This is a genomic window from Arthrobacter sp. Cza30 (assembly GCF_059090765.1).
Genome location: NZ_JBNHGA010000007.1, coordinates 112,002 through 227,104, shown reverse-complemented (window position 1 = coordinate 227,104; position 115,103 = coordinate 112,002). Strand labels below are relative to the sequence as shown.

Sequence of the window (115,103 nt, the reverse complement as noted above, 5' to 3'; positions counted from 1 at the left end):
ATGGAAAGCGGCCGGGTGGTGCGGACCAAGGCGGATCTGGTCCGCCGGCTTCGCAACGAGCCCTACAACACCGGCGGCTACATTTCGGACTCCGACGAACGCACCATCGAAGTGCATATGGCCAACCTCCGCCGCAAGCTCGGGGATGACACCAAGTCCCCGCGCTGGATCAAGACAGTGCGCGGGGTGGGCTACAGCCTGGCACCTAAGCGGTGACGCCGCCCGGGCGTGCATTTCCCGCCTGACGGGCGCGCTACTGCAGATGCAGGCTGCGCAGCTGTGACGTCGTCGTCATCCCGCAGGCGCGCAGCTCGTCCAAGAGAGTTGCCGCGGCGTCAAAGAGCCGGCCGTTGACCAGGCCTTCGAGATGTTCTGCCATCTGGCCAAGCCGGCCGGCCCCCACCATGCTGCTGGAAATCTTCAAACTGAGGATTGCGTCCATGGCGTCTTCTGCGTCCCGGGCGAGAATGGCGCTCGAGACCCTTCCAAAGCGGTGTTCCCACAGCCCCACAAAATTGCCAATGAAACGGCGGCGCATGCTGCCGTCGTGGTCGTCGAGGTCAGTTGCCAGTTTGTCCAGCACTGCTGGTGAGACCAGGGGAATCTCCGGCGAAATGGCCGTCACGAGAACGCCTGGGGACCGGATGCGGAGGACTGCCCGGAAAAGAGCATCGGGCGGCGCCCCTTTCAAACTTGTTGCGACTTCAAACTACTTACATCGTAAGCGACTGCCCGAGCCCGCCGAGGCGTGCAGGCGCAACCTTGGGTAACTCTTGAGCACCAATCTCGATTGACGGGTGCTCCGGCCGGGCGGACCGACAGGCGGCGTCCGCGGCGCCGCCGGTATCGGGCAGAGCCTCGGGCGTGGACCAGGCAGGCTTCTTAGGCCAAAGCTGAGCAAATTTTCAGCGGAAGCCTCCGCGGCCTTAAGCGACATCGGTCACAGTGTTGTCTGTGGTTTCAGACCCCGTGCCCGGGGGCCGGAGGCACAGGCTCCATTAGTCCACCATCCGGTGGGAACAGCCCCAGTACCCTGCCCTTGTCCGTCCGGAGGGAGTGCTCCGGACCCGAGGGTGGTGCTGGGGCTGTTCCTGTTCCTGTGCTAGCCGCCCAGGCCCGCCCGCCGAAGTGCCTCGGCCATTGCCGTGTCGGCGGAGCCGCCCGGGCCCGGAGTGCGGCCGTCGCGGCGCCCAGGCTTGGCACCGCGGGGGCCGGGCTGTGCCCCGCCCTTTCCGCTGCGGGTTTCGCTCGTGCGGCCCTGGCGGCCGGACCCGGGCTCGCGCCGCTCGCCGGCGGGAGCCTCGTCGTCGAGCCGCAGCGTCAGGGAGATGCGCTTGCGCTCCGGATCGGCTTCGAGCACCTTGACCTTCACGACCTGGCCGGACTTGACCACGTCATGCGGATTTGAGACGAACTTGTTCGACATGGCGGAGATATGGACGAGCCCGTCCTGATGGACGCCGACGTCGACGAAGGCTCCGAACGCAGCGACGTTGGTGACGGTCCCTTCCAACACCATGCCCGGCATCAGGTCGGAAATCTTCTCCACGCCCTCGGTGAAGGAGGCGGTGGTGAAGCTCGGGCGCGGGTCGCGGCCCGGCTTCTCCAGCTCGGTGATGATGTCCACCACCGTCGGCAGGCCGAAGTGCTCGTCGACGAACTGCTGCGGGTCCAGAACCGCCAGGGACTGGGCGCCCCGTCCCGCCGCCGTCGCGGTTGTGCCGGCGGCGGCAAGGATCTTCCGGGCCACGCCGTACGCCTCCGGGTGCACGCTGGAGGCATCGAGCGGCTCGGCGCCACCGGTGATGCGAAGGAATCCGGCGCACTGTTCGAACGCCTTCCCGCCCAGCCTCGGAACCTTCTTCAGCTCGGAGCGCTTGGCGAAGGGGCCGTTGGCATTGCGGTAGGCCACGATGTTCTCGCTCAGCTGCGTACCGAGGCCGGCCACGCGGGAGAGGAGCGACGGGGAGGCGGTGTTCAGGTCCACCCCGACCGCGTTGACGCAGTCTTCGACCACCGCGTCCAGGGACCGCTCCAGCTTGCTGGCCGTGACGTCGTGCTGGTATTGCCCCACGCCGATGGACTTCGGGTCGATCTTGACCAGCTCCGCCAGCGGGTCCTGCAGCCGGCGGGCAATCGAGACCGCGCCGCGCAGCGAGACATCCAGTTCGGGCAGTTCTGCCGAGGCCAACGCCGAGGCCGAGTAGACCGACGCACCTGCCTCCGAAACCACCAGCTTCTGCAGCTTGCGGGTGGGCTCCATCAGTTTGATCAGCTCAGTGGCCAGCTTGTCGGTTTCCCGCGAGGCGGTCCCGTTGCCGATGGCTACGAGTTCGACGGCGTGCTGATCCGCGAGCCTGGCCAGCGTGGCGAGCGAGTCGTCCCATTTCCTGGCCGGGGCATGCGGATAAATGGTATCGGTGGCCACCACCTTGCCGGTTCCGTCGACGACCGCGACCTTCACGCCCGTGCGCAGCCCCGGGTCCAGCCCCAACGTGGCGCGGTTGCCCGCCGGTGCGGCCAGCAGCACGTCCCGCAGATTGGCGGCGAAGACCCGTACGGCCTCGTCTTCGGCTGCCGTGAAGAGCCGGACGCGGAGGTCGATGGCCAGCTTGACCAGGATCCGCCGCCAGCCCAGCTGCGCCGTCTGCAACAGCCAGCGGTCGGCCGGCCGCCCGCGGTCAGCCACGCCCATCCGTGATGCCACGGCGTTCTCAAACCGGCCGCGCGCCTCGGCGAAGTCCTCCGGGTGGGCCGGATTGCCTTCGCTGATGTCAAGGTTCAGCACGCCCTCCTTCTCGCCCCGCAGCAGTGCCAGCACCCGGTGCGACGGCAGGCCGGCAGGGTCTTGGGCGAAGTCGAAGTAGTCGGCGAACTTCTGGCCGGTTTCCGCCTGGCCCTCGCGGACCTCGGCCCGCACCAGGCCCTGCTGCCACAGCCGTTCGCGCAGCTCGGAGACCAGGTCGGCGTCCTGGCTGACCCGCTCCACCAGGATCGCCCGGGCGCCGGCCAGGGCATCGGCCGGCTCGTTGATGGAGTGCGCGGCATTGAGGAACTCTTGCGCTGTCGCCAGCGGGTCCCGGGACGGGTCGGCCAGGAGGCCATCGGCGAGCGGCTCCAGGCCTGCTTCGCGGGCGATCTGCGCCTTTGTCCGCCGCTTGGACTTGTAGGGAAGGTAGATGTCCTCCAGCCGCGCCTTCGTCTCGGCTCCGTTGACTGCCGCTTCCAGCTCGGCGGTCAGCTTGCCCTGCGCGGCGATGGCTTCCAGCACGGCACGACGGCGGTCTTCCAGTTCCCGCAGGTAGCGCAGCCGCTCCTCGAGATCACGCAGTTGCGCGTCATCAAGCGTCCCGGTGGCCTCTTTACGGTACCGGGCGATGAACGGGACGGTGGCGCCGCCGTCGAGCATTTCCACCGCGGACTTGACCTGCCAGGCCTGGACGCCGAGCTCCCGGGCGAGCTGGGCATGGATGCGGGCATTGAGTGCGGCCGGGTCGAGAGGCGGCAGGGTTTCTACGGAGGCGGAGGGGGCAGGCGCGGATGATTCGGTCACCGATCCATTGTGCCGTATTCGAGGCGTGGCCTAGGTGCCGGGATAGTAGAAAGCGTAGTCATCATAGGGGTCGCGCCAGCTGGACTCGTCGCGGTGGATGCGCCGGACCTCGCTGCCGGGAACCCAAGCGGTACGGGCGGAGCCGTGCTCATCCATCCACTTCACCTGCACGCTGGCCCGGTCCCAGGAGATGGCCTTCGCATCGAACGTCTTCCCCTCATGGCTCACGCGGACATACGGTTCGCGGCAGTAGGGCTCACGAGTTGCCCCGGAATGGCGGTCTTCGGCGCGGGGGCCGGGTTCGCCGCGATCCCGCGCGTACCTGCGGGCGGTCATGACGTCTACTTTGTTCATGCGGAAAGCTTGCCATCCGGCCCGGACGGTACGGGCGGCAAGGGTCTCGAACCGGGGGCGTCGGCGGCTTCAGTAGCCGTAGCCGCCCGTTTCCTTGGCATTTTCGGCCGCGGCTTCCCCCTGCACATCCTTGGAATCGGGGCCGGACGTTTCCATCGGTTCCTCGGATTCCGTGCTGTTTTCGTTGCTCTGCCCGGGATCGGCGGGAGCTGCCGCTTCCTCTTCCCCGGAGTCGGAATATTCGTTGCCGCTGCTCATCATGGATACCTCCCGCTAGGGGCGGCGGACCCGGTTTGGCGCAGTCCGCACTGTGCCCGATGCCAATCAGAGTAGGCTGATGCTCAGTATGCTGTCTATGGCGGGGTCGAAGCCCGGATGGCTTGCCGGCCGGGCGGACAGAGATGCTGGAAGCGGCGCCGGAAGCGGTGCGGCACCACGGGGGAGGAGTCGGCGAGCATGCCGGATCTTGGCACGGCGGCCGGTCGCGGCCTGGCCTTAGTCTTCTCGGCGCTCAAGCGGCTGCGGCCCGTCCGGCCCATCCATCCGATCGGCCTCCACCTTGAAGGGCGGCTGGAGAGAACGGGAAACTCCTTTTCCAGCGGCATACCGTGGCTGGACGCAGCGGGCAACAACGACGTCGAGGCGCGGCTGTCACGGTCAGCGGGCCTGCCGTCGCGGCTGCCCGACATCATCGGGCTCGCGCTGCGCGTCACCGCGGAGGGTGGGCAGGCCGACATCCTGCTGGCTTCCAGCGGCACCTCCCGGGCCGGCAGGTACCTTCTCCAGCCTCGACGGGACGTTCGTGCGGCGGCGCTCACCACGGTGATGCCCTACCGAGGGTCGCACGGCCCGGTCCAGCTTGCCGCCCGCACGCTCCGGCCGAACGTGCGGCTGCCGGCGGAACCGGCGGGATTCCGGCGGGCGCTGGGCAGCGAAGACTGGACGCTCGCGCTGTTCCACGCCCAGCCGTGGGGCCCGTGGCGCCGGTTTGGTACCCTCACGCTGCGGCTTGCACAGGGCGGAGGAGACGCGGCCCTGCGTTTCGATCCGATCCTGCACCGGCTTCCGGACGGGGCAACCTACCGGTGGATCGAGAAGCTCCGCGCGCCGTCCTACGCGGTGTCACGCCGGGCGCGCCCGCGGGGGTAGGGGTGAACCGCCCTTGCCATCAGGCGGAACCTCAAACGCCCGGCACGTCCGCAATCCAGCTCCTCACCATCCGCGCAGCCGCTTCTCCGGCCTCCGCGGGCCACCAGTGGCCTGCATCCACTTCGACGATCCTCAGCCGCGGCACCCAATCCTCCAGCCCCTCCACCAGATGGGGCGAGAGGAACGGATCCCGCCGCGGGACTATCACCTGCACGGGAATCCGGCAGCGGGCCGACAGGGTCAGGGGCCGGAACCAGTTTGCTCGGTACAGGGCGAGGCCGCGGGCGCCGTTATCGCCGATCCTGCGGCCGGAGAAGCGCTCGTACGGACGGGTCAGGAGCGTCCGCCAGGCAAGTTCCGGCAGTACCGGCAGCTGGAACCCGGCGACGTACAGGCTGCGCAGGGCCTGTCCCGCCGCCTGGGGCCAGAGCGCGGGCCGGCGCAGCCTGCGACCGAACCAGCGGTAAAAATGGCCCAGGTCCGGTCCCGAAATGCTCGTGAAGCTGAGAATCCGGCCCTCGGCACGAGCATCCTGGGCCGCCGCCCAGCCTTGGATCGATCCCCAGTCGTGTCCCACGAGGTGCACGCCCCCTGCCGCGGAGGAATCGATCACCGCAAAAAGATCGTCCACCAAAACGGGCAGGCGGTAGGCGCCGCGATGGGCGACGGTGGTTCGGGACGCCCCGGCATTGCGGGTGTCATAGGAGATGACGTGGCTATCGGCGCTCAGGGCGGTGGCGACGCAGTCGAAGACCGAGTGGTCATCCGGGTAGCCGTGGATCAGCAGGACGGCCGGCGTCCCCGGCCCATGGGGCGGGCCGTAGGTATAAACGGCGAGGGTCGCATCGGGGCGCGCCAGCATCCCGCGCCGTTCATCGGCCTCCATCGGGCCCTCCCTCGCAGCGCCTGCCGTTCCGGTCCGCTGCCAGCCTACGGCGGCATCCCGACCGCGGCGAGCCCGGTGGTCGACACCGGGAACGGCGGGCTCAGGGGCGGTCGACGCATAACACAGCTGTCCACATATTGAAACAATTGTCCGGATCGCGGACGCATCTGACTAGAATTCATAAGTTATTCATTCGAGCGAAAGCCGACACTTCAATGTCCAAACCAGCATCAGTTACCGCGGGGGCGCCTGCCGCGCCGGTGAACTCCCGCGGCCGCGTCATCGTTGCCAGCCTCGTTGGCACATCCATCGAGTTCTACGACTTCTACGTCTACGCCACGGCCGCCGTGCTTGTCTTCCCGGCGTTGTTCTTCCCGAATGCCAGCGGAGCCGTCGCTCTGCTGAGTTCGTTCGCGGTATTCGGCGTGGCTTTCATCGCCCGTCCGTTGGGGTCCATTATTTTCGGGCACTTCGGCGATAAGTTCGGCCGCAAGGGGACGCTGGTGGCCTCCCTGCTCACCATGGGCATCGCCACCTTCCTGATCGGCTGCCTGCCCACCGCCCAAGTGGACGGCTGGTCCTTCTGGGCGCCCGCACTGCTGGTGGTCATGCGCTTCGCCCAGGGCCTGGCCCTGGGTGGCGAATGGAGCGGCGCCGCCCTCCTGGCTACCGAGAATGCGCCGGCGAACAAGCGGGCCATCTACGGCACCTTCCCGCAGTTGGGTGCCCCGATCGGCTTCATCATCGCCAACTCGCTGTTCCTGGTGCTGAGCATCAACCTTGCCAACGAAGAGTTCATGGCCTGGGGCTGGCGCATTCCGTTCCTGGCCAGCGCCGTGATGGTGATCATCGGCCTGTGGGTGCGCCTGAAGCTGGTGGAAACCCCCGCCTTCCAGAAGGTCGTGGACAAGGGCGAGGTAACCAAGCTGCCGCTGGGCCGGGTCTTCAAGACCAGCTGGCGCCAGCTGATCCTGGGTACGTTCATCATGCTGGCGACCTATGTGCTGTTTTACCTGATGACCACCTTCACGCTTTCCTACGGCACGGCGGCAACCAACGCCGAGGACGCCGCCGCCGCGGCCGAGGCCGCCGGAAAGCCGTTCGATCCGGACACCTTTGCCGCCGGGCTGGGCTACGCCCGCAACGACTTCCTGTTGATGCTGATCATCGGCGTGGTGTTCTTCGGCATCTTCACCCTGGTGTCTGGCCCCCTGGCAGAGAAGTACGGCCGCAAGAAGACGCTGATCAGCGTATCCCTGGGCATCATGGCATTCGGCTTCCTCTGGGTGCCGCTCTTCAACGGCGGCTTCGCCGGCACCATGGCGCACCTGATCATCGGTTTCACGCTGATGGGCCTGACCTTCGGGCCAATGGGCGCAATCCTGCCCGAACTGTTCCCGACCAACGTGCGCTACACCGGCTCGGCCGTGGCGTACAACTTCTCCTCGATCCTGGGCGCTTCGGTGGCTCCGTTCATCGCCGTCGCGCTGTGGCAGGCCGCCGGGGGCAGCACGGTCCTGGTGGGCCTCTACCTCAGTGGCGCCGCCGTCCTGACGCTGGTCGCCCTGCTGCTGACCAAGGAAACCAAGGACATGGACTACGAGAACCAGTCGAGCTGACCTTCCAGCCGGACGATCAAAAAGACCCGCGGCCACGGCCGCGGGTCTTTTTTAGTGCCTGGTCGCAGGTGCGCCGCCGCGTTGCAGGGCAAGCAAAAGGCCGCAGGGCAAGGAAAAGGCCGCAGGGCAAGGAAAAAACCCCAGGGCAAGCAAAAGGCCCGCCCTCCCCGGAGGGACGGCGGGCCAGATGCCACTAAAAGGAGCAGTTTAATCGGCCAAGATTAAGCGGTTGTGCTCCTCCTCTTCGTGATGAAGCCCCAGATCACCAGCACAATCAGGGCGCCAATGATGGCCCAGATCCACGATTCGAGGCTGAAGAATTCGTTCATATCGGCGCCCATTACAGCACCGCCGATCCATCCGCCCAGGAGGGCACCGATGACACCGAGGACGAGCGTGGCAATCCAGCCACCGCCCTGCCGTCCGGGAAGGATCAGCTTGGCAATGGCGCCTGCAATAAGTCCGAGTAAGAGGAATGCTAGGAAGTTCATGAGGTGCATCTCCTTTGTTAGGTGCTACGTCAATTCTCCCGGTCAGGCCGGGTTCTGCTCCTTGGTAGGCATCACGCTACCGCATGGACAGCGTGCTTAGTAAGTTCCCGCGCCCACTTGGTACCTAAAACGTGACATGACTACAAGCAGTGATACAGTCCGGCCTGGAAATGTGTGGCTTAATCCGCGATGGTGGCCAGCACGGCACCGGCTGACACGGTATCCCCGGGCTTGGCGGCCAGCCCCAAAATGGTTCCGGACTTGTGCGCGGTGAGCGGCTGCTCCATCTTCATCGCCTCCAGTACGACGACGAGATCGCCTTCCGCAACCGTGTCACCTTCGGCGACGGCGACCTTCACGATGGTCCCCTGCATCGGGGAGGCCAGCCCGTCGCCACCGGTCGCGGCACCGGCTGCGGAGCCGGAACGGCCCCGTCCGGCGCGCTTGGGCTTGCCGTTGGACTTGGCGGGCGTGCCGGTACCGCCGCCCAGGCCCGCCGGGAGCACGACCTCCAGCCGCTTGCCCCCGACCTCGACGGTGACCCGCTGGCGTTCGCCGTCGTCGTCGGATCCCGCCGCCGGGACGGACTGGAACGCCGGGATGTCGTTGACGAACTCGGTTTCGATCCAGCGGGTATGGATGCTGAAAGGCCCTTCCACGGGGGCGAAGGCCGGGTCGGCCACCACGGCGCGGTGGAACGGCAGCACGGTGGGCATGCCGCCGATTTCCATCTCGTCCAGCGCGCGGCGGGCGCGCTCCAAAGCCTGGGCACGCGTGCTGCCGGTGACGATCAGCTTGGCCAACATGGAGTCGAAGTTGCCGCCGATGACTTCGCCGGCTTCGATGCCCGAATCCACGCGGACACCGGGACCGGTGGGCAGGCGCAGGCTCTCCACGGTCCCGGGCGCCGGCATGAAGTTGCGGCCGGCGTCCTCGCCGTTGATGCGGAACTCGAACGAGTGCCCGCGCACGTCGGGGTCGTCATAGCCGAGCTCTTCGCCGCGGGCAAGGCGGAACTGTTCGCGGACCAGGTCAATGCCGGTGACTTCCTCGGACACGGGATGCTCCACCTGCAGGCGGGTGTTGACCTCGAGGAAGGAAATGGTGCCGTCCTGGCCGACGAGGAACTCGCAGGTCCCGGCGCCCTGGTAGTTGGCTTCGCGCATGATCGCCTTGGACGCCGTGTACAGGCGCTCGTTCTGCTCGGGGGACAGGAACGGGGCCGGAGCCTCCTCCACGAGTTTCTGGTTGCGGCGCTGCAGCGAACAATCGCGGGTCGAAATGACCACCACGTTGCCGTGCGCGTCGGCCAGGCACTGGGTTTCCACGTGCCGCGGGGAGTCCAGGAAACGCTCCACGAAGCACTCGCCCCGCCCGAACGCCGCCGTGGCCTCGCGCACCGCCGACTCATAGGACTCGGCGATGGCCTCGCGGTCACGGACCACCTTGATGCCGCGGCCGCCGCCGCCGTAGGCCGCCTTAATGGCCAGCGGCAGGCCGTACGCGTCGGCGAAGTCCAGGACTTCCTGCACGCTGCCCACCGGGTCGGGCGTGCCGGGCACCAAGGGGGCGCCGACCCGTTCGGCGATGTGCCGGGCCTGGACCTTGTCGCCCAGTTGGGAAATGGCGTCGGAGGAGGGGCCGATCCAGGTCAGCCCTGCGTCGACGACCCGTTGCGCGAACTCTGCGTTCTCGGACAGGAAACCGTAGCCGGGGTGGACGGCGTCGGCACCGGCGGCCTCGGCCACCTGCAGGAGCTTGTCCATCATCAGGTACGACTCGGCGGCGGTGCTCCCGCCGAGTGCATAGGCTTCGTCCGCCAGACGGACGTGCAGGGCATCCCGGTCCGGGTCGGCGTAGACGGCGACCGAGGCGATGCCTTCGTCCCGTGCGGCGCGGACTATGCGAACGGCAATTTCACCACGGTTGGCGATCAGTACCTTGGTGATGCGCTGGGTCATTCAAAGCTCCTTCTATCCTTGAGGAGCCTAGCCTGCTTTTGCGGGATTCGCTCATGAACCATGCCGTTTCTGCGTGTGAGAGGGCGGTTCTTTGTAGGGGTCCTACAAAGCGTCCCGCGCTCAGCTCCAGAGGTCGGTGATCTGAACGCCGGCGCTGGACAGCAGCCGGCGCAGGGTGGAGACCGAGAGGCCGACGACGGCGTGGGGGTCCCCGTCCACCCGCTCGATGAAGGCGCCGCCCAGCGAGTCGATGGTGAACGAACCGGCGACGTGCAGCGGTTCGCCGCTGGCCACGTAGGCGTCGATTTCGGTGTCGGTGAGCTGGGCGAAATGCACCGCGGCGGAGGCGACCGCCCCTAGGGTGGCGCCCGATCCGGCGCCGGGGCTTTCCTGTCCGCCGGCCTCGAAGGCGGTGGGTCGGCAGTCCACCAGCCAATGGCCGGTGTGCAGCACGCCGTGCCGCCCGCTCATCCGGTGCAGGCGTTCACGGGCGACATCCGGCTCATGCGGCTTGCCGTACGGCGCGCCGTCGAGTTCGAACACGGAGTCGCAGCCAAGCACCAAGGCGCCTTCGGCCGCGGGGAGCGCCGCAACGGCCTCGGCCTTGGCCCGCGCCAACAACAGCGCGGTGTCGTGCGGGTCGGTGACGCCGTAGCCCGCGGTGACCGCGTCCTCGTCGACATCCGAGACCAGGACCTCGTGCGCGATGCCGGCTTCGCTCAGGAGCTTGGTGCGGGCGGGGGAGGCTGAGGCGAGTATCAGGCGAAGATCGGTCATCCGATCAAGCTTATCCGGCGCCGTAAAGCGAACCCTGCTTAGGGTGTTTCCGCGCCGTGACCTGAGCGTAAAGAAGTGCCGCGGTTGCCCCGTGAACCGGTTGCCTGACCGTACGATTTCGGCGGGAGCTTCTCCCGCCGGAGAGTACGCCTCATGCGGGCCGAAGCGACCCGGCACAGATGAGGGCCGGTGCACCGTTGGGGGATGCATCGGCCCTCCTGTTTGTCCGCGCCTTGTCCGAGGCCCGGCCGGAACCGGCCCGGATCAGCCGGCGGCGGCCACCGGGTCCTCGCCCAGCAGCGCGCGCCGCAGGGTGTCCAGCCCGACCGAGCCGATATTCAGCGTCTGGCTGTGGAAGGCCTTGATGTCGAACGCGTCGCCCTCGCGCAGGCGTCGCTCGTCGCGGATTTCCTCCCAGAGCTTCTGGCCCAGCTTGTAGGCCGGCGCCTGTCCCGGCCAGCCCAGGTAGCGGGCAAATTCGAAGTCCAGCTGGCCCTTGCTGATCGCGATGTTCCGGCGCAGGAACTCGTAGCCCTTCTCCGGTGTCCAGGTACCCGAGCCCCAGCGCTCCGGAATCTCCAACTCCAGGTGCACGCCGATGTCGAACACCACCCGGGCGGCCCGCATGCGCTGGGCATCGAGCATGCCCATCCGGTCGCCCGGATCGGCCAGGTAGCCCAAATCATCCATCAGGCGTTCGGCATACAGCGCCCAGCCTTCGCCGTGGCCGGAAACCCAGCAGATGTTCCGCCGCCAGTTGTTCAGCAGCTCGCGCCGGTAGGTGGCCGTCGCGATCTGGAGGTGGTGGCCCGGAACGCCCTCGTGGTAGACCGTGGTGGTTTCCTTCCACGTGGTGAAGCTGTCTTCGCCTTCGGGCACCGACCACCACATGCGGCCCGGCCGCGCGAAGTCGTCGCTGGGGCCGGTGTAGTAGATGCCTCCCTCATGCGTCGGGGCGATCATGCACTCCAGCCGGCGCATCGGCTCGTAGATCTCGAAGTGGCCGGCGAGCTCCTCCACGGCCTTGTCCGAGAGGCGCTGCATCCACGCCTGCAGCTCGTCGGTGCCGTGCAGCTGCCGCTGGGGATCCGCATCCAGCAGCGCCATCGCTTCTTCGATGCTTGCCCCTGGCCGGATCTGCTCCGCCACGGCCTCCTGCTCCGCGATGATGCGGTCAAGTTCCGCCACGCCCCAGGCATAGGTGGCTTCCAGATCCACCGCAGAGCCCAGGAAACGACGCGACATCAGGGCATAGCGTTCGCGCCCGACGGCGTCCTTCTCCGGTGCCGCCGGGAGCAGCTCGGCCTCGAGGAACGAGGCCAGCCGGCCGTAGGCGGTCGCTGCGGCGCCGGCGGCTTCGGCCAGCCGGTCGCGCAGGTCCTGGGACAGCTCGCCGTCTTCCAAGGCAGCCTGCCCGGCCAGCGTGCGGAAGAAGCCGTCCTCGGCCGCGTACGCACGGGTCTGCTCGATCACGATCCGCACCTGCCGCTTGGCGGCGACGAGCCCGCGGTCCTTGGCCTCGCGCAGCGACGTCACGTAGCCGGCAATCGCATCCGGAACGTGCGCCATGCGGCCGGCGATGTTGTTCCAGTCCTCGACGGTGTTGGTGGGCATCAGGTCGAAGATGGCGCGGATGTCCTGCGCCGGCGAGGCGATGTTGTTCAGGTCTGCCAGGTCCCAGCCGGTCTCGTGGATTTCGAGTTCAAGGCCCAGCCGCTCGTGCATCGCGTCGAGGGTGACGCGGTCCACGTCGTCGGTCGGTTCCAGGTCCTCCAGCCGCCGGAGTGCCTCCCGGGTGGCCTCGGCGAAGGCCTCGGCGCCGGCAGGGGAGTAGTCCGGGTACTCGGTTTCATGTCCGGGGATGCCCAGGGAGGTTGCCAGCGAAGGATCCAACTCCAGCAGCGCCGCCGTGTAGGCGTCTGCGACGGCATCGATGGCGGACGGGATGCGCCAGGTTTCCGGGCTCTTGGTCAGTTCAGATGTCTGCTCAGTCACAGGGAGAGCCTACCGGCAACCCGCAGACCCGGCCACGCGAGCGCGCCTGCCCGCCGTCCAACACCGGGCGGACGGCCCTGCGGCAATCGTCACGGAATCGTAGCGTGCCGCCTCTGGCCTTCGGTCCTGCCGCCCCATAGGTTGGGGGGTCAACAACGGTGAGGAGGGCAAGGTGCGCAAGAGGACGACGGCGGCGCTGGCGGCGCTGGGGGTGGCGCCCGCCATGATGCTCGGCGGTTGCGCGGCACCTCCGGAACTGCTGGCCGCGGACGGAGTGGCCCGGGCGGACGTGGCGGCGGGGGAGTATCCGGCCGAGGTCGAAGCGCTGCGGCGTTCGGCCTACAAGCTGGGGGCAGCCATGCTCGCGGCGGCGCCGGAGAAGAACCAGGTCACCAGTCCGGTGAGCCTGCTCTATGCCGTCGCCATGCTCCGCGCGGGCGCCGGCAGCACGACGGCCCGCGAGATGGATGCCGTGGTGGGGCTGCCGGACGCGGATCTCGAAGCCGCCATGAACGGGCTGTTGGCGGAGTGGGAAGGTTTCGACGGCGATCCCGGCACGGTCGACGAGGAGCAGCCGCCGGCCCGGCCGCTGCTGCACCTGGCCAACGGCGTCTTCGTGGACGAAGGGACGCCCACCGGCGAGGACTACCTGCACACCCTGGCCAGGCATTACGGCTCCGGCGTCTACCCGGTGGACTATTCCGATCCCGCGACCAAACAGGCCATGGATGCCTGGGTGGACCACCACACCGGCGGCCGCATCACCGAGGCACCCGGCACCTTCGACCCGGGGAACACGCTGACCCTGCTCAACGCCGTCTATTTCGCGGCTGCCTGGGAACAACCGTTCGACCCCTCGGCAACGGAGGGCGGCGCTTTCACCACGGCTTCCGGCGAGTCGGTCGAGGTACCCATGATGGGCAATCTGGTGCAGGCGGCATACGGGCGCGGGAACGGCTGGCAGGGCCTCGACCTGCCGTACAACGACGGATTCGTGATGCGCCTCGTCCTGCCCGACGACGGCGCCCCGCTCATGGACGAGGCGGGCCTAGGGGAGGTGGCGGCGGCCATGGACGGTGCCGACGACGCCACGGTCCTGCTCGAGCTGCCAACGTGGAACCACACCCACCACCAGGATCTGCTGCCCATCCTGCGTGGACTCGGACTCGCCGAGACCTTCGGCCCGGATCCCGATTTGGAGGCCATCCAGCCGGACGCCTCCGTGACCGGCGCAGCCCAACAAGCCAACATCGCCGTCGGGGAAAAGGGGACGGTCGCAGCTGCCGTGACGGAGCTCGACGTGATGGCCGGTTCGCTGCCGCCGCTGCCCGACGTCGAACTCTCGTTCGACCGGCCGTTCCTGTACCAGATCATCCACCTGCCGACGGGACTGCCGCTGTTCCTCGGCACGGTCCTGGATCCGCGCTGACGGCGCGCCCGCCCGGGGGACCGGCTACCGGAAGGTGTGCCGCCACGCGCCGGGGCCGCGCGAGACGAACGGCCGCAGCAGCGGCCGCCGGTTTCGCCGGGGCCTGCTCTGCGGGGAGCCGGACACACCAGAAGACTGCAGGGCGGCGACGACGGCGGTCAGGGCGGCGAGTTCCTCGGCACTCGGATTGCCCTTCGCCACGGTCAGCAGCGGATGCGGCCGCACGGCGGCATCGCCGTGCGGCACCGCGGGCGTGCCAGAAGACTGTGCTGTGTTCATGTCTGACCAACGGCTCATAGCGGAATGTTCCCGTGTTTCTTGTGCGGCATGGTCGCCCGCTTGTCGCGCAGCGCGCGCAGGCCGCGCACCACTTGGAGGCGGGTGTCGGACGGTGCGATCACGGCGTCGAGATAACCGAGTTCGGCAGCCTGGTACGGGTTGAGCAGCTCTTCCTCGTACTGGGAAATGATCTCCTGCCGGCGGGCCTCGACGTCGCCGCCTTCGGCGGCCACGGCCGCCAGGTCGCGGCGGTAGAGGATGTTGACCGCGCCCTGGGCGCCCATCACGCCGATCTGGGCGGTGGGCCAGGCCAGGTTCAGGTCTGCACCGAGTTTCTTGGAGCCCATGACGATGTAGGCACCCCCATAGGCCTTGCGGGTGATGACCGTAAGCTTCGGCACGGTGGCCTCGGCGTAGGCATAGAGCAGCTTGGCGCCGCGGCGGATGATGCCGTTGAACTCCTGGTCCTTGCCCGGCAGGAAGCCGGGCACGTCTACCAGCGTGAGGATGGGGATGTTGAACGCGTCGCAGTGACGGACAAAGCGGGCGGCCTTTTCAGAGGCGTTGATGTCCAGCGTGCCGGCGAACTGCATGGGCTGGTTGGCGACGACGCCGACGGTGTGGCCCTCAACGCGGCCGTAGCCGATGATCACGTTCGGCGCATACAGCGACTGCATTTCCAGGAAGTTGCCGTCGTCGACGACGTGCTCGATGACGGTCCGCATGTCGTACGGCTGGTTGGCCGAATCCGGAATCAGTTCGTCCAGGGTCAGGTCGTCGGCGGTGATGTCGAGTTCCTCGTCGAAGTCCAGCGGCGGAGCCTCGGCCAGGTTATTGGAGGGAAGGAACTCGAGCAGCTCGCGGACGAATTCGACAGCGTCCGCTTCATCGGCGGCCAGGTACGTGGCGGTGCCCGTCGTGGCGTTGTGCTGGCGCGCGCCGCCCAGCGTCTCCATGTCCACTTCTTCGCCGGTGACCGTCTTGATGACGTCCGGTCCGGTGATGAACATGTGGCTGGTCTTGTCGACCATCACCACGAAGTCCGTCAGCGCGGGGGAGTAGGCGGCCCCGCCGGCGCACGGGCCCATGATCAGCGAGATCTGCGGCACCACGCCGGAGGCGGCAACGTTGTTGCGGAAGATGTCAGCGAACATCGCCAGCGACGCCACGCCCTCCTGGATGCGGGCGCCGCCGCCGTCGTTAATGCCGATGACGGGGCATCCGTTGCGCAGGGCGAATTCCTGCACTTTCACGATCTTCTCGCCGTTGACCTGGGAGAGCGAGCCGCCGTAGACGGAGAAGTCCTGGCTGTACAGCGCCACCAGCCGCCCATCGACGGTGCCGTAACCGGAGACGACGCCGTCGCCGAGCGGCTTCTTTTTCTCCATGCCGAAGGCGGTCGACCGGTGCGTGGCAAAGGCATCGAACTCGACGAAGGATCCTTCGTCCACCAGCATTTCGATCCGTTCCCGCGCGGTGTTCTTGCCGCGGGCATGCTGCTTCTCGATCGCCTCGGCACCGGAGGGCTGCAGGGACTGCGCCTGGCGGCGGCGGAAGTCCGCAATCTTGCCTGCAGTGGTCTGCAGATCAAGGTCTTGATCGAGGCTCATGAATTCTCCGGATTCTGCCGAGGGTGTCGGATGCCGGCGCTCTGCAGGCTGCTTAAGTAGGTTTCGCACAAAACAGCAGGGCACAGGCGCGCCGCTGAACCAAGTCTAGTGAGCATCGGCGCCACGCCTGCTGTAGGAACCCTACAATTTCGCCGCAAGTGCTTTTGCCCGGGGAACCCCGCGGATCGCGGCCTGCCGGCAGCCCCGGGGCCGCCGGCGGTCAGTAGGATGGGACACATGAGCCAGAGTTTTTCCGACGTTGACCGACCGGCCCTGGACTTCGACGGCCTCAGCGACGCTCTCTGCGCACCCCTGGGCCCGTACCGGAGGCTCGAACTGGTGGAATCCACCGGGTCCACCAACAGCGACCTGGCGGCCAAGGCGGTCGCGGACAAGGTGGGTTGGTCGGATCTGAGCGTCCTCGCCGCCGAGGTGCAGACCGCAGGCCGCGGCCGACTGGACCGGCAATGGAGCGCCCCGGCCCGCTCGTCGGTGATCGTGAGCATCCTGCTGCGCCCCTTCAATCACGCCGGCCGGCCCGTGCCGACCCAAAGCTACGCCTGGTTCTCACTGCTGGCGGCCGCCTCGCTGGCGGAGGCGCTCGGCGAGTACGCGCAGCTCAAAGCCGAGGTCAAATGGCCCAACGACGTCCTGGTCTCCGGCCGCAAGATCGCCGGCATCCTGGCCCAAATCGTGACCTACCCCGACGGCTCGCCCCCCGCAGTCGTCCTCGGCACCGGCCTCAACGTGACCCTCTCCAGGGATGAGCTGCCCGTTCCCACCGCCACCAGCGTCGCGCTGGAGAAGGGCCGGACGACCGACCGGAACATCCTGCTGATGTCCTATCTGCGGGTCTTCTCACAGCGCTACCGGCAGTTCTGCGATGTCAGCGGCGACCCGGCGGCCGAATGGGACGACGGTTCCAGCCTGATCGGCCGGATGCGCGACGTCATGGTCACCCTGGGGCAGCAGGTGCGTGCCGAGCTTCCGGACGGGAAACACATCATCGGCGAGGCCTTCGGCCTGGACGCTTACGGCGCCGTGAAAATCCGCGACGCGGAAGGCACGGAGCACGTCGTGACGGCCGGCGATGTGGTGCACCTCCGGCCGCACGAAGGTCCCTGAGTTGCGCCGGACGCCCTGCCGGACCCGGGAGCCGCGTTGCGGCTGAAACTGGATCCGGGGGAGCGCGTGATCGTGGCGACCCGGCCGCAGGCACGGAAGCTTTCCTGGCCGGTGGCGGCGGCGCTGCTGGTGCTGGGGGCCGGCTCCTACCTGCTGGGCAACCTGAGCCGTCCCGGCCCGCCCGACTGGGTGGTCGAGTCGCGCCCTTTGCTGCTCGCCGGACTGGCCGTGACGGTGGCGGCGCTGCTGTCGCGACTGTTCCTCTTGCCGCTGCTGCGCTGGATGAGTACGCGGTATGTGCTGACCAGCCGGCGGCTCATCATCCGCCAGGGCGTCGGGCGGCGGCACGAACGGCAGCTGCTGCTGGTGGCCATCGCCGAAGTCCGCAGCGAGCAGTCCATCATCCAGCGCACCCTGCGCAGCGGCAATCTCACGGTCGACCTGGGGCACGGACGGACCAGCACGCTGGTTGACGTACCGGAGGTGCACCGGTTCAGATCGTTGGTGGTGGAGGCCATTGAGGAGCTGCCACGCACCGCCATGTTTGATGGTGTAGACATGGAAACGGAAACAGAGTGGAACAGCTGGGACAGCTGACAGGGAGGAAAGCACAGGATGGACATCAGCAGCGGGCAGGATGAACCGCGCCGGCCACCGGTTCCGCGTGATCCCGAGCTGCCCCAGCTGCTGCGCCGCGAAGTGCCGCCGCCGCCCGCGGACGAACCGGACGAAGGGCTGGAGGAAACCCGCCCGGAGGACCCGGAACCTGTGTTGGATCCCGAACCGGCACCGGATGGGCATCACGCCCCCGGCGGCCACCCGGCGGGGGAGCCCGGGCCGGCACCGGACGGGCATCAGGCCCCCGGCGGCCACCCGGCGGGAGAACCCGAGCCGCTGACCTTGTCCATGCCCCGGGTGCCGCTGCCCACCCCCGCGCCGGTCGCCGAGTCCAACGGAAAGGTGGACCGGCAGGCGATCAAGGATCTCGAGATCCGGCTGCTGGGTTCCGAACGGACCATGAAGCGCCGTGAAGTGGCTGCCGGTGCAGGAGTGTCGCTGCTGTCGGCCCGTAAAATCTGGCGTGCCCTGGGGTTCGCCAACCTCGGGGACGAGGACCTCGCCTTCACTCAGGCCGACCTGGAGGCCTTGACCACCATCATCGACCTGGTCCGCGAGGAGCGGCTGACCGAAGAAGCGGCCATCTCGATCACCCGGTCGGTCGGCCAGATGACGGACCGCATGGTGGTCTGGCAGGTGGAGGCGCTGGTGGAGGAGATGGTGCACCAGCGGGGGCTCACTGATGCCCAGGCCCGCCAGCGGCTGGTCCATGAGCTGCCGAACCTGATCGATTCCCTGGAAAAGCTGTTGCTCTACTCCTACCGGCGACAGCTCAACGCCGGGGTTGCCCGCCTGACCGTGCGGGCCGAGGCCTCCCTCGGTGCCGGCGCCGGGGCAGGTGGCGACGCCGATTCGCTGCCCCTGCTGCGGGCGGTGGGTTTCGCGGACCTGGTGTCCTACACGAGCCTGTCCCGCCAGATGAACGAGAAGACCCTCGCCCAGCTGGTCCAGCGCTTCGAAAACCGCTGTGCCGAGATCATCTCCGTGGGCGGCGGGCGCTTGGTGAAGACGATCGGCGACGAAGTCCTCTACATCGCGCCCTCCCCGCAGGCCGGGGCCGAGATTTCGCTGGCGCTGGCGAAGGCCATCGGCGACGACGACCTGCTGCCGTCGGCGCGGGTGGCCATGGTGTGGGGCAGGGTCCTTTCCCGGCTCGGCGACATCTACGGCCCCACCGTGAATCTCGCTGCCCGTTTGACCACGCTCGCGGAGCCCGGCACCGTCCTGGTCGATGCGTCCACCGCGTCCACGCTCGCCGGGGATGAGAGATTCGTGTTGATCCCGCAGAAGGTACGCACCGTGCGTGGGTTCGGCGAGGTCAACCCGGTCACCGTTGCCCACGGCACCGGCCAGGGGCTGGTCGTCGACTAGGTCCGGGCTCGCCGGACGGTACCGCACCGGGACCGTCGGCGCCCGGGTAGGGCGCCGCCGTCGTCGTTCCCGGGCGTATGGCCGGCAGGGGAGTCCTCCCCATGCCCCCGGGTTTACGCCCGGTGGTTATACGTGCAATAGTCGGTAAGGGCCCTTGGCGCACCAAGGGCCGTCTTTGGGTGCCTTATCGGCGTGTCCTTCCGGAATTCCCCGGGGCGCCGACGGGGAATCGGCGCGGGATCACAAAGGAATCAGGGCATTGCGGGGAAGAATGTTCGGGCGGACGCGGCGGCGCAAGGCGCTCGCATCGACGACTACTTTCTCTGTGGCGACGGCGCTGGTGGTCGGCGGGGCCATCTACTACCAGGGGTTCCCCACCGCCGACGTGGATTTGAACGACGGCGGGGTGTGGGTCACCAACAACAGCCAGGGGATGGTTGGCCACCTCAACTACCAGTCCCAGGTGCTCGATGGCGGCTTCCGGGCCAACAGCGACGGCTTCGACGTCCTGCAGAACGCCGGCACGGTGTTCATGGAGAACCAGGACCAGTCGATGCTCAGCCCGGTGGACGTGGCGCAGATGGAGCGCGGCTCCGAACAGCAGTTGCCCGGCACCGCCGACGTGGCGTTCGGCAACACCCTGCTCTCCATCACCGACACGGCAAAGGGCCAAGTCTGGATCAGCCCGGCCGACGAGTTGGGGTCGTTCAATGAGGAAACGGCCGAGCCGCTGCTTACCGATGCCAAGGGCAGCGTGGCCACGGTCTCGAGGCAGGACACCATCTTCGTGGCCGATCCGGCTGCCGGCGAGGTAGCCCGCTTCGAAGTCAACGACGAGGGCGTGCCCGAACGCACCGGCGGGCACCGGGTGGAATCGCTGGCCACCGCCGGGGATCTGCAGATAGCCGCCGTGGGGGAAGAAGCGGTGGTCTTCGACACCGAGTCGGGCCTGCTGGTCCTCCCCGGCGGCCGCGAGGTCACCGTGCCGGACGCCCGCGGCGGCGCGCTGCAGCTCAGCGGAGACGAGAGCCCGTTCGTGGCGGTCGCGACCGAATCGGCCCTGATCAAGCAGCCGCTGAACGGATCCGACGCAGACATCGTGCCGCTGGAAGGCACCGGCACACCGGCCGCACCGGTCCAGCTCGCCGGGTGCCTGCACGCGGCCTGGGCCGGCGTCAACCACTACCTGCGGGACTGCAGCGACGACGCCGATGATCTCGCGCAGCCGATCCTGGGCATCGGTGCGAACGCGTCGCTGGTCTTCCGGGTGAACCGGGACATCGTGGTCCTCAACGATGTGAATGCCGGCAACGTCTGGCTGGTGCTCGAAAACATGCAGCTGGTGGACAACTGGAGCGACCTGATCCCGCCGGAGCAGGAGAACGAAGAGGACGAAGAGGACTCGGCGGACGAGAACCCGGTCAACACGCTGCCCGACCGCACCGAGGAAAACCAGCCGCCGGTCGCCCAGGACGACACCTTCGGCGTGCGTGCCGGCCGCACCACCACGCTGACCATCCTGGACAACGACTCCGATCCCGACGGAGATGTGCTCACCGCCCGCGTGATCGGCGACGGCCCGGTCATCGGCGAGGTGCAGGGCATCTACGACAGCACCGGACTGCAGATCGTGGTCAACGGGGACGCAGCACCCGGCCGGCACACCTTCAATTACGAGGTGGACGACGGCCGGGGCGGCACGGACACGGCGCGGGTAGCCATTGACGTGCGTGCCGAGGGCAGCAACCTGCCGCCGGAAGCGAAGCGGAAGACCACGATCCTGGTGGAACAGGGCCGCGAGATCAGCCAGAACATCCTCAGTGACTGGATCGACCCGGACGGGGACGACTTGTTCCTGGTCGACGCCGAGAACACCGCCGACGGCGACCTGGTGCGGACCCGGCCCGACGGGCTGCTGACCTTCCAGGACGTCGGGAAGACGTTCGGCAAGAAGGACGTCACGGTGCGGGTGTCCGATGGTTCCGAAACCACCGAGGACGTGGTGGTGTTCGACGTCCGCCCGCCCGGCGCGCTGCCGCCCTTGGCCAACGCCGACCATTTTTCCGCGACCGTGGGCCAGGAAATCCAGATCGCGCCGCTGAAAAACGACCAGGACCCGAACGGCGGGGAACTGCGGCTGGCCAAGACCGGTTCCGCGGCGAACACCTCGATCGTGCCCGACTACGACGCCGGCACGGTCAAGTTCACGGCCGACGCCGCCGGCGCCCACTACTTCACCTACCTGGTCACCAATGGGCCCTCCAGCACCACCGGCCTGATCCGCATCGATGCCACCGAGGACGACGGCGGCGGCGCGCCCGTGGCCGTCCGCGACGTTGCGCTGCTGCCGGAGAAGGGGCAGGTGCTGGTGGATGTGCTGGCCAATGACACCGACCCCGCCGGCGGGGTCCTGGTCGTTACCTCGGTGGACGCGGACGGTGCGCCCGTCACCGTCGAGGTGCTGGACCACAACATCCTGCGCCTCTCCGACGTGAAGGGGCTGCACCAGCAGACCACCATCCGCTACACCGTGTCGAACGGCTTCGCCTCGGCCACGGGCGAGGTCAGCGTGATCTCCGTGGCCGGCCAGGACAAGCTGCTGCCGCCGCAGGCCGAGGCCGATACGGCCACCGTGCGGGCCGGCGACGTCGTGACCGTGGAGGTGCTGGCGAACGACACCGATCCGAACGGCGACACGCTGGAGCTGGTGGACGAGCTCGCCGAGACGCCGGACCCTGCCGACGGCCGCATCTTCACGGCCGAGAACACCGTGCGCTTCATCGCCGGGCAGCAGGCGAAAACGGTCTACGCGGTCTACGAGGTGACCGACCCCTCGGGACAGAGGGATTCCGCCCAGCTGAGGATCAACATCCTCCCGCGCGACGACGAGTCCAACTCCCAGCCCGCCCCCAAGAACCAGGAGGCCCGAGCCATCGCGGGGTCCACGGTGCGGATCCCCATCCCGCTGAACGGCATCGATCCCGACGGCGACTCGGTATACCTGACGGGCATCGGCAAGGCACCCAAACAGGGCGCGGCCGTCGCCGGGCCCAACTACATCGACTACACGGCATCGGCGCAGGGCGCGGGAACCGACACCTTCACCTACCAGGTCAAGGACCGGCTGGGCGCCGTCAATACCGCCACGGTCCTGGTGGGCATTGCCCCCGCGCCGGAGGGCAACCAGAACCCGGTGGCGCTCGACGACGGGATCGAGATCCGGCCGGGCCGGACGGTGGCGGTCGACGTGCTCAAGAACGACTCGGATCCGGACGGCGACCCGCTCCGGCTGGTCCCCGACAAGATCGTCGGCACGCCCGAGTCTATTGCGGCCAAGGCCGAAGACGGCCGCGTCTATGTGACAACTCCGGCCGAAGAGGGCACGGTCAACGCCCGGTATACCGTGGGCGACGGCCGCGGCGGCTCCGCCGTCGGCACCGTGACGGTCCAGGTGAGCGGGGACGCCCCGCTGCAGGCGCCGCTGGCCCGCGATGACCGGGTGGAATCGGCCGACATCAAGGGGCGCACCGCCGTCGACGTGCCGGTGCTGGAGAACGACGAGGACCCGGACGGCGTGGCCAAGGAGCTGGACGTCCTGGTCGATGGCGACTACCCGACCGCCCGAGCGGTCGCCGACGGCCAGGTCAACGTGGAGCTGACCGACGCGGTCCAGCTGATTCCCTACACCGTCCGGGACGTGGACGGGCTGCAGGCCACCGCGGTCATCTGGGTGCCGCCGCTGGGCGAGCAGTATCCGGTGCTGCGCGACAATGCCCCGCTGGACGTGACGGCCGGCGAGGAACTGCAGTTGGACCTGACGGAACTGGTGGAAGTCCGGCCCGGCCGCACCCCGCGGATCACGGTGGCCGAAAACATCCGCGCGATCGGCACCAGCGACAACCAATGGATGGCCGACGCGAGCACGCTGAGCTACAAGGCGGACCTCGACTACGCCGGCCGCGGCTCCATCACGTTCGAGGTGACCGACGGATCGGGCCCCGACGACCCCGAGGGGCTCAAGTCCACGCTCACCATCATGACCGAGGTGATCCCGGCCGCCGACCGGAACTTCCCGCCCGAACTGACCACCGGAACGCTCGACGTGGCCAAGGGCGAAGACGCCGTCAGCTACGACCTGCGCCCGCTGGCCACCGACCCGAACCCGGAGGATCTGGAGAAGCTGCAGTTCGCCGTCGAAGGCGGGACGCCGGAAGGATTCGACGTCAGCCTTGAGGGCAGCGTGCTGCGCGTGGCGGCCGATGCCGCGCTCCAGACCGGCGCGACCGGCGTGGTGAACTTCTCCGTCACCGACGGACGCTCCGATAAGGTGACCAGCCGGGTGAGTGTGCGGGCGACCGCCTCCACCCGCCCGCTGCCGGTCGCCAACGACGACGAGGTGCCGGACGCCGTGCAGGGCGAAGCGCTGTCGGTGGACGTGCTCGCCAACGACGTGAACCCGTTCCCGGAAACCCCGCTGACGATCGTCAGCGCCGTGGCCGGCAACGGGGGCACCGCGGAGATCGACGGCGAGCGGATCATCGTGACGCCCGGCGCAGACTTCTCCGGCACCATGACCGTCGAATACACGGTGGAGGACAAGACCCGCGAGGGGAGCCGGCAGGCAACGGCGAACGTCTCGCTCGTCGTCAAGGGCCGGCCGGAGACGCCCGGCACGCCGCTGGTTGACTCGGTCCGCAACCAGACCGTGGTGCTGTCCTGGACGGCGCCCGGCGACAACGGCGCGCCGATCACCGGGTACACGGTGAACGCGGTCGGCGGTGGCTTCAGCCAGCAGTGCGCGACCACCACCTGCACCCTGACCGGTCTGCAGAACGACGTCGAATACACCTTCACCGTGACGGCGGAGAACAGCGTGGGCACGTCCGACCCGTCCGCGGAGTCGGCGGTGGCGCGGCCGGATGTGCGGCCGGCGACCCCAGCCGCTCCGCAGCTGAAGTTCGGCGACAAGTCACTGGACGTGAGCTGGACCGCCCCGGCCAACGAAGGCTCCGCCATCGAGAGCTACACCCTGGAGATTTCGCCGGCGCCGCCGAGCGGCCAGTTGCAGAAGAACGGCCTGACCGGCACCAGCTACAGGTGGGAGGGGCTGGAGAACGGCCAGGCCTACGAGGTCCGGGTGCAGGCGCACAACCGCGCCCCGGAACCGAGCGACTTCAGCGCCTACTCCGCCGCGGAGGTGCCGGCCGGTCCGCCCGCTGCTCCCACCGCTCCTGCCACCGAACGGGTGAAGTCCGTGGGCGACCAGAGCCAGCTGAAGGTGAGCTGGGCCGCGCCGGCCAACAACGGCGGCGAGATTCTCGACTACACCGTGCGCGAATACCAGGGCGGAGGGCTGACCCGGACCTTCCCGGCGGTGAGCGCGACGTCGCAGACGGTGACGGCTCCGAACTCGGAGACCGCCTACACCTACACCGTCACGGCCCGGAACAAGGCCGGGTCGGGCGAGGCCAGCCCGCAGTCCAACGAGCGGCGGGCGGTCGGCGCACCCGCTGCCCCGACCGGCGCCTCGCTGAGCGAAGCGGAGACCGGCGGCGCCGGACGCGCAGTGACGGTGTCCTTCAACGAACTGACCGCCGCGCAGCGCAACGGCGCCCAGTCCGGCGAAGTCAGCTACCGCGCAACCTTCAGCGACGGCCGGACCATGGCCATCACGAACGGCCAGAAGGTGGGAGGCTTCACCAACGGCACGGCCGTCAACGTGCGCATCACCTCCGTGGCCAACAGCGACGGCGCGAGCTACTCGAGCGCGCCGAGCGCCGCATCCGCGGACGTGACTCCGTACGGAGCTCCCGGGAAGCCTAGTGTCTCCGGACAGGACGGCGCCAGGGAACAGCAGTCCGTGACGTTCAATTGGAGCGCACCGGCAGCGAACAGCCACGACGTGGCCCAAATTCGGATCCGGATCGACGGGGGCGCCTGGCGGAACGTGGCCAACTCCGGCAGCGAGACGGTCAACACCCGCGCGTACAACAAGCGCGTGACGTTCGAAGCGCAGTCGATCAATTCCCGCGGCACGGCCGGCGCGATAGCGTCCGCTTCGGCGAGCTCCGGCGACGCCCCGCCGCCGCCGCCTCCGCCGAAGACGCAGTGGACGGTGACCGTTGGCGGCGGCAATACGGATCTCGATGACGGACACCGGACCTGTATGGAAAATGCCGACGGCAGCAGCGACAACTTCAACAACGGGTCTTGCGCCGGCAACCACTGGGCCATTTGGGGCAGTGACATCGTTGTCCAGTGCTACGTGCAGTGGAACAGCGGAAAGTGGTACAAACAGGTCGGCGGCGGCCAACCGCAGAACCACAACATGGTCGTCAAGGGCCTGCACATTCGTGAGGCGGGGACCAACGGGCACCTTGCCAGCTCGGCCCCGGCGGGGATGGGTAGATGTTAGGTCGCCAGCCTGAGGGGCGGCTGGCCCCACGACCGCACGCTCCGTAAGCAACTAGAAGTTTTGACACCGAAGCAACACGAAGAGAGACCGGGAACAGCATGACGATGACTTCCGAGCAGGCCGAGTGGTTCGCCGAGACGTTCGGGAAGCTGGCCGCCAATGTTGGCCAAGCCGTGCTTGGCAAAAACCAGGTGGTGCGGTTGGTGCTCACCGCGATGCTGGCCGAGGGCCACGTGCTGCTGGAGGACGCCCCGGGGACCGGCAAGACGATGTTGGCCCGGTCGCTGGCCGCCACCGTGCAGGGCTCGAACTCGCGCATCCAGTTCACCCCGGACCTGCTGCCCTCGGACGTCACCGGCATCACGATCTACGACCAGAAGACGCAGAAGTTCGAGTTCCACAAGGGCCCGATCTTCGCCACCGTGGTGCTGGCAGACGAGATCAACCGTGCCTCGCCGAAGACGCAGTCGGCGCTGCTGGAAGTCATGGAAGAAGGCCGGGTGACGGTCGACGGGGTGACCTATGACGCCGGGCGCCCCTTTATGGTGATCGCCACGCAGAACCCGATCGAGCAGGCCGGCACGTACCGCCTCCCCGAAGCCCAGCTGGACCGCTTCCTGATCAAGACGTCGATCGGCTACCCGGACCGCGCGTCCACGGTGGAACTGCTGGCCGGAGCCGGCACCCGCGACCGGTCGGCGGCCCTGACGCCGATCATCACCCCGCAGGCCGTGCGGGACATGGCGGATCTCGGGGCCACCACCCACGTGGACCTGTCGGTACTGGAATACGTCTCCGCCCTGTGCGAGGAAACCCGCAACGCGGCCGAGTCGCGCCTCGGCGTGAGCGTCCGCGGCGCCTTGGCCATGGTCCGGGCGGCCAAGGTCTGGGCCGCCTCCCAGGGCCGGAACTTCGTGCTGCCGGACGACATCAAGGAACTGGCTCCCGTGGTCTGGAACCACCGGTTCGTGATGGACCCCGAGGCGGAGTTTGCCGGCGCCACCCCGGAGGCCGTGATGTCGCGCGTGCTGGCCGACGTGCCGGCGCCCCAGCAGCGGGTGACGGTCTAGGGCCGTGCCGACGGAAGATTTCCGGCCGGAAGCGGCGGCATGACCGAGACGACGACGAAGCGGGCCACCGAGCAGACGAAGCGGTTCGGCGGCCTCGGCGAAACCGTCCGACGGGTGGCTCCGGACCAAGGCAGCAAGCTGTATCCGGCCTCGCTGGCCGCCCGGGCCGGTTCGCTGGCAGGGCAGTACGTGCGGCCGGGCTGGCAGCGGGTCCGGGGCGCCGCGGAGCGCTACCTGCGGCCCGTGCTGGAAACGGTGAGTCCGTTGGGCTGGGTGGTGGCCGGCGGCACGGTCCTGTTGTTGGTGCCCGGGATGGCCTTCGGCTGGCAGGAAGCCAAGATCGCGGCACTGACGGGACTGTTCCTGCTGTTGCTGGCGATAGGTTTTGTGTTGGGCCGTTCCTCGTATGGCGTGGAACTGGACCTGGCGCGCACCCGGGTCGCGGTCGGCGACCAGGCCGTGGGGAGCATAGCGGTGACGAACACCGCGGACAAACCCCTGCTGCCGGCCGCGCTGGAGCTACCGGTCGGAGCGGCCACCGCCGTGTTCCAGCTGCCGCGCATGAAGGCCGGCCAAGTGCACGAGGACCTGTTCACCATCCCGACGCAGCGCCGCTCCGTCATCGTGGTGGGCCCGGTCCGTTCGGTGCGCCAGGATCCGCTGGGCCTGCTCCGCCGCCAGATGATGTGGACGGAACCGACCGACCTGTTCGTCCATCCGCGCACCACGGCGCTGGGCAGCTCGGCCGCCGGCTTCATCCGCGACCTCGAGGGCCTGCCCACCAAGGAACTGGCCAGCGCCGACGTCTCCTTCCACGCGCTGCGCGATTACGTCCCCGGCGACGACCGCCGCTACATCCACTGGAAAACCACCGCGCGCACCAACACGCTGATGGTGCGCCAGTTCGAGGAAACCCGGCGCGCGCATCTCGCTGTCGCGGTCTCCACGAACACCGAGGAGTACGGCTCGGAGGAGGACTTCGAACTGGCGGTCTCCGTCGGCGCCTCGATCGGGCTGCAGGCCATCCGCGAGGAGCGCAACCTGAGCGTCCTGACCCAGCGAGGCCCGCTGCGCAGCGAAACCGGCCGCATCCTGCTGGATGAAATGACCCGGATCGAGGGCAAACCGCAGCGCTCCACCGCCGTGGAACTGGCCCGCAGTACCGCCGACGCGGTTCCGAATGCGTCCGTCATGTTCCTAATCGTCGGTGATCACGTGTCCGCCACGCAGCTGCGCCAGGCATCGTCGGCCGTGCCGGCCGGCATCCGTGCGTTCGCCATCCGCTGCGGCGGCGGCCTCCACGTCGCCCGGGCGACCATCGGCGACCTGTCCGTGCTGTCCCTGTCCAGCCTGGACGACCTGGCCCTCGTGTTGCGGAAGGCCGCCGCATGAGCGGCAACGCCAACGCTCCGATTCCGGAGCAGCAGCCCGGCCGGGTGCGCCGCCGTGCCGCCGCAGCCAAGCACGACGCCGGCCCTGCCGCCCCGCGGAAGCGGCGCCTGCCGGCCGGCGGCGGACTGTCGAACCGGCTGCCGCGGCCCGCGGGACAGGTGGCCATCGACGCGGCTGTCCTGGTGGTGCTGCTGGGACTGGGGCTGGCCGGATTCCATCATGTTTTCGGCGGGAACGGCCGCTACCTGACCGCAGGTTTCGGCGGCATCGCCGTCGGCCTCCTGCTCTCGCTGGTCGGCGCCCGTTACCGGCTGGGCCTGTTGTCCACGGCCACCGCGGGACTCGCAGCCTACCTGCTGCTCGGCAGCACCTTCGCCGCGCCCGGCGAAGCCATCGGCGGCGTCCTGCCGTCGCTGGACTCGCTGCGGACCGTGCTGACCGGCTTCGTTTTCGCGTGGAAGGACATCCTCACCGTCGCCCCGCCGGTCGGGATCTCGGGCGGGATGCTGGTGGTGCCGTTCCTGGGCGCCCTGGCCGCCGCCCTGCTGGCCGGCACGTTGGCGTGGCGCCTCCGCGGGCCGTACTGGCCGTTGCTGCCGGTACTCGGGTTCTTCCTGCTGGGCATCGCGTTCGGCACCGATGTCCCGGTGCTGCCGGTGCTGCGGGGCGTCCTGCTGGTCGCCGTGGCCGCAGCCTGGCTGGCGTGGCACCGCCACCTGGCCCGGGGGGATGCTTCTGCCGGTGTGGCCAGCGCGACGCCGGCCGATCCCGCCGCACACCGGGCAGGGCTGCGACGACGGCTCGGCCTGGGCGCGGGAATGCTGGCGTCGGCGGTGGCGCTCACGGCGCTGGCCGGCCCGGCACTCACGGTGCGGGGCGATCGCGAGGTGCTGCGCGACGTCGTCGTTCCCCCGGTCAATCTCTACGACTATCCGAGCCCGCTGATGGATTTCCGGAGCTACGTGAAGGACCGGGCCGAGGAGACGCTCTTCACCGTCGCGGGGCTGCCCGAGGGCCAGCGGGTGCGGTTGGCGGCGCTGGATACCTTCGACGGCACGGTCTACAACGTCAACCCCGAAAGCGGGGGCAATTTCAAACCCGTCGGCGACGCCGGTTCGCTCGGCCCGGCGTCCGGCGGCACCGCGCGGCTCGACATCCGGATCGGTGACTACAGCGGCGTCTGGCTTCCCGCCGGCGGGCACATCGACGGGATGGCGTTCGAGGGGGAGCGGGCGACCGAGCTGGGCGGCTCGCTGTTCTACAACGACGACTCCAAGACGGCGCTGACCACCCGGTACCTGCTGGCCGGAGACAGCTACTCGGTGGAGACCACGTTCCCCGGCCGGCTGGAGGACGCCCAGCTGGCACAGTATGACTTCGCCTCCGTCCGGCTGCCGAAACCGGCCAGGGTGCCGGACATCGTCGCGGCCAAGGCGAACGAATTTGTCGGCGAAGCGACGGTGCCGATCGAACAGGTGCGCCAACTGGAACGGAACCTGCACGAGAACGGCTTCTTCAGCAACGGCAAGGAAGACGAAGCCCGCAGCCTCTCCGGCCACCATGCGGGGCGGATGATCCAGTTGCTGGATGCCGACCAGATGATCGGCGACGACGAGCAGTACGCCGTGGCCATGGCGTTGATGGCCCGGCACCTGGGCATCCCGGCCCGGGTGGTGATGGGCTTCTACCCGGATCCGAAGGAAGGCCGGACCGCCGGGGAAGCAGTGCAGATCAAGGGCGAAGACGTGCACGCCTGGGTGGAGGTGGCGTTTGAACATGCCGGCTGGGTCGCCTTCGATCCGACGCCGGACGAGGACAACGAGCCGACGCCGCCGCAGCAGGAGCCGAAGTCCACGCCCAAGCCGCAGGTCCTGCAGCCGCCTCCTCCGCCGCAGGAACCGGCCGAGCTGCCGCCGGACACCGCCCCGGAGCCGCAGGACGCCGAGCAGCAGGAAAAGTCGTTCTGGGAAGTGTGGGGCTGGCTCTTCGCGGCCGTGGGCCTGGCCGCCCTCCCGCTGGCGGTGTTGCTGCTGCCGCTGTTGCTGATCGCCTGGCTGAAGCTGCGCCGGCGCAAGCGGCGGGCCAGCGAAGGCCTGCCGAGCCAACGCGTGGGCGGCGGCTGGCGCGAGGTGATGTCCCTGGCCACCGATATGGGAGCGAGCGCCCCCGCCAACGCCACCCGCCGCGAGCATGCGGCCGCGCTGGCAGGGCAGTTCCCGGCCACCGCGGACGGCACCACCCTGCTGGCACACCGGGCCGACGCTGCGATCTTCGGGGCAGCAGAACCGACGGAGGTGCAGGTGCAGCAGTACTGGGACCAGGTGGACGACTCGCTGGCGAAGATGAAGGACTCGCTGGGTTTCTGGCAGCGGCAGCGGGCAAAGTACACGCCGCGCTCGCTGGTTGCCGACGCCAAGAGGCGGCTGGCGCGGCGGCGGACAACGGCCGCCACTAGAATCCGTACAGTAGACTCACAGGCCGGACGGCCGGAACAGGGCGGGAGCAGCACGTGGCAGCAAGACTGAATCTGGTCAGCGCCCCGGTCGGCAAACGGCTGGGGGCGTGGCTGATCGACAAGATTCCGCCGGCCGTGCTGATGCTGGCGGCCTATGCTGCGAGCGTGCCGGCGGTGATGGAGGCCGCGGCCTCGGGCAGCGCCTCCGCTGCCGCGGAGTCGTTGGGCGGCCTGTTCCTGTGGGTCGGGCTGGCGACCGTGCTGTCGCTGGCCTACACCATCTGGCTCTGGGGCTGGGAAGCGACCGCCGGCAAGACTCCCGGCAACGTGCTGCTGGGCCTGCGGACGGCCAACGAGGACGGCCACGCGGCCGGCTGGGGAGCCATCTTCCTGCGCGGACTGATCATCGCCGTCGGCGGACTGGTGTTGGCGGTGGGCGCGGTCGTGGTGGTGGTCTCCAACGTCTGGGACCGCAACCACAAGCGGCAGGGCTGGCACGACAAGGTGGCCAAGACACTGGTGCTCGACGTGGCCCAGGGCCGCGATCCGCTGACCACCGGCGGCCTCTACGGGCCGGCGGCCTTCGCCCCGGAGGGCACGGACGCCCACACCGGCTTTACCGGCGCGGCGCCGGAAGGACAAGACCAGCGCCGGCCCGCCGCTGAGCGGGCCTTGCAGCCCTCCGGCGTCATTTCCGCGATCCCGGGATTCGGTCCCGCCACGGAAGCACCGGCGCCCAAGCTGCCGGCGGCCCGTCCCGGCTCCGACGTGGCCCCTGCGCCGAACCCTGCGCCGGCGGCCGACCGCCCGGGCACCCCGGAGGCACCGCCGTCGTCCGCCCCGGCCCCGGCACCGATAGCCGCGGACCCCAGTCCGGACCGCCACCCGGACGAAGAATTCGCGGCGACCCGGGTCCGCACGGTGGCCCCGCCGGCGGGCCCCCTCACCATTACCTTCGACGACGGGCGCGATGTGGTACTTGAAACGACGGCCTTGATCGGGCGCAACCCGGCCGCAGGCGCCGGCGAGGTCATTGACCAACTGATCGATCTCGCGGACATGGGACGTTCCGTCTCCAAGACCCATCTGCTGCTGCGGGTCGACGGCGGCACCGTCTGGGTGACGGACCGCAACTCCACCAACGGGACCGCGGTGACCGGCGGCGACGGCATCCGCCGTCAGCTGGCCCCCGGGGATCCCGTGGCGGCGCAACCCGGCGCGACCGTCGAGTTCGGCGACCGCAGCTTCATCATCGGACGGGCATGAGTACGGCGTCGGGAGCGGAACCCATCCGGCTCACCGTCGGTGCCGGGTCCGACCGCGGGTTGCGGCGGCAGCTGAACGAGGACGCGTATCTGGCCGACGGGACGCTGTTCGCGGTCGCCGACGGCATGGGCGGACACGAGGCGGGCGAAGTGGCCAGCCGCATTTGCGTGGAGACGATGCGCGACTACGTGGCCAGCCACGAACTCGGCGCGCACGAGCTGGAACAGTTGATCGGCCGGGCGGACGCGCGGATCAGGGTGGCAGCTGCATCGCGGGCGGGCACCACGGTCTCCGGGGCCGCGCTGGTCTCCGAACGCGGCGTGCCGTATTGGCTCGTGTTCAACGTCGGCGATTCCCGCACCTACCGGCTCAGCCACGGCAAACTCGTCCAGATCAGCGTCGACCACTCCGAAGTGCAGGAACTGCTCGAGGCAGGACAAATCACCGCCCAGGAAGCCCTGGTGCACCCCCGCCGGCACGTCATTACCCGGGCGCTGGGCACCGGCGAAGACAACCAGCCGGATTTTTGGATGGTGCCCGTGGAACCGGGTGACCGGATCATGATCTGCTCCGACGGGCTGACCTCGGAGGTCAGCGACGACCACATCTACGCCATCCTCACCTCCGTGTCCGGTCCCCAGGACGCAGTCGATGCGCTGATCCAGGCCGCGCTGCGCTCCGGCGGGCGCGACAACATCACCGTGGTCGTCGTTGATGCCGCCGGTCCCGCAGGCGACGCCGAGGACGCCTCGACCGCCCCGCGGCAGGAGGATACGACGACGCTGCCCCGGCTGGATGCTCCGGAACAGGCAGCCGCCGAGGAAGACGCCTGATGGAGGGCATGACGTACAGCCCCGGGCTTTGGCTGGGGCTGGTCAGCGGCGGAACGGCGGTGCTCCTCGAGCCCGGCGCTCCCGAGGACCTGGTGCAGGAGTTGTGGCAGGCGCTGGAGTCCGGCGCCACGCTGGAAACGTTGCTCGGAACCGTGGTCTCCGGGTACGGCGCCAACCTGTCGGCCATGCCGCAGTTCGGCATCGTCTCCTGCTCCGGCGGCATTCACGCGGTGCTCCGCGGCGACGTGGTGGTATCCGCGGACCCGGACGGGCAGGAACTGAGCGGACGCGGTGTCTCCAGCTGGACCGAGGGACGGCTGCCGGCCGGCAGCGTGGCCATTGCGGCCGGGCCTAGCGACTCCCACGCCGAAAGCCGGCCGGGACCGTGGCTGCCGCTGCGCGCCGGCGCAGTCCAGCTGGGTGCCCTGCGCATGGGCCCGGCACTTGCCGCCGGACGGGAGCCACGACCGGAGGGCGCAGCGGCTCCGGCCGGGACGGACAGGACAGCCGTCGTTTCTGCACCTGCCCCCGCCCCGGTTCCGGCCGTTAAACCCGCCCCGGTTCCGGCCGCGCAGCCCGAACCGGCAGGACCGGTGTCCGCCGGCGCAGGGTGGGCCGAGAGCCTGGACATGACCAGCCTCTACCTGCCGGACGATGAGTCCGACGGCGCCGCTGCCGCCGACGAAGGGGCGCCGTCAGACGAACCGGTGCCCGCAGCCGCAGGGGCCGCCGGCGACCAAGCGGGACCGGAGCCGGCGACGGCAGACGATGACCTGGACCAGACGGTTGTCCACGCCGTCGCGCAGCGTGCCAATCTGCAACCGCCGCCGCCCCCTGCCGGCGCCGGCGATGCCCCGGCCGGTGCCGGCGCCGCACCACGCCCCGCGGCGGCTGGCCCGACCGGGCGGCCCTGCCAGCCGCTGGACCTGATCGATGCCGTTCCCTGGCTGACGCCCTCTGCGTCCGTCCGCGCCGCTTCCGCGGCATCGGCCGCGAGAGCGGCGGGGGATTCGGAGCCGGCCGCGGCTGCCAACCGCGGCCCTGCCGCCACGGACCCACCGGCCGGATTCGACGGCGGCGACCACAGCGGCGGAGACCGCGACGGCTTCGACCCTGACGGCGGCGACCACGACGGGCAGACGCTGATGCGCAGCGACCTGCCCGAGGTTCCGGCCGCACCCGCACCCGAGGCGGCGCCGTCGCCAGCGCCGAGCACCGCCCCCATGGTGCTGGCCCGGATGTGCGGACTCGGCCACGCCAATCCGCCGACCAGTTCGGCGTGTTCCGGGTGCGGCGGGCCGTTGGACGGCGAGGCCCGGGAGGTGCAGCGGCCGGCGCTGGGGCACCTGCGGTTGTCCACCGGCGAAGTGGTGGAACTGGACAGGCCCGTGATCGTCGGACGGCAGCCTTCCGCGAACCGGGTCCAGGGCAGGGTGATGCCGCGGCTGGTGCCGGTGCACAGCGCCAGCGGGGACATTTCGCGCTCGCACGTGGAAGTCCGGCTGGAAGGGTGGCACGTCATCCTTGCCGACCTGAACTCCACCAACGGGACCCTGCTCCTGCGCGGCCAGCAGGCGCCCCGGCGGCTGGGCCACGGCGAGGCGGTCATGCTGCTGGACGGCGACATCGCGGACCTGGGCGACGGCATCTCCCTGCGCTTTGAGGACCTGCCGTGAGCGTGAAGCGCCCGCCCGCACCGCCGCCCGCCATCGACGGGTACCGCTACGTCAGGCTGCTCGGCTCCGGCGGTTTCTCCGATGTCTATCTCTACGAACAGGATCGGCCCAGGCGCCGGGTTGCGGTCAAGGTACTGCTGTCCGGGCATAAGACCGAGGACGCCCGCCGCCGCTTCGAATCCGAAGCGAACCTCATGGCGCAGCTGTCCACGCATCCGTTCATCGTCACGATCTACGAGGCCAATCTCACCGCCGACGGGCATTCCTACCTGGCGATGGAGTACTGTTCGCGTCCCAGCTTGGACGTCCGGTACCGCAACGGCCCGCTGGGGGTCGACGAAGTGCTGGCCCTCGGAATCCAGGTGGCCTCGGCCGTGGAAACCGCGCACCGGGCCGGTATCGCGCACCGCGACATCAAACCCGCCAACATCCTGGTCACCGATTACAACCGTCCGGCCCTGACCGACTTCGGCATTTCCTCGAGCACCGACGGCGGAGAAGGCGACACCGGCATGTCCATACCGTGGTCGCCGCCGGAAGCCTTCCGGGGCGATGCCGGCAACGGCACCCGCAGCGACATCTGGTCCCTGGGCGCCACGATCTATACGCTGCTGGCCGGCCGGTCCCCGTTCATCCAGCCCGGCGGAAACAACTCCCAGCGGGACCTGATGGACCGCATTGCCCATGCGCCGCTGCCGCCGCTGCGCCGTGCCGACGTGCCCGCATCACTGCAACTGGCCCTGGCGACGGCGATGGCCAAATCGCCGGGGTCGCGGTTCACTTCCGCCTATGCCTTCGCACTGTCCCTGCAGCGGGTGCAGGCGGAATTGAACCTCTCGGTGACGCCGTTCGAGGTGCTGGAGGAAGCGCGGCCGGCTGAAGCGGACGGCGGCGACGACGGCGAGGCGACGCGCGTCCGGGGGATTGTCTCCATCGACCCGGCCGCCGGCACGGTACCGACGGCGCCCGGTTTCGCCTTTCCCGAACGCACCGGGCGGCTGCCCGGGGACCCGCCGCCGGCAGCAGGCAGCGCTCCCGGGCCGTGGCTGCCCGGCGGCGCCGAGGGGCGGCCCCCGGGGCCGGACCCGGACGGCTCCACCGTGCTGCGGGACTCCGAACGGGATGCAGCGGCGGAACCGGACGGCGCTGCGCGGCGCCGCCCCTGGGCCTGGGTGGCGGGGGCTGTCGCGGCGGCGGCCGTGCTCGCCGGCGCCGCCGCCGTGCTCAACCGGCCCCCCTCCGAGGCTGCGGTGGCCGAGGCCCCCGTCAGCCGGCCGCCGGCGAATGCCCTGGAGGGCCTGTCCGGCAACGTGGTGCCGCCCGAGGACCTGGCCGGCCGGGTCCAGGGCGGCGAGGCGGTCTTCAGCTGGACCAATCCGGACCCGCGGGACGGCGACCTGTTCATCTGGACGCCCGTTACCGCGCTGAACCGGGGCGAGCCCGAGCGCACCGGCGAACCCGAGGCGACCGTGCCGCTGGCGCAGAACGACCGCACCTGCATCGAAGTGGTGGTGGTGCGGGCCAATGGCCGGGCCTCGGATCCGGTCCGCGGTTGCGCGGATCAGTAGCTGCCAGGACTGCGTGGCTTTTGCGGGTAGGTTTGGAACGATGAATCACGCGCTGACCCTGGTCGGCGCAGACAAGGGGGCTAGCGGTGGCGGATGTGAGCATTGAGTTCTGCGGCGAATGGTACGAAGCCACGAACGACGACGTGTTCACCATTGGGCGCGAAGGGGACCTGGAGATCGACGACAACCCCTACCTGCACCGCAAGTTCCTGCAGATCGCCCACTATGACGGCATCTGGTGGCTGGCCAACGTGGGTTCCCTCATCTCCGCGACCATCGCCGATTCCACCGGGGGCATGCAGGCGTGGCTGGCGCCGGGAGCGCGGATCCCGATGGTCTTCAGCCAGACGAACATCGTTTTCACGGCCGGCCCCACAACCTATGAGCTGTCGGTCCATGTGAAGACGCCGTCGTTCCGCCAGGAACACCGGGACACGGACGCGGTGGGCGAGACCACCATCGGCCCGGTGGTGTTCACCGCCTCGCAGAAGGCCCTGATCCTGGCCCTGGCCGAGCCGATGCTCAAGCGGGACGGGACGGGGCTCAGCTCGATTCCGTCGTCCTCGCAGGCGGCGGCCAGGCTGGGCTGGCCCCTGACCAAGTTCAACCGCAAGCTGGACAATGTCTGCGACAAACTGGACCGGGTGGGCGTCGCCGGGCTGCGCGGCGGCAGCGGAAAGCTTGCCACCAACCGGCGCGCGCGGCTGGTCGAACACGCCGTCACCTCCCACCTGGTCACCGCGGCCGACCTGCCGCTGCTCGACGAACGGCCGGACGCCGAAGACTGAGCGGCCGCCGGTCCGTCGGGGGGCACGCGGGCTCCGCCGTCGTCGCCTGAACCGCCCTTCTCGGGCAAGATAGTCAGGTGAGCACAGTCGAAACACCTGCCAGCGGCATTCCCAGCGACGAGATCCGGGAAGAATACGAGCAGCTGACCGAGGACGTCCGCAAGTACCGTTACGCGTACTACAACGAGGACGCCCCGCTGGTCTCCGACGCCGAATTCGACGGGCTGTACCGGCGGCTGGAAGAGATCGAGGCGCTGCACCCGGAGTTGGTGGCCAACGACTCGCCCACGCAGGAAGTCGGCGGCGAGGTTTCGGCCGCGTTCGCCCCGGTGGAACACCTGCAGCGGATGTACTCGCTGGAGGACGTCTTTTCACTGGACGAGCTGAAGGCCTGGGTGGACCGCGCCACGGCGTCGGTGGCCAACCTGGGCAACGGCAGGAAACTGCGCTGGCTCAGTGAAGTGAAGATCGACGGCCTGGCCGTCAACCTGCTCTACCGCAACGGTGAACTCATCCGCGCCGCAACCCGCGGGGACGGCACGACCGGCGAGGACATCACCCACAACGCCCTGACCATCGCGGACATCCCGCGCCGGCTCTCCGGCAGCAACATCCCGGTCGAGGTGGAGATCCGCGGCGAAATCTTCATTCCCACCAAGGACTTCCTGGCCCTTAACGAGCGGATGGTGGAGGCCGGCAAGGCGCCGTTCGCGAACCCGCGGAACTCGGCGGCCGGCTCGCTGCGGCAGAAGGACCCGAAGGTGACGGCCGAGCGGCCGCTGCATATGTTCGTCCATGGGATCGGAGCCCGCGAAGGGCTCGACGCCGAGAGCCAATCGGAGACCTACGCCCTGCTGCAGGAATGGGGGCTGCCCACCAGCCCCTACTTCAAGGTGGTGAACAGCTACGAAGAGGTCCTGGAGTTCATCGAGCACTACGGCGAGCACCGCCACGACCTGCTGCACGAAATCGACGGCATCGTGGTCAAGGTGGACGACTTCGGCCTGCAGCGCGCGCTGGGCCACACGTCGCGGGTGCCGCGCTGGTCCGTGGCCTATAAGTATCCGCCGGAAGAGGTCCACACCAAGCTCCTGGACATCCGGGTGAACGTGGGCCGCACCGGCCGGGTGACGCCGTACGGGGTGATGGAACCGGTGAAGGTGGCCGGTTCCACGGTGGAAATGGCCACGCTGCACAACCAGGACGTGGTCAAGGCCAAGGGCGTGAAGATCGGCGACATCGTGGTGCTGCGCAAGGCCGGCGACGTCATCCCGGAGATCGTGGGCCCCGTGCTGGCGCTGCGGGAGACGCAGGATCCGCCGGTGCGCGAGTTCGTGATGCCCACCGACTGCCCCTCGTGCGGCACCCCGCTGGCCCCCGGCAAGGAGGGCGACGTCGACCTGCGCTGCCCGAATGCCAAGTCCTGCCCGGCGCAGCTGACCGAGCGGGTGGCCCATTTGGCCGGCCGCGGCGCCTTCGACATCGAAGCGCTGGGCTACGAGGCGGCGTTCGCGCTGACCCGGCCGGCCGAACCCGAACAGCCTCCGCTCACCAACGAGGCCGGGATTTTCAGCCTCAGGCCCGAGGACCTGTCCGACGTGCGGATCCGGCGCGAGAAGAAGGCCAAGGGGGTGCCCACCGGCGAGACCGAGCTGGTGCCCTACTTCTACACCAAGGGCACCGCCAAGAAGCCTTCGGTTCCCACTGCCAACACCAGGAAGCTCTTCGAGGAGTTGGAGAAGGCCAAGACCCAGCCGCTCTGGCGCGTCCTGGTGGCTTTGTCCATCCGGCACGTGGGTCCCACCGCGTCCCGCGCCCTGGCCACGGCCTTCGGGTCGATGGACGCCATCCGGGCCGCCAGCGAGGACCAGCTGGCGCACGTCGACGGCGTCGGTCCCACCATCGCGGCGGCGCTGAAGGAGTGGTTCGCCGAGGACTGGCATGCCGGGATTGTCGATGCCTGGGCGGCCGCCGGCGTGCGGATGGCCGACGAGGTGGACGAGAGCATGCCCCGCACGCTGGAGGGGCTGACCGTGGTGGTGACGGGTACGCTGCCGAACTTCAGCCGTGACGAGGCCAAGGAAGCGATCATTATCCGCGGCGGCAAGGCCTCGGGCTCCGTCTCGAAGAACACCAGCTATGTGGTGGCCGGCGAGAACGCGGGGACCAAGCTGGACAAGGCCGAGTCCCTGGGCCTGACCGTGCTGGACGAGGACGGTTTCCGCCGGCTGCTGGAAACCGGCACGGCATGACGGGGGAGCGGCCAGGGCCCGGCGCCAGCTGGCAGCAGCTGCTCTCCGCCCTGGCCAGCCAGCGCCTGCGCGGGCTCTATGCCGCCCTGGTGCTGGGCCAACAGCCGGAGATGACCGCCAAGGAACGGCAGAAGCTGGTTGCCTCCGGCCTGGTGACGGACGACGGCGGTGCCCTCGCCGTCGAGCCGGGCGTCTTCAAGGCCGCGCTGGCCGCGGCACGGGAACCCGGGCCGGCCGGGCCGGAAAGATTCCTCACCGGCGGGCTGGTGGTGCTGCCGTCCCGCGCCTCGGACCGGCTGGAACTGCTGGGCTACATCCGCGACCGCGTCATCGCCGGAGGTGAGGTCATGACCGAGAAGGACCTGAACGCCCGGTTGGCCGCGTTCACCTCCGATGTGCCGATGCTCCGCCGCGCCCTGGTCGATGACGGCTTCCTGGACCGCGAGCCGGACGGCAGCGACTACCGGGTCGGCCACCGCCGCACCAACAGCCCCGGGCAGCAGTAGCAGCGGACGTGTGCGCCGCAGGCAGCGGCAGCCACTTCGGGGCAGCGCGCGGACATCCGGGCGGCCTCGTGAAACTATCGTGACTGGCATCACTCGCCATGGGACGATGGATGTGCGAGGTGAGCCATGAACGAATTCTTTGCTGATGGTTTCCCCTGGTGGTTCATCTGGGTCGGTTTCGCCGTGGTCTCCGGTATGGGACAGCGTGCCAAGCGCACCCGGCGCGGCCAGGGCTGGAACCGCGGGGGCCGGCGCCACGAAAGCGCACGCTCGGAGGCTGCCCGGCGCGAGGCCGACCGGCTGCGTGCCGCCGCCGCTGCCGAACAGCAGCGGCTCCGCGACACCGCGGCGGTGATGGCCGACCATGATGCGGTCAACGCGCGCTGGCTGGACTACGAGCTGGACGTGGCCAAGCTGATCGATTTTCCCATGATGTCCGATGTCCGCGAGCCGCTCACGGTGGCGTTCCTGCGCGCCAAACGGACCGCGGACGGGCTGCGGCCGGTCACCGCTGCGGAAGTTGCCACCGACGAGCGGCTGCGCGAATACCGCGAGGCCGTGCGGGCCTACGAGGTCGCCTTCGACATTGCCGAACGCGAGGCCCGCCGCATTCAGGACCAGCACTTCAGCGGCCCCGAACGGCTGCGGCTGAACACCGCGCGCCGGCTGCTGACCATCGCGGTGGATAGGGCGGCAACGCCCGCCGAGCGGCAGCTGGCCTACGCGCGCGCCCGCAAGGAGCTCGACGGCCTGTTGGCGCTGCCGGCCGAGGCGGTCGCCGCCCTGCAGCGGCGGGTCAATCCGGAATTGCTCCCGCCCGTGCCCCGTTCGGCGGCCGGGCCGCCGGCGGGACGGCAGGCCGGCGGCCCGGCCTGAACCGTATTGGCGCGCACCGCCCGTGGTGCGGGAAACTGGTCAGGCAAGCCCCGACGTCGTACTTTCACTACCCGCAAGGACACCGCCCAAGCACATGCAGATCACCATCCGCCCTGCCACCGCTACCGATTTCGACGACGTGGAGCGCCTGACGCGCGAGGCGTACCTGGCCGCGGGACACTTCCCGGCAGCCGACCACCCGTATCTGATGCACGTTTCCGACGTGGCGCACCGGGCCCGGCATGCCGAGATCTGGGTGGCCGAGCGGGGCGGCAAGGTGGCCGGGGCGGTCACACTGGCCCAGGCCGGTGGGGAGTATGCTGACATCGCCCGGGAGGGCGAACTGGAGTTCCGGATGCTGGCCGTGGATCCGGGGCTGCAGCGCTCGGGCGTCGGCCGGGCCCTCGTGGACGCCATCGTGGAGTACGCGCGCACGCTGCAGGGCATCAACGCCGTGAGCCTGACCACCGGCAGCGACTGGACCGCGGCGCACCGGTTGTATGAATCGCTGGGATTCGACCGGGTGCCGGAGCGCGACTGGCCGGTACCGGGGACCGACATCCGGCTGCTGGTCTTCGTCAAACGCCTCTAGCAGCCGCAGGGACGGACGCTGCAGGCAGCGCATGCTCAGGGTTTGCTGAGGGTAAACGAATCGGTGAAGTTGGCGCCGCCGGCTCCCACAAACGTGGCCTTCAGGGAGTCCTCGGTCACCTCAATCTCCACGAACCCGTGCGTGGGCTCGACGTTTGCGCCGGAGTAGGCGGCGAAGTAGGGCGCCTCGGCGTCGGAGCCGTTGATGTCGCGCAGCGGTTGCCCGCCGGTGCCGACCGTCGCGAAGACCGTGCCGGCACCGGACTCGAAGTCCGCGTCGGTGTCGGAGATGCAGGCATCATTGCTTTGCGCGGGCAGCAGCGACGGGCAGTCCGGGCCCAGGGCGAGTTGGTGTGTCCGCTGGTAGAGGTGTTCGTGGCCGTGCAGCACCAGGTCCACGTTTTTGTCCAGCAGCAGATCGGTCACGGCGGGGCCGGGATCGCAGTCGTAGCGGCCCGCCGAGTGGCAGGGCTTGTGGGAGCCAACCACCACCCACGGAATGTCCGCCGTGCGGGCCGAGTCTATGGCAGCGGCCGTCCACCGGTAAGGCCCGGTGCCGGGAACGTAGTCCCATCGGCCGGATTCGGGAAACTCCAGGCCGGGCGAAATCAGTATCAGCCGCAGCAGCGGATCCCGCTGCGGGATGTCCACGAACCATTGGCGCCCGTAGGTGCCTTGGACACCGGGTAGGCGGGGAGGAAGGCAGCGGGCGAATTCATCGATCGAACCGTTCCGGCCATCGCTTTCGTGGTTTCCGGCTATCAACTGCAGGGGGATGTCCCGCCCCAGGTGGTCGGTGACGAAACGGCACCACCCCGATTCCGTGCCGGGAAGCCCGTAGGACAGGTCGCCGAGCGCCAAGCCGAACCGGGGACCGCTTCCCGCCATCGCTTCCAGCACCTGTGCGGCACCTTGGTCGAAGCCGAAGTCTCCGGCCGCCGCGAATTTCACGCTTGCCGCGGAGTTGCCGCCTGCCCGGGGCGCGGGGGCCGCCGTGCCGCCCGGGTCCGAGGCAGGCGGCGACAGTGCCGGCGGGGAGGCCGGCGGGGCGACCGGCGGGCTGGAGGAGGTCATGGGAGCCGTCGGGCCCGCCGAGGCGTGCGGCGCCGGGGCCGGGGAGCCTTGCCCCGCGCTGCTGCAGCACGGCAGCAGCAGCGCGGTCAGGGCTATGGCAGCCAGCCGGGCCGGACGCATGGGGGCCTCCTCGCCGCGAAGGACTCCGGCAGCCCGCCGGGAGTCCGACGGCCCGGCCAGGCGTTCGCGGATGCCACATTCTAGGTGCCCGGCGTAAGGCGGTCAAACTGCTTCGCAATTTCCTTGTCGCCCGCTGGCCGTTTGTGCCACACTGAGGACAGCATCTTGAGTGATCCGTTGGGGAACACGCCAGGCGGCCAACGCCTCGATGGGGGACCGGAGCTACGCCGGGACAGGCCGAGCTCCTACCGTGCGGACCGGGTGTTCGCGCAAGCATCATGGGTGAGCGGGGACGGGTAGTGACCCGAAACGCTCTGCGCCGTTGGGGGCGTATTTATGTCTGGCTTGTTGGTTCGCTGGGCCCTTAAATTTCGGTTGCTGGTTTTGGCTGCCGCGGCGGGCATTCTCGGGTTGGGACTGGTGACCCTGCCGTCGATGCCGGTGGACAACCTCCCCGAATTCGCCCCGCCCCATGTGGAAATCCAGACCGAGGCGCTGGGCCTGTCCGCCGTAGAAGTCGAACAGCTGATCACGTCTCCGATGGAGGCGGACCTGCTCAACGGCGTGGCGTGGCTGGACGAGATCCGTTCGGTCTCGGTCCCGGGCCTGTCCTCCATCGAGATGATCTTCGAACCCGGCACCGATATCCTGCGGGCCAGGCAGCTGGTGGCGGAGCGGTTGACGCAGGCCTTCGCGCTGCCGAACGTCTCCACGGCCCCGGTGCTGATGCAGCCGCTGTCGTCGAACAGCCGGGTCATGATGGTCCAGCTGAGTTCGGCGGAGCAGTCGGTCATCGACATGTCGGTGCTGGCCCGCTGGAACATCAAGCCCGTGCTGATGGGCGTCCCCGGGGTAGCCAACGTGTCCATCTGGGGCCAGCGTGAACAACAGCTGCAGGTCCATGTGGACCCGGAGCGCCTCCGCGCGCAGGACGTGACGCTGAACCAAGTGATCGAGACCACGGGAAACGCGGTCTGGGTCTCCCCGCTGAGCTTCCTGGAAGCCTCGACCCCGGGCACCGGCGGATTCCTGGAGTCGGCGAACCAACGGATTGGCATCCAGCACGTGCTGCCGATCCAGAATGCCGAGGACCTGGGCAAGGTGAGCGTCGAGGGGACCGGCGACAAACCGCTCCAGCTCTCCGATGTGGCAGACCTGAGGGAGGATCACCAGCCGCTGATCGGTGACGCGGTCACCGGAGACGCCCCGGGACTCATCCTGGTCGTCGAGAAATTTCCGGACGCAGACGTCGTCGACGTCACCAGACACCTCGAGGAGGCTCTGGACGAGCTTCGTCCCGGGTTGCCTGGCATCGAGGTGGATTCCACGATCTTCCGCCCCGCAAGCTATTTGGAGTCGGCGGCGAACCAGTTGGGGCTTGCGCTGCTCATCGGCCTGCTCGTGGTGACCATCGGCATCGGCCTTGCCTTCCGGTCCTGGCGGTACGCCCTCATCGGGCTTACGGCCATCGTCCTGTCGGCCGTGGCTGCGGCGCTCATACTGCAGTGGCAGGGAGCCGTCCTGAACACCATGGCGTTCGCCGGCATCGTGCTGGCGCTGGTCGTCGGCGTGGGCGACGTCATCGCCGACCTGCACAGCGTCCGGCACAAGGACGCCGGCGTGCCCGCGCGCACCCTTGCGCCGGGCGCGGCACCGCACACGGCCCAGGAAGCGGCGGCAGACACCCCGCCCGGCTACCGCGGGATGCCGCACCCGGCGGAGGCAACGGCGGCCGACGGCGGGGAAAGCCTGCTGACCCGGGCCCTGCGGCGGTCGAGAATGCCCATGATCTTCGCGGCCCTGGCGACCTTGCTCGCGCTGGCCCCTGCCTTGTTTGTCCGGGGGGTCGACGGCGCGTTGCTGAGGCCACTCATCCTGTCCTACCTGCTGGCCGTCGCGGTGGGGTTCCTCGTGGCCCACACGGTCACGCCCGCACTGGCCAGCATTCTGGTGCCCGCCCGGGAGAAGACGCGGCCGGTTCCCGCCGCCGCGCAGAAGGTCCGGCGCAGGCTCGACCACCTGCTCGCCTCCGCCGCCGAGGGACGGCGCTGGCTGGCAGCCGGCGTCGTCGCCGTCCTCGGGATTGCCGCCCTGGCTGCGATCCCGCTCATCGCTGCCGGCAACCCCATGGTGGCTTCCGTGCCGGACCGCACCCTGCTGATTCGGTGGGACGCCGCTCCCGGCACCGCCAATACCGAGATGAACCGTATTACGGCGAGGGCCAGCGACGAACTCAGGACGCTCGACGGCGTCGCGGCCGTCGGCGGCCATGTCGGGAGGGCCATCACGTCGGATACCGAGGCGAACGTCAGTTCCAGCGAGATCTGGGTGACCCTCGAGGACGGCGCGAGCTTCGACCGGGTCAAAGCGGACGTACAGGGAATCGTCGACGGCTATCCCGGGCTGGCGAACCGCGTGCTGACCTATCCGGAAGGCCAGGTCGACCGGGTGCGGCAGGCCAACGAGCAGGGCTTCCAGGTACGCGTCTACGGAATAGAGCTGCCCATCCTGCGGGAGAAGGCCGAGGAACTCCGACAGGTCATGGCCGGCATCGACGGTGTGGCCAACCCGCGGCTCGACATTGCGGTGGAGCAGCCGATCGCGGAGATCGAGGTCAACCTGGACGCGGCCGAACGGGTGGGCATCAAACCCGGTGACGTGCACCGCGCCGCCGCTGCCATCCTGCAGGGAATCGAGGTCGGGTTCATCTTCGAGCAGCAGAAGGTTTTCCAGGTGATCGTCAAGGGCGACGAAGCGACCCGCGGCAGCCTCACCAGCGTCCGCGAGCTGTCCATCGATACTCCCGATGGCGGCAGCGTGCAGCTCGGCGACGTAGCCGACGTGCGCATCAGCCCGAACCAGACGGTCATTCATCACGACGACACCTCGCGACGCATCGACGTGCTCGCCGATATTGAGGGGCGGAGCCTGGGCGACGTCCAGTCGGACATCCGCGCAGCGATAGCCGAGATGGAATTCCCGGTCGAATACCACGCGGAAATCCCGCCGCAGTACGAAGAACAGCAGGTTTCAGCCCGGGTGATTTGGTGGCTCGCGGCCGCTGCTGCCGTCGGCATCCTGATCCTGCTGCAAACCGTGCTCGGCAGCTGGCGGCTCGCCGGACTGGTTCTGCTGGCGCTGCCGGTCGCGCTTTCCGGCGGGGTTCTCGCGACCCTGCTCACCGGCGGCGATGGCTCGCTATACGCGCTGATGGGGCTCGCGGCCGTGCTCGGCTTTGCCGTCCGGGAAGCGTTGCAGCTGGTGGGGCATTTCCAGACCCTGCAGAGCGGCGACCCGTCTCGTCGTCCGGTCGAACTGATGCGCCAGGCCGTCGGCGACCGGTTGCTGCCGATGCTGCTGGCCGCCGGGATCGCTGCCCTGGCCCTGGTGCCCTTGGTCGCCCTGGGCGGAACCGTCGGAGCCGTCACCCTCCTGCCCCTGGCAGTGGTGCTCTGGGGCGGCCTTGTCACCACCGCACTGCTGGTGCTGTGGGTCCTGCCGGTTTTGGTCCTCGCCCTCGGCTCTTCCGGCCGCCCCGACTGGTCGAACTCCCTGGTCAATATGCACGAATCTGTACTGCAACGGAGGCAGGAAATGTCATGACTGGCCAACGTCATGGACACCACGGCGCGCTGGCCGCAGCACTGGCCGCGGCAGCCATTGTGTTGTCCGGCTGCGCGGCAGCCAGCCCGGAGATGGAACCCCAAGGCATCGAGGCCGCCGTCAAGGAGGCGATTCCCGGCTCCGAGCTGAACCGGCTCACCCTCACCGAGCAAGCGGTGGAACGGCTCGACCTGACCACCGAACCGGTGGCCGCCGGGACCGGGAGCGACTTGGAAATCCCCTACAGCGCGCTGATTTACGATCCCGCGGGGGAGACCTGGGTTTACACCAACCCCGAACCCCTGGTCTTCGTCCGGGCGCCCGTCGAGGTGGACCGGATCGAGGGCGAGGTCGTGCACCTGACCGACGGCCCGGAGCCCGGCACCGACATAGTCACCCTCGGTGCTGCCGAACTCTTCGGCGCCGAGTTCGATACGGCCCACTGACATGCGCCGGATCGTCGCCTTCAGCCTCAAATTCCGGTCTGTGGTGGTGGCCATCGCCGTCGGAATCATGCTGTTCGGCGGCGTCAGCCTGAGTACCGCCTCGGTGGATGTCTTCCCCGAGTTCGCGCCGCCGAAAGTCGAAATCCAGACCATCTGCATCGGCCTGACCGCCTCCGAGGTGGAAGAGCTTGTCACCGTCCCGCTGGAAGAGGCGCTGAACGGCGTCGAGGGCCTGGACGACCTGCGCTCGAAATCCGTCTCCCAGCTGTCCTCCATCGTGCTGATCTTCGAACCGGACACGGACCTGTTGACCGCCCGGCAGTTGGTATCGGAGCGGATCGCCAACACCACTCCGACCCTGCCCACCTGGGCATCGCCGCCGGTCATGCTGCAACCGTTGTCGTCGACCAGCCGCGTCATGAAGATCGGTTTGACCTCGGACGAGCGCTCGCTGATCGAGATGTCGATGATCAGCTACTGGAAGATCCGCGCCCACCTGCTCCGCGTGCCCGGCGTCGCGAACGTGGCCATCTGGGGCGAGCGCCTGCAAATGCTGCAGGTGCAGGCCGAACCCGAGAAAATGCGGGCCGAGGGGGTGTCGCTGAACCAGGTGATGACGGTCACCGCCGACGCGTTGGACGCGGGGCTGCTCCAGTATTCCCCCGGCGCGGTGATCGGCACCGGCGGCTACATCGGCACGCCCAACCAGCGGCTCGGGATCCAACACGTGCTGCCCATTACGACGCCGGAAGCCCTGGCCCAGGTGACCATTGACGAGCGCGACGGCGATCCGCTGCGCCTCGGCGATGTGGCCCGCGTGGTGGAGGACCACCAGCCGCTCATCGGGGACGCCGTGATCAACCAGGGCGACGGGCTCATGCTCATCGTGGAGAAACTGCCCTGGGGCAACACGCTGGAGGTCACCCAAGGGGTGGAGGCGGCGCTGAAGACGATGGAGCCGGGCCTGAGCGGCATCGAGATCGATACGGAAATCTTCCGGCCCGCCAGCTTCATCGAAGAATCGCTGGACAACCTGACGGTGGCGCTGCTGCTCGGAACCGTGCTGGTGATGATGGTCCTCGGTGCCTTCCTGTTCCAGTGGCGCACCGCGCTGATCAGCATCGTCGCGATTCCGCTCTCGCTCGTGACCGCCGCCCTGGTGCTCTACCTCAGCGGCAGTTCGGTCAACACGATGGTCCTGGCGGGGCTGGTCATCGCCGTGGGCGTGGTGGTCGACGATGCCATCATCGACATCGAGAACATCATCCGGCGGCTGCGGCAGCACCGCGCCGAAGGCGGCAGCAGGTCGACCATGCGGGTGGTGCTGGACGCTTCCCTCGAGGTCCGCGGGCCGATCGTCTATGCCACGTTGATCATCATCGTGGCGGCCATCCCCATCTTCTTCCTCGAAGGGCTCACCGGTGCGTTCTTCCGGCCGCTGGCCATCTCCTACACGCTGGCCGTGCTCGCCTCGATGCTGGTCGCCCTGACGGTCACCCCGGCGCTGGCCTTGATCCTGATGCGCAACGTGCCGTTGGAGTCGCGCGAGCCTCCGCTGGTACGGGTCCTCAAACGCGGCTACCACGCCATCCTCAAGCGCTTCGTCCGGCGCCCGCGTCCGAGCTACGTGGTCGTCGGAGCCATCGCGGCGGCCGGGGCGGTGATGGCGCCATTCCTCGGGCAGTCGCTGCTGCCCGACTTCAAAGAGCGGGACTTCCTGATGCACTGGGTCACGCAGCCCGGCACCTCGGTGGAGGAGGAGTACCGCATCAGCCAGCGCGCCTGCGCCGAGCTGCTGGAAATTGAGGGCGTGCGCAACTGCGGCGCCCACATCGGACAGGCGTTTGCAGCCGACGAGGTGGTCGGGGTCAACTTCGGCGAGAACTGGATCAGCGTCGATCCGGCGGTGGACTACGACAAGACCCTGGCCGCGGTCCAGGAGGTCGTGGAGGGCTATCCCGGCATCCACCGCGACGTGCAGACCTATCTGAAGGAACGGATCCGCGAGGTGCTGACCGGTTCGAGCAACGCGGTGGTGGTGCGGCTCTACGGCGATGACCTGGACATGCTGCGGGAGAAAGCCGAGGAAATCAACGAGATATTTCTGGCCACCGACGGCGCGATCGACGAGCACGTGTCGTTGCAGGTGGACGTGCCGCAACTCGAAGTGACCGTCAACCTGGAGACGGCGCAGCGCTACGGGCTGAAACCCGGCGACGTCCGGCGCGCCGCGGCAACGATGGTGGCGGGAGAAGAAGTGGGCGACGTCTACCGGGGCGGGAAAGCCTACGACGTGCAGGTCTGGAGCCCGCAGGAAATCCGTTCCGACGTGACCAGCATCAGAAACCTGCCCATCGACACACCGAGCGGCGACAGCATCAGGTTGGCGGATGTCGCCGACGTCAGCCTGCGGCCCACGCCGAACGTCATCGAACGTGACGACAACTCCCGGCGCATCGACATTGAGGCCAACGTCGAAGACGGGGCGCTGGCCTCGGTGGTTGCGGCGATGGAGGCCGGGCTGGCCGAGATCGAACTGCCGCCCGGATTCCATGCCGAAATCCTCGGAGAGTACGAAGAACGGCAGGAAGCCACCCAGCTGCTGATGACCCTCGCGGTCGCGGCGCTCGCCGTCATCTATCTGCTGCTGCAGGTGTCCTTCGGCAGCTGGCGCCTGGCAACGTTGATCATGCTGACCCTGCCGATCGCGCTGGTGGGCGGCGTGTTCGCGGCCTTCCTGGGCGGCGGGGTGCTCTCCCTCGGGTCCATCGTCGGCTTCCTGACCGTGATGGGCATAGCCGCGCGCAACAGCATCCTGCTGGTCAACCACTGCCAGCACCTGGAGAAGTTCGAAGGGGAAACCTTCGGCCCGGCGCTGGTGCTGCGCGGCGCGGGCGAACGGCTCTCGCCGATTTTGATGACCACCCTCGCCACCGGCTTGGCGCTTGTGCCCCTGGTGGTGATGGGCAGCATTCCCGGCCACGAGATCGAGCATCCGATGGCGCTGGTTATCCTCGGCGGGCTGGTCACCTCCACGCTGCTGAATCTCTTTGTGGTCCCCTCGCTGTACCTGCGGTTCGCCAAACCGAAGGCCGGACACCGGGAAGCCGAGGCTGTCGCCGTGGGATAGTCCCTCGGCATTCCCTGGCGAATCCCGACCCTCCTGCGCCGGTAGACTGAAAAGGAAAAGCATTCCACCCGCGTAGGAGACTCATGTCTGAGATCAATCGTGCGGCGGTGGCGCATTTGGCGCGGCTGGCCCACATTGAGATGACCGCCGAAGAACTGGACAAGATGGCCGGCGAACTCGACGTCATTGTCGATTCAATCAAGTCCGTCCAGGAAGTTGCCAGCCCCGACGTTCCGGCGACCTCGCACCCCATCCCGCTGAACAACGTGTTCCGCGAGGACGTGGTGGGGGAGACGCTGAGCCAGGAACTTGCCCTGGCGAACGCACCGGACCAGGCCGACGGCCGGTTCAAAGTTCCGGCGATCCTGGACGAGGAGTAAGGCGCAGCCATGAGCGAACTGATTACCAACAGCGCGGCCAAACTGGCCGACATGCTGACCGCTTCGGAGGTGTCCTCGGTGGAGGTCACCCAGGCGCACCTGGACCGCATCGCCGAGGTCGACGGCGACATCAACGCGTTCCTGCACGTGAACACCGACGAGGCGCTCGCGGTGGCGGCGGACGTGGACAAAGCCCGCGCCGCCGGCGAAGAGCTGCATGCCCTGGCGGGCGTCCCAATAGCGATCAAGGACCTGATCGTCACCGTGGGCCAGCCCACCACCGCCGGCTCGAAGATCCTCGAGGGCTGGATGAGCCCGTACGACGCCACCGTGGTCAAGAAGATCCGGGCGGCGCGCATGCCGATGCTGGGCAAGACCAACCTGGACGAATTCGCCATGGGTTCCTCCAGCGAGCACTCCGCGTACGGCCCCACCCGCAACCCGTGGGACCTGGACCGGATCCCCGGCGGCTCCGGCGGCGGCTCTGCCGCTGCCGTATCGGCTTTCGAGGCACCGCTGGCGCTGGGCACCGACACCGGCGGGTCTATCCGGCAGCCGGCCGCGGTGACCGGTTCGGTGGGCGTCAAGCCGACCTATGGCGGAGTTTCCCGCTATGGCGCGATCGCGATGGCGTCATCGCTGGACCAGATCGGACCGGTAACGCGCACGGTCCTGGACGCCGCCCTGCTGCATGAGGTCATCGGCGGACACGACCCGGCCGACTCCACCTCGCTCACCGACCCGGTGGGTGCGCTGGTCGAGGCCGCCCGGAACGGCGACGTGCGGGGCATGCGCATCGGCGTGATCAAGGAACTGCAGGGCGAAGGCTATGCCGCCGGCGTCCAGGCCCGCTTCGACGAGGCCCTGGAACTGCTGCGCGGGGCCGGCGCCGAGGTGGTGGAAGTCTCCTGCCCGAACTTCAAGTACGCGCTGGGCGCCTACTACCTGATCATGCCCTCCGAGGTCTCCTCCAACCTGGCCAAGTTCGACGGCGTCCGCTACGGGCATCGCGTGCTGCCGGCCGAGGGCCCGATGACGATTGAGCGCGTGATGGGTGCGACGCGTGCCGCCGGCTTTGGCGACGAGGTCAAGCGCCGCATCATCCTGGGCACCTACGCCCTGTCCGCAGGCTACTACGACGCCTACTACGGTTCGGCGCAGAAGGTCCGCACGCTGGTTCAGCGCGACTTTGACGCGGCGTTCGAAACGGTCGACGTGCTGGTCTCTCCCACCGCGCCGACGGCCGCGTTCAAGCTGGGCGAGAAGCTGGACGATCCGATGGCGATGTACCTGAACGACGTGGCCACCATTCCGGCGAACCTCGCCGGGGTGCCTGGCATATCCGTGCCGGGCGGCCTGGCCGACGGACTGCCGGTGGGCATCCAGTTCCTGGCCCCCGCCCGCGAAGATGCCCGGCTTTACCGCGCCGGCGCCGGTCTTGAAAACCTGCTGGAAGCCCAGTGGGGCGGCCCCCTGCTGGCCCAGGCTCCTGTCCTCGGAGGTATGAAGTAAATGGCTGCAACACAAGAGCTGGTCTCCTTCGAAGAGGCGATGGCGAAGTACGACCCGGTCCTCGGTTTTGAGGTCCACGTTGAGCTGAACACGAAGACCAAGATGTTTTCCGCCGCTCCGAACGCGTTCGGTGATGTGCCGAATACGAACGTGTCTCCGGTGGACCTGGGCCTGCCCGGCGTCCTGCCGGTGGTGAACAAGGCGGCGGTGGAGTACTCGATCCTGATTGGGCTCGCGCTCAACTGCAAGATCGCCGAGTCCTGCTTCTTCGCCCGGAAGAATTACTTCTACCCGGACACCCCGAAGAATTTCCAGACCTCCCAGTACGAAGACCCGATCTGCTACGACGGCTACCTGGACATCGAACTGGAAGACGGCGAAGTGTTCCGGGTGGAGATCGAACGCGCGCACATGGAGGAGGACGCGGGCAAGCTCACCCACATGGGCGGCGCCACCGGCCGGATCCAGGGCGCCGAGTACTCGCTGGTGGACTACAACCGCGCGGGCGTTCCGCTCGTGGAGATCGTCACCAAGCCGATCGTCGGAGCCGGCTCCCGCGCTCCGGAACTGGCCCGCGCCTACGTGGCGGCCGTCCGCGAGATCGTCAAGAACCTGGGCGTCTCCGACGCAAAGATGGAACGCGGCAACGTCCGCTGCGACGCGAACGTGTCTTTGATGCCCAAGGGCGCGGAGCAGTTCGGCACCCGCTCCGAGACCAAGAACGTGAACTCGCTGCGTGCGGTCGAACGTGCCGTCCGCTTCGAGATCCAGCGCCACGCGGCGGTCCTGGACGCCGGCCAGAAAGTGGTCCAGGAGACCCGCCACTGGCACGAGGACACCCGCTCCACGACCGCGGGCCGGCCCAAGTCCGACGCCGATGACTACCGCTACTTCCCGGAACCGGACCTGGTCCCCGTGGTCACCACCGAAGAGTGGATCGAAGAACTGCGTTCCCGGCTGCCCGAACCGCCGGCCGAACGGCACAAGCGGCTGAAGGCCGAATGGGGCTACTCCGACGCCGAATTCCGCGACGTGGTCAACGCCGGCGTGATGGAGTCGATCGAGGAAACCATTGCCGCCGGAGCCTCCGCCGCCGTGGCCCGCAAGTGGTGGATGGGCGAAATTTCCCGCCGCGCCAAGGAAGCCGAACTCGAACCTTCGGAACTGGGCGTGAGCCCGCTGACCGTGGTCGAGTTGGACCGCCTGGTGCAGGCCGGCAAGATCAACGACAAGCTGGCCCGCCAGGTGCTCGACGGCGTGCTCGCCGGGGAGGGCACGCCCGAGGAGGTCGTGGAGAAGCGCGGCCTGGCCGTGGTGTCGGACGATTCTGCCCTGCTGGAAGCCATCGATGCAGCGCTGGCGGCCCAGCCCGAGGTGGCCGAGAAGATCCGCGGCGGCAAGGTGCAGGCCGCCGGCGCCATCGTGGGCGGGGTCATGAAGGCCACCCGCGGGCAGGCCGACGCCGGTCGAGTGCGCGAGCTGATCTTTGAACGTCTCGGCGTTCAGGGTTAGCCGGTGGAGCGCGTGATGAACGGCAATGCGTCGCGCCGTGCCGGAGCCGATATCGGCCCGGTTCCGCGGCGCACGGCCCGACCGAGGGCGCACGCGGCCGCCGGCACCGATATCGGCCCGGTTCCGCTGGCCTAGCTGACGCGGGTTCGACGGGACCTCCTGCAGACGACGCCCCTGCCGTTACCGGCGGGGGCGTTGTCTGCTCCGGAGCCGCATGGCAGGATAGCGGGATGCCCGCCGAGGTCCCGATCACCGATGGCCTGGTGCGCCGCCTGCTGGCCGAACAGTTCCCGGCCCTGGCCCGGCTTCCGTTGCGGCGGGCCGCCAGCGGCTTGGACAACGTCATCTTCCGCCTCGGCAGCCGGCTGGCGGTCCGGCTTCCCCGGCACGCGACGGGGGACCGGCTCTTGCTCAACGAAAACCGCTGGCTGCCGCTCCTCGCACCAAGCCTGCCCCTGCCGGTCCCCGCCGTGGTCCACCGGGGCAAGCCCACGGATCACTTCCCGTTCCACTGGTCGGTCGTTCCGTGGTTTGACGGCCGGAGCGCCGCCGTCCTGCCGCCCGCTGCGCGGGACCGCTACGCGCCCGCGCTGGCCGGTTTCCTGCGGGCGCTGCAGGTTCCGGTACCCGCCGAGGCCCCGCACAACCCGATCCGCGGAGTGCCGCTAACGGCCTGCGCCGCCGCCTTCCACGAGCGGCTCGCCCGGTGGAACGGCGCCCGCGCCGGCCTCGCGGTCCGCGGCCTGCCCGACGCCTCCGGAGTGCAGCAGGCATGGGAGGCCGCGCTGGCCGCGCCGGACTATTCGGGTCCGGGGCTGTGGCTGCACGGCGATCCGCATCCGCACAACGTTATTGTCAAGGCATCCGGGACGCTGGCGGCCGTCGCCGACTTCGGCGATGTGTCGCAGGGCGATCCCGCCAGCGATCTCGGTGTGGCGTGGCTGCACTTCACTCCCGCAGGCCGCGCACGGTTCCGGTCCGGGCTGGTGTACGACGACGGCACCTGGCGCCGGGCCAAAGGCTGGGCGGTCTGGTACGGCGTGATGATGGCGCTGTGGCCGCCCGCGGACCCGTTGCACGCCGTCGGTTGCCATGCCCTGGAGCAGGCGGTGATGGGGTGAGCAGGGGGTGTCCGATGGGCTGAGCAGGGCGTGTCCGGTTGGCCCGCGCCGCCCGCGGATGATCTGATGGAAGTCCCGTCCCCACAGCAGACAGACCGGCAGGCCACACGCCGTCGCCGCTGGCGGGGCCATCCGATCACAGGGAGTACGGAAACAGATGGCTTCGATGCCCGCTGCCGAAATCGACATCAGCAACGACCTGGTGCTGCGGTTGCTCTCGGACCAGTTCCCGGACCTCGCCCGGCTGCCCCTGGTTCGGGTGGCGAACGGGTGGGACAACGTGACGTTCAGGCTCGGAGCCGATTTGGCCGTCCGGCTGCCGCGCCGGGCCGCGGCAGGGGATCTGGTGCTGCATGAACAGAGGTGGCTCCCGTCCCTGGCCCCGGAGCTGCCCCTCGCCGTGCCGGCCCCGACGCGCTGCGGCAGCCCGACGTCGTACTATCCCTGGTCCTGGTCGGTCGTGCCGTGGCTGGAGGGCCGGGCCGCCTGGCGCCTCCAGCCGGAGGAACGGCGATCGCTGGCCTCGGGGATGGCGGCGTTCGTGGCCGCGCTGCACGTGCCCGCCCCGTCCGGCGCCCCGGTGAATCCTGTGCGCGGCGTGCCGCTGTCCTCCCGCAACGCAGCCATGGTGCAGCGTCTCGATGCGCAGGCGGTTCCCCAGCCGGAACGCGTCGCCGCTCTGTGGCGCCAGCTGACTGCCGTGCCCGCGTGGGAGGGACCGGCACTGTGGCTGCACGGCGACCTCCACCCGGGCAATCTGGTGGTGGACGGCAACCGGTTGGCGGCAGTTATCGACTTCGGCGATATCACCGCGGGCGATCCGGCCACCGACCTGGCCGCCGCCTGGCTGGTGTTTGATGCCCCGGGGCGCCGGGAGTTTATTGCGGCCGTCGAAGCGCGCACCGACGTTTCCCCGGAGACCTGGCAGCGCGGCCGCGGCTGGGCGTTGAACATCGCGACGGTGCTGCTGACCTCCTCCGATGACAATCGGTTGTTGCGCGGCGTGGGGGAGCGGGCGCTGGCCGAAGTCCTGTCCGGGAGCTAGCCGCCGCGCCGCAGCAGCAGTAGCATGACCGGATTGCTGCACAGGAATTTCGTCAACGGGAGGAGTGGCGATGCCCGGCCCCACAGGACTGCAACTGCATGCAACGGTGCTGGGAGCGCCGAACCCGTTGGCCTTGGCGGAGTTCTACGGTCGGCTGCTGGGCTGGGACATCCGCACCAACGAGCCCGATTGGGTGACACTGGCCAATCCGGGCGGTGGGCCGGGGCTGTCCTTCCAGCTGGAGGAGGACTACCGCCCGCCGGTCTGGCCCGAAGAACCCGGCGAACAGCAAATGCTGATGCACCTGGACATCCTCGTCGAGAACCTGGCCGCCGCCTGTTCTCACGCCGAGTCGGTAAGGGCCGAACGTGCCGGATTCCAACCGCAGGACGACGTCCGGGTGTACTTCGATCCGGCGGGGCACCCGTTCTGCCTCTTCGAACACTAGGCGCGGCACTCAAGGTTTTTCGCCGCTGCTCCGGTTTGGGCTCCTGCTCCACCTAATAAGCGGAGCAGGAGCCCAATATGGAGCGTAGCCCCGGCCACCCGCCCCGGCTCGAAGCCTCGCCTTAGTCCGGCGGTGCCGCGCCGTCGAACAGCCGGGAGCGGATCAGGAAGCGTTTGCCCTCCGGCGCCTCCACCGAGAACCCGCTGCCGCGCCCGTCCACCACGTCCACGGTCAGATGCGTGTGTTTCCAGTACGCGAACTGCTCCCGCGACATCCAGAAGTCCAGGCTCCCGCGGTCGGGAAGGTCGAACGTGCCCAGCAGCACGTCCGCATCGCCGGTGAGGAATTCACCGGCCGGATAGCACATGGGGGAGGAGCCGTCGCAGCAGCCGCCGGACTGATGGAACATCAGCGGTCCGTGGGCCTCCCACAGTTTTTGCAGCAGCCCGACCGCCGGTCCGGTGAGCGCCACCCGGGAAAAAGCCTCCCCGGGCAGCGCCACCGCGGCCTCGAGCGCCGCCTCGTGTTTCCCGGCGGGCGGGGTGGGTGCACCCTGCCCCTGCGGTGAAGCAGACACCATGACGTGACCTGTCTTTAGAAGAAGCCGAGCTTGTTCTCGTTGTAGCTGACCAGCAGGTTCTTGGTCTGCTGGTAGTGGTCGAGCATCATCGCGTGGTTCTCGCGGCCGATGCCCGAGGACTTGTAACCGCCGAACGCTGCTCCCGCCGGGTAGGCGTGGTAGTTGTTCACCCACACCCGGCCCGCCTGAATCTCGCGCCCTGCCCGGTAGGCCACGTTCCCGTTGCGGCTCCACACGCCGGCGCCCAGCCCGTAGAGCGTGTCGTTCGCGATCTGCAGGGCTTCCTGATAGTTCCCGAACCGGGTAACCGAGACGACCGGGCCGAAGATCTCTTCCTGGAAGATCCGCATGCTGTTGTCGCCCTCGAAGATGGTGGGCTTCACGTAGTAGCCGTCGGCGAGGTCCCCGTCCAGGATGTTCCGGCCGCCGCCGGTCAGGACCTTCGCGCCCTCCTGCTGGCCGATGTCCATGTAGGACAGGATCTTCTCCAGCTGGTCGTTGGAGGCCTGGGCGCCTACCTGGGTGGCCGTGTCCAGCGGGTTGCCCTGAATGATCGACTCGGTCCGGGCCAGCGCGTCGGCCATGAACGAGTCGTAAATCGACTCCTGCACCAGTGCCCTCGACGGGCAGGTGCAGACTTCGCCCTGGTTGAACGCGAACAGGGTGAAGCCCTCCAGCGCCTTGTCGTAGAAAGCGTCGTTTTCGGCGGCCACATCCGAGAAGAAGATGTTCGGGCTCTTCCCGCCCAGCTCCAGCGTGACCGGAATCAGGTTCTGCGACGCGTACTGGCTGATCAGCCGGCCGGTGGTGGTCTCGCCGGTGAACGCGATCTTGCGGATCCGCGGGCTGGACGCCAGCGGCTTGCCGGCTTCCACGCCGAAACCGTTGACCACGTTAACCACGCCCGCCGGCAGGATGTCCGCGATCAGTTCCATCAGCACCAGGATGGACGCCGGTGTCTGCTCCGCAGGCTTAAGAACGACGGCGTTGCCCGCCGCGAGCGCGGGAGCCAGCTTCCACGTGGCCATCAGGATGGGGAAGTTCCAGGGGATGATCTGCCCGACCACACCCAGCGGCTCGTGGTAATGGTAGGCGGTGGTGTCGTCGTCCAGTTGGGACAGCCGGCCCTCCTGGGCCCGGATGGCCGAGGCGAAGTAGCGGAAGTGGTCGGCGGCCAGCGGGATGTCGGCGGCCAGGGTCTCGCGCACAGCCTTGCCATTGTCCCAGGTCTCGGCCACGGCCAGCAGTTCCAGGTTCTCCTCGATCCGGTCCGCAATCCGGTTCAGCACGGCGGCCCGGTCCGCCACCGAAGTCTTGCCCCACGACGGTGCCGCCTTGTGGGCGGCGTCCAAGGCCAGTTCGATGTCCTCCGCGGTCCCGCGTGCCACTTCACAGAACGTTTTGCCGGTCACGGGCGAGGGGTTCTCGAAGTATTGGTTCTTCACCGGGGCGACCCATTCGCCGCCGATCCAGTTCTCGTAGCGCTGCTTGAAGCTGACGGGTGATCCCTCGGTTCCGGGCTGGGCGTAAACAGTCATGGTCGACTCCTCTGGCTTCGGTGTCCGGACCCCCACGGCCCGGCAGACGGCACTGTCTGTGTCCCCAGAGCCTACGGAGGGCAACGTTGCAATCAGGTTGCAGCGGTCGTCCTCGCGGCGGCTCCGGCCGCGGGACCCTTCCGTACGGGCCGTTTGCCCCCTGTCCCACACCGGGCCGGACCGTTCCGAGGGCCCTCAGGCCCCCAGGCTTCCAACCGCACCAGCGCCGTTGCAAAGGTCCCGTCAGCCTCCGGCTTCCAACTGTTCCAGCACCGCGACGACCGCGGCCCGCTTCGGTGAGCGCGGCGGCAGGAGGCGCAGCGCCGCGCGCCAGGCCTCGGCGTCGTACTTTGCTTCAGGAAGCTGCAGGTACCGCAGGACTTCGTCCGGCGAGGCGCTGCTGAGCACTGCCTCGCGCAGGGTGGCGCTGACGTGCCGGCGGAAACCGACGACGCCCGGCGCCTCCGACCGCGGAACGACCTGCCCGCGGTACAGGCCAAGCGCCTGCCGGTGTGCCCCGCGGGCCAGACACCGGAGGACCTGCTGAGCATCGACCGCCACTTCCTGGGGGAGGCGGTAGGGCCGGGATGTGGGCACGGCGGCAGGGCTGATGCCGGCCAGCAGCTTGCGCAACCGCACCATCTCGGCGCGCAAGGTCGCGCTCTGGGCCCGCGGGTTGAGCTGGTCCGCCAGTTCCCCGGCCGTCAGGCCGGCGGGATGCAGGGCCAACAGGGTGAGGATCTCCGTGTGCCGCTGCGACAACTCGATCCGCTGGCCGGCCAGTTCCAACAGTCCCTGGTCGCGTCCCATGATGCGGAGACCGGCCTTCGGGCCGGCTCCGGATTCGCCCTCCGGACGGGCCGGCGTCCCCCGGCGCCGCGTGATCGGGCCGGCGGGCACCGGCCGGCTCCCCGTCCCCGGGTCGTGCCGGGCGGCCGCCTGGAGGCGGAGAATGCGCAGCTCTGCCTCGGCAGCCGCTACCGCCGCCCGGACCAAGGACAGCGTGTGCGGCGCGGCCGCTTCCTCCCCGCCGGTCAGATCCACGACGCCGAGGACGGCACCGGTCTCGGGGTCGGTGATGGGGACGGCGGTGCAGTTCCATGAATGGACCGCCCGGCTGAAGTGCTCGGCACCGGCGATTTGGACTCCGCGGCCCAACGCGAGCGCCGTGCCGGGCGCGCTGGTGCCCACGGTCGCCTCCGACCAGTCGGTGCCGGGCATGAACATCATGCCTTCGGCGCGGTCTTTCAGGCGGGCCTCTCCGTCCACCCAGAGCAGCCGCCCGTGCTGGTCTCCCACGGCCACCAGCATCCCCGCGTCGCGGCTGGGCTCCACCAGTAGCCGGCCAAAGACCGGCAGGATCGCGGACAACGGATGGTTCCGGCGGAACTCGTCCAGCGCGTCGGCGCCCATGACCAGCGGAGCCAGCGCCCGGTCGGGATCCGCCGCGTGCCGCAAGGACCTTTGCCAGGAGTCGCGGACCACTGGGCGCAGCCCCCTGATGCTCCCGGTCCCGCAGGACAGCTGGATCGGATCCAGCCGTTCGTGCGCGGCGTAGGCCTGGTCCTGCACGGGCCGGGACGCTGGCTGGGCTGGGTGCGGCACTGGAGAACCCCTTTTGCCGCACCGCAGCCACGCACCTGTGGCCGGGGTCACAGTCTAGCCTGCGCTTCCGCGGCCTTTCCACCGGCTTTCGTGGCCCGCGGTTCCCGGCCGGTTTCCTGTCTCCCCTGGGCCCCAGCGGGCCCGATTGCGCCGGGGTTGGGGTCAGGCCGCGACCAGGCGCAGGGGCAGCGAGGAGTAGCCCTTCAGCGTGTTGTGCAGGTAGGGGACCGGAGCGCCGGTGGGCTCAAGGCGTTCCACATTCCGTGCCAGCCAGGTCAGGACAACATGCATCTCCAGCCGGGTGACTGGCTGGCCGACGCAGCGGTGGATGCCGTTGCCGAAGGCGATCATGCTGGCCGCGTCGCGTTCGATCCGGAAGACGTCCGCATCGGGCCCAAACTGGGCCTCGTCGCGGTTGGCCGACCCGAGGAACAAGGCCAGCTTGCTGCCGGCGGCCAGGCTGACGCCGGAGATCTCCGTGTCTGCCGACGTGGTCCGGTAGAACGACTGGAACGGGCTCTCGAACCGCAGCACCTCGTTGATGGCCAGCGAGACCATCTGCGGATTCTTCCGCAGGATGCGCCACTGCTCCGGATGTTCCGCGAAGAGCTTGAGGGCATTTCCAATGCCGATCACCGTGGTGTCCAGGCCGGCCGACAGCAGCGCCCGCACCACCAGCGGTGCCATGTCCTCCGGCAGTTCGCCGCGGTCGACGTACTGCCACAACTGTTCGCCCATCCCGCCGGGGCTGAGGTTTTCCCGCCGCGTCCGGTCCATCACCCACTCCGGCGTCCCGGCCCCTTGCTCGAAGTAAAAGCGGTGGCGTTCGTTTTCGGGGCCGAAGTGGCTGAAGTTCATGGCTCCGTGTGTCAGCAGGTTCTCCTCTCGCCCGTCACGGGGTATGCCTACGGCGTCGCCGAACGCCCGGAGGGGGAACACCTCGGCCAGATCCTTGACGCCGTCGATGGAACCGCGCTCGAGCAGTTCGGGAAGCAGTTGGTCGGCGTAGGCCTCGAATCCGGCCCGCAGGGCGCGGGTCCCCTTGGGCGAGATGACTCCGGCCATGGCGTCCCGCATCACGGTGTGCCGCGGCGGGTCCGACTCGAGGATGCCCTGCGGCCGCCAGTTGGGTTCCTTCAGCAGGTCCTTCGGCCCCACTCCCGCTCCGGAGATGAAGGTCCGGTGGTCGGCCAGGATGTCCCGGCACTCGGCGTAGCGCCCGAAGGCCGGCACCTGGTACTTCTCCAGCCAGACCGCCGGCCCGGCTGCCCGCATGCGGCCGAACAGGCCGTACGGGTCCGCCAGCACCGCATCCGAGTACGGGTCGTCGGCGATTACCGGGATGCTGTGATCGGTCATGGTTGCCACGCGTTGGCCTCGCTTACGTCGTAGGGAAGAAGTGCTTGCGAGCAAAGCTACCCTGCCCGCGACGCGACGGATACTGTGACGCGCTCCACTTCGCCAAGACAGTTACGTAGAGTTGGCCTAGTGATCCGGGCCACAGCCCGGGCGGCCGGGCGCGCCGGCCCGCTTAGCGAAAGGACACCGCGTGAAGGCGCTCTACAAGTCCGGCCCACAGCCCGGCTTCGAGCTGGTCGACCGTCCGGAACCGGAACCCGGCACCGGCGAGGTCAAGATCAAGGTCCACACCACGGGCATTTGCGGCACCGACCTGCACATCCAGGCCTGGGACGACTGGGCCGCCGGGGCCGTCCGGGCGCCGCTGATCCCCGGCCACGAGTTCTATGGTGAGGTCGTGGCCGCCGGCAGCGCCGTGCAGGACGTCCAGATCGGCGACCGGGTCTCGGGGGAGGGCCACATCGTCTGCGGGACCTGCCGGAACTGCCGCGCGGGCCGGCGGCAGATGTGCATCCGCACGGTCAGCGTCGGCGTCCAGCGGGACGGCGCCTTCGCCGAGTTCGTGGTGATCCCCGAAACCAATGTGTGGGTGCACACCGACCCGGCGGTCACGCCCGAACTGGGCGCGGTCTTCGATCCGTTCGGCAACGCCGTGCACACGGCACTGAGCTTTCCGCTGGTCGGCGAAGACGTCCTGATCACCGGCGCCGGGCCCATCGGGCTGATGGCCATAGCGGTGGTCCGCCACGCCGGCGCCCGCAAGATCGCCGTCACCGACGTGTCCGCCGAACGGTTGGAGCTGGCCAAGCAGATGGGCGCCGACCTGGTGGTGGACGTCAGCCACGCCCGGGTGGCGGACGCACAGCGGCAGCTGGAACTGGTCGAAGGTTTTGACATCGGGCTGGAGATGTCCGGCCGCGGCTCGGCACTGCGGGCCATGATCGACAACATGACCCACGGCGGCCGGATTGCGCTGCTGGGGCTGCCGACCGAAGACATCACCATCGACTGGGCCAAGGTGGTCACCCACATGCTCACGCTCAAGGGCATCTACGGGCGCGAGATGTTCGAAACCTGGTACGCGATGAGCGCCATGCTCTCCTCCAGCCCGGCCCTGCACGCGGCGATTTCCTCCGTGATCACCGACGTGCTGCCGGCCGCGGAATGGGAGCGCGGGTTCGAGACGGCCCGGCAGGGGACAAGCGGCAAAGTGGTCCTGGACTGGACCCGGATCTAGGGAGGGAAGCATGTACGGAACACTCAAGGACCAGCTGGCCTCGGAGCTGGAGGAAATCCGCGCCGCCGGACTGTTCAAGGCCGAACGGCGCATCACCACCCCGCAGTCCAGCCACATCTCCGCCGGCTCGGCGGACGGATCGACCCGCGAGGTGCTGAACTTCTGCGCGAACAACTACCTCGGGTTGGCCGACCATCCGGACATCATCGCCACCGCGAAGGCCGCCATGGACGAACGCGGGTTCGGCATGGCCAGCGTGCGCTTTATCTGCGGCACGCAGGACCTCCACCTGCAGCTGGAACGGGAAGTGTCGCGCTTCCTGGGCACCGAGGACACCATCCTGTTCTCCTCCTGTTTCGACGCCAACGGCGGGGTCTTCGAATCGTTGTTCGGGCCGGAGGACGCCATCATCTCCGACGCCCTGAATCATGCCTCGATCATCGACGGCATCCGGCTGTCCAAGGCGGTGCGGTTCCGCTACGCCAATCGGGACATGGCCGAACTGCAGGAGCGGCTGCAACAGGCCGCGGCGATGAACGACGGCGCCGGCGCCCGGCGGACCGTCATCGTCACCGACGGCGTGTTCTCCATGGACGGTTACCTGGCACCGCTGGAACGGATCTGCGAACTGGCCGAAGAATACGGCGCGCTGGTGATGGTCGACGACTCGCACGCCGTCGGCTTCATGGGGGCCAACGGTGCCGGCACCCCGGAGCATGCCGGGGTGGCCGACAGGGTGGACATCTACACCGGGACCTTCGGCAAGGCGCTCGGCGGTGCTTCCGGCGGTTACGTGTCCGGCCGCCGCGAAATCGTGACCGTGCTGCGGCAAAAGGCCCGGCCATACCTGTTCTCCAACTCCGTCGCGCCGGCCATCGTGGCCGCCACCTTGAAGGCGCTGGAACTGGTGGGCGGTTCGGCCGACCTTCGGTCGCGGCTGCAGGACAACACCGCGTTGTTCCGTCGGCGGATGGCCGAGGAAGGGTTCGACCTGCTGGAAGGCGGGCACCCGATCGTCCCGGTGATGTTCCACGACGCGGTCCTCGCCGGGCGGGTGGCCGAGGCCATGCTCGCCCACGGCGTGTACGTCACCGCCTTCAGCTATCCGGTCGTGCCCAAGGGCGCGGCGCGGATCCGCGTGCAGCTCTCGGCCGCCCATAGCGCCGACGACGTCGAGGCGTGCGTCGCGGCGTTCGTCGCCTCCCGGCAGGCGGTCGGGCAGGCCTGACCGGCGCGGGGGCGTGGCGCCGTGCTTGTCCCGCCTTCCCGGCTAGCGGGCCCGGTCCGAGGTTTCGGTTTCGAAGGCGCGGTAGAAGCGCAGGCCCAGTTCGCGGGCGCCGGCGGCACCGTAATGGATCTGTTCGGCATCCTGGCTGGCCCCGGACGGGCCCTCCACGAACGCCGTCCGCAACCGCTGTGCCGCCACGGAGCGGTGCGCGGCCTCGATGCCGCGCCGCCGCCGGTCATCGGGCAGCCATTCGGGCACCATCCCGCCGATCAGGAACGGCGCCGGACCCAGTGCGTCGCGGACCAGATCGATAATCTGCAGCAACTTGCGGCGGTACCAGCCCTCCGAGGCGCCCAGCACCGCGTCGGACTCGCCCTGGTGCCACAGGACCGCCGCCAAGCGGTTGCGCGGATTCAGCGAGAGCGCCTGCCGGGCGGCGTCCAGCGCGCGGTGGAACAGGTTCGTTCGGGCGGTTTTGTTGTCCGGATCCCAGGAGTAGTCGGCGTTGCCGGTGATCGACGTGCCGCCCAGGGCCGCGGGCACCAGCAACACCTTGCGGCCGGCCGGCTGGGCCAGCCACAGCTGCCGCGCGAATTCGAGGCCCGGTCCCACCGCGGGCCTGCCGTCCACCCACACACTGGCGACATGGCAGAGCGGTTCGCTGGCCGGGATGACCCGGCCGGCGAACGGGCCGGAACCCGCCAGCTGGTCGATCCCGTCGAGCTCCACATCGATGGCCGGATCGAAGGGGAGGCCGCAGCCCTGCATGTTTGACTGGCCCAGCAGCAGGACGACGTCGTGCCCGGCCTGGCGGGGATCGACGCGCCCGTTGGCAGCCGTTTGGACGGCAGCCGCGATTGTCGGGGCCAGGAGCTGCAGCAGCTCCCGGTGGGTGGCCGACGTCGGGTCCGCCACCAAACGCGCAATCCGCTCGTCATCCGGTGCGGAATCCGGCCGGGTTGCTGCGGCGGCCCCGGCCGTGCCCAACGCCCCGGCCCCGATGCCGGCCGCCAGAACGGGGACCGTCTGCTGCAGCAGTCGGCGCCGGCTCGGCTGTCCCTCGGGCGTGTTGGCGGCCATGCAGCAGGTCCTCCCGGTGCCGGCCCCCAGTGTTCCCGGCGCTGGTTCCGGTCCGGCAATCCGGAACCAACGGTGTTTCCGGGCACCAGTGTAGTGCCGTCCGGGTCAGTTCAGTGCTGTGCCCGCCGCCTGTTCGACGGCGTCCACCAGCACGCCGCTGTCCACCAGCAGGCGGACCGCCTCGATCTCCGGCGAGAGATAACGGTCGGTGCCCGGACCGGCGACCGTTTTGCGGATCTCCCGGCGCACCGCGGTGACCGCCGGGGCGCTGCGGGAGGTCTCCACGCCGCCGTCGCGCATGTCCAGGGCACGGGCACTGGTGAGCAGCTCAATGGCCAGCACCCGGGTGAGCCCGTCCAGGGCGCGGCGCAGTTTCAGCCCCGCGGACCAGCCCATGGACACATGGTCTTCCTGCATGGCCGAGGACGGGATGGAATCCACCGACGCCGGGTTGGCGAGCCGCTTGAGCTCGCTGACGATGCCGGCCTGGGTGTACTGGGCGATCATGTGCCCGGAGTCAACCCCCGGATCATCGGCCAGGAAGGCGTTCAGGCCGTGGCTGCGGGCGGTGTCCAGGAACCGGTCGGTCCGCCGCTCGCTCATCGAGGCAAGGTCCGCCACGGCGATGGCCAGGAAGTCCAGGGCGTAGCCGACCGGGGCGCCGTGGAAGTTGCCGTTGGATTCCACCCGGCCGTCCGGGGTGACCACGGGATTGTCGACGGCGGAGGCCAGTTCGTAGCCGGCCACCGATTCCACGTGGGCAAGCGTGGCGCGCGCCGCGCCGTGCACCTGGGGCGCGCAGCGCAGGGAGTACGCATCCTGGACCCGGGTGAACCGGTGCTGCGCATCGGCTCCCGCCGACTTTTGCTCTGCGATCAGGACGGAACCGGCCAGGACGGTGCGCATGTTGGCCGCGGCCGCGATCTGGCCGGGATGCGGCCGGAGCGCGTGCAGGTCCTCGGCCAGCACGGAGTCGGTGCCGAGCAAGCCTTCGATGCTCATGGCCGCGGCGAGATCGGCGGTCTTCAGCAGCCGGTGCAGGTCGGCCGACGCCATGATCAGCATGCCCAGCATGCCGTCGGTGCCGTTGATCAGTGCCAGGCCTTCCTTCTCCCGCAGCTCCACCGGCTCCAGGCCCGCGGCGGCCAGGCCGTCGGCGGCCGCCACCAGTTCGCCGTCCCTGGTGCGAACCTGGCCCTCGCCCATCAGGGCGAGTGCGCAGTGGGCCAGCGGCGCGAGGTCCCCGGAACAGCCCAGGGAGCCGTATTCGCCGATCACCGGGGTGATGCCGGCGTTGAGGATTCCCGCGTAGGCCTGCGCCACCAGCGGGCGGACGCCGGTGCGCCCGGTGGCCATCGTCGCGAGCCGGTTGAGCATCAGCCCGCGCACCACCTCCCGGTCCACCTCGGCCCCGGACGAGGCCGCGTGGCTGCGGATCAGGCTGCGCTGCAGTTGGGTGCGCAGCTGAACCGGGATCTGCTTGGTGGCCAGGGCGCCGAAGCCGGTGCTGACCCCGTAGTGCGGCACGTCGTCGTCCACCAAGGCCTCGATCACCTTGCGTGATTCGGCCATGGCCTGCAGCGACTCCTCGCTGAGTTCGACGGCGGCGCCGTGGCGGGCGACGGCGACGACGTCAGCGGGGGAGAGCGGTCCGACGGACACGGAGACGGGGACGGTCTGGAGCTGGGACATGGTGCCTTTCGGGTGCGGGTGCGGGTGGAGGTGAAGGTGGAAGTGGCGGGTCGGGGAGGAGCGGCGATCAGTCCGCGATCAGGGCCTCGTAGTCGGGTTCTTTCTCCAGTACGCCGTAATTGGCGGCCGCCGACCCCAGCTTCTGCAGGCCCTCCATGTTGATCTCCGGATACCAGCGGGACATCACCACGGTCTCGGCCAGCTCGGGCGTAACCTTCGCATAATCCTGGATGATGGCGCGCACCTCGTCGTCGTTCTCCGAGGCGAACTGGAAAGACTTCTCCAGGGCCCGGCGGAACCGTTCGACGAGTTCGGGATCTTCCTGCAGGGTCTGCTCGGAGGCGAAGTAGAAGGCCGAGTCGAAGTCGTCGGTGAGGTCGGTCATCGGGCTGGCCACGATCGTTCCGCCGGCGTCCAGGATCTGGGTGCGGAACGGTTCGGTGGTCCAGGCGGCGTCGACGTCGCCCCGCTCCAGCGCCGCGGGCATGTTGGGGTACGGCATTTCGACGAAGTCGACGGCGTCCGGGTCGCCGCCCGCCTGTTCCACGGAATTCCGGATGGTGACGTCGGCGAAGTTGTTCAGCGCGTTGACGGCCACGGTCTTGCCCACCAGGTCGGCGGCGCTTTCGATGCCACTGTCCGGCAGGGCCGCCACCTCGGTGACGTCCTCGCCGGGGACATTGGTGGAGCTGGAGCCGTTGGAAACCACCGTGATCGGCAGCCCCTTGTCCCGCGCGATCAGCAACGAGACGACATTGGAGTAGCCGAACTGGTATTCGCCGGTCATCACTGCCGGGACGATGGCCGCGCCGCCCTGGGCCAGCTGGACGGACAGCTGGATGCCTTCCTCCTCGAAGTACCCCTCCTGCATGCCCAGGTAGACCGGGGCCACGTCCGTGATCGGGATCAGGCCCAGGTTCACCTGGTCCAGGCTGGCATCTGCCGGCGCCCCGGCGGTTTCCGTTCCGCCGCCGGTGGAGGACGGACTGCCGGAGCCGCACCCGGTCAGCAGGAGGGCGCCGGCCATTACCGCGGCCGAGGCGGTGGCCAGCAGGGGGCGGCGGGGCGCAGTGGCCGCGAAAATCAATGGGCGCATCAGGATCTCCTTGTTTCTGCCGGTACGCGGCATACCTGTTTCGATCAGTAAAACGAGTGTGGCTTGCTACCTGAAGCTACCCACCCGCGCTGCCGGGGTCAAGGGTTTTTTGCTAATTCCTTGCCGCTGCATGAAATTGATGTTTTACTGGCTGCAACATTGGATGGCTAGCGAGGAGCAGGCATGGCGTCAGGAACGGCAGCGGATCCTACGACCAGGGCGGCGGACCGCACTTTGGCGCTGCTTCGGATCGTCTGCGAGCACGACGGCGTCAAGCTCGCCGATGCGGCCAAGGCGGTGGGCCTGTCGGCGTCGACCGCGCTGCGGCTGCTGCGCACGCTGGAAGCCAACGGGTTCGCAGCCAAACGCGACAACGCGCTCTACCGGCCGGGCTTCCGGATGGTGCAGCTGGGTGTCCAGGCGCTCAGCCACGAGTCGCTGGTGGACGCGGGCCGGGACGTCCTGCGGAGCCTGGTCGACCAGACCGGGGAGTCGGCGTACCTGAGCGTGACCGCCGGCAACGACCACGGGCTGTACATAGCCATCGAAGAGGGCACCCATACCGTGCGCCACGTGAATTGGGTGGGCCGGACCTTCCCGATGGAGGGCAGCGCGGCCGGGGCGGCCCTCAGCGGACAGGTGGGCCGGGGCGGGTACACCGTGCAGGCGGACAGCGTGGAGGCCGACGTCACCGCCGTCGCGGCTCCCGTCTTCGCCGGCGACAAGGTCGTCGCCGCGGTGAGCATCGTCGCGCCCAGCTACCGCACCACAGCAGAGGCCGCCGAAAAATTCGGGCTGCTGCTTGCCGAACAAGCCGGCACGCTCTTCGCCGCGCCGGAGAGCCCGGCGGCCAATGGGACCGAAGAACACAACCAGACACCTACCTCCACGCCAGAAAGGGCATGACGATGACGTTCACCCAGCACGACCCTTCCCGCCGCATCCGGGCTTCCCGGGGCACTACCCTCACCGCCAAGAGCTGGCAGACCGAGGCTCCGCTCCGGATGCTGATGAACAACCTGGATCCCGAGGTGGCGGAACGCCCCGAGGACCTGGTGGTCTACGGCGGCACCGGCCGCGCGGCACGGTCCTGGGAAGCCTACGACGCGATCGTCAAGACGCTGGCGGAACTCGAGGACGACGAGACGCTGCTGGTCCAGTCCGGCAAGCCCGTGGGCGTGCTGCGCACCAACCCCTGGGCCCCGCGCGTGCTCCTCGCCAACTCGAACCTGGTGGGCGACTGGGCCAACTGGCCGGAATTCCGCCGCCTGGAGGCCGAAGGGCTGATGATGTACGGCCAGATGACGGCCGGGTCCTGGATCTACATCGGCACCCAAGGAATCCTGCAGGGCACCTTCGAGACCTTCGCCGCCGTCGGCGCCAAACTGCACGAGGCGGGCAAGACCGCCTCTCCCACGCTGGCCGGAACGCTGACGCTGACCGGCGGCTGCGGCGGCATGGGCGGAGCCCAGCCGCTGGCGGTCACCCTCAACGACGGAGCCTGCCTGATCGTGGACGTGGACGAGGCAAGGCTGCGCCGCCGCGTGGGCAAACGCTACCTGGACGAGGTGGAGACGGACCTGGACACCGCCGTCGCGAAGGCCATGAAGGCCAAGGAAGAAGGCCGCGGCTGGTCGGTGGGCTACGTGGGCAACGCGGCGGAGGTGTTCCCCGAGATCCTGCGCCGGCACCGGGTTGGCGAGATCACCGTGGACGTGGTCACCGACCAGACTTCGGCCCACGATCCGCTGTCGTACCTGCCGGAAGGCATTACCGTGGCGGATTGGCAGCGCGAGGCCCAGGCCGATCCGGCCGGTTTCACCAAGAAGGCCCAGGCGTCCATGGCCCGGCACGTGCAGGCCATGGTTGAGTTCCAGGACGCCGGAGCCGAGGTGTTCGACTACGGCAACTCGATCCGCGACGAGGCACGCAAGGGCGGCTACGAGCGCGCCTTCGAGTTCCCGGGCTTCGTCCCGGCCTACATCCGGCCGCTGTTCTGCGAGGGACTGGGCCCGTTCCGCTGGGTGGCGCTCTCCGGCGACCCGAAGGACATCGAGGTGACCGACGCCGCGCTGAAGGAGCTGTTCCCGGAGAACGAGCACCTGCACCGGTGGCTGGATGCCGCGGCCGAGCGGGTGGAGTTCGAGGGGTTGCCGGCGCGCATCTGCTGGCTGGGCTACGGCGAGCGTCACCAGGCCGGGCTGCTCTTCAACCGGCTGGTGGCCGAGGGCAAGGTCTCGGCGCCGATCGTGATCGGCCGCGACCACCTGGACTCCGGCTCCGTCGCCTCGCCCTACCGGGAGACCGAGGCGATGGCCGACGGCTCGGACGCCATCGCGGACTGGCCGCTGTTGAACGCCTTGACCGCCGCGAGCTCCGGGGCCACCTGGGTGTCCATCCACCACGGCGGCGGCGTCGGCATCGGCCGCTCCATCCACGCCGGCCAGGTGTCGGTGGCGGACGGCACCGAGCTGGCGGCGCAGAAGCTGGAGCGGCTGCTGACCAACGATCCGGGGATGGGAGTGATCCGGCACGTGGACGCCGGCTACGACCGCGCCGTCGAGGTCGCGGCCGAACGGGGCGTCCACATCCCGATGGGCAAATAGGCGGCCGGCAGATGGAAACTGTGTCCTCCCTCCTGGAATCCATTGCCGACGTCGGCCGTGACGCGCAACGCGGCGGGTACTCGCGGCCGGTCTACTCCACCGCCGAACTGGGCCTGCGCGACTGGTTCATCGAACAGGCCCAACGCCGCGGGCTGGGCGTGGAGACGGACCGCAACGGCATCATCTGGGCATGGTGGGGCGAGCCGCAGCCCGGCGCGCTGGTCACCGGCAGCCATCTGGATTCGGTTCCCGGCGGCGGCGCCTTCGACGGGCCGCTGGGCGTCGCCTCCGCGCTCGCCGCCGTCGACCTCCTCAAGGAGCGCGGCGTCGAGCCGAACCGGCCGCTGGCCGTCACGGTCTTCCCGGAAGAGGAGGGCTCGCGGTTCGGTGTGGCGTGCCTGGGCTCGCGGCTGCTGGCCGGCGCCATCGATCCGGACAAGGCCCGGAACCTGCGCGACGAGCACGGCGACACGTTCGCCGACGTCGCCCGGGCCAACGGGCTGGATCCTGCGCACCTGGGGCGCGACGACGAGGCGCTGGCGCGGATCGGCGACTTCATCGAGCTGCACGTGGAGCAGGGCCGCGGGCTGGGCGAGGACGGCCCGGCCATCGCCGTCGGCAGCTCCATCATGGGCCACGGGCGGTGGCGGATCAGTGTCACCGGCCAGGGCAACCATGCCGGCACCACCCTGATGGCCGACCGCGCCGACCCGATGGTCGCCGCGGCGCAGATCGTCCTGGCCGTACAGCAGGCCGCGGCCAAGCAGCCTGACGCCCGCGCCACGGTCGGCCGCCTCCAGCCGGTGCCCGGCGGCACCAACGTGATCGCCTCGCGCGTGGACCTGTGGCTGGACGCCCGTCACCCGGACGACGCCGTGACCGCGCATCTGGTCGAGGCCATCCACGGCAAGGCCCAGAAGATCGCCGCGTTCGAGGGCTGCTCCGTCTCCCTGACGGAAGAGTCCTACAGCGGAACCGTGCACTTCGACTCCGCGTTGCAGCGCCAGCTGGAGAACGCCCTGCCCGGCGCGCCGGTGCTGGCCACCGGTGCCGGGCACGACGCCGGCGTGCTGGCCTCGCGGGTGCCCTCCGGCATGTTGTTCGTGAAAAACCCCTCCGGCATTTCCCACTCCCCGGAGGAATACGTGGAGCCCTGGGACGCGGACGCCGGCGCGGAAGCGTTGGCCGACGTGCTCGAGGCACTGCTGTGAGCAGCATCTGGTGCGAGCGCGCCTGGCTGGGCCCGGCCGGCGTGGCCGAGGGAGTCCTGCTGGGGTGCGACGACGCCGGGACGATCACGCAGGTGGGCACGGCGCCCCGCCCCGATCCGGCTGACGGCGTGCTGGTGCTCGACGGCGTGGTCTTTCCCGCCGCGGCCAACGCGCACTCGCACGCGTTCCACCGGGTGCTGCGGGGCCGCACGCACGCCGGCCGGGGCGACTTCTGGACCTGGCGGGAGCAGATGTACCGAGCGGCCGGGACGCTCACGCCGGAGAACTACGAGCGTCTGGCGACGGCGGTGTTCGCGGAGATGGTGGCGGCCGGCTTCAGCAGCGTGGCGGAGTTCCACTACGTCCACCACCGCCCGGACGGCAGCCCGTACGGGCCCGGAAGCGCGGCCGGCGGGAGCCTCGGCGGGCACCGGTCCGGCCCGCCGGGCGATGATCCGGAGAGCCCCGCGTACGGCGGGCACGCGATGGAACTGGCGCTGTGCCGGGCCGCCGAGGCGGCCGGCATCCGGTTGACCCTGCTGGACACCTGCTACCTGGCAGGCGGCATCGGCGTCCCGCTGGCACCGGAGCAGCAGCGCTTCGGCGACGGCGACGTGCAGGCCTGGCTGGCCCGGCTGGACTCGCTGCGCCGCTATGTTGCGGACCGGTTCGACCCGGCGCGGATCACGGTGGGCGCCGCCCTGCACTCGGTCCGCGGGGTGCCCGAGGCCGCGCTGCCGCACATCGCCGAGCACCTGCCCGACGGCCTGCCGCTGCACATCCACCTCTCCGAGCAGCCGGCCGAGAATGAGGCCTGCCTGGCCGCCTACGGGGTGACGCCGGCCGGCCTGCTGGCCCGGCACGGGCTGCTGTCGCCGCGCCTGAGCGCCGTCCACGCCACGCACCTGACCGCCGGGGACATCGCGCTGCTCGGGGAAGCCGGTGCCACCGTGGTGATGTGCCCGACCACGGAAGCCGACCTCGCCGACGGCATCGGCCCGGCCCGGGAGCTGGTGGACGCCGGCGCCCGGATCGCCCTTGGCACCGACCAGCACGCCGTCATCGATCCATGGCTGGAGATGCGGGCGCTGGAACACGGCGAACGGCTGGCCAGCGGCCAGCGCGGCCGGTTTGCGCCGGCCGAGCTGCTCGAGTCGGTGTCCGCCGGAGCCGCCGCCGCCATGGGCACCCCGGTGGCCGGCATCGCCGTCGGGATGGCCTGCGACCTGGTGGCCGTGAACCCCGGCAGCGTGCGCACGGTAGGCTCGGAGCCCGGGCAACTGCCGCTGAGCGCCAGCGCAGCGGACGTTTCCGCCGTCGTCGTTGCCGGTGACTTGCTGGCCGTCAACGGCCGCCACCAGCGCCTGGGTTGGCCGGCCGAGCTGCTGGCCGACGCCCTGAAGGAGTTTGAATGAGCACTGTCGTCACCAACATCGGCGAACTGCACACGCAGGACCCGGCCCGCGGCGCGGACTCCGTGCTCCACGATGCCGCGTTGATCATCGAGGGCGAGCGCATCTCCTGGCTCGGCCCCGCGGCGCAGGCCCCCGATGCCGACGAGCAGTTCGACGCCGGCGGGCGTGCCGTGTTGCCGGGCTGGGTGGATTCGCACACGCACCTGGTCTTTGCCGGAGACCGCACCGCGGAGTTCGAGGCACGGATGGCAGGCCAGTCCTACCAGGCCGGCGGGATCGCCGTCACCACCGGCGCAACCCGCGAAGCCAGCGACTACGATCTCACCCGCCTGCTGCTGGCCCGGGTGGCGGAGGCGGCCGCCGGTGGCACCACCTACCTGGAGACCAAGACCGGCTACGGCCTGGACGTGGAGCAGGAGGCCCGCAGCGCCCGCATCGCGTCCACGGTCGCCGATGAGGTCACCTACCTCGGGGCGCACCTGGTGCCGGCCGGCATCGACGCCGACGACTACACCGACCTGGTCTGCGGGGACATGCTCGCGGCGGTCAGGCCGTACGTGCAGTGGGCCGACGTGTTCTGCGAACGCGGCGCCTTTAACGAGGAGCAGTCCCGCCGGGTGCTGGCGGCCTGCCGCGACGCCGGCCTGGGGCTGCGCGTGCACGGCAACCAGCTGGGCGAAGGCCCAGGGGTGCGGCTCGCCGTGGAATTCGGGGCGGCCAGCGTGGACCACGTCAACTACCTGACCGACGACGACGTCGCCGCGCTCGCCGGCAGCTGGGCCGGCTGGGACCGGGCCAGCGGCACGGGGGAGCGCGGCACGGTGGCCACCTGCCTGCCGGCCTGCGACCTGTCCACCCGCCAGCCGCTGGCGCCCGGCCGGCAACTGCTCGATGCCGGCGTGGAAATCGCCCTGGCCTCCAACTGCAACCCGGGGACCTCGTTCACGAGTTCCATGAACTTCTGCGTCACCACCGCCGTCCTGCAGATGGGACTCAGCGTGCACGAGGCGGTCCGGGCCGCCACCTATGGCGGGGCGCTGGCGCTTGGTCGGCATGCAGGCGTCGATGCCGAAGGCCAGCGTGCCGTGGGTTCCCTCGCCGTCGGCCATCGGGCCGACCTGCACCTGCTCAACGCCCCGTCGGCCACCCACCTCGCCTACCGCCCCGGCATGCCCCTGACCGCCGCGGTGTGGCGGGCTGGCGTGCGCTCGGCCGTGGGGGCCTAGGCCCGCGGGGCCCGCGCCGGGCTCCTGAGTCCGGGAGCGGTTTTCAGCCGATGTGCTCGTACCGGTTGGGGTCCTTGACGTCGTGACAGTGGGCCAGGACCTCGACGGCACGTTCGGCGTCATGGTCCTTCAGCGCCTGGAGGATGCTGCGGTGGTCGTGGATGACCTTGGCCTGGTGCTCCGGTCCCTGCCGGTACGTCAACGTGATCCGGTGCTGGATGGGATGGTTCCAGATGGAGGAGATCACGCCGCGCAGGTAGTCGTTGTCCGAGGGCTCGATCAGGGCCAGGTGGAAGGCCCTGCCCAACCGGAAGAGTTCGCCGCTGTCCTGCGGGTCGACGATTTCCGTCTCGTCCACGAGGCCGCTGAGCCGCACGAGCTGCTGCGGCGTGTAGGACCCGATGGCGTCGCGGACCGCGAGTGATTCCAGGGCGTAGCGCACCTTGAAGACGTTCTCGATCTCGCGCTCGTCGAGCTGGTTGACGATGTAACCCTTGCCCGGGACGAGGGTAGTCAGCCCTTCCAGCGTCAACTGGGTCAGCGCGTCCCGGACAGGGGTGCGGGAGACGCCGTATTGCGCCGCCACGGACTCCTGGGCCAGGGCCGAACCCGCCTCGATGGTTCCGCTGATGATGTCGGCGCTCAGCTGCTCGTGGACCCGGACCGCCAGCGGCCTCACGTCATTCGGTATCGCAGCCATGATGGCCTCCTTTTGGGTTTCATTGAGTGCACTTTATAGTCCTGCCGCCGGGCAGGACATGGATTTCGAGGCAAAAAGCGGCGAAACACGTAACTTCCCAACGTTTAGCTGAAAGTGCTTGACGTCACATTGAACCTCTGAATACAGTGTATACACACGTGATGGAGGAGAACCTTAAAATGTATGTGCTGAACACTTGGTACGTGGCGGCGTGGTCAACGGAGGTCACCCGCAAGCCGGTGCGGCGGGTCATCTGCGAGCAGCCGATCGTCCTGTTCCGGACCCAGGACAACGAGGCCATTGCCCTTGCGGACCGCTGCGCGCACCGCGCCTTCCCGCTCTCGGAAGGCCGCACGATCGGTGATTCGGTGGAGTGCGGCTACCACGGTTTCACCTACGGCCCGGACGGCATGTGCACCAAGGTGCCGGCCCAGTCCTCGATCCCGGAGCGCGCGAAGGTGCGCAAATACCCCGTGGTGGAGCAGGACGGATGGATCTGGGTGTGGACCGGCGATCCGGAACTGGCCGACCCGGCCGACGTCCCGGATACCCACTGGATGGTGGATCCCGAGTGGGCCACTGTCACCCATTCCTACCACTTCAAGTGCCGGGCCGACCTGATCCACGACAACCTGCTGGACCTGACCCACGAGTCCTTCCTGCACAAGACCACCGTGGGCGATGACTACATCTACGAACACGGCATCACCGTGGAGGTTGAGGGCAACGTGGTCAGCGTCGACCGCCTGATGCCCTCGGTCGAAGCGCCGCCGCTCTATGCCGAAACCATGGACGCCCGCGGGCTGTTCGACCGCTTCCACTGCACCGAGTTCTTCGTGCCCAACCTGCATGTTCTGCACTCCGGGATCACCGGGGAGGGCAAGCCGCGCGAAGAGGGCTTCCTGATCAAGGTCCTGAACGGGATCACGCCCATCGATCAGCACAATTCCTGGTACTACTACGCCTTCAGCCGCAACTTCGCCGTCGACAACGAGCAGGCGACAGAGGATCTCCGCGTAGGTTTGGCCACCGTGCTGGACGAGGACGCATCCGCGCTGGAGGCGCAGGAGATCGGGATGCAGACCCGGCCCGAGGGCGAGTTCGATGTCCTGATCGCCCAGGACGGCGGCGTCGCGAAGGCCCGGCGCATCCTGGCCGCGCTGATCAAGAAGGAGCAGCAGGCCACGTCCGCGATGGGTTCGGCTGCCCGCCGGGAGCCGGTTGCTCCCAGGACGGCCTAGGTGACGGCATGTGGATGCTGATCAGGGCAAACGCCCTCGGCGCGGAGACCTCGGCGGAATCCGGAGCCAGGATCTTGGCGGCTTGCCCGGATTCCGCGGAGCGCGGCGATCCGTGGCGCTGGACGGTGGAACTGGACGAATCCGGCCCCGAACCCGCCGTCGCACTTGAAGCCGATGAGAATTACATCGCCTCCGACAGCCGGCGCTACACAGGCAACTACACCGGCACGCTGCAGCGCGGGCCCGGCGAGCAGTTGCTGGTGACCGGACTGGCCGGCGAGGCGCTGGTCGCCGCCGAGGACGGCCCGTGGGAACGCTGGCTGCGGGCCGGCGATGTGTTCATCGTCGAAGGAGAGGACGCGGAGACCATCCGGCTCTCGCTCGCCGCGGGAGAGTCCGCCGTCCAGGTCATCACCCTCGCCCCGCGGAAGGCCAAGGTGCTGCGGTGGGTCCCCTGACGGCCGCGGCCTGACCACCTGCAGCATGCACGACACAACGCACTGCCCGCGGATTGGCGGGACGGCGCGCCGGCCCTCCTGCGGCGGCCACGGTTTTGTACCAAGCCGCGTGCTGCGCCCTGCACCTGAAACTGAAGCACCGAGGCATTGATCGACTCCTGATCAGTGCGGATATCCATAACCGGACAACGCCGTCCGGACCATGAAAGGAAAGTCCATGCGTCATTCACGTCACAGTGCCGTCCGTGCCAATCTCCTCACCGGCACAGTGCTGCTGGCCGCGCTGTCCCTGGCCGCCTGCACGAATGCCTCCGGTTCGGCCGCCGGCTCCGGGGGCACCGCCGCCCCGGCCGCTGCCGGCGCCGCAACGGCGTCCGTGGAGGTCAACGAAGCAGCCCGGGACCTGCTGCCGGAGGAGATCCTGGCCTCCGGGAAGCTGAAGGTCGCCTCCGACCCGACCTACGCTCCCTTCGAGTACTACGACACCGACAACCAGACGATGATCGGCTTCGACGTCGACTTCTCCGACGCCGTCGGCGCGGCCTTGGGACTGGAAGTGGAGCACGTTCCGGCAACCTTTGACACGATCCTGGCGGGCCTGGCCTCCGGGAAGTACGACATGGCCATGTCGGCCTTCTCGGTGACGCCGGAACGAGAGAAGATCGTCGACTTTGTGGAGTACCTCAACACCGGCACGGGCATCGCCGTTGCTCCCGGAAATCCGCTGGGCATCTCCATGGACCCCATGACCATGTGCGGGAAGAAAATCGGCGGCCAGAAGGGGTCCATCCAGTCGATGGAGTACCTGCCGGAGTTCTCCAAGGAATGCACGGCCGCAGGCAAGGAAGCCATCAAGATCCAAAACTTCCCCGGGCAGACGGACGCCAACCTCGCGCTGACCTCCGGCCGCGTCGATGGGGTGATCGCCGACAGCATGCCGCTGGCCTTCCAGGGCAAAGAAGCCAAGGGACAGTTCGAACTGGCCGAGGGCGAGGATTACGATCCCGCGCCCTTCGGTGTTGCACTGGCCAAGGACAACGGCATGAAGGAAGCCGTGACCGCGGCGGTGAAGGGCATCATCGCCGATGGCTACTACGAGGAAATCGGCGCCAAGTGGGACTTCCCGAAGACCGTGCTGATCTCGGCCGACGCGCTCGAGGCGAAGTAGCGAAAGAGGGAACCAGCTGATGACTGCCGTGACTGCCCCAAGCGAGCCGGTCGCCACACCGGTCGATGACTACACCATCGTCAAGGCCAAGCACCCCGGCCGCTGGCTGGCCGCAGCCCTGATCTTCCTGATCGGCGGACTGCTGCTGCACTCCGTTTTCACCAACCCGAACTTCGGTTGGGACGTGGTGGCGATGTATCTGCGCGATATCTCCATCGGCCGGGGCATTCTCGTCACGCTGGGACTCACCGCCGTCAGCATGGTCATTGGCATCGTGCTCGGGGTGGTCCTGGCCGTCATGCGGCTGTCGGTTAATCCCGTGGTGCGCGGCGCTGCCTTTGCCTACGTGCACTTCTTCCGCGGCACCCCGGTGCTGGTGCAGCTGCTGTTCTGGTTCAACCTGGCCGCGCTTTACCCGGTCATTACCCTGGGCATCCCGGGGGTCCACCTCGATGCGAATCAGTTCATCACGCCGATGACGGCGGCGATCCTCGGCCTCGGGCTGAATCAGGGTGCCTACATGTCCGAGATTGTCCGGGCCGGCATCCTCTCCGTGGACCACGGCCAGACCGAGGCCGCCGGCGCGCTGGGCATCACCAAGCTGCAGACGATGCGGCGCATCGTGCTGCCGCAGGCGATGCGCGTGATCATCCCGCCCACCGGCAACGAAACCATCGGCATGCTCAAGACCACCGCCCTGGTGAGCGTGATCTCGGTGCCGGAGCTGCTGTACTCGGCGCAGATCATCTACGCACGCACGTTCGAGACCATCCCGCTGCTCATTGTCGCCAGCCTCTGGTACCTGCTGATCACCTCCGTCCTCACCATCGGCCAGTACTACCTGGAGCGGCGGTTCGCCCGCGGCAACCAGCGAAACCTACCGCCGACGCCGTTCCAGCAGCTGAAGCGGTTCTTCGCGACCCATGACGCACTCTCCCTGAAAGGCGGCAAGAAATGACGGCAACGAACGGTGCCGAACCGATGGTCAAGGCGAACGGGGTCTGCAAGAACTACGGCTCCAACCTTGTCTTAAAGGGGATTGACCTGCAGGTCCAGCAGGGCGAGGTGGTGTGCCTCATCGGCCCCTCCGGATCCGGGAAGAGCACCTTTCTGCGATGCATCAACCACCTGGAAGTCATCGACGGCGGGAGGATGTGGGTCAACGGGAAGATCGTAGGCTACGACCTCAAGGGCAACAGGCTCTACGAGCAAAGCCACAACGATATCTGCCACAGCCGTTCCGACGTCGGCATGGTGTTCCAGCAGTTCAACCTGTTTCCGCACATGACCGTCCTGCAAAACCTCATCGAGGCGCCGCGTCTGGTCCGGAAGGAGCGGAAGGCGACGGCCGTGGCCAGAGCCAAGTCGCTGCTGGAAAAGGTAGGCCTGAGCGAAAAGGCGGATGCGTATCCGCGCCAGCTTTCCGGCGGCCAGCAGCAGCGGGTGGCGATCGCCCGTGCCCTGTGCATGGAACCGAAGCTGATGCTGTTCGACGAGCCCACCTCCGCCCTGGATCCCGAATTGGTGGGAGAGGTCCTGAAGGTGATGAAGGACCTGGCGATGTCCGGCATGACGATGGTGGTGGTGACGCATGAAATGAATTTCGCCCGCGACGTCGCCGATCGTGTCGTCTTCATGGACGACGGCCACGTCGTGGAGGAGGGGCCCGCCCGGGACGTCATCACCAACCCGCAAAACGAACGCACCAAGGCCTTCCTGGCCTCCGTTCTCGCCGAGCCGGCTGCAGCCTGATACCCCTGTGAGTGCCACCATGAATGAAGAATTTTTCGACGTCGAAGTCCGGTCGATCAGCCGCGAGTCCAACTGCGTGGTCTCCCTGCAGCTGGAACATCCGCTGGGCGAGGAGCTGCCGGAGTGGGACGCGGGGGCACATGTCGACGTGCTCCTGCCCAACGGCCTCCTGCGCCAGTACTCGCTGTGCTCCCGGCGGGCGGACCGCTCCGCCTGGCGGCTTGGCATCCTGCGCGAGCCGGAGGGCCGCGGCGGCTCCGCCTACGTGCACGACATGCTCAGGCCCGGTACCAAGATCCAGATCCGGGGGCCGCGCAACAACTTCGTTCTGGCTCCCGCCGCCGGCTATGTGTTCATCGCCGGCGGCATCGGCATCACCCCGATTCTGCCGATGATCCGCGAAGCTGCCGAAGCCGGGGTGCCCTGGCGCCTGCTTTATCTGGGGCGAAGCCGTTCTTCGATGGCGTTCCTCGACGAGATCCAGGCGCTCGGCGGCGACATCCATATCCACGCCGACGACGAAAGCGGCTTCTACCCGCTGGCCGGACTCCTGGACGAGTTGCCGCCGGAAACGCATGTTTACGCCTGCGGACCCGGGCCGCTGCTCACCGTCATTCAATCGATCGCGGACGGTTGGGACGACCCCGGGCGTTTCCACTGTGAGCGCTTCACGGCCTCCGGGGCGGCCCTGGCGCCGGCGGTGGCGGGGGACTCGGCCTTCACGGTGGAATTGGCCGACGGCACCGAGGTTCCGGTGGGCCCCGGGGAATCGATTCTGCAGGCCCTCGAAGCGGTCGGGATCCATCCGTTGAATTCCTGCCGGGAGGGAATCTGCGGCACCTGCGAAACCCCCGTCCTGGGTGGTGAGATCGACCACCGTGACTCGCTGCTCTCCGACGACGAGCGCGAGGCCGGGGACACCATGATGATCTGCGTGTCGCGATGCAAGGGCCGGCGCCTGCTGCTGGACCTGTAGCAGGCAGTCGCCCCCGGCGCGGGCGCGGGCCACGGGAGGAGCCGCGCACGGAACGGAAGCGCCCCCGGCCGATGACTCCCGCGGTTCTGTTGGCAAGATGGAGGTTATGGACAAGCAGAAGGTCGCCACCGAGAGCACGCGGCGCACGGTCAGGTACTACCGGGCAGAGGTACTGATTGTCCTCGGACTCTCGCTCGGGCAGTCGGCGGTCTACGCCGTGGTGAACCTGCTGGAAAAAATGACCCGCGCTCCGCTCGCCTCGCAAACGACCACGCTGAACCCGGTGCTGAACGAGCGGGAGCTCTTCGATTTCGTGTACCAAATGCTCGGCATCGTCTTTGCGCTGGTGCCGGTGGCCCTGGTGCTGTTTTTGATGACCGCGCCCGGGCGGTCGGCCTTCCGCGCGATCGGGTTTACGTTCTCCCGGCCGCGGCTGGACTTCGGCCTGGGCTTCCTGCTTGCGCTGGTGATCGGTGTCGGCACGCTGGGCGTTTATGCCGCCGGCCGGGCCCTGGGTATCACCACCGCCATTGTCCCGGCGGCCCTGGACGAATACTGGTGGACGGTTCCGGTGTTGGTCCTGTCCGCGCTGCGGCATGCAGTCCTCGAAGAGGTGGTCATGGTGGGCTACCTCTTCAACCGCTTCGCGAAGTTCGGCTGGGGCATCTGGTCCGCGATCTTCGTCAGCGCCGCCCTGCGCGGGACCTACCACCTCTACCAGGGAATCGGGCCGGGTATCGGGAACTTCCTCATGGGCCTGGTCTTCGGCTACGCCTATACCAAGGTGAAGCGGGTGATGCCGCTGGTGGTGGCGCACGCGCTGCTGGATATTGCCGGTTTCGTCGGCTACACGCTGCTGGGGCCGGCCATCGGCATCGGCAGGTAGCGGGCACAAAGGAGTTGCCGGACATTCATTGTTGCTCCGCCTGGTGCGCGTGCTCCGGCTATTTCCTGAAGCCAGTGCCCAAACCGGAACAACGGCTCGCCCCGCAAGCAGGAGTGGTGCGTGGAAGAATTGACCGCTACATGCCCGTCCACGAGTTGTTCCACCTATCCTGGGGAAGGCCCGCCATGGAAAGGGACCGGACGATGCCCGGTGAAGTCTTGGTACTGGTGGGCTGAAGCGCGTCCCACATCCAGCGAACCATTCCCGCCCCGGTGGCCCAAATGCGGTCCTCCCGCCTTTTTTCCGCCTCCACTACGTCGGCGGGACTACGGCTCCGAAGGTACTCGTTTCGGGAGTATTTCCCTGCACCATCAAATTCGCCGGCAAGACGGAATTGTTCCCAGTAGAAGTCGACGATGCCAACACGGACTCCCTGCGAATCGAAGACAGGGTACTGCAGCAACGGCTCTGGGAAGTGGTTCAGGTACATCAGAGCCCGGGAGTAGGATTCGCCTGGTGACTGCGAGGCAGGATTGGCGAAGGCGAGAACCCGTTTCACCCGGGTGGACACTCCTGGTTGCAGAGAATCGGCTAGATCAAGAATATGACTGGCACTCAGGGCGGGAAGGCCGAGGTGGCGGTCCACGCGAAGCGCATGGTCCATTGCCGGAACCGCCTCAGCGAAGGAACAGTGCGCCGCCAAATCGACAACGGTTTGTGCCCGGGAAGTCATCAGGTAGTGGGCGCGGTTAACAAGGGGTTCCAAGAGCTCCCTGCGATGCCATCGGATTCCGCCACGAGATCGACCATGCGTGCCGTTGTAAGCGAGTAAGTCCACGTCCAGAGAGCGGCCCATTACCGGAAGCCCCCACATCGCCGCCGCAGAGCGTTGGATAAGGACTCTTGCTGTGCGTCCGCTGCCGACAGCGGCCTCTATGTGCAGGCGCTGCTGTTCCCACCAGGGCAACCGGGCGTATTCCCCGGCGGCCGCATACACGCCGCGCCGCACTCGGACCAATCGCCCTTCCGCAGCTTGTCGCGCGACGTCCCGGCGTCCTGAACCTGCTGTCTCCAGGTCCCTCACATAGATCAGTTTCACGTCCATGCGGACCAGCCTCGGCGACCTGGTGCCGGTCGGACACGGTGGGACGAGCCATATGGAAAACCTTGGCACTGCAGGACGATCTGGAGGGCTTGACCACTCAAAAGCTCCGTTTCGGGCGTCTGCTCCTTCTATAAAGTGGAGCGGACGCCCGAAACGGAGCGATGCCGCAAGGACTTACAGTTCGACGATCCCGTTGGCGGTTTCGAAGCGGACGGACAGGATGCCCGGCGTACCGTTCGGCGCCGACCATGCGACCTTGACGTCGTCCAGCAGGCCGTCGACCGGGGTGCCCAGCCAGTCCGCCACCCGGTCGGAAGAGCCGGCGATGGTCAGGCCGATCAGCTTGACCGTGGCGGGGCGGGCGTTGGACGGGTGCAGCGATTCGGTGCCGTCATCCCAGCGCAACATGTAGGGCACCTGCGGGTCGGCGATGAGGCCCTTGATCCCGATCTGCTGCCAGCTCAGTTCCTGCCCATCCGGGAACTTGCGGTTGCCGGGAACCGCGTGGCGGCCCAGCCGTTCTTCGAACGGGGTCAGGTCGTCGACCGCCACGCACCAGCCCATCCAGCCGCCGCCGGCTTCCGACCGCGCCCGCACTGCCTGGCCAAAGGGGGCTTTGTCGGAAGCGGGGTGGTCGAGCACCTCCACCACCTCCAGGTAATGGTGGCCGGTGAGGGGGAAGATCATATTGCGGGTGCCGAAGCGAGGGTGAACCCCGCCCTTGACGGCGTCGATGCCCAGGGCTTGGGCGATCCGCTCTGAGGTGGCAGCCAGACCGTCGGGTTCAGCAGCATAAGAAACATGGTCGAAGCGCATGGCATTATCTTGGCACTTTGTGAACCCGCTCTCGACTTAGGGTGACCTAAGTCACTCAGCTTGCGGCTCGTGCAAGGCGCGCCGTTCCCGGCAGCAATTCCGCCGTGCCCGACACGCCCCGGCAGCTTGACGTGCGGACGGTCGGACAGACCGCCCGGAGCTGGGTGCCCAGTCATAAGGTGTCATATTGTTGCGGCCGCCGGCCTGTCTGCGGAGACTGGAGGCAGGTCATGAGTGCCAGCGCAAAACCCCGGTTTGCTGGCCGGCAACCCTCCAACCGCGGTGGGGTGCCCCGGGTGAAGACCAGGCAGCCGCCACAAGGCGGTGCGCAAGCGCGGGTCACACCCGGGACAGACATGCCGGCACGGCCGGATCCCGGATGGCCCCTTCCAGTGAAGGAGTTGCACCATGTCCAATGCCGATTGGTCCTTTGAAACCCGTCAGATCCACGCAGGGCAGGAGCCGGACGCCGCCACGGGCGCCCGCGCACTGCCGATCTACCAGACCACCTCGTTCGTGTTCCCCAGCGCGCAGAGCGCGGCCGACCGGTTCGCCCTGTCCGAACTGGCGCCCATCTACACCAGGATCGGCAATCCCACCCAGGAAGCGGTCGAGACCCGGATCGCCAACCTGGAGGGCGGCGTCGGCGCCCTGCTGCTTGCTTCGGGCCAGGCCGCGTCGACGTTCTCTATCCTCAACCTGGCCGAGGCCGGCGACCATATCGTGGCCAGCCCCAGCCTGTACGGCGGCACCTACAACCTGCTGCGCACCACGCTGCCCAAGTTCGGCATCGAGGTCACCTTCGTCGAGGATCCGGACAACCTGCAGCAGTGGCGCGATGCCGTCAAGCCGAATACCAAGGCGTTCTTCGGCGAGGTCGTTTCCAACCCGCGCCAGGACGTGCTGGACCTGGAGTCGGTCAGCGCCATAGCCCACGAAAACGGCGTGCCGCTGATCGTGGACAACACCTTGTCTACCCCGTACCTGATCCGCCCGATCGAGTGGGGGGCCGACATCGTGCTCCACTCGGCCACCAAGTACCTCGGCGGCCACGGGACGGCGATCGGCGGCGTGATCGTTGATGCCGGAACGTTCGATTTCGCCGCCGACCCGGAGAAGTTCCCCGGGTTTAACACGCCGGACGACACCTACAACGGGCTGGTCTTCGCCCGCGACCTCGGCGTCAACGGCGCTTTGGGCGCCAACCTGGCCTACATCCTCAAGGCCCGGGTGCAGTTGCTGCGCGACCTGGGGTCCGCCATCTCGCCGTTCAATGCGTTCCTGATTGCCCAGGGGCTGGAGACGCTGAGCCTGCGCGTGGAGCGGCATGTGGCCAACGCGCAGAAGGTGGCCGAATTCCTGGAAGAGCACGACGACGTTGCCTCCGTCGCATACCTCGGCCTGCCCTCCAGCCCCTGGTACGAGCGCGGCCGCAAGTACGGCCCGAAGGGGACCGGCGCCATCGTCGCGTTCGAAATCAAGGGCGGCATCGAGGCCGGCAAGCGCTTTGTGGACGGCCTTGAACTGCACTCGCACGTGGCCAACCTGGGCGATGTGCGCTCGCTGGTGATCCACCCGGCGTCGACCACCCATGCCCAGCTCTCGGCCGCGGAGCGGGTCGCGGCCGGGGTGACCGACGGTCTGGTCCGCCTGTCGGTGGGCATCGAGAACGTCAACGACATCATTGCCGACCTGGAGGCCGGTTTCCGCGCCGCCAAGGGCGCGGACGACTAGGCAAGCAGGTAGAGCGCAGCGTGACGATAGTGCAACCGCAGGAACTGGTGGAACAGGCGACCGACGGCATCCTGCGCCGGATGCCGGTTGGTGCGCTGGAGTTGGAAGCCGGCGGCTATCTGCCCGAGGTGGTCCTCGGCTTTGAAACCTGGGGCACCTTGAATGCGGACGCGTCCAACGCCGTCCTGATTCAGCACGCCCTGACCGGCAGTACGCATGTGGCACGCGGCTACTCCGACGAGGACGGCTGGTGGGATGATCTCGTGGGCCCCGGTGCCACGATCGACACGGAGCGCTATTTCGTAGTGGCCGCCAACATGATTGGCGGCTGCTACGGTTCCACCGGTCCCTCGTCGCCGGCGCCGGACGGGACGCCGTGGGGGTCACGCTTCCCGTTCGTCACGATCCGCGATTCGGTCCGGGCCGAGGCACGGCTGGCCGACGCGCTGGGCATCCGGCGCTGGCACACGGTGCTCGGCGGGTCGATGGGCGGCGCCCGCGCGCTTGAATGGGCGGCGACGTTCCCGGAGCGCACCGCCCGGTGCGCCGTCCTGTCGTGCGGCGCCGCGAGCACCGCCGAGCAGATTGCCTTCGCGCAGGCGCAGGTCGCGGCCATCCGGCTGGACCCGCACTTCGCCGGCGGCGACTATTACGGGGGTCCCGCGCCCGAGGCGGGTCTGGGTATCGCCCGGCGCATCGCGCACATCAACTACCGCTCGGAGCCGGAGCTGGAGTACAGGTTCAGCCGCAAGCCGCAGGCGGAGGAGCAGCCGTACGGCGGCATCACGCCGTCCGCCCGTGGCCGCTATGCCGTGGAGAGCTACCTAGATTACCAGGCGGACAAGCTCGTCGCGCGCTTCGACGCCAACAGCTACATCCTGCTCACCGAGGCCCTCATCAGCCACGACGTTGCCCGGGGCCGGGGCTCGCTGGAGCAGTCGCTGGGCGGCCTCACCGACACGCAGTTCTTCGTCGCCGCGGTGGATTCCGATCGCCTGTACTTCCCGGAACAGTCGCGGCAGCTGGCCGAGGCGTTGCCCGGGGCAGTCAAGGTCCACACCATCGAAACGCCGCTGGGCCACGACGGTTTCCTGACCGATATCCACCAGCTGCACGAGGCCCTGACCGACGCGTTCTTCGCGCCCGCCTGACCTCCCGCCTGCGTGTCGGCGGCCCGAGTACGACGCCGGTGCGCGCCGTCCGCGCGGAGTCCCACCGCTGCGCCCTAGCAGGTAGAGCGGAGCGGTCAGGCCAGGTAGAGCGATACCGGCCGCCGCAGGAAGGCCGCGTAGCGCTCCACCGCGACGCCCACGGCCTGCCGCTCAGGCTCGGTGAAGACCCGCTGCGGTTTGAGCCGCAGCTCGGCGGAGCCGGGCCGGAGGACGTGTCTCCAGTTGCCGGCCATCCGTCCGTCCAGCAGCAGCACGTGGATCGGCACCTCGCCGCCCAACGCCGCCGGCGCACTGCCGCCCAGGTAGCCGCGGGTCTTGGTGTAACCCATGACGTATTCGTCGTAACACTGGATCAGGTCAGCCCGCGGGTGTCCGTCGTCCGCCGCAGCGACGCCGCCGATCGTCCCGGCGGCGGGGGAGTACCAGAGCTGTTGCCCCTCGGTTTCGAACCGTTCCAGTCCGTCACCGCCCCCGGATTCGAGGCCGCGCTTCAGGTCCGCCTGGGGCAGTTTGGACCAGTCGGAACAGTCCTTTAAGGTCGCCGGTCCGCGGCTGGTGAAGTAGCGCCCGGTCAGTTGGGCCAGCGCCGCGTCGCGGTCGAAGTCCGCGCCCAGCGGCGGCACCCGCTCGTCGAAGGCCGCGTACGTCTGCTGCACGGCGCCGGACGCGGCCGTCCGCGGAGGCCCGTTCACCAGCACCCGGTCCATTTCGGCATGGAACACCAGATGCCCCAGCCGCTGCCCGCGCAGCGTCGCTCCGTTCAGCCTCGCGCCGTCGTCCTTGAGCAGCGCCGCTTGGGCGAGCCGGGCGGCGAGCTCGTCCCGGGTCAGGTGCCGGCCTCCGGCGACGGCCGCGGCCAGCACGTCGTTGCTGCGCGCCACCGTTGCCTCATCCAGGCCCAGCTGCCGGTCCCGGCCCTTGTTCCCTGCCTTGAGGCGGGGGCCGGAGAGCAGCATCAGCCAGCGCAGGTCCTCGGCGGCCACAAAGTGCCAGGTGGGCCGCAGGACATGCGTGCGCAGGATGCGCCCGCCGACGATCGCCGCATCCACCTCCGCAGCGTTGTCCCGTGCAGGTCCGCCGCAGCGCTGGGCCAGCGACCAGCGGGCATAGGCATATTCCTGGGACTGGAAGGCTAGCAGCCAGCGCAAGGCGGCGGCGGCGTCGTCCCCGGGGCTGTCCCACAGCCGCTGTGCCCGCAGCCGGTGACGGCGGATCTCCTGGGGACTCGGCTGCCGCACCGGCTGCTCCTGTTACCCGGCGGCGCCGGGAGGCATGCCCGGACCGAAGAAGGGGTCGGCGGCCGGCCGCTTGGGCAGGATCCCGTCGCCGGAGGACTGTTGACGGACCCGGCGCAGGACCCACGGGACCAGGTGCTGGCGTGCCCACACCAGGTCCTCGGTGCGGGCGGTGCGCCAGTTCTTGGGCGGCAGCGGTTTGGGCGCCTCGGGCTGCAGCGAATGCTCCACGTTGAGGGCGTCCAGGACCATGGCGGCGATGGTGTGGTGCCCCAGCGGGGAGAAATGCAGCCTGTCCGGTGCCCACATCTGCGGTGCCTTCAGCTGGCGCAGCGCCCACATGTCGGCCACGACGGCGTTATGGCGGGCCGCCACCGTGCGCAGGTTCTCGTTGTAGATGGCGGCCTTGCCGCGGACACTGCCGATGACGGGCGTATCGCCGATGTCGGGCGCGGTAAACAGGACGATGGTGGCTCCCGACGCTGCCAGCCGCGTGACGGCGCGATCGAACTTCTCGGCCAAGGCGTCCGGGTCGCCTCCCGGCCGGATCACATCATTGCCGCCCGCGCAGATCGAGATGAGGTCCGGCTGCAGGGCCAGGGCCGGTTCGACCTGTTCATCGATGATCTGCTGCAGCAGACGGCCGCGGATCGCGAGGTTGGCATAGGCGAAGTCATGGTGGCCGCGGGCGAGTTCCTCGGCCACGCGGTCGGCCCATCCGCGGTGTCCGCCCGGGCTCCCGGGGTCCGGGTCGCCGATGCCTTCAGTGAACGAATCACCCAGGGCCACGAAACGGCTCCAGGGATGGCGGGCCGCGGCGACGGACGCTTGTGTTTCGGAAAGGGACAAGTTACTCACAGGTACATTGTCCCAAGAAGCCGCGGGGGACGCACAGGCAGGCGTGACCTAATACCTGAATCACGTTTCAGAAAGTAATGGTCAGCGCCCGATTTCCCCGCTACTGTGTGCTTGACGCGGCCAACGGCGGCCGCCTCGACCTCGAGGAGCTGAGATGGAATTGCTGGCGGGAATCGTGGCGCGGCGCGTGCCGACGGAGCGGCTGACGGTGAACATCCTCGAGCGCGACGGCGACCGGCCCGACGGCATCCCGGTGGTTTTGGTGCATGGGAATGTTTCCTCCGCGCTGTTCTGGCAGGAGGCGATGCAGGCGCTGCCGGCCGACTACCGCGTGCTCGCGGTGGACCTGCGGGGTTTCGGCCGCACGGACCCGGCGCCGGTGGACGCCGGCCGCGGGCTGCGTGACTTTTCCGACGACCTTCAGGCCACGTTGGACACCCTGCAACTGGGCCCCTTGCACCTGGTCGGCTGGAGCATGGGCGGCGGCGTGGCGATGCAATACGCGCTGGAGCGTCCGGTCCGCAGCCTGACGCTGCAGGCTCCGGTCTCGCCGTACGGGTTCGGCGGGACGGCGGGACCGGAGGGACGGAGGCTCACCGAGGATGACGCCGGCACCGGTGGCGGGGGAGCCAACCCCGACTTCGTGGCGCGGTTGCAAGCCGGGGACACCAGTGACGACGCGCCTGCCTCGCCGCTGTCGGTGTACCGCTCGACCTATGTGCACGCCGGGTTCCAATCGCCCTACGAACGCATTTGGGTCGAATCGATGCTCAGCACCAAGACCGGCCCCGACAACTATCCGGGCGATTCCGTCCCCTCGCCGAACTGGCCCGGCTTCGCTCCCGGACGCAGGGGGGTGCTGAACACGATGGCGCCGGGGGTCTTCGACGCCAGCGGCATTTTCGACCTGGCAGACAAGCCGGACATCCTCTGGATCCACGGCGACAGCGATGCGATCGTCTCCGATGCTTCATTCTTCGACCTGAACTGCCTCGGAAAGGCCGGCCTGGTGCCCGGCTGGCCGGGGGAGGACGCGGCCCCGCTGCAGCCGATGGTCGCGCAGACCCGGGCGGTGCTGGAAAAGTATGCGGCCAACGGCGGGCGCTTCACCGAGGTGCTGCTCGAAAACTGCGGACATTCGCCGCACGTGGAGTATCCGGAACGGTTCGTCGCCGAGCTGACGGCGCACATCGAAGCAAGCGGTTCGTCGCCGAGCTGACGGCGCACCTCGAACGGAGCGGCGGGGCCGGGTAGCCCGCAGCGGCAGGGTTCCGAGCACCGGGCCGCTGCCCGGGGTTGGGAGATCCGACACCTTAAGAAGCTTTAACTTTCAAGCAATGGTCTTTTTGTGCCATCATGGAACGCATGACTGAAACTGCTTATCAGCCCGTCGTTGCCTGGTCCAAACCCGAACAGGAGCGGGCGGGGACGCCCCTGCTGGTGCTCTTCCACGGCTACGGATCCCACGAGCAGGACCTGATGGGCCTGGTGCCCGGGCTGCCGGAGGAATTCACCGTGGCGGCGGTGCGCGCGCCGGTGGCGATGGGACCCGGCTTTACCTGGTTCCCCCTGATGCACGAGCCGGACTTTTCCGTGGACAAGGTCACGAAGGCCGTCAGTGACGTGGTGTCCTGGCTGGACGGAGTCAAGGACCAGCACAGCAGCGTTTCGGTGCTGGGCTTTTCCATGGGCATGGCGGTAGCCACCTCGGTGCTGCGGCACCGCCCGGAGGAAATTGCCGCAGTGGTCGGCCTGTCCGGATTCGCCGTGCCGGCAGCGGGCAACGATTTCTTCCGCGACGATGCGGTCAAGGCGATCCAACCCCCGCTCTTCTGGGGCCGGGACCAGGCGGACCAGGTCATCACCCCGGACAAGATCGAGTTCACCCACGCCTGGACGAACGAGCATGTGGACCTGACCAAGGTCCTCTACCCCGGCATCGGCCACGGCATCAACGCCCAGGAACTGGCGCATGTGAAGGAGTTCCTGACCTACAAGGTGCTGCAGGGGAAGTAGCAAACGGCCCCGTGCGGGTCAGCCGCGGCTGACCCGCACCGTGTGGCCGTTGCAGCTGACCGTATCCCCGGCGTGCAGCTGCCGGCCGCGGCGCGTTTCGATGTCGCCGTTGACCTGGACCAGTCCGTTCTCGACGAACTCCTTGGCCTGGATCCCGTCGTCGGCCAGGTTGGCCAGCTTCAGCAGCTGGCCCAGCCGGATCATTTCGTCGCGGATCGGCACGTCATGCATTTCGTCGGAAGCCATGGAACCATCATGCCTGATGCCTGCCGATGGATCCGCGCGGTTCGGGTTCGGGTTCCCGTTTTCGGTAGGCTAACGTTGTAGCTTCGCTATGCGCCGATCCGTACCTGCAGCAGCCGGGCGGATCTGTGCCATGACAACCCTCGGACCGCACCCAGCGGCCCTGGAGAGATACGGAGAACCACCTCATGGCAGCAGCCAAATCAGCCCTCGATTCGATCATTTCGCTGGCCAAGCGCCGCGGCTTCGTGTTCCAGGCTGGTGAGATTTACGGTGGATCCCGCTCCGCATGGGACTACGGGCCGCTCGGCGTCGAGCTGAAGGAAAACATCAAGCGCCAGTGGTGGCAGACGATGGTCCGCGGCCGCGACGACGTGGTCGGACTGGATTCGTCGGTCATTCTGCCGCGCCAGGTCTGGGAAGCGTCCGGCCACGTGGACGTCTTTTCCGACCCGCTGGTGGAGTGCCTCAACTGTCACAAGCGCTACCGCGCCGACCACCTCGAAGAAGAGTACGAGGAGAAAAAGGGCCGCGCCCCGGAAAACGGGCTGAAGGACGTCGCCTGCGTCAACTGCGGCACCAAGGGCGAGTGGACCGAACCCCAGGAATTCTCCGGCCTGCTCAAGACCTTCCTGGGCCCGGTCGCCCAGGAAGAAGGCATGCACTACCTGCGCCCGGAGACCGCGCAGGGCATCTTCGTGAACTTCAACAATGTCCTGACCACCTCGCGGAAGAAGCCGCCGTTTGGCATCGGCCAGATCGGCAAGAGCTTCCGCAATGAGATCACCCCGGGCAACTTCATCTTCCGCACCCGCGAGTTCGAGCAGATGGAGATGGAATTCTTCGTGGAGCCCGGGACGGACGAAGAGTGGCACCGGTACTGGATCGACGCCCGGCTGCAGTGGTACGTGGACCTGGGCATCAAACGCGACAACCTCCGCCTCTTCGAGCACCCGCTGGACAAGCTGAGCCATTACTCCAAGGGCACCACCGACGTCGAATACCGCTTCGGCTTCCAGGGCTCGGAGTGGGGCGAGCTGGAAGGCATCGCCAACCGGACGGACTTTGACCTGTCCACCCACTCCAAGCATTCCGGCACCGACCTGAGCTACTTCAACCAGGCCACCAACGAGCGCTACACCCCGTACGTGATCGAGCCGGCCGCCGGGCTCACGCGGTCCTTCATGGCCTTTTTGGTGGACGCTTATACCGAGGACGAGGCGCCGAACGCCAAGGGCGGCGTGGACAAGCGCACGGTGCTGCGGCTGGACCCGCGCTTGGCCCCGGTCAAGGCCGCCGTGCTGCCGCTGTCCCGCAACGAGGACCTCTCGCCCAAGGCCAAGGAGCTGGGGGAGGCGCTGCGCAAGACCTGGAACATCGACTTCGACGACGCCGGTGCCATCGGCCGCCGCTACCGCCGCCAGGACGAGATCGGCACGCCGTTCTGCATCACGGTGGACTTCGACACGCTCGAGGACCAGGCGGTGACCATCCGTGAACGCGACTCGATGGCGCAGGAACGGGTCTCCCTGGACAAGGTCGAAGGATATCTGGCAGCCCGCCTGATCGGAGCCTGACCCGGCCGCGGACCGTGCGTCCGCGGCCGCTGCGGCAACCGTCCGGCCGCCCGACCAGGGCAGCGCACCCCCCTAAAGGAGAACCATGGCCCAGCTGACCTACCGTGACTGGCGCGAGGACGATGACCTGGCCCTGCTGGAGATCTGGGGCGACCCGGAAACCGGCCAGGCCGGTCACTTCCGTGCCATGCTCCGCCCGTCCGCCGACCAGCCGTGGTCGCGGTGCATCGTGGCCGAGGACCAGGGGATAGCCGTTGCCGCCGGCACGGTCTACGAGACCAGCCTGCATCCGGACCGGCTGTGGGTGTACGTCGAGGTTGCCCGCGACCACCGCGGCGCCGGGGTTGCCCGTGACCTGCTGGCACGGCTCCGCGCCGAGGCCGAGCACGCGCCGTCGGGCGTGCGGAAGCTGCGGGCGAAGGTGGAGCCGGACACCCCCGGCGCCGCCTTCGCCCGGGCCGCCGGCCTGGCCCAGATCCAGAGTTCGCGCGTGGTGCTGGTCTCGCCCGGCGCGCTGCCGCTGCCGGACCTCGGGGAGACCGGTCCGCAGCTGGAGGAGGCAGCCACCGGGTCGGTGGAACTGACCCGGGCCGTGGCCGACTTCTACAACTCGGTGCACGTGTGGGACCGGGCGGACATGACCGTGGGACGTGCCCAGCAGATGCTGCTCAGCGAGAGCGCGGGGGCCGGCGGCGCGGTGGTGCTGCGCAGCGCGCCCAAGTCCGACGGCGGAACCATCCAGGCCTTCGCCGTCAGCTACACGCACGAGCGCACGGATGCCCCGGCCGACGTGCTGATGGGATACGACACCGCGCTGCCGGCCGAGGACGCCCAGGCCGCGGTGCGGGCGCTGCTGGCCATGCTGGTGGCGCAGTACCCGGTGCAGCTGGAGGTGGACGACTCGATGACTGCAGTGCTGGCCGTCCTGCAGCCGCTGCTGGACTCCGGTCTCGCGCGCCAGTTGGGTCCGGAAACCTCCATCGTCAGCGACTGACGGATGGGGCACAGCCACAGTCACGGAACCTCCACGCCCGGAGCCGCCGCCCTCGCCGCCCGGCGGCGAGCCAACCTGCTCCTGGCGGCCATCCTGCTGCCGGTCACCGTCCTGACCCTGGTGGGCATGATCCTGCTCTGGCCCTCCGGGGACGGAGCAGGAGCCAACGTCCCCGATCCCTATGCCGCGGCGCCCGGGGTGACCTTCGACGTCGGCACCGTGCAGCGGGTGGAGCTGGAAGACTGCCCCACCTCGCAGGCGGCGGTGGACGCCGGCATGGAGGCGCAGGAGTGCCTGGTCGCCTACACCCAGCCCGACGCCGGCGGCTCACCGCTGCCCGTGGAGATCACGCCGGAGATCGCGGCCTCGCGCGGCGTCGAGGCCGGCGACACCATCCGCTACCTGAATCTTTCCGGCGTCATGGGCGGGCAGGAGGGGGCCTACGTCTTCGTGGACTTCGTGCGCAGCGTCCCCATGGTGCTGCTGGCCGTGCTCTACGCCCTGGTCGTGGTGGCCGTGGCCCGCTGGCGCGGCTTCCGCGCGATGCTGGGGCTGGCGGGCGGTTTCCTGGTCCTGGCGCAGTTCATCCTGCCGGGCCTCATGGAAGGCAAGCCGCCGCTGCTGCTGGCGCTGATCGGCTCGGTCGTCATCATGGTGGGGGTGCTCTACTTCGCGCACGGATTCTCGGCCCGCACGTCCACCGCGTTGCTGGGCACCCTGTTCGGCCTCGGCGTGACCGCCCTGCTGGCGGCCTGGGCCACCGACGCCGCCTACCTGACCGGCGTGGACGACGACTACACCTACCAGCTGATCAACCTGGGCGGCAGCCTCTCCGTCTCCGGGCTGATCATGTGCGGGCTGATCATCTCCGGCCTGGGCGTGCTCAACGATGTCACCATCACCCAGTCCTCCGCGGTGTGGGAGATGTACGAACTGGCTCCCGGTGCCTCTGCCAGGCGCCTGTTCACCGGGGCCATGCGCGTGGGACGGGACCACATCGCCTCCACCGTCTACACCATTGCCTTCGCCTACGCCGGCGCGTCCCTTCCGGTACTGATCCTGGTGTCGCTGCACGACCGGCCGCTGTTCGCCACGTTGACCAGCGGGGAACTGGCCGAGGAGATTGTGCGCACCCTGGTCGGATCCATCGGCCTGGTCCTGGCTATCCCGATCACCACGTTGATCGCGGTGCTGGTGGTCAAGGCCACCGGCATCCGCGGCCCGGCGGCGGCGGGGGAGCGGTCAGGCCCCCGGCACCTCATGGCCGGAGCCGCAGCGGATGCTGACGCGGGGGTACGGGGGCCCGGAGCGGCCGCCGCGGCCGCCGACGCCGGGGTGCGGGACCCCGGGGCGGAAGCCCCGGCCGGCCACGGCAGGCCCGGCGACCCGAGCGGCTAGACTGCACACAGTGGCGCCGCGCCCGCGCAGGTGCCGAAAGAACCATCACCGTCGTCGGGAGGAGTGCTCATGAAGGGCGTGCTGTTTGACGTGGACGGGACGCTGGTGGACTCGAACTACCTGCACGTGCTGGCCTGGTGGCAGGCCTTCCGGCAGGCGGGTCTCGACGTCCCGATGGCAGCCATCCACCGTTGCGTGGGAATGGGCGGCGGCAGGCTCATCGCGCAGCTGCTCGACGAGGACCGCGACCAGTCCCGGGACGAGGACCTCAAGGCCGCCCACGGAACCGTCTTCTCCACCTTTTGGCCGGCCCTGCGCCGCTTCGACGGTGCCCGTGAGCTCGTGCGCCGGTCCGCCGAGGAGGGTTTCGCCGTCGTGCTGGCCTCTTCCGCCGAGGGAACGGAGCTGGAAGTGCTGCGCCGCGTGATCGACGCCGACGGGTCCATCACCGCCGCCACCAGCTCCGCGGACGCGGAGAACAGCAAGCCGGCGCCGGACATCCTGCAAGCGGCCCTGGACGCGGCGGGCCTGCAGCCCGCAGACACCGTTTTCGTGGGCGACGCCGTGTGGGATGTCCAGGCAGCGGGAGACCTCGGGATCCCGTGCATCGGCCTCGAATGCGGCGGGACCCCCGCTGCGACCCTGCTCCACGCCGGCGCGGCAGAGGTATACCGGGACCCGCAGGACCTGCTCGAACACTTCACGGACAGCGCCCTCGGCGGCTTGCTGCGCGCCTGAGGGCCGCCGGATGGCGGGCGGCCTGCTGCGCGCCTGACGGCTTGCTGCGCGCCTGGCGGCCGGCGCGCGGCCGGGCTGTCCCGCGGACGCGAACAAACCCCGGCGGCTGGGAGGGACGGCGGCGAAGCGGACCGGGCCGTAAGTCCACAGGCGGGGGTGCCGGCGGACGGATTTGCCCGGTTTTGAGAGAATGGTGGGGTGACACTTACCGCTGCCCCCGAATCGGCCGCCAAGCTCGAGCTTCCGCCGCTCAAACTCGGCCCGATAACCGTCGACACCCCGGTGGTGCTGGCACCCATGGCCGGCATCACCAACAAGGCGTTCCGCCGGCTCTGCCGCCAGTACGGCGGCGGCCTGTATGTGGCGGAAATGGTCACGTCCCGCGCGCTGGTCGAACGCAACCGGGAGTCCATGCGGATCATCTCGCACGATGAGGACGAGGACGTGCGGTCCGTCCAGCTCTACGGCGTGGATCCCAAGACCGTCGGCGCCGCCGTCCGGCTGCTGGTGGAGGAAGACCGCGCCGACCACATCGACCTGAACTTCGGCTGCCCGGTGCCGAAGGTCACCCGCCGCGGCGGCGGCTCGGCGCTGCCCTGGAAAACCGAACTGTTTACCGCGATCATCCAGGCCGCGACCCGCGAGGCCGCCAAGGGCGACGTGCCGCTGACCATCAAAATGCGCAAGGGAATCGACGACGAGCACCTGACCTTCATCGAGGCCGGCAAGATCGCCCGCGACGCCGGGGTTGCGGCCGTGGCACTGCACGGCCGCACTGCCAGCCAGTTCTACTCGGGCAAGGCCGACTGGAACGCGATCGCCGAACTGCGGGAAGCCCTGCCGGACATCCCGGTGCTGGGCAACGGAGACATCTGGAGCGCCGAGGATGCGGTGCGGATGGTGCACCAAACGGGAGTGGACGGCGTCGTCGTCGGCCGTGGTTGCCAAGGCCGGCCGTGGCTGTTCGGTGACCTGCAGGCCGCCTTCGAAGGAACCGACAGGCGCTTCCGCCCCGGGTTGAAGGACGTCGCGGACAGCTTCTACCGGCATGCCGAGCTGCTGGTGGATTACTTCGAGGACGAGGGCAAGGCCCTGCGGGATATCCGCAAGCACGTGGCCTGGTACTTCAAGGGATACTCGGTGGGCGGAGAGCTGCGTGCCGCGCTGGCCCAGGTGCCTACCCTCGGGGTGCTGCGCGAACTGCTGGCCGAACTGGATGCCGACGCTCCCTACCCTGGGGCGGACGCCGAAGGCCCGCGCGGCCGGGCCGGTTCGCCCAAACGCACGGCGCTGCCCGACGGCTGGCTGTCCAGCCGGGAGCTGAACGCGGATCACAAGGCCATGATCGCCGCCGCTGAACTGGACGTCTCCGGTGGCTGAGGTACGCACCGGGCGCCCGGCCCCGCCCACGCCGGGCTACACGGAGTTCGACCAGGAGCGCTGGTACACGGAGGAGCCGAAGAGCACCTACCGCACGCAGTTCGAACGCGACCGGGCCCGGGTCCTGCACTCGTCGGCCCTGCGGCGGCTGGGCGCCAAGACCCAGGTGGTGTCCCCGGACACGGACGACTTCGTGCGGACGCGGCTGACGCACAGCCTGGAGGTGGCGCAGGTCGGCCGCGAACTGGGTCGTACCCTGGGCTGCGACCCGGACGTGGTGGATGCCGCCTGCCTGTCCCACGACCTGGGCCATCCCCCGTTCGGCCACAACGGGGAGACCGCGCTGAACGCCGCGGCCCACGCCATCGGCGGTTTCGAAGGCAACGCCCAGACACTTCGGCTGCTGACCCGGCTGGAGCCCAAGATCCTGCGCCCGGACGGATCGCCGGCCGGGCTGAACCTGACCCGGGCCAGCCTGGACGCGGCCTGCAAATACCCGTGGTCCGCCGACGACGCGCCGGTGATCCACGGCAAGCGCACCAGCAAGTTCGGCGCCTACGAAGACGACCTTCCCGTGTTCAACTGGCTGCGCGAAGGCGCCGCGGAGCGCCGGTCCTGCCTGGAGGCCCAGGTGATGGACCTCGCCGACGACATCTCCTACTCCGTGCACGACGTCGAAGACGCCATCGTGGCCGGACGCATCCAGCTCAAGTGGCTGGACAGCGCCGACACCCGCAGCAGGGTCATCGGCTACACCCAGCAGTGGTACCTGCCCTCCAGTGACGCCCAGGAAGTGGACGAGGCGCTCATCCGGCTGGAGCGCTCCGGCGTCTGGGTGCGCGAGGCCGACGGCAGCCGCAAGGCAATGGCCGCGCTGAAAGACATGACCAGCCAGCTGATCGGCCGCTTCTGCTCAAGCGCGATGGAAGCCACCCGCTCCATCTACGGCCCGCAGCAGCTGACCCGCTACGGAGCGGAGCTGGTGGTGCCGCAGGAAACCGCCACCGAGATCGCCGTGATGAAGGGCCTGGCCACCACATTCGTGATGACCGCGGACCTGCGCCAGCCGGTCTACGAACACCAGCAGGAGATCCTGCACGACCTGGTCAGCGAGCTCCATGCCACGGGGGAGAAGCATCTGGAGGAACCCTTCGCCTCGGATTGGCGGGATGCGGACGACGACGGCGGCCGCCTTCGCGTGGTCATTGACCAGATCGCCTCGCTCACCGATGTCTCCGCCCTGGCGCTGCACGAACGCCTGATGGGGTCCCACCGCACCCTCCTGTGAGGTTGCGGGCCCCGCAGCTTCCCTCCACAGGCGGCTGCGCGCGGCGCCTCCTGCACAAGCCGCCGGCGGTTCCGCCGTCGATTTGGCACGGCTGCATACCATGGGACTATGGCCGGACTCATTAAGCGTGAAGACATCGATGAAGTCCGCCAGCGTACCGACATCAAGGAAGTCATCGACGGCTACGTCACGTTGAAGTCGGCCGGCATCGGTTCATTCAAGGGCCTGTGCCCCTTCCATGACGAGCGGTCGCCGTCGTTCCACGTCCGTCCGCAGGTGGGCACCTACCATTGCTTCGGCTGCGGCGAGGGCGGCGACGTCATCTCCTTCGTGCAGAAGATGGATCACACCACGTTCAGCGAGACCGTGGAGAAACTCGCCCACCGGATCAATTACACGCTCCGGTACGAAGACGGCGGCACCGGCCCCCGCCGGGAGGACGTGGGCAAGCGGCAGCGGCTGCTGGACGCACACAAGGTTGCCGCGGAGTTCTTCCGGGAGCAGCTCCAGAGCCCGGGTGCCGCGACGGCTCGGGAGTTTCTCTCCGGACGTGGCTTCGACCAGGCCGCCGCGGAACAGTTCGCCGTGGGCTATGCCCCGCAGGGCTGGGACGGCCTGCTCAAGCACCTGACCGGCCGCGGCTTCACCCAGGACGAGTTGCGCATGACCGGCATGTTCTCCGGCGGATCGGACGGCTCCGACGGCAGGAACAGCCGGATCTATGACCGTTTCCGCGGCCGGCTCATCTGGCCCATCCGCGACCTGACCGGCGCGACCATAGGATTTGGTGCCCGCAAGCTCTTCGAGGACGATCAGGGGCCCAAATACCTCAATACGCCGGAGACGGCGCTCTACAAGAAGTCGCAGGTCCTGTACGGCATCGACCTAGCCAAACGGGACATCGCCCGCAACCGCCAACTGGTGGTCGTGGAGGGCTACACGGACGTAATGGCGTGCCACCTTTCGGGCATCCGGACGGCCGTGGCGACGTGCGGCACATCCTTCGGCACCGACCACATCAAGATTGCGCGGCGCCTGCTCTCCGACGACGGGACCGGCGGCGAGGTCATCTTCACCTTCGACGGCGACGAGGCGGGCCAAAAGGCCGCGCTGCGGGCCTTCGAGGAAGACCAGCGCTTCGTCGCCCAGACCTACGTAGCCGTCGAGCCGAGCGGCGCGGATCCGTGCGACCTGCGTTTGAGCCACGGCGAGGGTGCGGTGCGCGAGTTGATCAGCTCCCGCCGTCCGCTGTTCGAGTTCGCGATCAAGGCCACCTTGAAGAAGTTCAACCTGGACACAGTTGAAGGAAGGGTCCAGGCCCTGCGTGCCGCTGCACCGGTGGTTGCCGAGATCAGGGACCCCGCCATGCGACCCGGCTACTCGCGTGAACTCGCCGGCTGGCTGGGCATGGACATCGAAGACGTCACCCGCGCGGTGGCCGGGGCCGCCAAACGGGGACAGGAATCCGGGACCCGGGCGGCGGGCCGCGAGCGGGGCCAGCAGGACCGCGGGCAGGAATCGAACCGCGGCAACCAGCAGCCGCCCGGACCCTACCGGCGCGGCGGCGGTCAGCAGGGCCGGGACGCATGGAATCCGGGAAATCCTCCCCCCCGGCAACAGGACGGCCAGCCTGCCTACGGGCACGCCGCGCAGCACGGCTACGGCCGGGGCGCCGAGGCCGGCGGAGGAATGGACTACGCCCGGGAATCCGGCCAGTACGCGCCACCTCCCGCCTTTCCGCGGCCGGACCTGCGTGATCCCGTAGTCCGCCTGGAACACCAGGCACTGGAAGTGGCCATCCAGCAGCCCGGCCTCCTCGATGCCAACCAGTGGGAACAGTTCATGCAGGCCCGCTTCCTGGCGCCCGTGCATGTGGCCATCCACGGCGCCGTCCGGGCGGCCGGTGTTTCCGGTGCCACACCCTCGCAGTGGGTGGAGACCATCCGCCAGGAGGTCCCGGAGGAGCTGCGCACCTTCGTCTCGGAACTTGCGGTGACCCCGCTGCCTGCCCAAAACGACGACGCCCTGCGGCTGTATTGCCGGGGGATCCTGAACCGGCTGCAGGACCTGCAGATCACCCACCTGAAGGCCGACAAGCTGGGCCAGTTGCAACGGATGGATCCAACGTCCGATCCCGAGAGCTTCCAGCAGATCAACCGTGAACTGATGGAACTGGAGATGCAGCGGCGCGCCCTTCGCGCGGAGTAGGGTCGGGCCTTCAATTGGCAAGTTCCGGCCTCCATTGAGTATGCTGTTGGAGGTCAAACCGCCGGTGGCGGATGATTTCTTTCCCCCGTAGCTCAATTGGCAGAGCATTCGACTGTTAATCGAAGGGTTACTGGTTCGAGTCCAGTCGGGGGAGCGGACAAACACAGGATCCCCGTCTTCTGCAGGAGGCGGGGATCCTGTGCGTCCGGGGTCCTCCGCGCGAGGCCGATTTCGTCTCCGCGGCGCCGTCCTGCTAGAGTTTTACTCGCTTCAATCCCCCGTAGCTCAATTGGCAGAGCATTCGACTGTTAATCGAAGGGTTACTGGTTCGAGTCCAGTCGGGGGAGCTGCAAGGCAAAATCCCGCACCCCGCGCCGGCTGCGGGATTTTTCTTTGGCTAGGCCGAGGCGACCCGGTTGCCGGCGGCGACCTGCGCGTACCAGCGGCCGCTGTCCTTGACGGTACGCTCCAGGGTGGCGTAGTCCACCCGGGTCAGGCCGAAGCGCTTGCTGTAGCCCCAGGCCCACTCGAAGTTGTCCATCAGCGACCAGCCGAAGTAGCCACGCAGGTCCACGCCGTCCTGGATGGCACGGTGGCATTGCAGGATGTGCGCGCGCAGGAACTCCAGCCGCTGCCGGTCATGCACGGCGCCGTCGGCCGAGACCTCGTCGTCGAAGGCCGCCCCATTCTCGGTGACGAAGAGCGCCGTCTTGGCCGGCCCGCTGTACTCGTGCTGCAAACGGACGAGCAGCCGGTGCAGTCCTTCCGGCTGGATTTCCCAACCCATCGCCGTCGTGGGCAGCCCGCGGGGAACAGAGCTGACATGGTCGGCCGCGGGGTAGGGCGGCGCCACCGGACGCTCGACCGGGGCGGCATGCGTGTTTTCCGCGTCCGGGCGGGGGTGCCCGGTCACCGCTTCACCGTGGTAGTAGTTGACCCCCAGCACCTGGATCCTGGTTCCGATCAGATCCAGGTCGCCGTCCCGGATACTGGCTTCCAGTCCGTACGGCCCCACGTCCACCAGAAAATCCGCCGGGTAGGAACCGCGGAAGACGGGGTCCAGGAACGCGCGGTTGAACTGGCCGTCGATTCGGCGGGCGGCGTCCACATCGACGGGATCCTCCGGATTCAGGGGATCCGCCACCGTGAAGTTAAGGGTGAGGCCCAGCTCGGCGGCCGGATCGCGGCGGCGCAGTTCGTCGGTGGCCAGCCCGTGCCCCAGCAGCAGGTGGTGCATGGCCGCCAGGGCTTGCGGCCTCGACTGGATACCCGGGGCATGGACACCCGAACCATAGCCGAGGAATGCCGAGCACCATGGCTCGTTGAGCGTGGTCCAGACGCGTACCCGGTCACCGAGCGCCTCATGGACCGCCAGGGCATATTCCGCAAAGCGGTAGGCGGTGTCCCGGTTCGCCCAGCCGCCGTTCTCCTGCAGCGCCTGCGGCAGATCCCAGTGGTACAGCGTGAGCCAGGGCTTAATGCCCGCCGCGCACAGTTCGTCCACCAGGCGGGAATAGAAATCCAGGCCGGCCGGGTTCACGCCCGCGTCGTCCGGTTTGACCCGCGGCCAGGACGTGGAAAACCGGTAAGCGCCCAGGTTCAGGGATGACATCAGGGCGACGTCCTCGCGGTAGCGGTGGTAGTGGTCGCAGGCCCGTTCGCCGGTCTCGCCGCCCACGATCGCTCCCGGCAGCCGGCAGAAGACATCCCAGATGGAATCGGTGCGGCCGTCGTCGCTGGACGCACCTTCGATCTGGTAGGCGGCCGTCGCGGCGCCCCACAGGAACTGCTGTGGAAATTGCACGACCTTGCTCATCACTGATCCCTTGCGGAAACGGGCATGGACACCGGCTGCCTGCCAGCCTAGTTCGCAGGGCGGGTGAACGTAAGCGTTTACTCTTATTTTTTGTTCCACAGCCCTCCAGTGAAACTACTCCCTACGGCTGAGGGGCCAGACTGGGGCAGAATGATAATTTGAAGGTATGGACACTCGCGCACTACCGACAAGATGGAGGCAGAGCCCATGACCGGTCCGGAAAGCCACGGAAGCACCGCAACCGGTGCGAGGACGTCCGGGAGCACCGCAACCGGTGCGGGGACTCCCGGAAGCACCGTCACCGGTGCGGGGACTCCCGGAAGCACCGTCACCGGGTTGCGGCCGCCCGGGAGCGCTGCAGCCCGTGTCGGGCAGCCGGGGAGCACCGCTGCCCGTGTCGGACAGCCCGGAAGCACCGCTGCCGGCGCCAGGTTGTCGACGGCGGGGCTGGCACGGCTCGCCGGCCAGCTGACCCCCCGCCAGCTTCAGGACGAGTTCTCGCTGGCCCTGCTCGAGCTCAAGGGCAAGGGCGTCAAGGCAGGCATTGCCGCCGCGATCCTGGCGGTCGCGTTGGTGTTCCTGGTCTTGATGGCCATCTCCCTTTTGGTCGCCGCAATCATGGGACTGGCCCTCATCATGCCGGCCTGGCTGGCGGCGCTGCTTGTTGCAGCCGTGTTCCTGATCCTCGGCGGAATCCTGGCCCTCATTGGAATCTCGAGGGGCAAGAAGGCCATGCCGCTCCTGCCCGCCGAGGCCATCCGCGGCGTCAAGTACGACGTCGGCGTGTTGCGTGAGGGCAGCAGCTTCAATCCGGCGACACTGGACGAAAAGCCCCAAAAGGAGACCAAGGCGGAAAAGGCGGAGCGCAAGGAACCGCAGGAGCCGGCTCCGACGATGGACGAACTGCGTGCCCGTACCGCGGAGCGCCGCGACCATTTGGCGGCAGTCAGGGACGATCTCGGCCGCCGCGTCGACCCCAAGCCCCGTGCGGAGCAGGCCAAGCGCCGGGCGAAGCATGCGGCAGATGCTGCCACGGAACGCCTGGTGGCAGGCGCCGAAGCCGTCAGCGAGGCCGGCCCGGAGCTGAGGGAGCGTTGGAAGCCACTGGCGACGCTGGCGGTCTCGCTGACCGCCATGGGCGTCATGCTCCGGCGGCTGCTGAAAAAATAACCATTACCACCGTCGCACGGCGGCACGGGAGCCGGCTGCAGCGCAGCCGGCTGCCCAGCGTGGAACGACGACTGAGGGGAGGGACGGCGTTGAGGATCATCGGTGCCGGGACGCGGCGCGACTTCGAGTACCGCGAGCTGCACACGTTCTGGACCATCCCGAACCTCATCACCGTCCTGCGTTTCCTTGCGGTGCCGCTGTTCGTCTGGCTGATCGCCCGACACTCGTATGGGGCAGCCACCATCACGCTGATCGTGCTGGGATCCACGGACTGGGTCGACGGCTACCTTGCCCGCCGCCTCGACCAAATCTCCTCGGTCGGCAAGTGGCTGGACCCGGTGGCCGACCGGCTGGCCCTCATCATCGTGGCCACGACGTTTGTCGCGGCCGGCATTGCCCCGTGGTGGCTGCTGTTGTCCATCATCATCCCCGACGCGATCCTGCTCGTGTTCTCATTGCTCCTGTTCCATGGCAGCCCCGACCTTCCCGTCACGGTCATCGGCAAGGTCCGGACGGCCCTGCTGCTGGCGGGAACTCCGCTGCTGCTGCTCCATCGGGTGGAGGGGTTCGGGCACGACTGGCTGCTGACCCTGGCCTACGCCATCCTGGCCGCGGGCTGTGCGGGGCACGTCCTCGCCTGGCTGGGCTACATGCGGGCGGCCTGGGGCAAGTACAAGCGCCGGCGCGAGGCCGGGCAGAACGATCCACACCGTGGTTGACCCGCGCTCCGGGCGGAAACGGACATCTCCTGACGGGACCCCATGGTCTGGTTAGCAATCTTCTGTGCCCTGCTCGGTGCCTTCTTCCTCGCCCTCGGCACCCAGCGCCAAGCCAGCGCCGTCCAAGCCAATACGGGCGGCCTGGCGATGAGCGTCGCCGGTTTGCTGCGGATGCTCCGCAATCCCCGCTGGGTCCTGGGACTGCTGCTGTTGGCCGTCGGGATGGGATTGAACGTGTTTGCCTTGGTGAGCGCGCCGCTGACCGTCGTCCAGCCCATCGGCGCCATCGCCCTGGTGATCACCACGATCATCAATTCCAAGGACCAGGGGATCCGGCTGAACCGCGTGACGGTGGTGGCGATCTCAACCTGTGTGGCAGGCAGTGCGGTTTTCGTACTGCTGGCGGTCAACGTCACCGGCGCGACCCATCGGGTGCGGGCCGACGAGGAACTCTCAGCGGTCCTGCTGCTGGCCGTCGTCGTTGCCGTCTTCCTCTCGCTGGAACTGATGTTCCGGCGCAGGCTGAATGCCTTCGCCTACATCCTGGGAGCCGGCATGTTGTTCGGTTTCGTCGCCGTGCTGGTGAGGATCATCGGCCTGCGGCTGCTGGAGCCGGGCGGCGGTTTCATCGGGAACGTACCGATCTACACGCTCATCGCCGTCGCCGCGGCCGGCGGCCTGGGGGCTTGGTTTGTCCAGAGCGCCTATGCCAGCGGCCCGCCCGACCTGGTCATCGCGGGGCTGACGGTGATCGACCCGCTGGTCGGCATCGCCATCGGCATTTTCATCCTCGGAGAGCTCAGGCCCGACGTCGAACCGGTGTTTGCGATTGGCATGGTGGGAGCAGGTTTGGTTGCTATTGTTGGGGTCATTGCCCTCTCGAGGCACCATCCGGACGTGTTGCAGAAACAGGAAGAAGCCCGGCGCCGGGCCCAAGCCTCGGGCAAAAAACCATAGGGCCGGCGCGATGACCAATACCGTGACCACGAAACAAGGAGTCCTGCCGCAGGTGAGCGACGACATCGGACCGAAACCCCTCAAGATCCTGATTGCAGCCGATACCTACCCGCCCGATGTCAACGGGGCGGCCGTCTTCGGGTTCCGGCTGGCCACAGCGATGACCAAGCGCGGACACAGCGTCGACATCATCGCCGGGCGGTATGACAAGGGCCCGACCTTCGTGGAACACCGTGCGGAGGCGACGGTGCACCGGCTCCGCTCACACTCGGTGCCGACGCACGAGACGTGGCGCATCTGCTTTCCCTGGGAGATCAAACGCGACATCAAGCGGATCTTCGATGAGGTCCAACCGGACGTCGTGCACATCCAATGCCACTACATGATCGGACAGGCCACCATCGCCGAGGCAGTGCGACGGGGCATCCGCACCATCGCGACCAACCACTTCATGCCGGAAAACCTGGAGCCGTTCCTGCCGTTCCCGCAGTGGTTCCTGGACATCGTGGCGAAGAACTCCTGGCGCGACATGGGCAAGATCATGGGCAAGGCAGCCGTGGTGACGACGCCGACGCCGCTTGCCGCCAAGGCGATGCGGGACCACGCCTTCCTGCACAAGGTGATGCCGCTGTCCAACGGCATCGATGCCGCCGCCTACGAGCTGGCACCCGGGGAAACGATCGAGAGGCCGGAGCATCCCACGGTGCTGTTTGTGGGCCGGCTGGCGGTGGAAAAGAACGTGGACACGCTGATCGAGGCGCTGGCCATGACGGACCCGGCGCTGAACGTCCATCTGGAGATCATCGGCGACGGCGACGAGCGCAAGAACCTCGAGGCGAGGGTCGCCGCGATGGGGCTCGGCCGCAGGATCGCGTTCCTGGGCCATGTGGACGACGCCGAACTGCGCCGGGCCTACCTGCGCGCGGCCGTGTTCTGCCAGCCCGGAACCGCCGAACTGCAGTCCCTGGTCTCCCTGGAAGCCATGTCCGCCAGCAAGCCGGTGGTGCTGGCCAATGCGATGGCCCTGCCGCACCTGGTGGACGACGGGGTCAACGGCTACCTGTTTGCCCCCCGCGATCCGGCCGATCTTGCGGCAAAGCTCAACGCCGTCCTCGGCCAGAGTCCCGAGCGGCTGGAGGCCATGGGCGAAGCCAGCCACGCGAAGGCGATGCGACACGGTATCGACAAGACGATGGACACTTTCGAGCAGCTCTACCGCGGAGCCTCGGCAGACGACTACCTCGACTAGGCCAACGTGCGCCCGCCGGTCGGGAGGACTTAGTATGTCTAAGGTGCCGGTAACGGTCCCCGCTCTGCGGGGCGCTGCCGGCAACGAGGGGCGGTAGCTCAGCCGGTCAGAGCAGAGGACTCATAATCCTTTGGTCGTGGGTTCAAGCCCCACCCGCCCTACGTTCAGAGAAGGCCCCGGATCAGGATGGTCCGGGGCCTTCGTCATGCCGCCGGCGGACTTCGCGGGAGTCCGTGGCTGCGGCTGCCCCGGCACCCCGGCTGAAGCTGCGGCCGCGCCGTCGGCCGTTGCCCGATGACCGGTTGTGCGCTAAGTTACTGCTCAGTAACTTATTCTTTCCCCGGCGCCTCCTGCCCGGGGCCGCGACCTGTTCACAGAAAAGGAAGCCACTATGGGCCAGCGCGTCATCGATCCGAACGACCTTCCCTACGCCGATGGAGACTTCTACTCGTTCGAGGAGATGCTCTCGGACCCCGAACGTTCGCGGCTGCACGACATCCGCGACTGGCTGGCCAAGGAAGTCCGGCCGATCGCCGTCGACTGCTGGAACCGGGCGGAGTTCCCCCTGGAGATCATTCCGAAACTGGCGGACCTGGACGTGGTCAGCCCGGTCAGGCGGCAGGGGTATTCCAACTTGTTCGCCGGCCTCGTCCACGCGGAGTTCACCCGCGCCGACACCTCCATCGCCACGTTCCTGGGGGTCCACGACGGCCTGTTCGCCGGATCGATCGAAGTCCTCGCGTCGAAGGAGCAGCAGGAGGCCTGGCTGCCGGACATCTATGCCCTCAAGAAGATCGGCGCATTCGGGCTGACGGAACCGCTCGGCGGCTCCGACGTCGCCGGCGGCACGCGCACCACGGCCCGGCGCGACGGGGACAGCTGGGTGCTGAACGGGGCCAAACGCTGGATTGGCAACGCGACCTTCTCGGACTGGGTCGTCATCTACGCGCGCGACCTGGCCGACAACCAGGTCAAGGGCTTCCTCGTGGACACGGCCACCCCCGGCTACGCTGCGACGAAGATCGAGAACAAGATCAGCCTGCGTACCGTGCAGAACGCGGACATCACCCTGGAAAACGTGGTGGTCCCCGATGATTTCCGGCTCAAGGGCGCCAACAGCTTCCGCGACACCAACAAGGTGCTGAAGGTGACGCGGCTTGCCGTCGCCTGGCAGGCGGTGGGGCAGCAGATGGCTGCCTTCGATGTGGCCCGGCGCTACGCCGTGGAGCGGCACCAGTTCGGGAAGCCGCTGGCATCGTTCCAGCTGGTGCAGGACCAGCTGGTGCAGATTCTCGGCAACACCGTCGCCTCGATGGGCATGATGGTCCGCCTGGCGCAGCTGGAAGACGCCGGACAGGCCAAAGACGAGCAGTCCGCTTTGGCCAAGGCGTTCACCACCGCCCGGATGCGTGAAAGTGTGGCCCTGGGCCGCAACATCCTGGGCGGCAACGGCATCGTGGCCGACTACGAAATGGCCAAGATCTTCGCCGACGCCGAGGCCATCTACTCCTACGAGGGAACCCACGAAATCAACTCCCTGGTGGCAGGCCGGGCGATTACCGGCGTGGCGGCGTTCGTCTAGCCATCCGGCACCGGCAGCAATACCGAAGGCCGCAGGTCCATGACGAACTGCAGGGGATTGACATAGGCGTCGCCGCGACGGACGCCCCAGTGCAGGCATGCGCAATGGCTGCTCACGGCAACCGTTCCCACCGGATCGCCCGAGGAAACGGTATCTCCGGCCCGCAGTTCGGATGCCACGGCCAGCAGGCTGCTGCGCAGGCCGTTGCCGTGATCGATGGTGACCACCGGCCGGTCGACCACCCGGCCGGAGAAGCTGACCCGGCCGTCGGCGGGGGAGAGGACCGTTGCCCCCGCCGGAACCGCCAAATCGACGCCGCGGTGTCCGCCCAGCCACGGCTTCGGCGGCGGGTCAAAGCCGCGCGCGATGGCGGGTTGCGGGCTGGCGGGCCAGCTCCACGGCGGGGAATAACCGGACTGGCCCGCCGGCTCGGGTGACCCGGCCGCGGCCAGCAGCACGGCAGAGGCCGCGGCGGCGGCGAAGCGGAACATGGTCGGGGTCATGCAACCGATCCTCGCCGCTGCCCCCGGTCCGCGCCGCGGCGGCGCCGGAGGGTGTGCGCAACCCCTTGGCTCGGCCGGCTGTGGAGGGCGGGAACGCGCAGGAATAGGGTGCCGCCTGTAGTACACTGGACGAAGCAGTTTTCCGTCCATGACGCATGTCCGGACGGAGGCTGACTACGCGTGTCTGAAATCCATCGGCTTGATCTTAGCGATGGAAGTGTGTCCAGGCGGTCCGGGAAACCGGTCCGGGCACATGCGCCGCCATGGCGGCGCCAACAGACGCCAGGAGCTTAGCCCGCCGGGCGACAAGCTAACAACCGTCTACAGGCAGCAGCCCAGGCCCAGCCCGATGCTGCCGGAAGGAGTGACGACATGCCAGTCGTTACCATGCGCCAGCTGCTCGACAGCGGCGTACATTTCGGTCACCAGACCCGCCGTTGGAACCCGAAGATGAAGCGCTTCATCTTCACCGAGCGCAACGGCATTTACATCATCGACCTGCAGCAGTCGCTGTCCTACATCGACCGCGCCTACGAGTTCGTCAAGGCCACGGTCGCCCACGGCGGCACCGTCCTGTTCGTCGGCACCAAGAAGCAGGCCCAGGAAGCAATCGCCGAGCAGGCCACCCGTGTCGGCCAGCCGTATGTCAACCAGCGCTGGCTCGGCGGCATGATGACCAACTTCCAGACCGTCTCCAAGCGCATCTCGCGCCTGAAGGAACTCGAAGAAATCAACTTCGACGACGTCGCTGCCTCCGGCCGCACCAAGAAGGAACTGCTGCTGCTGCAGCGCGAGAAGACCAAGCTGGAAACCACGCTGGGCGGCATCCGCAACCTCACCAAGACCCCTTCGGTCATGTGGGTTGTCGACACCAAGAAGGAACACCTCGCCATCGACGAGGCCCAGAAGCTCGGCATCCCCGTGGTGGCCATCCTGGACACCAACTGCGACCCGGACGAAGTCGACTTCCCGATCCCGGGCAACGACGACGCCATCCGCTCCGTCAACCTGCTGACCCGCGTGATCGCCGACGCCGTTGCCGAGGGCCTCATCGCCCGCAACAACCGCGCCGCAGGCAACACCGAAGCGCCGGCCGAGCCGATGGCCGAGTGGGAGCGCGAACTGCTCGAGGGCTCGACCGAGGCCCCCGCCGCCGAAGCCCCCGCCGCCGAAGCTCCGGCCGCCGAAGCCCCGGCCGCCGAAGCCGCTGCTGAGGCTCCCGCCGAGGCCCCGGCTGCCGAAGCCCCCGCTGCCGAAGCACCCGCCGCGGACACCGAGAAGTAAATCCGACTCACCGGGGGCGCCCTGCGCGCCGCCGGACTTCCGCTGGCGGCCCGGCCTGGCTCAGGCCGGCCGCCCGCGGCACCGAACACTACTTAATACGGGAGGACTGGCGTCCAAATGGCGAACTACACCGCTGCTGATATCAAGGCACTGCGCGAGCGCACCGGCGCCGGCATGATGGATGTCAAGAAGGCCCTGGACGAGGCCAATGGAGATGCCGAAAAGGCCATTGAGCTGATCCGCATCAAGGGACTGAAGGGCGCCACGAAGCGCGAAGGCCGCTCCACCGCCGAAGGCCTGGTGGCCGCCAAGGTCATCGACGGAACGGTCGGCGTCATGATCGAGGTCAACTGCGAGACCGACTTCGTCGCCAAGTCCGCCAAGTTCATCGAACTCGCTGACAAGGTACTGGCCACGGCGATTGAGTCCGGCGCCGCCGAGCTCGACGCGCTGCTGGCCGCCGACGTCGACGGCAAGCCGCTGGGTGATTTCGTCGTCGAAGAAGGCGCCGTGCTCGGCGAAAAGGTCGTTGTCCGCCGGGTTGCCCGCGTCGAAGGCAAGACCGTCGATGCCTACCTGCACAAGACTTCCAAGGACCTGCCGGCACAGGTCGGCGTCCTCTTCGCCGTCGACGGCGAAGGTGACGCGGCCTTCGAGGCCGCCCACGACGTCGCCGTGCACAGCGCGGCCTACGCACCGGCCTACCTGACCCGCGAAGAGGTCCCGGCCGAGACCGTGGAGAACGAGCGCCGCATCGCCGACGAGACCGCCCGCGCCGAGGGCAAGCCCGAGGCAGCCCTCGCGAAGATCGTCGAGGGCCGGCTGAACGGTTTCTTCAAGGAGATCGTGCTGCTGGACCAGCCGTTTGCCAAGGACCCCAAGCAGTCCGTCGGCAAGGTGCTGGAAGCGGCCGGTGTCAACGCCACCGCCATTGCCCGCTTCCGCGTCGGAGCGTAACCTCGGTCGCAACGTTTAGGCGAACTGGCTGATTCAGATGACGAGGGGGTGGTCACCATCGGGTGACCACTCCTTTTTCATGTCCGGATCGGCCGCGCGGCTTCAGCCGTCGGGCAGCCGCGGCCAGTCACACACTCTTTCCCCAGAACCACGCACGCCGGGAGGCACCATGGAATCCCAGAACACCCAGACCACCGCTGATGCCGGGGCCAAACGCCGCCGCGTCCTGCTGAAGCTTTCGGGCGAAGTCTTCGGCGGGGGGAAGCTGGGCGTGGACCCTGACACCGTCCGGGGCGTCGCCAAGCAGATCGCCGCCACGGTCGGCCAGGTCGAAGTGGCCATCGTCGTGGGCGGCGGCAACTTCTTCCGCGGCGCCGAACTGTCGACGTCGGGCATGGACCGCTCCCGTGCCGATTACATGGGCATGCTCGGCACCGTCATGAACTGCCTGGCCCTCCAGGACTTCCTCGAGCAGGCCGGGGTGGACACCCGCGTGCAAAGCGCGATCACCATGGGGCAGATAGCCGAGGCCTACATCCCGCGGCGGGCCATCCGGCACATGGAGAAGGGCCGCGTGGTCATCTTCGGCGCCGGCGCCGGCCTGCCCTATTTCTCCACCGACACCGTGGCTGCCCAGCGCGCACTCGAGGTGCACGCCGACGTCGTGCTCATGGCGAAGAACGGCGTGGACGGCGTCTACACGGCCGACCCGAAGAAAGACCCGGCCGCGGAGAAGCTCGACACCCTGACCTATGACGAAGCCATGCGCCGGAATATCCGGGTGATGGACCAGACCGCCTTCAGCCTGTGCCGCGACAACAAGCTGTCCATGGTGGTCTTCGGGATGGAGGGCGAAGGCAACGTGACCCGTGCGATTCTGGGGGAACAGATCGGCACCTACGTCACCGCCTGACTGGCGCCGGGCCGTCCGCCGGATAGCCTAGGATGGAAAGCAGAGCCAGGACCGCGGGCATCGCGGAGTGAATGAAGGACGTGAAGGAGAGACCGTGATAGACGAGACGCTGCGCGAAGCTGCCGAGAAGATGGACAAGGCAGTCGAAGTGGCCAAGGAAGACTTCGCCACCATCCGCACCGGCCGCGCCAATCCGGCACTGTTCTCCAAGGTCACGGTCGACTACTATGGCACGCCGACCCCGCTGCAGCAGTTGGCGTCCTTCCAGAACCCCGAACCACGCACCCTGCTGATCACGCCGTACGACAAGTCGGCGCTGAACGACATCGAGAAGGCGCTGCGCGATTCGGATGTGGGCGCCAACCCGGCCAACGACGGCGTGGTGATCCGCGTGGTCCTGCCGGAACTGACCATGGAACGCCGCAAGGAGTACGTCAAGGTCGTGCGGGGCAAGGCCGAAGACGCTAAGGTTTCCATTCGCAACATCCGCCGCAAGGCGATGGACACCATCGGCAAGCTGGTCAAGGACGGCGAGGTCGGCGAGGACGAAGGCAACAGGGCCGAAAAGGAACTGGACGCCCGGACCAAGTCGCACACCGACAACGTGGACGAGCTCCTCAAGCGCAAGGAAGCCGAGCTGCTCGAGGTCTGATGAGTACGGACCAGCCTCAACCCATGGCTGGCGATACGCCGGCTCCGGCGGCTGGTCCGGGACAGCGGCCGGCAGAACCCGGACGGCGGGCGCTGCGTGCCGCCGCCAAGCCTTCCCGTGCCGGGCGCAATCTGCCGGCAGCCATCGTCGTCGGACTCTCGCTGCTCATCGTTGTCCTGGTGGGCCTTTTCCTCCTGCCCGATGCCTTCGTGGTGCTGGTGGCCGGGTTCTCGGCGGTGGGCGTGTGGGAGGTTTCCCGCGCCCTGACGGTCAAGAACATCAAGGTGCCGCTGCCGCCGCTGTTCGCGGGCGCCCTCGCGATGCCCGCGGCCGCCTATTACGGCGGGCCGGAGGGGCTCGCCTTCGCCCTGGTCGCCTCCTGCGTCGCCCTGATGGTCTGGAAGTGCCTGGACAGTACCGACGGCGCGGTCAACAGCGTGCTCAGCGGTACCTTCATCCTCTGCTGGGTACCCTTTTTCATCAGCTTCTCGCTGCTGTTGCTGCTGGAGGAGTCCGGCGCCCTGAAGGTGGCCACCATGCTGCTGCTGGTGGTCTCCAACGACACCTTCGGGTACCTCATCGGGGTGTTCTTCGGGAAGCACCCGATGGCGCCGAAGATCAGCCCCAAGAAGTCGTGGGAAGGGTTTGCCGGTTCGGTCGGCGGAGCCGTCCTGGTCGGCGTCCTGTGCTCGGTGCTGGTGCTGGACCTGCAGTGGTGGTTCGGGCTCGTCCTGGCCGTGGCCACCGTGGCCGCCTCCACCGTGGGCGACCTGGCCGAATCGATGGTCAAGAGGGAACTTGGCATCAAGGACATGAGCAACTTCCTGCCGGGCCACGGCGGGGTGATGGACCGGCTGGATTCCATCGTGTTCGCGGCCCCGGTGGCTTTCGTGCTCGCATCGTTGCTGGCCCCGGGGGCCGTGTAGGCGCGCGGCCGCGGTTACCCGGGGCCACGCGGCGGCCCGCATAGACTGGGCACCGTAGACAAGCGGAACGTATTGAAGGAACAGGAACCACAGGACACCATGGCGCGACGAACCATTGATGCCGGCAAGGGCAGTGCCCCGTTCGACCACGTGGACCGGCGGAACTTCGGCTACAACGCACGCCAGGTGGACGACTTCCTGGGCCGGGCGCGGGAGTACTACAACAACCCCGAGCCCGACGACGCTCCCATCACCAGCCGCGATGTCCGGGCCATGACGTTCGATCCGGCCAAGGGCGGTTACGACCCGCGGGCCGTCGACGCCGCGCTGGACCGGCTGGAGGACGTCTTCGCCCAGCGGGAGCGCGACGCGCTGATCCGGCGGGACGGCGAACAGGCCTGGCTGACCCAGATCGGCCGCGTGTCGGCGATGCTGCGCGCCCGCCTGCACCGCGCCCCGGGCGAACGCTTCCGCCGGCCGGCGAAGCGGAACGCCGTCAGCTACAACGTGGAGGACGTCGACGCGCTGTGCGTGGAACTGCTGGGCTATTTCGAGCACGACCAGCCGATGAGCGTCGACGTGGTCCGCAGGGCCGTGTTCCGCGAGGCCAAGGGCAAAGACGGCTACGAGGAAAACCAGGTGGACGCGTTCCTGGACCGCGTCGTCGAGTTGATGGCCGCGATCGACTGACGGGCCGGACCTTGTTCAGTCCCCGGGACCGGGCCAGCCGACCGGCTCCGGCCTGTCCGCCCGCTCCGGGGTGTGCAGCCGTGCCATGACCCGGGCAGTGGTGGCCGGCCTGCGCGAAGCCGTCGCCCGGGAAACGGCCACGGTCACCAGGAACGCCGCCGGAACCGTCCAGGCCGCCGGCTGTCCCAGCGGCTCGGCCCAGGCGCCCAGTTTCGGTCCCGCCACGGCAGCCGCCAGCAATGAACCGCCGCAGAGCACCGCCCCCGACACCATGCCGGCAATCGCGCCGGCATCCGTGAGGCCGCGCCACCAGATGCCCAGCAGCAAGAGCGGGCAAATGGTCGAGGCGGTGAACGCGAAGACCGTGCCCACGCTGCCGGCCAGGGCCAGCGATTCGGTGCCCAGGGCGATGCCCAGCGGCACGATGGCCGACAGCACGGCGGCCAGCCGGAAGCCCCTGACGCTGCCGCGGAACAGGTCCTGGCTGACCACCCCGGCCAGGGACACCACCAGCCCGGAGGTGGTGGAGAGGAACGCCGCGAACGCGCCCGCCACCACGCACGCGCTCAAGAGGTCGCCGGCCAGGCCGTCCACAATCCGCCCCGGCAGCAACAGCACCGTGGCGTCGGACTGGCTGCCGCCGGCCAGCCGCGGCGTGTGCAGCCGGCCGAGGATGCCATAGATGGTGGGGAAGAGGTAGAACAGCGCCAGCAGCCCCAGCACCAGTTGCGTGGTGCGGCGGGCGGCGGCACCGTCGGGATTGGTGTAGAAACGCACCAGCACGTGCGGCAGCCCCAGCGTGCCGAAAAGCAGGGCAACGATCAGCGAGATATTCCGGTACAGCGATGCATCGCCGACGACATCCAGCGACGGGTCGAAGGCCGCGCCGCCGCCGGTGGCCGACTGGCCCGAACCGGCGAGGACCAGCAGGATGAACACCACCGGGACGGCCAGAGCCGTGAGTTTCAGCCAATACTGGAAGGCCTGCACGAAGGTGATGGAGCGCATGCCGCCGGTGACCACGGACAGCACCACCACGACGACGACGGCGAGGGCGCCTGCCCAGCCCGGCAGGCCCGTGGCGATGCGCACGGTCAGGGCGGCCCCGTGCAGTTGCGGCACGATGTACAGCCAGCCGACCGCTATCACCAGCAGGCTGGTGACGCGGCGGGCGGCGGTGGAATCGAGCCGTGCCGCGGCGAAGTCGGGAATCGTGTACGCGCCGGAGCGGCGCAGCGGGGCGGCCACGAACAGCAAAAGCATCAGATAGCCGGCGGTGTATCCGACGGGGAACCAGAGCGCGTCGATGCCCGAGACCAGGATCAGCCCTGCCACGCCCAAAAAGCTTGCGGCCGAGAGGTATTCGCCGCCGATGGCCGACGCATTCCACCACGGCTTGACCGTCCGCGAGGCGACGTAGAAATCACCGGTGGTGCGCGAAATCCGCAGCCCGTAGATGCCGATCAGCACGGTGGCGGCGCAGACCGCGGCCACCGCCGCCAGCCCGGCGGCCGAGTTCACTGCTTCGTCCCCGGGTCAACCCGGTCGGCCGTCAACTCGCGGAAGCGGCGCTCGTTGCGGGCGGCCGCCCGGTTGTAGAGCGCGGCGCACGCCAGGATGATCGGGTAGATCCCGATGCCCAGCAGCAGCCAGGGGAGCGGGACGGTGAACACGGTCAGCGTGCCCGTGAGCGGTACCAGCGCGATCAGCACGGCCATGCCCAGCAGGATCAGCCCGAAACCGGCCGCCACCACGACGGCCAGGCGCAATTGGGAACGGACCAGGGACCGCACGAAGAGCTCGCCGACCTCGGACTGCTCGGCCACCTCGCGGGAGAAGGTGTAGCCGCCCGCCGGCCGGGGCGCGGCCGAACGCGGCGCGGTGACGCGGATGCGCTGCCGGAAACCGGCCGACGGAACCTGTGCATCGCCGTCGGGCAGCGGGGCGCCGCCGGGCAGCGGGACGCCGCCGTCGTCGCCAAGGGGAACCTCGCCGCGGCCGGGACCGCTGCTCATCCGCGCGGCCTCACCCGCGTGGCCTCCAGCCTGTCGCGGACGGCGGGCAGATGACGCCGGCTGACGGGCAGTTCCGCACCGCCGACCAGGAGGCTGGCCCTCCCGGCGCTGGTGCGCATCTGCTGGATTTGGTCCATCGCCACCAGGTAGGACCGGTGGATCCGGAGGTAGCCGGCGTCCGCCCACTGGCGCTCCAGGTCGTTGAGCGGCACCCGGATCAGGTAGCTGGCGTCGGCCGTGTGCAGCCGGGCGTAATCGCCCTGGGCCTGCACGTACTGGATCTCGTCGCGCCGGATCATCTTGGTAATGCCGCCCTGGTCAACGGTGACGACTTCCGGCTTGGCCGCGCCGCCGTCTTCCATCAGTTCGCAGATCCGGCGCACGGATTCCGCCAGCCGGTCTGCCCGCACCGGCTTGAGCAGGTAGTCCACGGCGGCCAGCTCGAAGGCCTGCAGCGCCTTGTCCTCATCGGCGGTCACGAAAACGACGGCGGGCGGGCGGCTGAAGCGGGAAATAACCTTGGCGATGTCCAGCCCGGTCAGGGCCGGCATGTGGATG

General features: G+C 68.6%; 95 protein-coding genes, 3 tRNA genes and 1 riboswitch (2 of these 99 cut by a window edge). Of the genes, 68 read left to right on the top strand and 30 right to left on the bottom strand.

Annotated elements, in window-relative coordinates; all coding sequences use genetic code 11:
- Window positions 1–216, top strand: the 3' end of a protein-coding gene (locus AC5RVZ_RS23835) for a response regulator transcription factor (RefSeq protein ID WP_494068113.1). The gene continues 744 nt to the left of window position 1, outside the view; the window shows 216 of its 960 coding nt (coding positions 745–960); its start codon lies off the left edge, out of view; its stop codon occupies window positions 214–216.
- Window positions 217–253: 37 nt separating this feature from the next.
- On the opposite strand, the gene AC5RVZ_RS23830 is transcribed toward AC5RVZ_RS23835, so the two are convergent.
- The 4 genes from AC5RVZ_RS23830 to AC5RVZ_RS23815 form a co-directional block, all read right to left on the bottom strand.
- Window positions 254–625 carry an Hpt domain-containing protein gene (locus tag AC5RVZ_RS23830; protein ID WP_494068112.1) on the bottom strand — a complete coding sequence of 124 codons (372 nt, stop codon included), beginning with the start codon at window positions 623–625 and terminating at the stop codon, window positions 254–256.
- A gap of 477 nt (window positions 626–1,102) precedes the next feature.
- The gene (locus tag AC5RVZ_RS23825; RefSeq protein ID WP_494068111.1) at window positions 1,103–3,553 is read right to left on the bottom strand and encodes a Tex family protein; all 2,451 of its coding nucleotides are present in this window, start codon (window positions 3,551–3,553) and stop codon (window positions 1,103–1,105) included.
- Between the two features lie 30 nt (window positions 3,554–3,583).
- Window positions 3,584–3,907, bottom strand: coding sequence for a hypothetical protein (locus AC5RVZ_RS23820; protein WP_494068110.1), 324 nt, complete (start codon window positions 3,905–3,907; stop codon window positions 3,584–3,586).
- A gap of 69 nt (window positions 3,908–3,976) precedes the next feature.
- Window positions 3,977–4,165 carry a hypothetical protein gene (locus tag AC5RVZ_RS23815; RefSeq protein WP_494068109.1) on the bottom strand — a complete coding sequence of 63 codons (189 nt, stop codon included), beginning with the start codon at window positions 4,163–4,165 and terminating at the stop codon, window positions 3,977–3,979.
- Between the two features lie 198 nt (window positions 4,166–4,363).
- Between AC5RVZ_RS23815 and AC5RVZ_RS23810 the strand changes: the two genes are divergently transcribed.
- Window positions 4,364–5,056, top strand: a complete 693-nt coding sequence (locus tag AC5RVZ_RS23810; RefSeq protein ID WP_494068108.1) for a hypothetical protein — start codon at window positions 4,364–4,366, stop codon at window positions 5,054–5,056.
- A gap of 31 nt (window positions 5,057–5,087) precedes the next feature.
- On the opposite strand, the gene AC5RVZ_RS23805 is transcribed toward AC5RVZ_RS23810, so the two are convergent.
- Window positions 5,088–5,942 (bottom strand): alpha/beta fold hydrolase, encoded by an 855-nt coding sequence (locus AC5RVZ_RS23805; RefSeq protein ID WP_494068107.1) that lies wholly within the window; start codon window positions 5,940–5,942, stop codon window positions 5,088–5,090.
- Between the two features lie 215 nt (window positions 5,943–6,157).
- Here AC5RVZ_RS23805 and AC5RVZ_RS23800 point away from each other — a divergent pair, with 215 nt between their 5' ends.
- Complete coding sequence (locus tag AC5RVZ_RS23800; RefSeq protein ID WP_494068106.1) at window positions 6,158–7,561, top strand: MFS transporter; 1,404 nt, start codon at window positions 6,158–6,160, stop codon at window positions 7,559–7,561.
- A 221-nt stretch (window positions 7,562–7,782) separates the two neighbouring features.
- On the opposite strand, the gene AC5RVZ_RS23795 is transcribed toward AC5RVZ_RS23800, so the two are convergent.
- The 4 genes from AC5RVZ_RS23795 to AC5RVZ_RS23780 all read right to left on the bottom strand — a co-directional run bounded on the left by AC5RVZ_RS23795 (window position 7,783) and on the right by AC5RVZ_RS23780 (window position 12,785).
- Window positions 7,783–8,052: a GlsB/YeaQ/YmgE family stress response membrane protein gene (locus AC5RVZ_RS23795; protein WP_493977616.1), complete on the bottom strand. Its 270-nt coding sequence runs from the start codon at window positions 8,050–8,052 to the stop codon at window positions 7,783–7,785.
- Window positions 8,053–8,231: 179 nt separating this feature from the next.
- A complete protein-coding gene (locus AC5RVZ_RS23790) occupies window positions 8,232–10,013 on the bottom strand; it encodes an acetyl/propionyl/methylcrotonyl-CoA carboxylase subunit alpha (protein ID WP_494068105.1) in 1,782 nt (593 codons plus the stop codon).
- 120 nt (window positions 10,014–10,133) lie between these two features.
- Window positions 10,134–10,790, bottom strand: coding sequence for a Maf family protein (locus tag AC5RVZ_RS23785; RefSeq protein ID WP_494068104.1), 657 nt, complete (start codon window positions 10,788–10,790; stop codon window positions 10,134–10,136).
- Between the two features lie 264 nt (window positions 10,791–11,054).
- A complete protein-coding gene (locus AC5RVZ_RS23780) occupies window positions 11,055–12,785 on the bottom strand; it encodes a DUF885 domain-containing protein (RefSeq protein WP_494068103.1) in 1,731 nt (576 codons plus the stop codon).
- 172 nt (window positions 12,786–12,957) lie between these two features.
- On the opposite strand from AC5RVZ_RS23780, the gene AC5RVZ_RS23775 reads away from it, so the two are divergent.
- Window positions 12,958–14,214 carry a serpin family protein gene (locus AC5RVZ_RS23775; protein ID WP_494068102.1) on the top strand — a complete coding sequence of 419 codons (1,257 nt, stop codon included), beginning with the start codon at window positions 12,958–12,960 and terminating at the stop codon, window positions 14,212–14,214.
- Between the two features lie 24 nt (window positions 14,215–14,238).
- Here AC5RVZ_RS23775 and AC5RVZ_RS23770 read toward each other — a convergent pair whose 3' ends face one another.
- Together AC5RVZ_RS23770 and AC5RVZ_RS23765 are read right to left on the bottom strand one after the other, a co-directional pair.
- Window positions 14,239–14,493 (bottom strand): acyl-CoA carboxylase epsilon subunit, encoded by a 255-nt coding sequence (locus AC5RVZ_RS23770; protein WP_493977621.1) that lies wholly within the window; start codon window positions 14,491–14,493, stop codon window positions 14,239–14,241.
- A gap of 14 nt (window positions 14,494–14,507) precedes the next feature.
- Window positions 14,508–16,103, bottom strand: coding sequence for an acyl-CoA carboxylase subunit beta (locus AC5RVZ_RS23765; protein ID WP_494068101.1), 1,596 nt, complete (start codon window positions 16,101–16,103; stop codon window positions 14,508–14,510).
- Window positions 16,104–16,340: 237 nt separating this feature from the next.
- Between AC5RVZ_RS23765 and AC5RVZ_RS23760 the strand changes: the two genes are divergently transcribed.
- From AC5RVZ_RS23760 to AC5RVZ_RS23685, 16 genes are all read left to right on the top strand, one after another.
- A complete protein-coding gene (locus tag AC5RVZ_RS23760) occupies window positions 16,341–17,228 on the top strand; it encodes a biotin--[acetyl-CoA-carboxylase] ligase (protein WP_494068100.1) in 888 nt (295 codons plus the stop codon).
- A gap of 36 nt (window positions 17,229–17,264) precedes the next feature.
- Entirely contained in the window at window positions 17,265–17,825 is a 561-nt protein-coding gene (locus tag AC5RVZ_RS23755) for a PH domain-containing protein (protein WP_493977624.1), read from the top strand.
- A 309-nt stretch (window positions 17,826–18,134) separates the two neighbouring features.
- Window positions 18,135–19,217 carry an adenylate/guanylate cyclase domain-containing protein gene (locus tag AC5RVZ_RS23750; protein ID WP_494068290.1) on the top strand — a complete coding sequence of 361 codons (1,083 nt, stop codon included), beginning with the start codon at window positions 18,135–18,137 and terminating at the stop codon, window positions 19,215–19,217.
- Window positions 19,218–19,542: 325 nt separating this feature from the next.
- Window positions 19,543–25,632 carry an Ig-like domain-containing protein gene (locus AC5RVZ_RS23745; RefSeq protein ID WP_494068099.1) on the top strand — a complete coding sequence of 2,030 codons (6,090 nt, stop codon included), beginning with the start codon at window positions 19,543–19,545 and terminating at the stop codon, window positions 25,630–25,632.
- A 98-nt stretch (window positions 25,633–25,730) separates the two neighbouring features.
- A complete protein-coding gene (locus tag AC5RVZ_RS23740; protein ID WP_494068098.1) occupies window positions 25,731–26,702 on the top strand; it encodes an AAA family ATPase in 972 nt (323 codons plus the stop codon).
- 39 nt (window positions 26,703–26,741) lie between these two features.
- A complete protein-coding gene (locus tag AC5RVZ_RS23735; protein ID WP_494068097.1) occupies window positions 26,742–28,094 on the top strand; it encodes a DUF58 domain-containing protein in 1,353 nt (450 codons plus the stop codon).
- Window positions 28,091–30,619 carry a transglutaminase TgpA family protein gene (locus AC5RVZ_RS23730; protein WP_494068096.1) on the top strand — a complete coding sequence of 843 codons (2,529 nt, stop codon included), beginning with the start codon at window positions 28,091–28,093 and terminating at the stop codon, window positions 30,617–30,619. The genes AC5RVZ_RS23735 and AC5RVZ_RS23730 overlap by 4 nt, the downstream gene beginning before the upstream one ends.
- Window positions 30,604–31,815 (top strand): RDD family protein, encoded by a 1,212-nt coding sequence (locus tag AC5RVZ_RS23725; protein WP_494068095.1) that lies wholly within the window; start codon window positions 30,604–30,606, stop codon window positions 31,813–31,815. The genes AC5RVZ_RS23730 and AC5RVZ_RS23725 overlap by 16 nt, the downstream gene beginning before the upstream one ends.
- Window positions 31,812–32,648 (top strand): PP2C family protein-serine/threonine phosphatase, encoded by an 837-nt coding sequence (locus tag AC5RVZ_RS23720; protein WP_494068094.1) that lies wholly within the window; start codon window positions 31,812–31,814, stop codon window positions 32,646–32,648. The genes AC5RVZ_RS23725 and AC5RVZ_RS23720 overlap by 4 nt, the downstream gene beginning before the upstream one ends.
- Window positions 32,648–34,324, top strand: a complete 1,677-nt coding sequence (locus tag AC5RVZ_RS23715; RefSeq protein WP_494068093.1) for an FHA domain-containing protein — start codon at window positions 32,648–32,650, stop codon at window positions 34,322–34,324. Before AC5RVZ_RS23720 ends, AC5RVZ_RS23715 begins: the two co-directional genes overlap by 1 nt.
- A complete protein-coding gene (locus AC5RVZ_RS23710; protein WP_494068092.1) occupies window positions 34,321–35,892 on the top strand; it encodes a serine/threonine-protein kinase in 1,572 nt (523 codons plus the stop codon). Before AC5RVZ_RS23715 ends, AC5RVZ_RS23710 begins: the two co-directional genes overlap by 4 nt.
- 86 nt (window positions 35,893–35,978) lie before the next feature.
- The gene (locus AC5RVZ_RS23705; RefSeq protein ID WP_494068091.1) at window positions 35,979–36,680 is read left to right on the top strand and encodes a hypothetical protein; all 702 of its coding nucleotides are present in this window, start codon (window positions 35,979–35,981) and stop codon (window positions 36,678–36,680) included.
- Window positions 36,681–36,757: 77 nt separating this feature from the next.
- Window positions 36,758–38,932, top strand: a complete 2,175-nt coding sequence (gene ligA / locus AC5RVZ_RS23700) for an NAD-dependent DNA ligase LigA (protein ID WP_494068090.1) — start codon at window positions 36,758–36,760, stop codon at window positions 38,930–38,932.
- Window positions 38,929–39,438 (top strand): DUF2087 domain-containing protein, encoded by a 510-nt coding sequence (locus AC5RVZ_RS23695; protein WP_494068089.1) that lies wholly within the window; start codon window positions 38,929–38,931, stop codon window positions 39,436–39,438. Before ligA ends, AC5RVZ_RS23695 begins: the two co-directional genes overlap by 4 nt.
- Before the next feature lie 126 nt (window positions 39,439–39,564).
- Window positions 39,565–40,314 (top strand): hypothetical protein, encoded by a 750-nt coding sequence (locus tag AC5RVZ_RS23690; RefSeq protein WP_494068088.1) that lies wholly within the window; start codon window positions 39,565–39,567, stop codon window positions 40,312–40,314.
- Window positions 40,315–40,408: 94 nt separating this feature from the next.
- Window positions 40,409–40,906: a GNAT family N-acetyltransferase gene (locus AC5RVZ_RS23685; RefSeq protein WP_494068087.1), complete on the top strand. Its 498-nt coding sequence runs from the start codon at window positions 40,409–40,411 to the stop codon at window positions 40,904–40,906.
- 35 nt (window positions 40,907–40,941) lie between these two features.
- On the opposite strand, the gene AC5RVZ_RS23680 is transcribed toward AC5RVZ_RS23685, so the two are convergent.
- Entirely contained in the window at window positions 40,942–42,099 is a 1,158-nt protein-coding gene (locus tag AC5RVZ_RS23680) for a metallophosphoesterase (protein ID WP_494068086.1), read from the bottom strand.
- A gap of 336 nt (window positions 42,100–42,435) precedes the next feature.
- Between AC5RVZ_RS23680 and AC5RVZ_RS23675 the strand changes: the two genes are divergently transcribed.
- The 9 genes from AC5RVZ_RS23675 to AC5RVZ_RS23635 all read left to right on the top strand — a co-directional run bounded on the left by AC5RVZ_RS23675 (window position 42,436) and on the right by AC5RVZ_RS23635 (window position 55,296).
- Window positions 42,436–45,702: an efflux RND transporter permease subunit gene (locus AC5RVZ_RS23675; RefSeq protein ID WP_494068085.1), complete on the top strand. Its 3,267-nt coding sequence runs from the start codon at window positions 42,436–42,438 to the stop codon at window positions 45,700–45,702.
- Entirely contained in the window at window positions 45,699–46,148 is a 450-nt protein-coding gene (locus tag AC5RVZ_RS23670) for a hypothetical protein (protein ID WP_494068084.1), read from the top strand. The genes AC5RVZ_RS23675 and AC5RVZ_RS23670 overlap by 4 nt, the downstream gene beginning before the upstream one ends.
- 1 nt (window position 46,149) lies before the next feature.
- The gene (locus AC5RVZ_RS23665) at window positions 46,150–49,278 is read left to right on the top strand and encodes an efflux RND transporter permease subunit (protein ID WP_494068083.1); all 3,129 of its coding nucleotides are present in this window, start codon (window positions 46,150–46,152) and stop codon (window positions 49,276–49,278) included.
- 83 nt (window positions 49,279–49,361) lie between these two features.
- Window positions 49,362–49,658, top strand: a complete 297-nt coding sequence (gene gatC, locus AC5RVZ_RS23660) for an Asp-tRNA(Asn)/Glu-tRNA(Gln) amidotransferase subunit GatC (RefSeq protein ID WP_493977642.1) — start codon at window positions 49,362–49,364, stop codon at window positions 49,656–49,658.
- Window positions 49,659–49,667: 9 nt separating this feature from the next.
- On the top strand, window positions 49,668–51,170 hold the full coding sequence (gene gatA, locus AC5RVZ_RS23655; RefSeq protein ID WP_494068082.1) for an Asp-tRNA(Asn)/Glu-tRNA(Gln) amidotransferase subunit GatA: 1,503 nt from the start codon (window positions 49,668–49,670) through the stop codon (window positions 51,168–51,170).
- On the top strand, window positions 51,171–52,682 hold the full coding sequence (gatB, locus tag AC5RVZ_RS23650) for an Asp-tRNA(Asn)/Glu-tRNA(Gln) amidotransferase subunit GatB (RefSeq protein ID WP_494068081.1): 1,512 nt from the start codon (window positions 51,171–51,173) through the stop codon (window positions 52,680–52,682).
- A 230-nt stretch (window positions 52,683–52,912) separates the two neighbouring features.
- A complete protein-coding gene (locus AC5RVZ_RS23645; RefSeq protein ID WP_494068080.1) occupies window positions 52,913–53,803 on the top strand; it encodes an aminoglycoside phosphotransferase family protein in 891 nt (296 codons plus the stop codon).
- Window positions 53,804–53,969: 166 nt separating this feature from the next.
- On the top strand, window positions 53,970–54,848 hold the full coding sequence (locus tag AC5RVZ_RS23640; RefSeq protein WP_494068079.1) for an aminoglycoside phosphotransferase family protein: 879 nt from the start codon (window positions 53,970–53,972) through the stop codon (window positions 54,846–54,848).
- A gap of 70 nt (window positions 54,849–54,918) precedes the next feature.
- Window positions 54,919–55,296, top strand: a complete 378-nt coding sequence (locus tag AC5RVZ_RS23635; protein WP_494068078.1) for a VOC family protein — start codon at window positions 54,919–54,921, stop codon at window positions 55,294–55,296.
- A 121-nt stretch (window positions 55,297–55,417) separates the two neighbouring features.
- Here AC5RVZ_RS23635 and AC5RVZ_RS23630 read toward each other — a convergent pair whose 3' ends face one another.
- From AC5RVZ_RS23630 to AC5RVZ_RS23615, 4 genes are all read right to left on the bottom strand, one after another.
- Window positions 55,418–55,876, bottom strand: a complete 459-nt coding sequence (locus AC5RVZ_RS23630; protein ID WP_494068077.1) for a DUF779 domain-containing protein — start codon at window positions 55,874–55,876, stop codon at window positions 55,418–55,420.
- Window positions 55,877–55,890: 14 nt separating this feature from the next.
- The gene (gene exaC / locus AC5RVZ_RS23625) at window positions 55,891–57,414 is read right to left on the bottom strand and encodes an acetaldehyde dehydrogenase ExaC (protein WP_494068076.1); all 1,524 of its coding nucleotides are present in this window, start codon (window positions 57,412–57,414) and stop codon (window positions 55,891–55,893) included.
- A gap of 243 nt (window positions 57,415–57,657) precedes the next feature.
- Window positions 57,658–58,986, bottom strand: a complete 1,329-nt coding sequence (locus AC5RVZ_RS23620) for a GAF domain-containing protein (protein ID WP_494068075.1) — start codon at window positions 58,984–58,986, stop codon at window positions 57,658–57,660.
- A gap of 195 nt (window positions 58,987–59,181) precedes the next feature.
- Window positions 59,182–60,378 carry a cytochrome P450 gene (locus tag AC5RVZ_RS23615; RefSeq protein ID WP_494068289.1) on the bottom strand — a complete coding sequence of 399 codons (1,197 nt, stop codon included), beginning with the start codon at window positions 60,376–60,378 and terminating at the stop codon, window positions 59,182–59,184.
- Window positions 60,379–60,568: 190 nt separating this feature from the next.
- On the opposite strand from AC5RVZ_RS23615, the gene tdh reads away from it, so the two are divergent.
- Both tdh and AC5RVZ_RS23605 read left to right on the top strand, forming a co-directional pair.
- Window positions 60,569–61,615, top strand: a complete 1,047-nt coding sequence (gene tdh, locus AC5RVZ_RS23610; RefSeq protein WP_494068074.1) for an L-threonine 3-dehydrogenase — start codon at window positions 60,569–60,571, stop codon at window positions 61,613–61,615.
- A 10-nt stretch (window positions 61,616–61,625) separates the two neighbouring features.
- Entirely contained in the window at window positions 61,626–62,843 is a 1,218-nt protein-coding gene (locus tag AC5RVZ_RS23605; protein ID WP_494068073.1) for a glycine C-acetyltransferase, read from the top strand.
- 42 nt (window positions 62,844–62,885) lie between these two features.
- Here the strand turns inward: AC5RVZ_RS23605 and AC5RVZ_RS23600 are convergent, their stop codons facing one another.
- The 3 genes from AC5RVZ_RS23600 to AC5RVZ_RS23590 all read right to left on the bottom strand — a co-directional run bounded on the left by AC5RVZ_RS23600 (window position 62,886) and on the right by AC5RVZ_RS23590 (window position 66,711).
- Entirely contained in the window at window positions 62,886–63,923 is a 1,038-nt protein-coding gene (locus tag AC5RVZ_RS23600) for a sialate O-acetylesterase (protein WP_494068072.1), read from the bottom strand.
- 105 nt (window positions 63,924–64,028) lie between these two features.
- Window positions 64,029–65,615 (bottom strand): histidine ammonia-lyase, encoded by a 1,587-nt coding sequence (hutH, locus tag AC5RVZ_RS23595; RefSeq protein ID WP_494068071.1) that lies wholly within the window; start codon window positions 65,613–65,615, stop codon window positions 64,029–64,031.
- A gap of 67 nt (window positions 65,616–65,682) precedes the next feature.
- Complete coding sequence (locus AC5RVZ_RS23590; RefSeq protein ID WP_494068070.1) at window positions 65,683–66,711, bottom strand: ABC transporter substrate-binding protein; 1,029 nt, start codon at window positions 66,709–66,711, stop codon at window positions 65,683–65,685.
- Between the two features lie 183 nt (window positions 66,712–66,894).
- On the opposite strand from AC5RVZ_RS23590, the gene AC5RVZ_RS23585 reads away from it, so the two are divergent.
- Genes AC5RVZ_RS23585 through hutI form a run of 5 tightly spaced genes read left to right on the top strand, consistent with a single transcriptional unit; the run spans window position 66,895 to window position 73,169 of the window.
- Window positions 66,895–67,617 (top strand): IclR family transcriptional regulator, encoded by a 723-nt coding sequence (locus AC5RVZ_RS23585; RefSeq protein ID WP_494068069.1) that lies wholly within the window; start codon window positions 66,895–66,897, stop codon window positions 67,615–67,617.
- A 2-nt stretch (window positions 67,618–67,619) separates the two neighbouring features.
- A complete protein-coding gene (hutU, locus tag AC5RVZ_RS23580; protein ID WP_494068288.1) occupies window positions 67,620–69,317 on the top strand; it encodes a urocanate hydratase in 1,698 nt (565 codons plus the stop codon).
- An 11-nt stretch (window positions 69,318–69,328) separates the two neighbouring features.
- Complete coding sequence (locus tag AC5RVZ_RS23575; RefSeq protein WP_494068068.1) at window positions 69,329–70,528, top strand: allantoate amidohydrolase; 1,200 nt, start codon at window positions 69,329–69,331, stop codon at window positions 70,526–70,528.
- Window positions 70,525–71,943 (top strand): formimidoylglutamate deiminase, encoded by a 1,419-nt coding sequence (locus AC5RVZ_RS23570; protein ID WP_494068067.1) that lies wholly within the window; start codon window positions 70,525–70,527, stop codon window positions 71,941–71,943. Before AC5RVZ_RS23575 ends, AC5RVZ_RS23570 begins: the two co-directional genes overlap by 4 nt.
- Window positions 71,940–73,169 (top strand): imidazolonepropionase, encoded by a 1,230-nt coding sequence (gene hutI / locus AC5RVZ_RS23565; RefSeq protein ID WP_494068066.1) that lies wholly within the window; start codon window positions 71,940–71,942, stop codon window positions 73,167–73,169. The genes AC5RVZ_RS23570 and hutI overlap by 4 nt, the downstream gene beginning before the upstream one ends.
- Before the next feature lie 43 nt (window positions 73,170–73,212).
- Here the strand turns inward: hutI and AC5RVZ_RS23560 are convergent, their stop codons facing one another.
- Complete coding sequence (locus AC5RVZ_RS23560; protein WP_494068065.1) at window positions 73,213–73,869, bottom strand: GntR family transcriptional regulator; 657 nt, start codon at window positions 73,867–73,869, stop codon at window positions 73,213–73,215.
- A gap of 161 nt (window positions 73,870–74,030) precedes the next feature.
- Here AC5RVZ_RS23560 and AC5RVZ_RS23555 point away from each other — a divergent pair, with 161 nt between their 5' ends.
- From AC5RVZ_RS23555 to AC5RVZ_RS23525, 7 genes are all read left to right on the top strand, one after another.
- Complete coding sequence (locus tag AC5RVZ_RS23555; protein ID WP_494068064.1) at window positions 74,031–75,110, top strand: aromatic ring-hydroxylating dioxygenase subunit alpha; 1,080 nt, start codon at window positions 74,031–74,033, stop codon at window positions 75,108–75,110.
- Window positions 75,111–75,124: 14 nt separating this feature from the next.
- Window positions 75,125–75,568 (top strand): hypothetical protein, encoded by a 444-nt coding sequence (locus AC5RVZ_RS23550; RefSeq protein WP_494068063.1) that lies wholly within the window; start codon window positions 75,125–75,127, stop codon window positions 75,566–75,568.
- A 217-nt stretch (window positions 75,569–75,785) separates the two neighbouring features.
- Complete coding sequence (locus AC5RVZ_RS23545) at window positions 75,786–76,736, top strand: ABC transporter substrate-binding protein (RefSeq protein WP_494068062.1); 951 nt, start codon at window positions 75,786–75,788, stop codon at window positions 76,734–76,736.
- 19 nt (window positions 76,737–76,755) lie between these two features.
- Window positions 76,756–77,694: an amino acid ABC transporter permease gene (locus AC5RVZ_RS23540; protein ID WP_494068061.1), complete on the top strand. Its 939-nt coding sequence runs from the start codon at window positions 76,756–76,758 to the stop codon at window positions 77,692–77,694.
- Window positions 77,691–78,488 (top strand): amino acid ABC transporter ATP-binding protein, encoded by a 798-nt coding sequence (locus AC5RVZ_RS23535; RefSeq protein ID WP_494068060.1) that lies wholly within the window; start codon window positions 77,691–77,693, stop codon window positions 78,486–78,488. Before AC5RVZ_RS23540 ends, AC5RVZ_RS23535 begins: the two co-directional genes overlap by 4 nt.
- Before the next feature lie 19 nt (window positions 78,489–78,507).
- Window positions 78,508–79,464: a PDR/VanB family oxidoreductase gene (locus AC5RVZ_RS23530; RefSeq protein ID WP_494068059.1), complete on the top strand. Its 957-nt coding sequence runs from the start codon at window positions 78,508–78,510 to the stop codon at window positions 79,462–79,464.
- 106 nt (window positions 79,465–79,570) lie between these two features.
- Window positions 79,571–80,350, top strand: a complete 780-nt coding sequence (locus tag AC5RVZ_RS23525) for a CPBP family intramembrane glutamic endopeptidase (protein ID WP_494068058.1) — start codon at window positions 79,571–79,573, stop codon at window positions 80,348–80,350.
- Between the two features lie 136 nt (window positions 80,351–80,486).
- Here the strand turns inward: AC5RVZ_RS23525 and AC5RVZ_RS23520 are convergent, their stop codons facing one another.
- Complete coding sequence (locus AC5RVZ_RS23520) at window positions 80,487–81,455, bottom strand: type IV toxin-antitoxin system AbiEi family antitoxin domain-containing protein (protein ID WP_494068057.1); 969 nt, start codon at window positions 81,453–81,455, stop codon at window positions 80,487–80,489.
- Window positions 81,456–81,629: 174 nt separating this feature from the next.
- Complete coding sequence (locus AC5RVZ_RS23515; protein ID WP_494068056.1) at window positions 81,630–82,271, bottom strand: VOC family protein; 642 nt, start codon at window positions 82,269–82,271, stop codon at window positions 81,630–81,632.
- Between the two features lie 226 nt (window positions 82,272–82,497).
- A riboswitch (SAM riboswitch) is annotated at window positions 82,498–82,612 on the top strand.
- Window positions 82,613–82,679: 67 nt separating this feature from the next.
- Here AC5RVZ_RS23515 and AC5RVZ_RS23510 point away from each other — a divergent pair.
- Entirely contained in the window at window positions 82,680–84,005 is a 1,326-nt protein-coding gene (locus AC5RVZ_RS23510) for a bifunctional o-acetylhomoserine/o-acetylserine sulfhydrylase (protein ID WP_493977670.1), read from the top strand.
- Window positions 84,006–84,085: 80 nt separating this feature from the next.
- Entirely contained in the window at window positions 84,086–85,156 is a 1,071-nt protein-coding gene (gene metX / locus AC5RVZ_RS23505; protein WP_494068287.1) for a homoserine O-acetyltransferase MetX, read from the top strand.
- A gap of 95 nt (window positions 85,157–85,251) precedes the next feature.
- On the opposite strand, the gene AC5RVZ_RS23500 is transcribed toward metX, so the two are convergent.
- Together AC5RVZ_RS23500 and AC5RVZ_RS23495 are read right to left on the bottom strand one after the other, a co-directional pair.
- Window positions 85,252–86,415 carry a winged helix DNA-binding domain-containing protein gene (locus AC5RVZ_RS23500; RefSeq protein WP_494068055.1) on the bottom strand — a complete coding sequence of 388 codons (1,164 nt, stop codon included), beginning with the start codon at window positions 86,413–86,415 and terminating at the stop codon, window positions 85,252–85,254.
- A gap of 12 nt (window positions 86,416–86,427) precedes the next feature.
- Entirely contained in the window at window positions 86,428–87,261 is an 834-nt protein-coding gene (locus AC5RVZ_RS23495) for an SGNH/GDSL hydrolase family protein (protein WP_494068286.1), read from the bottom strand.
- Between the two features lie 163 nt (window positions 87,262–87,424).
- Between AC5RVZ_RS23495 and AC5RVZ_RS23490 the strand changes: the two genes are divergently transcribed.
- Window positions 87,425–88,489, top strand: a complete 1,065-nt coding sequence (locus tag AC5RVZ_RS23490) for an alpha/beta fold hydrolase (RefSeq protein WP_494068054.1) — start codon at window positions 87,425–87,427, stop codon at window positions 88,487–88,489.
- A gap of 146 nt (window positions 88,490–88,635) precedes the next feature.
- On the top strand, window positions 88,636–89,286 hold the full coding sequence (locus tag AC5RVZ_RS23485; RefSeq protein WP_494068053.1) for an alpha/beta hydrolase: 651 nt from the start codon (window positions 88,636–88,638) through the stop codon (window positions 89,284–89,286).
- A gap of 18 nt (window positions 89,287–89,304) precedes the next feature.
- Here AC5RVZ_RS23485 and AC5RVZ_RS23480 read toward each other — a convergent pair whose 3' ends face one another.
- Window positions 89,305–89,532 (bottom strand): RNA-binding S4 domain-containing protein, encoded by a 228-nt coding sequence (locus AC5RVZ_RS23480; RefSeq protein ID WP_494068052.1) that lies wholly within the window; start codon window positions 89,530–89,532, stop codon window positions 89,305–89,307.
- 185 nt (window positions 89,533–89,717) lie between these two features.
- Between AC5RVZ_RS23480 and AC5RVZ_RS23475 the strand changes: the two genes are divergently transcribed.
- From AC5RVZ_RS23475 to AC5RVZ_RS23435, 9 genes are all read left to right on the top strand, one after another.
- Window positions 89,718–91,106 carry a glycine--tRNA ligase gene (locus tag AC5RVZ_RS23475; RefSeq protein ID WP_494068051.1) on the top strand — a complete coding sequence of 463 codons (1,389 nt, stop codon included), beginning with the start codon at window positions 89,718–89,720 and terminating at the stop codon, window positions 91,104–91,106.
- Between the two features lie 85 nt (window positions 91,107–91,191).
- Window positions 91,192–92,100 (top strand): GNAT family N-acetyltransferase, encoded by a 909-nt coding sequence (locus AC5RVZ_RS23470; RefSeq protein ID WP_494068050.1) that lies wholly within the window; start codon window positions 91,192–91,194, stop codon window positions 92,098–92,100.
- A 3-nt stretch (window positions 92,101–92,103) separates the two neighbouring features.
- Window positions 92,104–93,498, top strand: a complete 1,395-nt coding sequence (locus tag AC5RVZ_RS23465; RefSeq protein ID WP_494068049.1) for a YibE/F family protein — start codon at window positions 92,104–92,106, stop codon at window positions 93,496–93,498.
- Between the two features lie 69 nt (window positions 93,499–93,567).
- Window positions 93,568–94,236, top strand: coding sequence for an HAD family hydrolase (locus tag AC5RVZ_RS23460; protein WP_494068048.1), 669 nt, complete (start codon window positions 93,568–93,570; stop codon window positions 94,234–94,236).
- A 198-nt stretch (window positions 94,237–94,434) separates the two neighbouring features.
- Complete coding sequence (gene dusB, locus AC5RVZ_RS23455; protein WP_494068047.1) at window positions 94,435–95,616, top strand: tRNA dihydrouridine synthase DusB; 1,182 nt, start codon at window positions 94,435–94,437, stop codon at window positions 95,614–95,616.
- Window positions 95,609–96,904, top strand: coding sequence for a deoxyguanosinetriphosphate triphosphohydrolase (locus tag AC5RVZ_RS23450; protein WP_494068046.1), 1,296 nt, complete (start codon window positions 95,609–95,611; stop codon window positions 96,902–96,904). The genes dusB and AC5RVZ_RS23450 overlap by 8 nt, the downstream gene beginning before the upstream one ends.
- 108 nt (window positions 96,905–97,012) lie before the next feature.
- Complete coding sequence (dnaG, locus tag AC5RVZ_RS23445; RefSeq protein WP_494068045.1) at window positions 97,013–99,112, top strand: DNA primase; 2,100 nt, start codon at window positions 97,013–97,015, stop codon at window positions 99,110–99,112.
- Between the two features lie 81 nt (window positions 99,113–99,193).
- Window positions 99,194–99,266: transfer RNA gene (locus AC5RVZ_RS23440), tRNA-Asn, on the top strand.
- Between the two features lie 120 nt (window positions 99,267–99,386).
- A tRNA-Asn gene (locus tag AC5RVZ_RS23435) sits at window positions 99,387–99,459 on the top strand.
- 50 nt (window positions 99,460–99,509) lie between these two features.
- Here AC5RVZ_RS23435 and AC5RVZ_RS23430 read toward each other — a convergent pair.
- Complete coding sequence (locus AC5RVZ_RS23430; protein WP_494068044.1) at window positions 99,510–100,928, bottom strand: GH1 family beta-glucosidase; 1,419 nt, start codon at window positions 100,926–100,928, stop codon at window positions 99,510–99,512.
- 432 nt (window positions 100,929–101,360) lie between these two features.
- Between AC5RVZ_RS23430 and AC5RVZ_RS23425 the strand changes: the two genes are divergently transcribed.
- From AC5RVZ_RS23425 to AC5RVZ_RS23400, 6 genes are all read left to right on the top strand, one after another.
- Window positions 101,361–102,098, top strand: coding sequence for a phage holin family protein (locus AC5RVZ_RS23425; RefSeq protein WP_494068043.1), 738 nt, complete (start codon window positions 101,361–101,363; stop codon window positions 102,096–102,098).
- An 89-nt stretch (window positions 102,099–102,187) separates the two neighbouring features.
- Entirely contained in the window at window positions 102,188–102,817 is a 630-nt protein-coding gene (locus tag AC5RVZ_RS23420) for a CDP-alcohol phosphatidyltransferase family protein (protein WP_494068042.1), read from the top strand.
- 42 nt (window positions 102,818–102,859) lie between these two features.
- Complete coding sequence (locus AC5RVZ_RS23415) at window positions 102,860–103,774, top strand: DMT family transporter (RefSeq protein ID WP_494068041.1); 915 nt, start codon at window positions 102,860–102,862, stop codon at window positions 103,772–103,774.
- A gap of 52 nt (window positions 103,775–103,826) precedes the next feature.
- Window positions 103,827–105,023 carry a glycosyltransferase gene (locus AC5RVZ_RS23410; protein WP_494068040.1) on the top strand — a complete coding sequence of 399 codons (1,197 nt, stop codon included), beginning with the start codon at window positions 103,827–103,829 and terminating at the stop codon, window positions 105,021–105,023.
- 87 nt (window positions 105,024–105,110) lie between these two features.
- Window positions 105,111–105,184: transfer RNA gene (locus tag AC5RVZ_RS23405), tRNA-Ile, on the top strand.
- A 230-nt stretch (window positions 105,185–105,414) separates the two neighbouring features.
- Window positions 105,415–106,605: an acyl-CoA dehydrogenase family protein gene (locus tag AC5RVZ_RS23400; protein ID WP_494068039.1), complete on the top strand. Its 1,191-nt coding sequence runs from the start codon at window positions 105,415–105,417 to the stop codon at window positions 106,603–106,605.
- On the opposite strand, the gene AC5RVZ_RS23395 is transcribed toward AC5RVZ_RS23400, so the two are convergent.
- A complete protein-coding gene (locus tag AC5RVZ_RS23395; RefSeq protein ID WP_494068038.1) occupies window positions 106,602–107,108 on the bottom strand; it encodes a murein hydrolase activator EnvC family protein in 507 nt (168 codons plus the stop codon). The genes AC5RVZ_RS23400 and AC5RVZ_RS23395 overlap by 4 nt on opposite strands.
- 372 nt (window positions 107,109–107,480) lie before the next feature.
- Between AC5RVZ_RS23395 and rpsB the strand changes: the two genes are divergently transcribed.
- The 6 genes from rpsB to AC5RVZ_RS23365 all read left to right on the top strand — a co-directional run bounded on the left by rpsB (window position 107,481) and on the right by AC5RVZ_RS23365 (window position 112,530).
- Window positions 107,481–108,392 (top strand): 30S ribosomal protein S2, encoded by a 912-nt coding sequence (gene rpsB / locus AC5RVZ_RS23390; protein ID WP_494068037.1) that lies wholly within the window; start codon window positions 107,481–107,483, stop codon window positions 108,390–108,392.
- A 117-nt stretch (window positions 108,393–108,509) separates the two neighbouring features.
- On the top strand, window positions 108,510–109,349 hold the full coding sequence (gene tsf, locus AC5RVZ_RS23385; RefSeq protein ID WP_494068036.1) for a translation elongation factor Ts: 840 nt from the start codon (window positions 108,510–108,512) through the stop codon (window positions 109,347–109,349).
- A 169-nt stretch (window positions 109,350–109,518) separates the two neighbouring features.
- Window positions 109,519–110,262 carry a UMP kinase gene (gene pyrH, locus AC5RVZ_RS23380; RefSeq protein ID WP_494068035.1) on the top strand — a complete coding sequence of 248 codons (744 nt, stop codon included), beginning with the start codon at window positions 109,519–109,521 and terminating at the stop codon, window positions 110,260–110,262.
- A 94-nt stretch (window positions 110,263–110,356) separates the two neighbouring features.
- Window positions 110,357–110,914, top strand: a complete 558-nt coding sequence (gene frr, locus AC5RVZ_RS23375) for a ribosome recycling factor (protein ID WP_494068034.1) — start codon at window positions 110,357–110,359, stop codon at window positions 110,912–110,914.
- 23 nt (window positions 110,915–110,937) lie between these two features.
- Window positions 110,938–111,840, top strand: coding sequence for a phosphatidate cytidylyltransferase (locus AC5RVZ_RS23370; protein ID WP_494068033.1), 903 nt, complete (start codon window positions 110,938–110,940; stop codon window positions 111,838–111,840).
- Window positions 111,841–111,939: 99 nt separating this feature from the next.
- Window positions 111,940–112,530 (top strand): DivIVA domain-containing protein, encoded by a 591-nt coding sequence (locus tag AC5RVZ_RS23365; protein WP_494068032.1) that lies wholly within the window; start codon window positions 111,940–111,942, stop codon window positions 112,528–112,530.
- 15 nt (window positions 112,531–112,545) lie between these two features.
- On the opposite strand, the gene AC5RVZ_RS23360 is transcribed toward AC5RVZ_RS23365, so the two are convergent.
- The 3 genes in view from AC5RVZ_RS23360 to AC5RVZ_RS23350 are tightly spaced (each overlapping or abutting the next) and all read right to left on the bottom strand, a layout consistent with a single transcriptional unit that may run on beyond the window.
- Window positions 112,546–114,051: a sodium/solute symporter gene (locus AC5RVZ_RS23360; RefSeq protein WP_494068031.1), complete on the bottom strand. Its 1,506-nt coding sequence runs from the start codon at window positions 114,049–114,051 to the stop codon at window positions 112,546–112,548.
- A complete protein-coding gene (locus tag AC5RVZ_RS23355) occupies window positions 114,048–114,545 on the bottom strand; it encodes a DUF485 domain-containing protein (protein ID WP_494068030.1) in 498 nt (165 codons plus the stop codon). The genes AC5RVZ_RS23360 and AC5RVZ_RS23355 overlap by 4 nt, the downstream gene beginning before the upstream one ends.
- On the bottom strand, window positions 114,542–115,103 hold the 3' portion of the coding sequence (locus AC5RVZ_RS23350; protein WP_493977696.1) for a LytR/AlgR family response regulator transcription factor. Its footprint extends 161 nt past the window's final position; the window shows 562 of its 723 coding nt (coding positions 162–723); its start codon lies off the right edge, out of view; its stop codon occupies window positions 114,542–114,544. The genes AC5RVZ_RS23355 and AC5RVZ_RS23350 overlap by 4 nt, the downstream gene beginning before the upstream one ends.

What these genes read in the sequence shown, in the direction of transcription:
- AC5RVZ_RS23815 (WP_494068109.1), bottom strand. Translation starts at nt 4,165, where the DNA reads ATGAGCAGCGGCAACGAATATTCCGACTCCGGGGAAGAGGAAGCGGCA.
- AC5RVZ_RS23695 (WP_494068089.1), top strand. Translation starts at nt 38,929, where the DNA reads ATGACGGGGGAGCGGCCAGGGCCCGGCGCCAGCTGGCAGCAGCTGCTC.
- AC5RVZ_RS23475 (WP_494068051.1), top strand. Translation starts at nt 89,718, where the DNA reads ATGGCAGCAGCCAAATCAGCCCTCGATTCGATCATTTCGCTGGCCAAG.
- AC5RVZ_RS23810 (WP_494068108.1), top strand. Translation starts at nt 4,364, where the DNA reads ATGCCGGATCTTGGCACGGCGGCCGGTCGCGGCCTGGCCTTAGTCTTC.
- AC5RVZ_RS23520 (WP_494068057.1), bottom strand. Translation starts at nt 81,455, where the DNA reads ATGGACGTGAAACTGATCTATGTGAGGGACCTGGAGACAGCAGGTTCA.
- AC5RVZ_RS23430 (WP_494068044.1), bottom strand. Translation starts at nt 100,928, where the DNA reads ATGAGCAAGGTCGTGCAATTTCCACAGCAGTTCCTGTGGGGCGCCGCG.
- AC5RVZ_RS23630 (WP_494068077.1), bottom strand. Translation starts at nt 55,876, where the DNA reads ATGGTGTCTGCTTCACCGCAGGGGCAGGGTGCACCCACCCCGCCCGCC.
- AC5RVZ_RS23805 (WP_494068107.1), bottom strand. Translation starts at nt 5,942, where the DNA reads ATGGAGGCCGATGAACGGCGCGGGATGCTGGCGCGCCCCGATGCGACC.
- AC5RVZ_RS23540 (WP_494068061.1), top strand. Translation starts at nt 76,756, where the DNA reads ATGACTGCCGTGACTGCCCCAAGCGAGCCGGTCGCCACACCGGTCGAT.
- metX (WP_494068287.1), top strand. Translation starts at nt 84,086, where the DNA reads ATGCCGGTTGGTGCGCTGGAGTTGGAAGCCGGCGGCTATCTGCCCGAG.
- AC5RVZ_RS23670 (WP_494068084.1), top strand. Translation starts at nt 45,699, where the DNA reads ATGACTGGCCAACGTCATGGACACCACGGCGCGCTGGCCGCAGCACTG.
- AC5RVZ_RS23605 (WP_494068073.1), top strand. Translation starts at nt 61,626, where the DNA reads ATGTACGGAACACTCAAGGACCAGCTGGCCTCGGAGCTGGAGGAAATC.
- AC5RVZ_RS23515 (WP_494068056.1), bottom strand. Translation starts at nt 82,271, where the DNA reads ATGCGCTTCGACCATGTTTCTTATGCTGCTGAACCCGACGGTCTGGCT.
- exaC (WP_494068076.1), bottom strand. Translation starts at nt 57,414, where the DNA reads ATGACTGTTTACGCCCAGCCCGGAACCGAGGGATCACCCGTCAGCTTC.
- AC5RVZ_RS23730 (WP_494068096.1), top strand. Translation starts at nt 28,091, where the DNA reads ATGAGCGGCAACGCCAACGCTCCGATTCCGGAGCAGCAGCCCGGCCGG.
- AC5RVZ_RS23460 (WP_494068048.1), top strand. Translation starts at nt 93,568, where the DNA reads ATGAAGGGCGTGCTGTTTGACGTGGACGGGACGCTGGTGGACTCGAAC.
- AC5RVZ_RS23355 (WP_494068030.1), bottom strand. Translation starts at nt 114,545, where the DNA reads ATGAGCAGCGGTCCCGGCCGCGGCGAGGTTCCCCTTGGCGACGACGGC.
- AC5RVZ_RS23800 (WP_494068106.1), top strand. Translation starts at nt 6,158, where the DNA reads ATGTCCAAACCAGCATCAGTTACCGCGGGGGCGCCTGCCGCGCCGGTG.
- AC5RVZ_RS23465 (WP_494068049.1), top strand. Translation starts at nt 92,104, where the DNA reads ATGGGGCACAGCCACAGTCACGGAACCTCCACGCCCGGAGCCGCCGCC.
- rpsB (WP_494068037.1), top strand. Translation starts at nt 107,481, where the DNA reads ATGCCAGTCGTTACCATGCGCCAGCTGCTCGACAGCGGCGTACATTTC.
- AC5RVZ_RS23640 (WP_494068079.1), top strand. Translation starts at nt 53,970, where the DNA reads ATGCCCGCTGCCGAAATCGACATCAGCAACGACCTGGTGCTGCGGTTG.
- AC5RVZ_RS23470 (WP_494068050.1), top strand. Translation starts at nt 91,192, where the DNA reads ATGGCCCAGCTGACCTACCGTGACTGGCGCGAGGACGATGACCTGGCC.
- AC5RVZ_RS23480 (WP_494068052.1), bottom strand. Translation starts at nt 89,532, where the DNA reads ATGGCTTCCGACGAAATGCATGACGTGCCGATCCGCGACGAAATGATC.
- AC5RVZ_RS23555 (WP_494068064.1), top strand. Translation starts at nt 74,031, where the DNA reads ATGGAGGAGAACCTTAAAATGTATGTGCTGAACACTTGGTACGTGGCG.
- AC5RVZ_RS23370 (WP_494068033.1), top strand. Translation starts at nt 110,938, where the DNA reads ATGGCTGGCGATACGCCGGCTCCGGCGGCTGGTCCGGGACAGCGGCCG.
- AC5RVZ_RS23365 (WP_494068032.1), top strand. Translation starts at nt 111,940, where the DNA reads ATGGCGCGACGAACCATTGATGCCGGCAAGGGCAGTGCCCCGTTCGAC.
- AC5RVZ_RS23735 (WP_494068097.1), top strand. Translation starts at nt 26,742, where the DNA reads ATGACCGAGACGACGACGAAGCGGGCCACCGAGCAGACGAAGCGGTTC.
- AC5RVZ_RS23590 (WP_494068070.1), bottom strand. Translation starts at nt 66,711, where the DNA reads ATGCGCCCATTGATTTTCGCGGCCACTGCGCCCCGCCGCCCCCTGCTG.
- AC5RVZ_RS23665 (WP_494068083.1), top strand. Translation starts at nt 46,150, where the DNA reads ATGCGCCGGATCGTCGCCTTCAGCCTCAAATTCCGGTCTGTGGTGGTG.
- AC5RVZ_RS23795 (WP_493977616.1), bottom strand. Translation starts at nt 8,052, where the DNA reads ATGAACTTCCTAGCATTCCTCTTACTCGGACTTATTGCAGGCGCCATT.
- dnaG (WP_494068045.1), top strand. Translation starts at nt 97,013, where the DNA reads ATGGCCGGACTCATTAAGCGTGAAGACATCGATGAAGTCCGCCAGCGT.
- AC5RVZ_RS23550 (WP_494068063.1), top strand. Translation starts at nt 75,125, where the DNA reads ATGCTGATCAGGGCAAACGCCCTCGGCGCGGAGACCTCGGCGGAATCC.
- AC5RVZ_RS23400 (WP_494068039.1), top strand. Translation starts at nt 105,415, where the DNA reads ATGGGCCAGCGCGTCATCGATCCGAACGACCTTCCCTACGCCGATGGA.
- AC5RVZ_RS23750 (WP_494068290.1), top strand. Translation starts at nt 18,135, where the DNA reads ATGCCCCGGGTGCCGCTGCCCACCCCCGCGCCGGTCGCCGAGTCCAAC.
- AC5RVZ_RS23690 (WP_494068088.1), top strand. Translation starts at nt 39,565, where the DNA reads ATGAACGAATTCTTTGCTGATGGTTTCCCCTGGTGGTTCATCTGGGTC.
- hutU (WP_494068288.1), top strand. Translation starts at nt 67,620, where the DNA reads ATGACGTTCACCCAGCACGACCCTTCCCGCCGCATCCGGGCTTCCCGG.
- pyrH (WP_494068035.1), top strand. Translation starts at nt 109,519, where the DNA reads ATGGAATCCCAGAACACCCAGACCACCGCTGATGCCGGGGCCAAACGC.
- AC5RVZ_RS23575 (WP_494068068.1), top strand. Translation starts at nt 69,329, where the DNA reads ATGGAAACTGTGTCCTCCCTCCTGGAATCCATTGCCGACGTCGGCCGT.
- hutI (WP_494068066.1), top strand. Translation starts at nt 71,940, where the DNA reads ATGAGCACTGTCGTCACCAACATCGGCGAACTGCACACGCAGGACCCG.
- AC5RVZ_RS23820 (WP_494068110.1), bottom strand. Translation starts at nt 3,907, where the DNA reads ATGAACAAAGTAGACGTCATGACCGCCCGCAGGTACGCGCGGGATCGC.
- AC5RVZ_RS23790 (WP_494068105.1), bottom strand. Translation starts at nt 10,013, where the DNA reads ATGACCCAGCGCATCACCAAGGTACTGATCGCCAACCGTGGTGAAATT.
- AC5RVZ_RS23770 (WP_493977621.1), bottom strand. Translation starts at nt 14,493, where the DNA reads ATGAACACAGCACAGTCTTCTGGCACGCCCGCGGTGCCGCACGGCGAT.
- AC5RVZ_RS23510 (WP_493977670.1), top strand. Translation starts at nt 82,680, where the DNA reads ATGTCCAATGCCGATTGGTCCTTTGAAACCCGTCAGATCCACGCAGGG.
- AC5RVZ_RS23720 (WP_494068094.1), top strand. Translation starts at nt 31,812, where the DNA reads ATGAGTACGGCGTCGGGAGCGGAACCCATCCGGCTCACCGTCGGTGCC.
- tsf (WP_494068036.1), top strand. Translation starts at nt 108,510, where the DNA reads ATGGCGAACTACACCGCTGCTGATATCAAGGCACTGCGCGAGCGCACC.
- AC5RVZ_RS23490 (WP_494068054.1), top strand. Translation starts at nt 87,425, where the DNA reads ATGGAATTGCTGGCGGGAATCGTGGCGCGGCGCGTGCCGACGGAGCGG.
- AC5RVZ_RS23600 (WP_494068072.1), bottom strand. Translation starts at nt 63,923, where the DNA reads ATGGCCGCCAACACGCCCGAGGGACAGCCGAGCCGGCGCCGACTGCTG.
- AC5RVZ_RS23760 (WP_494068100.1), top strand. Translation starts at nt 16,341, where the DNA reads ATGAGCCAGAGTTTTTCCGACGTTGACCGACCGGCCCTGGACTTCGAC.
- AC5RVZ_RS23675 (WP_494068085.1), top strand. Translation starts at nt 42,436, where the DNA reads ATGTCTGGCTTGTTGGTTCGCTGGGCCCTTAAATTTCGGTTGCTGGTT.
- AC5RVZ_RS23395 (WP_494068038.1), bottom strand. Translation starts at nt 107,108, where the DNA reads ATGACCCCGACCATGTTCCGCTTCGCCGCCGCCGCGGCCTCTGCCGTG.
- AC5RVZ_RS23485 (WP_494068053.1), top strand. Translation starts at nt 88,636, where the DNA reads ATGACTGAAACTGCTTATCAGCCCGTCGTTGCCTGGTCCAAACCCGAA.
- hutH (WP_494068071.1), bottom strand. Translation starts at nt 65,615, where the DNA reads ATGTCCCAGCTCCAGACCGTCCCCGTCTCCGTGTCCGTCGGACCGCTC.
- AC5RVZ_RS23680 (WP_494068086.1), bottom strand. Translation starts at nt 42,099, where the DNA reads ATGCGTCCGGCCCGGCTGGCTGCCATAGCCCTGACCGCGCTGCTGCTG.
- gatC (WP_493977642.1), top strand. Translation starts at nt 49,362, where the DNA reads ATGTCTGAGATCAATCGTGCGGCGGTGGCGCATTTGGCGCGGCTGGCC.
- AC5RVZ_RS23415 (WP_494068041.1), top strand. Translation starts at nt 102,860, where the DNA reads ATGGTCTGGTTAGCAATCTTCTGTGCCCTGCTCGGTGCCTTCTTCCTC.
- gatB (WP_494068081.1), top strand. Translation starts at nt 51,171, where the DNA reads ATGGCTGCAACACAAGAGCTGGTCTCCTTCGAAGAGGCGATGGCGAAG.
- AC5RVZ_RS23685 (WP_494068087.1), top strand. Translation starts at nt 40,409, where the DNA reads ATGCAGATCACCATCCGCCCTGCCACCGCTACCGATTTCGACGACGTG.
- AC5RVZ_RS23645 (WP_494068080.1), top strand. Translation starts at nt 52,913, where the DNA reads ATGCCCGCCGAGGTCCCGATCACCGATGGCCTGGTGCGCCGCCTGCTG.
- AC5RVZ_RS23535 (WP_494068060.1), top strand. Translation starts at nt 77,691, where the DNA reads ATGACGGCAACGAACGGTGCCGAACCGATGGTCAAGGCGAACGGGGTC.
- AC5RVZ_RS23615 (WP_494068289.1), bottom strand. Translation starts at nt 60,378, where the DNA reads ATGACCGATCACAGCATCCCGGTAATCGCCGACGACCCGTACTCGGAT.
- AC5RVZ_RS23525 (WP_494068058.1), top strand. Translation starts at nt 79,571, where the DNA reads ATGGACAAGCAGAAGGTCGCCACCGAGAGCACGCGGCGCACGGTCAGG.
- AC5RVZ_RS23585 (WP_494068069.1), top strand. Translation starts at nt 66,895, where the DNA reads ATGGCGTCAGGAACGGCAGCGGATCCTACGACCAGGGCGGCGGACCGC.
- AC5RVZ_RS23715 (WP_494068093.1), top strand. Translation starts at nt 32,648, where the DNA reads ATGGAGGGCATGACGTACAGCCCCGGGCTTTGGCTGGGGCTGGTCAGC.
- AC5RVZ_RS23530 (WP_494068059.1), top strand. Translation starts at nt 78,508, where the DNA reads ATGAATGAAGAATTTTTCGACGTCGAAGTCCGGTCGATCAGCCGCGAG.
- AC5RVZ_RS23635 (WP_494068078.1), top strand. Translation starts at nt 54,919, where the DNA reads ATGCCCGGCCCCACAGGACTGCAACTGCATGCAACGGTGCTGGGAGCG.
- AC5RVZ_RS23740 (WP_494068098.1), top strand. Translation starts at nt 25,731, where the DNA reads ATGACGATGACTTCCGAGCAGGCCGAGTGGTTCGCCGAGACGTTCGGG.
- AC5RVZ_RS23785 (WP_494068104.1), bottom strand. Translation starts at nt 10,790, where the DNA reads ATGACCGATCTTCGCCTGATACTCGCCTCAGCCTCCCCCGCCCGCACC.
- AC5RVZ_RS23765 (WP_494068101.1), bottom strand. Translation starts at nt 16,103, where the DNA reads ATGAGCCTCGATCAAGACCTTGATCTGCAGACCACTGCAGGCAAGATT.
- AC5RVZ_RS23560 (WP_494068065.1), bottom strand. Translation starts at nt 73,869, where the DNA reads ATGGCTGCGATACCGAATGACGTGAGGCCGCTGGCGGTCCGGGTCCAC.
- AC5RVZ_RS23545 (WP_494068062.1), top strand. Translation starts at nt 75,786, where the DNA reads ATGCGTCATTCACGTCACAGTGCCGTCCGTGCCAATCTCCTCACCGGC.
- gatA (WP_494068082.1), top strand. Translation starts at nt 49,668, where the DNA reads ATGAGCGAACTGATTACCAACAGCGCGGCCAAACTGGCCGACATGCTG.